This window comes from Streptomyces sp. NPDC036984 (genome assembly GCF_055607665.1).
The window spans coordinates 1-93,302 of the sequence record NZ_JBVJRL010000031.1 but is presented as its reverse complement, the minus strand read 5'-3'; the positions used below and the strand labels follow the sequence as shown (position 1 = coordinate 93,302).

General features: G+C 71.7%; 76 protein-coding genes, 10 pseudogenes and 1 riboswitch. Of the genes and pseudogenes, 37 read left to right on the top strand and 49 right to left on the bottom strand.

Annotated elements, in window-relative coordinates:
• A partial coding sequence (locus ACZ7DL_RS35830) for a tetratricopeptide repeat protein (RefSeq protein WP_470780777.1) occupies positions 1–2,058 on the bottom strand: 2,058 nt, incomplete at its 3' end.
• Positions 2,059–2,471: 413 nt separating this feature from the next.
• On the bottom strand, positions 2,472–3,617 hold the full coding sequence (locus tag ACZ7DL_RS35825) for an LmeA family phospholipid-binding protein (protein ID WP_470780774.1): 1,146 nt from the start codon (positions 3,615–3,617) through the stop codon (positions 2,472–2,474).
• A 68-nt stretch (positions 3,618–3,685) separates the two neighbouring features.
• Here ACZ7DL_RS35825 and ACZ7DL_RS35820 point away from each other — a divergent pair.
• Positions 3,686–4,038: pseudogene (locus tag ACZ7DL_RS35820) on the top strand (MarR family transcriptional regulator).
• 88 nt (positions 4,039–4,126) lie between these two features.
• Complete coding sequence (locus ACZ7DL_RS35815; RefSeq protein ID WP_470780772.1) at positions 4,127–4,330, top strand: hypothetical protein; 204 nt, start codon at positions 4,127–4,129, stop codon at positions 4,328–4,330.
• Between the two features lie 163 nt (positions 4,331–4,493).
• Here ACZ7DL_RS35815 and ACZ7DL_RS35810 read toward each other — a convergent pair whose 3' ends face one another.
• Positions 4,494–5,252: an MBL fold metallo-hydrolase gene (locus tag ACZ7DL_RS35810; protein ID WP_470780769.1), complete on the bottom strand. Its 759-nt coding sequence runs from the start codon at positions 5,250–5,252 to the stop codon at positions 4,494–4,496.
• Positions 5,253–5,352: 100 nt separating this feature from the next.
• Positions 5,353–6,329 (bottom strand): annotated as a pseudogene (locus ACZ7DL_RS35805) (GlxA family transcriptional regulator).
• Between the two features lie 193 nt (positions 6,330–6,522).
• On the opposite strand from ACZ7DL_RS35805, the pseudogene ACZ7DL_RS35800 reads away from it, so the two are divergent.
• Positions 6,523–6,720 (top strand): annotated as a pseudogene (locus tag ACZ7DL_RS35800) (IS5/IS1182 family transposase); the annotation flags it as partial.
• A 202-nt stretch (positions 6,721–6,922) separates the two neighbouring features.
• Here ACZ7DL_RS35800 and ACZ7DL_RS35795 read toward each other — a convergent pair.
• Both ACZ7DL_RS35795 and ACZ7DL_RS35790 read right to left on the bottom strand, forming a co-directional pair.
• On the bottom strand, positions 6,923–7,999 hold the full coding sequence (locus ACZ7DL_RS35795; protein ID WP_470780768.1) for a response regulator: 1,077 nt from the start codon (positions 7,997–7,999) through the stop codon (positions 6,923–6,925).
• Complete coding sequence (locus tag ACZ7DL_RS35790) at positions 7,992–8,249, bottom strand: hypothetical protein (RefSeq protein ID WP_470780766.1); 258 nt, start codon at positions 8,247–8,249, stop codon at positions 7,992–7,994. The genes ACZ7DL_RS35795 and ACZ7DL_RS35790 overlap by 8 nt, the downstream gene beginning before the upstream one ends.
• Before the next feature lie 16 nt (positions 8,250–8,265).
• Here ACZ7DL_RS35790 and ACZ7DL_RS35785 point away from each other — a divergent pair.
• The 4 genes and pseudogenes from ACZ7DL_RS35785 to ACZ7DL_RS35770 form a co-directional block, all read left to right on the top strand.
• Positions 8,266–8,739 (top strand): annotated as a pseudogene (locus ACZ7DL_RS35785) (ETEC_3214 domain-containing protein); the annotation flags it as partial.
• Positions 8,740–8,805: 66 nt separating this feature from the next.
• Complete coding sequence (locus ACZ7DL_RS35780; RefSeq protein ID WP_470780800.1) at positions 8,806–9,039, top strand: hypothetical protein; 234 nt, start codon at positions 8,806–8,808, stop codon at positions 9,037–9,039.
• A complete protein-coding gene (locus ACZ7DL_RS35775; protein WP_470780764.1) occupies positions 9,039–9,311 on the top strand; it encodes a hypothetical protein in 273 nt (90 codons plus the stop codon). Before ACZ7DL_RS35780 ends, ACZ7DL_RS35775 begins: the two co-directional genes overlap by 1 nt.
• A gap of 248 nt (positions 9,312–9,559) precedes the next feature.
• Positions 9,560–10,069 (top strand): ATP-binding protein, encoded by a 510-nt coding sequence (locus ACZ7DL_RS35770; protein ID WP_470780762.1) that lies wholly within the window; start codon positions 9,560–9,562, stop codon positions 10,067–10,069.
• A 164-nt stretch (positions 10,070–10,233) separates the two neighbouring features.
• Here the strand turns inward: ACZ7DL_RS35770 and ACZ7DL_RS35765 are convergent, their stop codons facing one another.
• The 8 genes from ACZ7DL_RS35765 to ACZ7DL_RS35730 all read right to left on the bottom strand — a co-directional run bounded on the left by ACZ7DL_RS35765 (position 10,234) and on the right by ACZ7DL_RS35730 (position 18,436).
• Positions 10,234–10,494 carry a GlsB/YeaQ/YmgE family stress response membrane protein gene (locus ACZ7DL_RS35765; protein WP_470780760.1) on the bottom strand — a complete coding sequence of 87 codons (261 nt, stop codon included), beginning with the start codon at positions 10,492–10,494 and terminating at the stop codon, positions 10,234–10,236.
• Positions 10,495–10,645: 151 nt separating this feature from the next.
• Positions 10,646–11,005 (bottom strand): STAS domain-containing protein, encoded by a 360-nt coding sequence (locus ACZ7DL_RS35760; protein ID WP_470780798.1) that lies wholly within the window; start codon positions 11,003–11,005, stop codon positions 10,646–10,648.
• A 165-nt stretch (positions 11,006–11,170) separates the two neighbouring features.
• The gene (locus tag ACZ7DL_RS35755) at positions 11,171–11,494 is read right to left on the bottom strand and encodes a B12-binding domain-containing protein (protein WP_470780757.1); all 324 of its coding nucleotides are present in this window, start codon (positions 11,492–11,494) and stop codon (positions 11,171–11,173) included.
• On the bottom strand, positions 11,491–13,089 hold the full coding sequence (locus ACZ7DL_RS35750; protein WP_470780755.1) for a PP2C family protein-serine/threonine phosphatase: 1,599 nt from the start codon (positions 13,087–13,089) through the stop codon (positions 11,491–11,493). Before ACZ7DL_RS35750 ends, ACZ7DL_RS35755 begins: the two co-directional genes overlap by 4 nt.
• A gap of 313 nt (positions 13,090–13,402) precedes the next feature.
• The gene (locus tag ACZ7DL_RS35745; RefSeq protein WP_470780752.1) at positions 13,403–14,419 is read right to left on the bottom strand and encodes a DUF5914 domain-containing protein; all 1,017 of its coding nucleotides are present in this window, start codon (positions 14,417–14,419) and stop codon (positions 13,403–13,405) included.
• A complete protein-coding gene (locus ACZ7DL_RS35740) occupies positions 14,416–15,438 on the bottom strand; it encodes a phytoene/squalene synthase family protein (RefSeq protein WP_470780750.1) in 1,023 nt (340 codons plus the stop codon). Before ACZ7DL_RS35740 ends, ACZ7DL_RS35745 begins: the two co-directional genes overlap by 4 nt.
• Positions 15,435–16,976 carry a phytoene desaturase family protein gene (gene crtI / locus ACZ7DL_RS35735; protein WP_470780748.1) on the bottom strand — a complete coding sequence of 514 codons (1,542 nt, stop codon included), beginning with the start codon at positions 16,974–16,976 and terminating at the stop codon, positions 15,435–15,437. The genes ACZ7DL_RS35740 and crtI overlap by 4 nt, the downstream gene beginning before the upstream one ends.
• Positions 16,973–18,436 (bottom strand): polyprenyl synthetase family protein, encoded by a 1,464-nt coding sequence (locus ACZ7DL_RS35730; protein WP_470780746.1) that lies wholly within the window; start codon positions 18,434–18,436, stop codon positions 16,973–16,975. The genes crtI and ACZ7DL_RS35730 overlap by 4 nt, the downstream gene beginning before the upstream one ends.
• Before the next feature lie 278 nt (positions 18,437–18,714).
• On the opposite strand from ACZ7DL_RS35730, the gene ACZ7DL_RS35725 reads away from it, so the two are divergent.
• From ACZ7DL_RS35725 to ACZ7DL_RS35685, 9 genes and pseudogenes are all read left to right on the top strand, one after another.
• A complete protein-coding gene (locus tag ACZ7DL_RS35725) occupies positions 18,715–19,938 on the top strand; it encodes a lycopene cyclase family protein (RefSeq protein WP_470780745.1) in 1,224 nt (407 codons plus the stop codon).
• A complete protein-coding gene (locus tag ACZ7DL_RS35720) occupies positions 19,935–20,690 on the top strand; it encodes a class I SAM-dependent methyltransferase (protein ID WP_470780743.1) in 756 nt (251 codons plus the stop codon). The genes ACZ7DL_RS35725 and ACZ7DL_RS35720 overlap by 4 nt, the downstream gene beginning before the upstream one ends.
• The gene (locus ACZ7DL_RS35715) at positions 20,687–22,255 is read left to right on the top strand and encodes an FAD-dependent oxidoreductase (RefSeq protein WP_470780741.1); all 1,569 of its coding nucleotides are present in this window, start codon (positions 20,687–20,689) and stop codon (positions 22,253–22,255) included. The genes ACZ7DL_RS35720 and ACZ7DL_RS35715 overlap by 4 nt, the downstream gene beginning before the upstream one ends.
• 244 nt (positions 22,256–22,499) lie before the next feature.
• Positions 22,500–22,994 (top strand): SRPBCC family protein, encoded by a 495-nt coding sequence (locus ACZ7DL_RS35710; protein WP_470780739.1) that lies wholly within the window; start codon positions 22,500–22,502, stop codon positions 22,992–22,994.
• On the top strand, positions 22,987–24,606 hold the full coding sequence (locus ACZ7DL_RS35705; RefSeq protein ID WP_470780737.1) for a phytoene desaturase family protein: 1,620 nt from the start codon (positions 22,987–22,989) through the stop codon (positions 24,604–24,606). Before ACZ7DL_RS35710 ends, ACZ7DL_RS35705 begins: the two co-directional genes overlap by 8 nt.
• A gap of 116 nt (positions 24,607–24,722) precedes the next feature.
• Positions 24,723–25,175 carry a hypothetical protein gene (locus ACZ7DL_RS35700; protein WP_470780736.1) on the top strand — a complete coding sequence of 151 codons (453 nt, stop codon included), beginning with the start codon at positions 24,723–24,725 and terminating at the stop codon, positions 25,173–25,175.
• 76 nt (positions 25,176–25,251) lie between these two features.
• A pseudogene (locus ACZ7DL_RS35695) lies at positions 25,252–25,706 on the top strand (SDR family NAD(P)-dependent oxidoreductase); the annotation flags it as partial.
• Positions 25,631–26,095 (top strand): annotated as a pseudogene (locus ACZ7DL_RS35690) (MSMEG_6728 family protein); the annotation flags it as partial. The pseudogenes ACZ7DL_RS35695 and ACZ7DL_RS35690, both read left to right, overlap by 76 nt.
• A gap of 100 nt (positions 26,096–26,195) precedes the next feature.
• Positions 26,196–26,441 carry a hypothetical protein gene (locus ACZ7DL_RS35685; RefSeq protein WP_470780735.1) on the top strand — a complete coding sequence of 82 codons (246 nt, stop codon included), beginning with the start codon at positions 26,196–26,198 and terminating at the stop codon, positions 26,439–26,441.
• Between the two features lie 318 nt (positions 26,442–26,759).
• Here ACZ7DL_RS35685 and ACZ7DL_RS35680 read toward each other — a convergent pair whose 3' ends face one another.
• From ACZ7DL_RS35680 to ACZ7DL_RS35660, 5 genes are all read right to left on the bottom strand, one after another.
• Positions 26,760–26,933, bottom strand: coding sequence for a hypothetical protein (locus ACZ7DL_RS35680; protein WP_470780734.1), 174 nt, complete (start codon positions 26,931–26,933; stop codon positions 26,760–26,762).
• A gap of 25 nt (positions 26,934–26,958) precedes the next feature.
• On the bottom strand, positions 26,959–27,315 hold the full coding sequence (locus ACZ7DL_RS35675; protein ID WP_470780732.1) for a PRC-barrel domain-containing protein: 357 nt from the start codon (positions 27,313–27,315) through the stop codon (positions 26,959–26,961).
• Positions 27,316–27,382: 67 nt separating this feature from the next.
• A complete protein-coding gene (locus tag ACZ7DL_RS35670; RefSeq protein ID WP_470780730.1) occupies positions 27,383–28,603 on the bottom strand; it encodes a spore photoproduct lyase family protein in 1,221 nt (406 codons plus the stop codon).
• A 19-nt stretch (positions 28,604–28,622) separates the two neighbouring features.
• Positions 28,623–28,772 carry a hypothetical protein gene (locus ACZ7DL_RS35665; protein ID WP_470780728.1) on the bottom strand — a complete coding sequence of 50 codons (150 nt, stop codon included), beginning with the start codon at positions 28,770–28,772 and terminating at the stop codon, positions 28,623–28,625.
• 6 nt (positions 28,773–28,778) lie between these two features.
• Complete coding sequence (locus tag ACZ7DL_RS35660; protein WP_470780726.1) at positions 28,779–29,015, bottom strand: hypervirulence associated TUDOR domain-containing protein; 237 nt, start codon at positions 29,013–29,015, stop codon at positions 28,779–28,781.
• 269 nt (positions 29,016–29,284) lie between these two features.
• Between ACZ7DL_RS35660 and ACZ7DL_RS35655 the strand changes: the two genes are divergently transcribed.
• From ACZ7DL_RS35655 to ACZ7DL_RS35645, 3 genes are all read left to right on the top strand, one after another.
• Positions 29,285–30,475: a carboxylate-amine ligase gene (locus tag ACZ7DL_RS35655; protein ID WP_470780725.1), complete on the top strand. Its 1,191-nt coding sequence runs from the start codon at positions 29,285–29,287 to the stop codon at positions 30,473–30,475.
• Between the two features lie 185 nt (positions 30,476–30,660).
• Positions 30,661–32,442 carry an N-acetylglutaminylglutamine amidotransferase gene (locus tag ACZ7DL_RS35650; protein ID WP_470780724.1) on the top strand — a complete coding sequence of 594 codons (1,782 nt, stop codon included), beginning with the start codon at positions 30,661–30,663 and terminating at the stop codon, positions 32,440–32,442.
• The gene (locus ACZ7DL_RS35645) at positions 32,418–34,640 is read left to right on the top strand and encodes a S9 family peptidase (RefSeq protein WP_470780722.1); all 2,223 of its coding nucleotides are present in this window, start codon (positions 32,418–32,420) and stop codon (positions 34,638–34,640) included. Before ACZ7DL_RS35650 ends, ACZ7DL_RS35645 begins: the two co-directional genes overlap by 25 nt.
• Positions 34,641–34,762: 122 nt before the next feature.
• On the opposite strand, the gene ACZ7DL_RS35640 is transcribed toward ACZ7DL_RS35645, so the two are convergent.
• Positions 34,763–35,464, bottom strand: coding sequence for an NPCBM/NEW2 domain-containing protein (locus tag ACZ7DL_RS35640; protein WP_470780720.1), 702 nt, complete (start codon positions 35,462–35,464; stop codon positions 34,763–34,765).
• Between the two features lie 217 nt (positions 35,465–35,681).
• Here ACZ7DL_RS35640 and ACZ7DL_RS35635 point away from each other — a divergent pair, with 217 nt between their 5' ends.
• The 4 genes and pseudogenes from ACZ7DL_RS35635 to ACZ7DL_RS35620 all read left to right on the top strand — a co-directional run bounded on the left by ACZ7DL_RS35635 (position 35,682) and on the right by ACZ7DL_RS35620 (position 39,179).
• Entirely contained in the window at positions 35,682–36,179 is a 498-nt protein-coding gene (locus ACZ7DL_RS35635; RefSeq protein WP_470780719.1) for a hypothetical protein, read from the top strand.
• 1,146 nt (positions 36,180–37,325) lie between these two features.
• On the top strand, positions 37,326–37,457 hold the full coding sequence (locus tag ACZ7DL_RS35630; protein WP_470780717.1) for a hypothetical protein: 132 nt from the start codon (positions 37,326–37,328) through the stop codon (positions 37,455–37,457).
• A gap of 7 nt (positions 37,458–37,464) precedes the next feature.
• A pseudogene (locus ACZ7DL_RS35625) lies at positions 37,465–38,298 on the top strand (thiopeptide-type bacteriocin biosynthesis protein); the annotation flags it as partial.
• Entirely contained in the window at positions 38,184–39,179 is a 996-nt protein-coding gene (locus ACZ7DL_RS35620) for a nitroreductase family protein (RefSeq protein ID WP_470780796.1), read from the top strand. The pseudogene ACZ7DL_RS35625 and the gene ACZ7DL_RS35620, both read left to right, overlap by 115 nt.
• A 179-nt stretch (positions 39,180–39,358) precedes the next feature.
• On the opposite strand, the gene ACZ7DL_RS35615 is transcribed toward ACZ7DL_RS35620, so the two are convergent.
• Positions 39,359–40,399 (bottom strand): vWA domain-containing protein, encoded by a 1,041-nt coding sequence (locus tag ACZ7DL_RS35615; protein ID WP_470780715.1) that lies wholly within the window; start codon positions 40,397–40,399, stop codon positions 39,359–39,361.
• Between the two features lie 511 nt (positions 40,400–40,910).
• Positions 40,911–41,921, bottom strand: coding sequence for a hypothetical protein (locus tag ACZ7DL_RS35610; RefSeq protein WP_470780713.1), 1,011 nt, complete (start codon positions 41,919–41,921; stop codon positions 40,911–40,913).
• A gap of 586 nt (positions 41,922–42,507) precedes the next feature.
• On the opposite strand from ACZ7DL_RS35610, the gene ACZ7DL_RS35605 reads away from it, so the two are divergent.
• Complete coding sequence (locus ACZ7DL_RS35605; RefSeq protein ID WP_470780711.1) at positions 42,508–43,233, top strand: CDP-diacylglycerol diphosphatase; 726 nt, start codon at positions 42,508–42,510, stop codon at positions 43,231–43,233.
• Between the two features lie 86 nt (positions 43,234–43,319).
• Here the strand turns inward: ACZ7DL_RS35605 and ACZ7DL_RS35600 are convergent, their stop codons facing one another.
• The 7 genes from ACZ7DL_RS35600 to ACZ7DL_RS35570 all read right to left on the bottom strand — a co-directional run bounded on the left by ACZ7DL_RS35600 (position 43,320) and on the right by ACZ7DL_RS35570 (position 59,205).
• A complete protein-coding gene (locus tag ACZ7DL_RS35600; protein ID WP_470780709.1) occupies positions 43,320–44,144 on the bottom strand; it encodes a hypothetical protein in 825 nt (274 codons plus the stop codon).
• 895 nt (positions 44,145–45,039) lie between these two features.
• Positions 45,040–50,973 carry a hypothetical protein gene (locus ACZ7DL_RS35595; RefSeq protein WP_470780707.1) on the bottom strand — a complete coding sequence of 1,978 codons (5,934 nt, stop codon included), beginning with the start codon at positions 50,971–50,973 and terminating at the stop codon, positions 45,040–45,042.
• A gap of 31 nt (positions 50,974–51,004) precedes the next feature.
• On the bottom strand, positions 51,005–53,542 hold the full coding sequence (locus ACZ7DL_RS35590) for a hypothetical protein (protein WP_470780706.1): 2,538 nt from the start codon (positions 53,540–53,542) through the stop codon (positions 51,005–51,007).
• 82 nt (positions 53,543–53,624) lie between these two features.
• Positions 53,625–56,525: a DUF6603 domain-containing protein gene (locus tag ACZ7DL_RS35585; protein WP_470780704.1), complete on the bottom strand. Its 2,901-nt coding sequence runs from the start codon at positions 56,523–56,525 to the stop codon at positions 53,625–53,627.
• 6 nt (positions 56,526–56,531) lie between these two features.
• Entirely contained in the window at positions 56,532–57,602 is a 1,071-nt protein-coding gene (locus ACZ7DL_RS35580) for a WD40 repeat domain-containing protein (RefSeq protein WP_470780703.1), read from the bottom strand.
• Positions 57,603–57,631: 29 nt separating this feature from the next.
• Complete coding sequence (locus ACZ7DL_RS35575) at positions 57,632–57,979, bottom strand: hypothetical protein (protein WP_470780701.1); 348 nt, start codon at positions 57,977–57,979, stop codon at positions 57,632–57,634.
• A complete protein-coding gene (locus tag ACZ7DL_RS35570; protein WP_470780699.1) occupies positions 57,979–59,205 on the bottom strand; it encodes a hemopexin repeat-containing protein in 1,227 nt (408 codons plus the stop codon). The genes ACZ7DL_RS35575 and ACZ7DL_RS35570 overlap by 1 nt, the downstream gene beginning before the upstream one ends.
• Positions 59,206–59,530: 325 nt before the next feature.
• Between ACZ7DL_RS35570 and ACZ7DL_RS35565 the strand changes: the two genes are divergently transcribed.
• Positions 59,531–60,115 (top strand): phosphatase PAP2 family protein, encoded by a 585-nt coding sequence (locus ACZ7DL_RS35565; RefSeq protein WP_470780794.1) that lies wholly within the window; start codon positions 59,531–59,533, stop codon positions 60,113–60,115.
• A 101-nt stretch (positions 60,116–60,216) separates the two neighbouring features.
• Here the strand turns inward: ACZ7DL_RS35565 and ACZ7DL_RS35560 are convergent, their stop codons facing one another.
• The 4 genes from ACZ7DL_RS35560 to ACZ7DL_RS35545 all read right to left on the bottom strand — a co-directional run bounded on the left by ACZ7DL_RS35560 (position 60,217) and on the right by ACZ7DL_RS35545 (position 66,508).
• Entirely contained in the window at positions 60,217–61,173 is a 957-nt protein-coding gene (locus ACZ7DL_RS35560) for a hypothetical protein (RefSeq protein WP_470780697.1), read from the bottom strand.
• A gap of 594 nt (positions 61,174–61,767) precedes the next feature.
• Entirely contained in the window at positions 61,768–63,117 is a 1,350-nt protein-coding gene (locus ACZ7DL_RS35555; RefSeq protein WP_470780695.1) for an MFS transporter, read from the bottom strand.
• Positions 63,118–63,125: 8 nt separating this feature from the next.
• Positions 63,126–65,138 carry a PEP/pyruvate-binding domain-containing protein gene (locus ACZ7DL_RS35550; protein WP_470780694.1) on the bottom strand — a complete coding sequence of 671 codons (2,013 nt, stop codon included), beginning with the start codon at positions 65,136–65,138 and terminating at the stop codon, positions 63,126–63,128.
• Positions 65,135–66,508 carry an ATP-grasp domain-containing protein gene (locus ACZ7DL_RS35545; RefSeq protein WP_470780692.1) on the bottom strand — a complete coding sequence of 458 codons (1,374 nt, stop codon included), beginning with the start codon at positions 66,506–66,508 and terminating at the stop codon, positions 65,135–65,137. Before ACZ7DL_RS35545 ends, ACZ7DL_RS35550 begins: the two co-directional genes overlap by 4 nt.
• Before the next feature lie 343 nt (positions 66,509–66,851).
• On the opposite strand from ACZ7DL_RS35545, the gene ACZ7DL_RS35540 reads away from it, so the two are divergent.
• The 4 genes from ACZ7DL_RS35540 (at position 66,852) to ACZ7DL_RS35525 (ending at position 72,558) form a co-directional block, all read left to right on the top strand.
• Positions 66,852–68,141, top strand: a complete 1,290-nt coding sequence (locus ACZ7DL_RS35540; protein ID WP_470780690.1) for a PAS domain-containing protein — start codon at positions 66,852–66,854, stop codon at positions 68,139–68,141.
• 136 nt (positions 68,142–68,277) lie between these two features.
• Positions 68,278–69,771, top strand: coding sequence for a hypothetical protein (locus ACZ7DL_RS35535; RefSeq protein WP_470780689.1), 1,494 nt, complete (start codon positions 68,278–68,280; stop codon positions 69,769–69,771).
• Between the two features lie 100 nt (positions 69,772–69,871).
• Positions 69,872–71,176: an AAA family ATPase gene (locus ACZ7DL_RS35530; RefSeq protein WP_470780687.1), complete on the top strand. Its 1,305-nt coding sequence runs from the start codon at positions 69,872–69,874 to the stop codon at positions 71,174–71,176.
• A gap of 137 nt (positions 71,177–71,313) precedes the next feature.
• The gene (locus ACZ7DL_RS35525; protein ID WP_470780793.1) at positions 71,314–72,558 is read left to right on the top strand and encodes a vWA domain-containing protein; all 1,245 of its coding nucleotides are present in this window, start codon (positions 71,314–71,316) and stop codon (positions 72,556–72,558) included.
• A gap of 47 nt (positions 72,559–72,605) precedes the next feature.
• Here the strand turns inward: ACZ7DL_RS35525 and ACZ7DL_RS35520 are convergent, their stop codons facing one another.
• The 6 genes from ACZ7DL_RS35520 to ACZ7DL_RS35495 all read right to left on the bottom strand — a co-directional run bounded on the left by ACZ7DL_RS35520 (position 72,606) and on the right by ACZ7DL_RS35495 (position 76,892).
• Positions 72,606–73,175, bottom strand: coding sequence for a GNAT family N-acetyltransferase (locus ACZ7DL_RS35520; protein ID WP_470780685.1), 570 nt, complete (start codon positions 73,173–73,175; stop codon positions 72,606–72,608).
• A gap of 187 nt (positions 73,176–73,362) precedes the next feature.
• Positions 73,363–74,241, bottom strand: coding sequence for an MBL fold metallo-hydrolase (locus ACZ7DL_RS35515; protein ID WP_470780684.1), 879 nt, complete (start codon positions 74,239–74,241; stop codon positions 73,363–73,365).
• 13 nt (positions 74,242–74,254) lie between these two features.
• Positions 74,255–74,325, bottom strand: a riboswitch (guanidine-III (ykkC-III) riboswitch).
• A gap of 189 nt (positions 74,326–74,514) precedes the next feature.
• Complete coding sequence (locus ACZ7DL_RS35510) at positions 74,515–75,054, bottom strand: DUF2332 family protein (RefSeq protein ID WP_470780787.1); 540 nt, start codon at positions 75,052–75,054, stop codon at positions 74,515–74,517.
• 20 nt (positions 75,055–75,074) lie between these two features.
• Complete coding sequence (locus ACZ7DL_RS35505) at positions 75,075–75,800, bottom strand: SDR family NAD(P)-dependent oxidoreductase (RefSeq protein WP_470780682.1); 726 nt, start codon at positions 75,798–75,800, stop codon at positions 75,075–75,077.
• The gene (locus tag ACZ7DL_RS35500) at positions 75,797–75,931 is read right to left on the bottom strand and encodes a hypothetical protein (RefSeq protein ID WP_470780680.1); all 135 of its coding nucleotides are present in this window, start codon (positions 75,929–75,931) and stop codon (positions 75,797–75,799) included. The genes ACZ7DL_RS35505 and ACZ7DL_RS35500 overlap by 4 nt, the downstream gene beginning before the upstream one ends.
• Positions 75,932–76,004: 73 nt before the next feature.
• Positions 76,005–76,892 (bottom strand): helix-turn-helix transcriptional regulator, encoded by an 888-nt coding sequence (locus tag ACZ7DL_RS35495; RefSeq protein WP_470780678.1) that lies wholly within the window; start codon positions 76,890–76,892, stop codon positions 76,005–76,007.
• Positions 76,893–77,168: 276 nt separating this feature from the next.
• On the opposite strand from ACZ7DL_RS35495, the gene ACZ7DL_RS35490 reads away from it, so the two are divergent.
• Positions 77,169–78,185 carry a zinc-dependent alcohol dehydrogenase family protein gene (locus tag ACZ7DL_RS35490; RefSeq protein WP_470780676.1) on the top strand — a complete coding sequence of 339 codons (1,017 nt, stop codon included), beginning with the start codon at positions 77,169–77,171 and terminating at the stop codon, positions 78,183–78,185.
• A gap of 594 nt (positions 78,186–78,779) precedes the next feature.
• Here the strand turns inward: ACZ7DL_RS35490 and ACZ7DL_RS35485 are convergent.
• The gene (locus ACZ7DL_RS35485) at positions 78,780–79,055 is read right to left on the bottom strand and encodes an alpha-amylase (RefSeq protein ID WP_470780674.1); all 276 of its coding nucleotides are present in this window, start codon (positions 79,053–79,055) and stop codon (positions 78,780–78,782) included.
• A 469-nt stretch (positions 79,056–79,524) separates the two neighbouring features.
• On the opposite strand from ACZ7DL_RS35485, the gene ACZ7DL_RS35480 reads away from it, so the two are divergent.
• A complete protein-coding gene (locus ACZ7DL_RS35480; protein ID WP_470780672.1) occupies positions 79,525–79,677 on the top strand; it encodes a hypothetical protein in 153 nt (50 codons plus the stop codon).
• A gap of 88 nt (positions 79,678–79,765) precedes the next feature.
• Here the strand turns inward: ACZ7DL_RS35480 and ACZ7DL_RS35475 are convergent, their stop codons facing one another.
• On the bottom strand, positions 79,766–80,683 hold the full coding sequence (locus ACZ7DL_RS35475) for an aldo/keto reductase (protein WP_470780671.1): 918 nt from the start codon (positions 80,681–80,683) through the stop codon (positions 79,766–79,768).
• Between the two features lie 73 nt (positions 80,684–80,756).
• On the opposite strand from ACZ7DL_RS35475, the gene ACZ7DL_RS35470 reads away from it, so the two are divergent.
• The gene (locus tag ACZ7DL_RS35470) at positions 80,757–81,758 is read left to right on the top strand and encodes an ArsR/SmtB family transcription factor (RefSeq protein ID WP_470780669.1); all 1,002 of its coding nucleotides are present in this window, start codon (positions 80,757–80,759) and stop codon (positions 81,756–81,758) included.
• Positions 81,759–81,951: 193 nt separating this feature from the next.
• On the opposite strand, the gene ACZ7DL_RS35465 is transcribed toward ACZ7DL_RS35470, so the two are convergent.
• A complete protein-coding gene (locus tag ACZ7DL_RS35465; RefSeq protein WP_470780667.1) occupies positions 81,952–84,051 on the bottom strand; it encodes a HelD family protein in 2,100 nt (699 codons plus the stop codon).
• Positions 84,052–84,509: 458 nt separating this feature from the next.
• On the opposite strand from ACZ7DL_RS35465, the gene ACZ7DL_RS35460 reads away from it, so the two are divergent.
• Together ACZ7DL_RS35460 and ACZ7DL_RS35455 are read left to right on the top strand one after the other, a co-directional pair.
• A complete protein-coding gene (locus ACZ7DL_RS35460) occupies positions 84,510–84,935 on the top strand; it encodes a DUF3592 domain-containing protein (RefSeq protein WP_470780665.1) in 426 nt (141 codons plus the stop codon).
• Between the two features lie 257 nt (positions 84,936–85,192).
• Positions 85,193–86,401, top strand: coding sequence for an alpha/beta hydrolase family protein (locus tag ACZ7DL_RS35455; RefSeq protein ID WP_470780664.1), 1,209 nt, complete (start codon positions 85,193–85,195; stop codon positions 86,399–86,401).
• Here ACZ7DL_RS35455 and ACZ7DL_RS35450 read toward each other — a convergent pair.
• Together ACZ7DL_RS35450 and ACZ7DL_RS35445 are read right to left on the bottom strand one after the other, a co-directional pair.
• Entirely contained in the window at positions 86,330–86,980 is a 651-nt protein-coding gene (locus ACZ7DL_RS35450) for a DUF4262 domain-containing protein (protein WP_470780663.1), read from the bottom strand. The two genes, ACZ7DL_RS35455 and ACZ7DL_RS35450, sit on opposite strands and share 72 nt — an antisense overlap.
• Entirely contained in the window at positions 86,868–87,191 is a 324-nt protein-coding gene (locus ACZ7DL_RS35445; RefSeq protein WP_470780662.1) for a hypothetical protein, read from the bottom strand. The genes ACZ7DL_RS35450 and ACZ7DL_RS35445 overlap by 113 nt, the downstream gene beginning before the upstream one ends.
• Positions 87,192–87,367: 176 nt before the next feature.
• Here ACZ7DL_RS35445 and ACZ7DL_RS35440 point away from each other — a divergent pair.
• A pseudogene (locus ACZ7DL_RS35440) lies at positions 87,368–88,105 on the top strand (hypothetical protein); the annotation flags it as partial.
• Between the two features lie 15 nt (positions 88,106–88,120).
• On the opposite strand, the gene ACZ7DL_RS35435 reads toward ACZ7DL_RS35440, so the two are convergent.
• The 4 genes and pseudogenes from ACZ7DL_RS35435 to ACZ7DL_RS35420 form a co-directional block, all read right to left on the bottom strand.
• Positions 88,121–88,495, bottom strand: a complete 375-nt coding sequence (locus tag ACZ7DL_RS35435) for a transposase (protein ID WP_470780660.1) — start codon at positions 88,493–88,495, stop codon at positions 88,121–88,123.
• A gap of 44 nt (positions 88,496–88,539) precedes the next feature.
• Complete coding sequence (locus ACZ7DL_RS35430) at positions 88,540–88,974, bottom strand: ester cyclase (RefSeq protein ID WP_470780658.1); 435 nt, start codon at positions 88,972–88,974, stop codon at positions 88,540–88,542.
• Positions 88,975–89,377: 403 nt separating this feature from the next.
• A pseudogene (locus tag ACZ7DL_RS35425) lies at positions 89,378–90,006 on the bottom strand (IS5 family transposase); the annotation flags it as partial.
• 23 nt (positions 90,007–90,029) lie between these two features.
• Positions 90,030–90,935: a poly-gamma-glutamate hydrolase family protein gene (locus ACZ7DL_RS35420; protein WP_470780656.1), complete on the bottom strand. Its 906-nt coding sequence runs from the start codon at positions 90,933–90,935 to the stop codon at positions 90,030–90,032.
• A 161-nt stretch (positions 90,936–91,096) separates the two neighbouring features.
• Between ACZ7DL_RS35420 and ACZ7DL_RS35415 the strand changes: the two genes are divergently transcribed.
• Positions 91,097–91,666 carry a 3'-5' exonuclease gene (locus ACZ7DL_RS35415; protein ID WP_470780654.1) on the top strand — a complete coding sequence of 190 codons (570 nt, stop codon included), beginning with the start codon at positions 91,097–91,099 and terminating at the stop codon, positions 91,664–91,666.
• Positions 91,667–91,730: 64 nt separating this feature from the next.
• Here ACZ7DL_RS35415 and ACZ7DL_RS35410 read toward each other — a convergent pair.
• Positions 91,731–92,501 (bottom strand): annotated as a pseudogene (locus tag ACZ7DL_RS35410) (transposase).
• A 93-nt stretch (positions 92,502–92,594) separates the two neighbouring features.
• On the opposite strand from ACZ7DL_RS35410, the gene ACZ7DL_RS35405 reads away from it, so the two are divergent.
• On the top strand, positions 92,595–93,146 hold the full coding sequence (locus tag ACZ7DL_RS35405) for a hypothetical protein (protein ID WP_470780653.1): 552 nt from the start codon (positions 92,595–92,597) through the stop codon (positions 93,144–93,146).
• The last annotated feature ends 156 nt before the right edge of the window (positions 93,147–93,302 follow it).

The window sequence follows — 93,302 nt, the reverse complement described above, 5'->3', positions numbered from 1 at the left end:
GGTCAGTGTGTGGGGGTGGTCGTGGCCCAGCAGCCGCTCCCGGTCGGTGAGCACCTGCTCCAGCAGCTGGATGGATTCGCTGGTCCGTCCGGCCTTCCGGTAGGAGACGGCGAGGTTGGCGCGGGCGGTCAGGGTGTCCGGGTGGCCGTGTCCCCGCAGCCTCTCCTGGTCGGCGACCACCTGCTCTTCCATCACGATGGCTTCGTCGTTCCGCCCCGCCTGCCAATAGGAGGCGGCGAGATTGGCGCGGGCGGTCAGCGTGTCCGGGTGGTCGTGGCCCAGCAGCCTCTCCCGGTCGGTGATCACCTGCTCTTCCATCACGATGGCTTCGTCGTTCCGCCCCGCCTGCCAATAGGAGGCGGCGAGATTGGCGCGGGCGGTCAGGGTGTCAGGGTGGTCGTCGCCGAGCAGCTGCTCGCAGTCGGCGACCATGGCGCTCCAGTAGGTCACGCCCGGGCCGGGCAGATTGGCGTTGAGGAGGCTTACTCCTGCGAGGTGAAGAACCGTATGACTTTTGCCTGACCAGAGAGCGTCACCGGCATGCGTGCTGACCGAGTCGGTGTTGGTACGGAGAACACCGGCGAGTTCGCGCTGTGCGTGGTCGGCTTCGGGCCAGATGCCGACGAGACCATCCGCTGCCGCGGTGATGACGGTTCGGTGCTCGTCGGCTGGGGTGGATTCGCGTACTGCTCGGGCGGTGAGGGCGTGGGTGCGTACGGCACGATGACCGTCGGCTGAGCCGTCGTAGCTGATCACGCCGTACCGGTCAAGGAGCAGGAGCGCTCCGCGTACTTGGTCGTTGGTCAGTGGCTGCGACGTGCTTCTGCGCCGTCGCAGGACACCGGCCCTCTTCGGGCGGCCCGCGCGCTGCCGCGCGGTGAGGTAGGTGGCCAGGGCGGGAGTGTCCCAGAGGGCGGCGGGGTGCCCGGCGGGATCGAGGACAGCGACAACGCGGAGTGCGGCGCGGGCCAGGTGGCCGAGAGGATCCTGGTCGGTGGCGTCGAGAGCGAGGAGCAGCGTGGTGGTGATCTCCCGGCCGTAACGTTCGCTGTCGGCCCAGCGGGGGAGGAGTTCGTCCAGGCGGCCGGCCTGGTCGGTGAACCGTTCGAGATAGGTCCGGCAGGGAATGCCCTCGCGGATCATGTAGGCGGCGGCGTGGCCCAGTGCCAGTGGCAGGTGGCCCAGAGCTTCCACGAGTGCTGTCGCCTGGTCGTCGACCAGGTCACCTTTGGTGGTGTGGGCGAGGCGGGTGGTGAGGTACGCCGTGGCCTCTTCGGAGCTGTAGACGTCCACGTCGATCCGGGCGCGTCCACCGCCGGTGAGGCGCGGGTCGTTGAGCCGGGTGGTCGCCAGAGTCCATCCGTTGCCGCGCGGGTTGTCGGGCCACCAGGGCTCCACGGCTGCGGGGTCGGTGATGTCGTCCAGGACGATCAGCCAGCTCCGGTCGGTGCCGGACAGCCAGGCCAGGAAGGCCTGGGCGTCGGCGACCTGGTCCCGGCCGGTGCAGCCGGGCGCCTGGACACTCAGCGCTGCCTGGGCGTACGCGATGACGACCTGCTGGCTGTCGCTCGCCGATGCCCACAGCACCAAGTCGGTGCGGTCCCTGATCGCCTCGCGGGCGTAGGCCGCGGCCAACTGCGACTTGCCGACTCCTCCGCCCCCCGACATCACGTGCGCCGACGTCCCGAGCCGCTGCGGGACGTGAGCGGCCGGTTCGCGCTCGGCCGGGTCGCTGGCCGGTACGACGGCTTCGCCATGCCCGCGGGCCTGGTCCATCTGGTCGCGGAGGCCGGCGCGGGGCTGGAACGCTGACGCCAGAATCGGCACCGTGCCGATGACCATCGGCCACTGCACCTGGTGGTGACCGCGACGGATCGTTACGTACTGCTGCCCGATGTAGTGGGCCTGGCTGTGGGGGCCCACCGCGGATCCGACGATGCCGCCGCCGGCGGCGACTCCGCCGGCGCGCGCGACCACCTCCGTGTACGGCATCACAGGCTCCGTCTTCTGGGTGGAGGCAGCCGTGTCGTCGCGGCGCCGCCGCGAAAGCCAGGTCATCACCGGCTGTCCTCCCCGAGGACGCTGTCGGTGATGTCTCCGCCGACGGTGACTCCTCGTACCACGCCCACCGTCGTGAGACCGGCCACCACAGCAGCCACTGTGACCCGGACCCGCGCCGCCCCCGACACCGCCATACCTGCCCTTCCCGCGCATCGCCTCACCGGACGATGCCGCCCCACCAGAACCGACGCTTCGTCAGCTGGGACAGAGGAGGAAACCGTAGCGCTCAACCACAGTTCCAGGCACACGTTCCACGCGGCCGGCCCGAGAAGGGGCTGCTCCGACGGCCGGCCGCAACGACCGCACCCCGTTCGGCAGGCGCCGGACCGCGTGGGTGTGGCGCGCACACTCCCCAGCTCCTGTGCGTCGCGCGCACCTGCACGGACGGTGCACGGGGCGGTACGGCGGGCTCAGCTGCCCAGGATCAGCCCCGTCCCCCGCACATCGGCTTGGATACCGTCCCTGCCCACAGTCACCTTGCGCAGCCGGAGGGAACCCGAAGGCGGCTCCGGGAGCTGGAAGGAGAAGGAGAAGCGGTCGGCGATCCGCGGGCGGGTGAGCTTGGTCAGCGCGGTGAACAGGGACGGGTCGAGGCCCAGGCGCTCGAGGAGTGCCGGATGGGTCAGCGCCGTGTCCACGAGGTTGACCCGGGTCAGGCCGTGCAGGAAGCGCGGCGCGCCCGTGAGCCGGTGCAGCCTGTCCTCGTCGCGCAGCGCGGCGCGTACCGTGCCGTCGGGCACGCCCAGACGGTGCGCGATCTCCGGGATGCCCAGCAGTGCCTTGATCTTCCCCGCCTCCCGCGTGATCCGGCGTGCCGAGGCCCGGGTCAGATGGAGACCCTCGGTCGGTCCGGTGCCGGGGCGGTACGTCGCGAGGTCTCCGATCTCCAGCCGTATGCCGTCCACGGCGGTGGCGATGCCGCGCTGCCCGGCGCGCCGGACCCGGGCCTCGGCACGTACCCGCACGTCGTGTCCCGCGATGCGCAGAGCGCCGCGCGCCTGGACCCGGCCCGCCCCGTGAGCGGTGAAGGCCACCTGCGAGGCGCCCAGTTCCCGGTTCATGTCGGCGAACGACAACAGAACACGTCCTTGCATCTGCTGAACGAGCGCGCCGCGCACCGCGGTCGGTCCGTCGCCCCGGATGCGTATGCCGTGTGCCGTGGCGGTGACCTGGGTGAGGGCGACCCGGTGGGCCGGTACGTCCGGGACCGTGACCCGGACCGAGTCCAGGCGCCCCGCGGCCAGCTGTGTCAGGAACGGGAAGCCGCCGATCCGTACCTCGGGGGCGGCGGCGAGATGCAGTTGGTCCTTGAGCCGCTCGGAGGCCTGGCGCTCGGCGTACAGCAACGCCCAGCGGTCGGCGAGGGTGACGAGGCAGCCGAGGGTGAGCACCCAGGCGAGAGCCTTCACCAGGGTGGGCAGTCCGGTGGCACGGTTGCGGCGGCGGTTGCGACGCCGGTGGCCGGGGGGCGTCCGCGGCTTCTCGACCTCGCCGCGCGGGGCCGCTGTGCTGCGCTCGTGAGTGGGTCGATGCGTCTTCATGTGGGGGGTACGCATCGGCAGATTCGATCACACACACCTCGTCGGCCCGCAAGCCCTACCTGAAGTAAGGCATGGAATAGCCCATTTCGAGGTCCCAGCTGCGTGTGCTGCTCATCGTCGAGCCCCATGAGGGCATCGTCTTGCGCACCCTCGCCGACTCCCGCGCCTCCACCCCGCCGTCCACCAGCCGGCTGTGCGACCGGCTGGAGGCCGCCGGTTTCGCCGACCGCGTGGTCGGCCTCACCGACGGGCGCGAGGTGCGGCTGCATCTGACCAGCCCGGGGCACGCCTTCCTCGACGACCTGCGTGCCCTCAGGGAGAGGCAACTTCAGCAGGTGCCGACGCTGATGCCCGCGTCAAGCGGGCCGCGCTGCCGGAAGGACTGGAGGCCTTCTGCGCCGCGGCGGCCAGCGAGCATCGCCTGCACCCTCATTGACCAGTTCGCCGCTGGCCGCACCAACGCCGGAGAGCTGCACGACCACCACTGAAGGTTGATCCTCCAGTTCCGGTAGGCTCACCGCATCATGGAACAGCTGCCCGAGAGTGTGGACCGCGACATCCTGGAGCGCCGGATCATCTTCGCGCTCAGGACGATCCGCGAAACGTTGGGCTGCACGCTTCACCAGGCACTCGACGTCTTCGCGCAGCGGTACGAGGAACTCCGCCGCGACCGCCCGGACGACTTCCATGTGGGCCGGGAAGAGTACGGCCGAGGCTTCTACTCCTGATCACCGGTATCGGTCTCCGCTGACCAGCACGCTTTCCCATCCCGTGCTGGGGGTTCGGACGGATCTGCTCAGTTGGTCTCCCCGTCCGTGAGACCGGGCGGGCAGGCAGGTCAGGCGGGACGGGAGGTCACGCCGTGCGGCCTACAGCGCCATTTCCCGCCGGTCAGGCTGCGTCGCCTTCCGAGCGGGGGGATATCCGCCCGGTTGCTTCGAGCCGGGACAGTCGCTTGTGTTCCCGGGCGGCCCAGCGCCGGACTCGATCCGGCTCCAGCGGGGTGCCGTGCCCGACATGGAGTCTGGTGGGATCGAGGGCAAGCATCTTCCGCAGGCTGGCCAGGTTGTGCAGCGGATCGTCGTGGAAGGGAGGGTTGGCGGGCCTGCCCGGAATCAGCCCGAAGAAGGAGTTGGCGACCAGGTCGCCGGCGACGAGGTCTCCTTGGTCGGTGAGGACGGAGATCGAGCCGGCCGTGTGTCCGGGGGTGGGCATGATGCGCGCTGCGATCCCGAAGTCCGCCAGGCCCGTCTCACCGCGTACGAGGACGTCGGGCCCGAACGTTTCGGCCTGGATGTACAGGTTCTTGTTCCTGGCCATGAGGCGGCCCATCGGACCGGTGGGCAGATACGGTTCGCGGACCCGGCCGCTGCGGAAAGTCCCGAGGTCGGCGATGTGTCCCGCCACTGGTGCCCCGGTCAGGCGGTGCAGTTCGGCGGCGGAGCCGAAGTGGTCGATGTGACCGTGGGTGATGACGATCAGCGACACGTCGGTGGGGTCCACACCGTGCGCGGCGACCTGCTCGTAGATCCTTCGGCCACTGCCGGGGGTACCCGCGTCGACGATGACGGGCCGGCGTCCGAGCAGCAGGTATGCGTTGATGTTGTGCCGGCCCATGACCGGAATCGGGACGACCTTGGTTTGGGGCACTGTTTTCTCCCAGGTGTGTCGTGTCGTGCCGCTGGTGCGGGCATGACCGTGTTCCGCCGGGCGGCGGTCCGCGGGCGGTCGGGATGGCGATGCGTTGGAGTCAGAGGAAGCGGCGCCGGTATGCGGCAGGGGTGGTCCCCAGGCGGCGCCGGAAGGAACGGTGCAAGCTCTCCACGGAGCCGAGGCCGCTGAGAGCCGCGATCTCCGGCAGGCCGAGTTCGCTGTCCTGGAGCAACCGGCGGGCGGCCTCCAGCCGGACGGACTCGACGTAGGCGGCCGGGGTGGTGGCCGTACGCCGGCGGAACAACCGGGAGAAGTGGCGCACGCTCAGGTGCAGTCGTGCGGCAAGCACGTCCGCGGAGAGATCGTCGGTGAGGTGTTCGCCGATCCACACACGCAGCTCGTCGATCCGGTCGCCGGTGTCGCCCGGCACCGCCAGCGGGACACTGAACTGGCTCTGGCCGCCTGCGCGTTTGACGTACATGACCATGATCCGGGCCGTGGCCAGGGCGAGTTCGCTGCCGTGGTCCTCAGTGACCATCGCCAGGGCCATGTCCATCCCGGAGGTGATACCGGCGCAGGTCCACAGCCGGCCGGCCCGGATGAAGATCGGGTCTGGATCGACGGTGACACCCGGGTGGTCGGCGGCCAGCCGCGCGGCCGTGAGCCAGTGGGTCGTGGCGGTCAGGCCGTCCAGCAAGCCCGCCGCGGCCAGCAGGTGGGCGCCCGCGCAGATGGAGCCCGTCCGGTGGATCCGGGGCGCCGCTTCACGCAGCCAGTCGATGATCCTCTTGTCGAGCACCGGCTCGACACCGTGGTCGTCCACGTGGATGGCACCCGCCACGAGCAAGGTGTCCACGTTGCCGCTCACCTCGTCGAGCGTCAGGTCGGCCGTCAGTTGGACTCCGCTGGAGGTGACCACCGGGGCACCGTCGGCGGTCGCGATCTGAACAAGTAGCCGGGCCGGTCGGTGCCGGCGACTCGCGTGGCCACCGAGAACACCTCAGCCGGACCCGTGACGTCGAGCAGTTCGACACCCGGGAAGGCGACGATGACGACTCTGTGCGGTTGGAGCATGCGTTGATCATTTCCCCCCGTCGCAGTGGCCGCAATGACCACGTTCTGTCAGATCCGGCCATGGGGCCCACCAAGCTCTGGGACGGGGCTGCTCGAAGAGCGACATCATGGGCGCCTTTCAGGCTCTCCGGCCGGCCCCGACCCGTCGGAGCGGACAGGCCCGTCACTTTGTTATATGGCGAACCAACGGAAGTGGCAGGCCGTTCATGATCGCCACCGGCGAGGGTCGGCGGACGGCACAGGGGAGAAGATCCTTCGGACCGTCCATACGGACGCCGACGTGGAAGGGCGGATCGACCGGAGTGTGGTGAGCATGGATTCCACGGTGTGCCGTGCCCATCAGCGTGCGGCCGGGGCCCGACACCGGCCGGCACGGGTGCCAGGACGGCGCAGTGGCTGCGGTCCGACTCCGGCTCCGCTCGTGACTCGCCTGACAGTCTTGGGGGCGGCCGGGCGCCGCGCTCTGGACCGACCAGGGGAACGTACGCCGACTGCCCGGGTCCGACAGCGGTACCCCGGTGCCGTGGACGGGCACGCCCGGTCCCGTACCTTCTTCGTGTACGGGACCAGGCGGTGCTGTGCCTGCCCGGGGCCTATTGGCTGTGTCGCTCCAGGTAGATGGAGGTGAACACGGCGACCTTGGCGCGCAGCGCCCACGGGTCGAAGGGCTTGCTGATGTAGTCGACTGCGCCGGCCGCGTATCCGCGGGCGGAGTGCTCGGAACCGGTGCCCATCGCAGTCAGGAAGATGATGGGCACGTCCCGGGTCCTCGGGCGGCGTTTGATGTGAGCGCAGGTCTCGTAGCCGTCCATCTCCGGCATCTGCACGTCCATGATGATGACGGCGAAGTCGTCGTGGTCGAGCAGGGCCTTGAGGGCCTCCCGGCCTGAGGAGACGGTGACGAGCTCTTGCTCGAGCGTTGCCAGAACCGCGGTCATCGCCAGCAGGTTGTCCGGCTGATCATCCACGATGAGGATCTTGGGCATGTGCTGCCGCCCCGCCGGCAGCACCGCCTCTGTGGCCTGCTCGACGGCCTCCAGCTGGCGTTCGAGCAGATCACAGCGGCCCTCCGCCGCAGCACGCTGAGCCTGTGCCTCGCGGAGGGCCGCTCCGAGTCGCTCGACCTCCAGCTGGAGCGCGTTCCGCTCCTGGATGAGGCCGAAGACATCGGGATGTGCCTCCGCGAACTCGTCCGCCCGCTTCTGCTCCGCAATGCGGTCGGCCTCCAGCTGGTTGAGCCGCGTCTCGAGGTCGGCGATGCGCTGCGTCCGGTCCAGCAGCGCATCGCCCAGGACGTCACCGTGGACGCTGGACCGCCGGGAGACATGGTCCGCGTCGGCCAGTTGCTGCTCAAGGATCTCCACCGCGTGCTTGGGCGACGAGGCGGCGTCCACGGCCGATCCATACAGGCCCCGCACCAACTCGATGGCCTCGGTGGTGACTGCGGTCCCACGATGCTCGGCAACATCGGTGAAGAGATCGCTGATCACCTGCCACGGAGGTAACCGGGTGCCGTTCAGGTAGCGAGAGACCGTGCCCGGATCGAGCCGGCGCCGAGCCGCGTACCGACGGACGGACACGTGAAGGCTCTCGAACAACTCGCGCAACGCCTGAGCCAATGCCCGGGAAGCATCGTTGAGGTCGTCTCCCAGAGGCCGCAGCTCACCCATTGCTCTCCCCCTCGGCCGTGCCGGCACCCACGCGAGCCGGTGGCTGGACAGCGCTGTCCTCGGTGGCGATGAGGCGGTTGAAGAACGGCACGGCCGGTCCCGTAGCGGCGAGGCCTGCGAGCAGGCTCCGTGCGGCCCCTTCCCCGGCGACGGCCGTCAGGCCGCTTGCCACCGCGCCGGTGAGCAGGGCGAGCAGAAAAACCAGGGTCGATCTCAGTGACAGCAGTGGGCGGTCCACCGTGTTCTCCATTCATCAATCCACCGCGATGCGGCGCGACTTGGTTCCCTCCGGCCGATTGCGGACGGAGGAACCAGGATGGATGAAGCCAGGGGGCGTTGCAGTCCACGATCACAAGAGGGGCAATGCACACTGCCTGTTGCGCACGGCGTTTTCCGCCGTTCACGGCACGGTCCTGGCCGGTCAAGAGCGTGGTGGTGCCGCCCGTTGCCAGAACGTTGCTCTGCAACGCTGTCGATGCCCAGCAACGCCCGACGTCGTGCGGCAGCTCGGGCAGCCGGCGTGGGCGAACCCGGAGCGGCCGCGCGTACGAGTGGACCAGACGGTGATCCGGCTGGGGAAGACGCCCTTCACGGCTCTCACCGACCATGCTGAATACCACCGTGCCTGGCTCGGCAGCCGACGGTTCGGATACCTGGAATGCCACTGCTTCGGCAACCCCGGCGGGTACCGCTGGTGGTACGTCGGCGTCAACGACCGCGGCTCGTTCGTTCGGAACGGTCCCCAGGGGCCGAAGCGGCCGATACCGTTGGGGGAGACGTCAGGTCCGCGCCCTACGGAGCCCTCGATGAGCGAACAGCCGGCCTCCGCCGATCACGCCCGGCAGCAGCTGGAGCCCGCGGCCGCCGATGCGGTGCGCGCGTATGCGGCCAAGACCCGAGCCGAAGCCGACCAGTTCGCCGCTGTCCTGGAGGACATCGCCACCAACGGCTTGCCTTCGGTGGAGGACTGCACGCCGTGGGAGGAGCTGCGCGAGGCCCACCTCTCCCGGCTCACCACGCAGCGCCCGGCCGTCGCCTGATGGCCCCGCAGTCCGGCCCGCGCCGTGCCAGGATCACCTTCGCCGACTCCGCCGCCAAACAGCTGGAGAACATCACCGAAGAGGCGGAGATCCACGCCCTGGACCGCGCCCTGGTCGTCATCTCCGTCGACCCCGACGTCGGCGAACCGATTCCCGGCGCCACCGCCGGCCCCCGGTTGCGCCGGTACACCGACGAAGTCGAAGCCGTCCGGGTCCTGTACTTCGTCACCGCCCTGCGCACCGTCGTGGTCGTCGCCTACATCGAGGTCTAGGGTCGGCGGCCTCTCCGGGCGACGGCGGCTCCGGATACCCCGAGAGTCGTGGGATCCTGGGGCGGCCCGGTCGTTCCGTGGGGTCGGCGGTCTGCGCCCGTGGCCCCGAGTACCCGTACCATTTCGGCGGGCTTCGGTTCCGAGAGGTCCGGCCGCCGGGATGCAGGCGTGCCCGGAGATGCCGTCCGGTGCAGGACATGTCCGGCTTCCCAGCGGGTAGACGTGCGCCCAGGAACGGGGGAGCGCGGATGGAGTCGGTGAAGGCAGGGCTTGGCGGTGAGGGTGTGACCGGCCCCGAGCCGATGCACGAGATCGTCCCACTGGACGGTCAGGGCGCGTGCATCGCCGAGGCGCGTCGTCATGCGGCCGGTTTCCTGGCCCGGGTGCAGGGGGAGTACGGGCTGCCGGTATCGGCGCGCGCGATGGATGTGACCCGGCTGGTGGTCAGTGAGCTGGTCACCAACGCCCGCAAGTACGCGCCCGGTCCGCTGCTGTTGGAGCTGCGGGTCGTCGGCGGCCTGGTCGAGGTGGTCGTGTGGGACAGCGATCCGGCACTGCCGGTGGCCCAGGCGGCTGATCCGGGCCGCGTCGGGCAGCACGGACTGGAGATCGTGATGGCGGTCGTGCAGGACTTCGAGGTCCGAAGGGAGCCGGTGGGCAAGCGCGTCACCGCCCGTATCGCCCTGGCCGACGGGGCCGGGCGGGTCCCGCACCGGCCGCGCCCCCCGACAGGCGAAGCACGGGTCCCTACGGACTGAACCGGAGCCACCGCGACCACGGTCCGGGGCACCACGCCACCCCGGAACAGCGGCCGACGGCACGAGGGCGACGGAATGCACGGGGAAAGCAGGGCTACCGTGGCTTCGACTGCCGTATCCGCTCCGGCCGTTCGGCCGGCGGGCGAGCGGCCGGAGCGGGTGGGTCAGGCGTGCCGTCGGGCCCACATCGGGCTGACCAAGGAGATCAGGGCTGCCGCGACGCCGATCTGGAGGATGTGGCGGATCCAGTCGACGCCCCCGGTGTCCCGCACCCCGAAGCCGGTGGCGAGCGCGTTGCCGGCGACACCGCCGAGGATGCCGAGAATGACCGTCAGCCACAGTGGAATCGGCTGGCGTCCGGGGATGACGAGCTTGGCCAGCAGTCCGATGACGAGTCCCGCGATGATGGCCCAGAGGAACGACACGGCCTCTCCTTTCCTTCACCGAAAACGCATGGGCACGGACGATTCGTGCCTTGTATGGGTGCGTCCTGCGGGTGCCCCGACTTGCCGCTCGCACGCCTGTCCCGGCACCGGCGAGTTCTTCGGCATCGCCCGCGGACGGGGACGGTTCGGCTCAGGTGCCGTCCGCGCGCATGGCCCTGCTGCGGGAATCGGTGATCGTGAAGTGCTCCCGCGTACCGGTGAGGGAGAAGAGCCGGTCGACCGCCGGGTGGAGGGGGCCGAGCAGGATCAGTTCGCGGCCGGTGGCCTGGTGGCGGCGCCAGGTGTCGAGGAGCGCGTTGAGCAGCCCGCTGTCGGCGAAGGTGATGCGGGAGAGGTCCACCACGGTGACCGGACGCGCGGCGTCGTCGGCTTCTGCCCAGGCGGCCTGGAGCAGGTCGTTCTCGTCGTAGTCGATCTCACCGCGAACCGTGATCTCGAACACTCGGTCATGGCAGGTCACCTGCACGGTAGCCCTGCTTTCCCAGTGCATTCCGTCGCCCTCGTGCTGTTGGTCGGTGTCCAGGTGGCGTGACGCCACCTGGCTTTGCGTGTTCTCCTACCCCGTCCGGGCCATGATTTGCCCCAGGACAAGTGTTGCTGACGTCGGGCGACGGGGAGACCGCGGCGCCGGACCGGAGCGACGGTCAGCCGCAGGTCAGGTGGCGTTCTCGTCGGTGGCGTCCGCGTCCTGGCCCGGCCGGGCGGTGAGCTGGGCGAGAGCGCCGGTCCGGCGCAGGAGGCGTTCGTTGATGGCGGTCCCGGCGTGCTCCTGAGCCACCGTCAGGCGGTCGGCGGCCCACTCGGTGCCGATCCGGCCCTGCACCGCGGCGATCACGTCGAGGAGCAGTGTCTCTTCGTCCACCCCTTCGGCCCGGGCCCGCTGGACGACGTCGACGGCCGTGTACTCCTCGCCCTGGGTCACGGCCTGCCACAGGTCGTCCACCAGGCCGTCGGCGCTGATCGCCGCGGGAGCGCTCACCCGCTCCTCTTCTTCGTCGTGCCGTCGGTGCGGCCCGGGGCGCCCGCCACCGTCGGATCCGCTGTGCGGGGCGCGCCGATCGCGAGGGTGGCGATGTCGTCGTGGCTGCCCGGCCCCACCCACCGGTCGGTCAGCATCTGGATCCGCTCGACGACCGCCTCGGCGGGCATCCCCGCGCACTCGGCGAGGACCCGCTTCAGCCGGTGATCGCCGAACAAGTCCTCCCCCAACGGGCCGCCGCGGGCCTCGGTGACGCCGTCGGTGTAGAGCAGACAGGTCTCCCCGGGGCCCAGCGTCACCTCGGCGGTGACGGCGGTGACCTCGGGCAGGGCGCCGATGAGGGATCCGCGGGTGGCGGCCTCCTCGACGGTGCCGTCATTGCGGACGATCAGCGGAGCGAGATGCCCCGCGCTGGTCAGGCGCAGCTCCACCGCGCTGCCGCGACGGCGGACGGAGGCCAGTACGAGGGTGGCGAACCGGGTGTGATGGGAGGACAGCAACGCCTTGTTGAGCAGGGTCAGCATGCGTGCGTGGTCGGCGGCGAGCGGCAGCAGCGCATGCACGGTGTTACGGATCTTCCCGGTCATGACCGCGGCGTCCAGGCCCTTTCCGGCCACGTCCCCGAGCGCCACGAGCGTCTCCTCGGCGGGACCGGCGCCGGGGTGGAGGTCGTAGAAGTCCCCGCCGATCCGTTCGGTGTCCCGCGCCGGACGGTAGGCCCCCGCGTACTCCACTCCGTGCACGCTCTCCAGCCGCGGTGGCAGCAGTTCCCGCATCAGCGTGGCGGTGACGGTGGCCTGCTCCGTGTACAGACGCGCGGCCGACAGGGCGGCCCCGGCCCGGGCGGCGAAGAGCCGGGCGAAGAGTTCCTCGTCGCCGCTGAACGCCTGTTCGCCGCTGGCACGCAGCAGAACGAGCGCGCCGGCCGGCACACCGTGCCCGGGCAGCGGAGCGACGATGACGGAGCCCACCGGCTCGGAGAAGTCCGCAGGCCGCACCCAGCGGGGCAGGTCGGCCGGGTTGATCCAGCGCGCCGGCAAGGGCGGGAACCCATTCAGGGCCTCGGCCAGGCCCGGCACGTCGTGCACGTCGTGCACGTCGACCGACGCGGTCACACGGGTCACCGGCCCGCCCCGGTACGCGTACGTCAGCTGGTGGCGGCGACCCTGCGGCGGGGCGACGATCAGAGCGGCCTCGGCGAGGTGGTCGGTGGCCATGCGGGCCGTGGCCTCCATGCACCGCGTCACGTTCAGCGTCGACAGCAGCTGGCTGGAAACATCGGCCAGCAGAGCGGAGCGCTGCCGCGCGTCGGCCAGGGCCGCCTCCGCACGTCGGCGGTCGGTGTCGTCGACGAGCCACCACACCACCTCTTCGTCGCCCGTCGGGGTCGGGTGGGCTTCGAAGAACCGGTCCGCGACGGCGCCGGCCGTTCGTCCCGCGCCGCCGGAACTGTCGTTCGTCAACCGCGCGTGAGCCTCGGCCAGCCAGGGCGGCACGGTGTCGCACAGTCGGTCGCCGCGGGCCGCGTCCGGCCACAACAGCCGTGCGGCGGCGTTCAGTTCGACCATCCCGCCGCCCCGGTCGGCGACGATCACCGGGTACGGGGCATCAGCCCAGGCCGCGCCGAGACCGCCTGCGACACCGCGAGGACCCGTGGGGTATCCGCTGGAACCAAACACACGCGGGGACGCGCCGCGGACGCGCCCCACCACCTCTCTGCGACGGAGAACAGATGCCTTGCGGCAACAGTCGCGCATGATGCCGCACGAGGCAAGCCGCTCCGACCCGGCAGCGGGCACCACCCATGACAGAGAGGAACCGGCAGAGGAGCCGGCGATGAAGGTGCGTGCGTCGGCCCCGCGCTCGTTGTGGGGACCCGCAGTGCCACGCCTTCGCCCGGCCCTCCGCTCAGCCCGGAAAGCGTCCCGTGGAGCGCAGTCGCCAGCGTCGTTCGGCGTAGGCGAGGTCGTCTCGCCACAGGCGCCCCGCGGCCGCGCGGACGAGCGGCCGCAGCAGGGGTGCCGCCCGCCGGGCGACCGCGAAGCCCGGCCGGTCGGAGACGGCCAGCACGGCTTCGGTCACCGCGGTCCGCGGCCGGCCCAGCTCGTCCGGCCCGAGGGGTGTGGCGTGGGTCTCGACCACGGAACCCGCGCCCTCACCCTCGGTGATGCGCATGACGACCGTGCGCGGTTCGGGAGCCGTGAACACCGCCCGGACCGGTACGACCAGGCGCCCCGCCACTTTGAAGGAGACGTCCACGGTGAAGCCGTCGTCGGCCCCGCTCCCGGAGCCGTCGGGTGTTCCGGCCACGGCGAGGTCGACGAACGCATACGGATGGAACCACGCACCGTGCCACGGGTCGAGCCGATTGGCCACGACATCCTCGGCCTCGCAGACTCCCGTGCCGGCGTACACGGTTGTCAGCGCATGCGCCCGCTCGGGCCGACGCACGGCGACCGGTGCGTCCAGCGGCGCCTCACCGCCCACCTCGTCCAGCCGTACCCACAGCAGGACGCCGTCGTCGTGCACCGGCAGCGGAGCCCAGCCCGCGTACGGGGTGCCGTCCAGAGCCAGTCCGTGCCAGTGGCACACCAGGGTGCCGCAGCGGACGGGACTGTCCCGCAGCGGTGCGCCGAGGTGCGGGCAGACCCCGGGGCCGCCCGCCAGGCGGCCGTCGGGACCGCGCCAGACGACCACCTCCTGCCCTGCCACGGTCCGGGCGAGCGGGCGGTCCTCCCGCAGGTCGCAGGACGCGCCGACCACGTACCAGTTGCCGGACGGGCGGCCCTGCGCCCGCTTCAGCGCCTCCGCGATGACGGCGGGCCTGGCAGCGCGCCAGGTGGGCCGCTGGCGCTCCCACGGCACCGGCCGCCGGCGCAGCGACAGCGGAAGACGGCCGCGCCGGCCGGACGGGACGGGGTTCACCTGACCTCCTTCGCGGCCGGCGGGCACGATGCGCCGTGCGCCGGAGCGTGCGGCACAGGCGCCGCCGCGGGACGCCGGGCAGGGCGCCCGGCACGCAGTCGCGCGCCGACCGCCCGCAACAGGCCGTCGCCGGCGACCACCGCGCGGCGCCGGCGCGGAACCACCGCGCGGCGGTGCAACACCGCGTAACCGTCCTGGGCGACCGCGTCCAGGATGCCCCGGTACAAGACGAACGCGGTACGGATACACGGGCGCGACACCGGCGCCAGCATGCCGAGGCCGGGCAGCGCCTCCCGGTAGACCCCGCGCGTCAGCGACTCGAACTCGCGCAGCGCGGCCGAGATCCGGGGCTCGTGCCGGCCGGTGTCCCGGCTCCACCGCAGCAGTTCCCGGTCCACTCCATGGCCGGCCAGCAGATCGGCGGGCAGATAGACGCGTCCGCGGTCCAGGTCCTCGCCGACATCCCGGAGGAAGTTGCTCAGCTGGAAGGCCACGCCCAACGCCGCCGCGTACGGCGCGGCCTCCTCGCGCGGCACGACCGTGCCCAGGACCGGCAGCATCTGGAGCCCGATCACCGCGGCCGAGCCGTGCATGTAGCCGCGCAGGTCGGCGTAGGTGGCGTAGTCGGTCACGGTCAGATCGGCGCTCATCGCGGACATGAAGTCGTGGAACAGCGCGTGCTCGATGCCGTAACGGCGTGCGGTGTCGGTGAGCGCCAGGACCACCGGCTCGTGGCTGTGCCCGTCCCGCAGCCCCTGCTCCAGGCTCCGCCGCAGTTCCGTCAGAGTCGCCGCCTGCCGCCGAGTGTCGGCGCGGGAGCCGGGACAGTCGACGAGGTCGTCGGCCCAGCGGGCGAAGCCGTACAGGGCGTGCACGGCGGGTCGGCGTTCGACCGGCAGCAGCCGGGTGGCGAGGAAGTACGTCTTTCCGTGCCGCGCGTTGAGAGCACGGCAGTGGCGGTATGCCGCGCGCAGCGCCCGGTCGTCGATCCCCGCCGCGGCCAGTTCGCGGTCCGTCATACGGTGGTCGCCTCCCCGTGCGCCGGCGCGGTGTGCGGCACGGCGGGTGCCGGGTTCGGCAGGCCGGTGATCCGTGCGGCGGCGAGCTTGCCGGACACCAGCACGGTCGGCACGCCGACGCCCGGTGTGGTGCCGCAGCCGGCGAGGACGGCGTTCTCGGTGCCCCGTACCAGGTTCCGCGGCCGGAACGGCCCTGTCTGGGAAAAGGTGTGGGCGGCCGAGAAGGGCGTCCCCGCGGCGTGGCCGGCGGCCTGCCAGGTGGCCGGGGTGACGAGACACTCCTCCTCGACGGCGGCCTCGATGCCGTCCAGACCGCGCCGTTGAAGCTCCCGCAGCAGCGTCCGACGGTAGCGGGGGCCGAGTTCGCCCCATGCGACGGCATCCGGTCCGATGTCGGTGTTGGGGCAGGGCGCGAGGACGTAGTGCAGATGGCGGCCCGGCGGAGCGAGCCCGGGGTCGGTGGTGGTGGGCCGGGTGACGAGCAGCGACGGATCGCTCATCAGCCTCCCGGCGCGGGTGAGTTCGGTGAACGTGGTGTGCCAGGCCGCGCCGAAGAAGAGCGTGTGGTGCGCCAGCTGCGGCCAAGTGCGGTCCGTTCCGGCGTGCAGCACCACGGCGGACGGTGCGTGCCGCAGTCGCAGCGGGCGCCGGGGCCGGCGGCCGAGGAGCCGGTAGGCGACGGGCAGGTCCGGGGTGAGGACGACGGCGTCGCAGGGGATGCGGTCCCGGTCCGTGACGACGGCGGTGACGCGGTCCCCCGAGCGTTCCAGACGGGTCACCTCCTGCCCGTACCGCAGGTCCGCGCCCGCGTCGGCGGCGGCGTCCGCCATGGCCCGCGGCAGGGCGTGCATGCCGCCCCGCGGGAAGTACACACCGGCGACGGTGTCCATGTAGGCGATGACGGCGTACGCGGCCAGGGCGCGGGCGGGCGGCACCCCCGCGTACAACGCCTGGAACGAGAAGACCCGGCGCAGCCGTTCGTCCCCGAGGAACCGCCCGATCCGGGCGTCCAGCCGGCCGAAGCCGCCGAGCGCGGCCAGCCGGGCCAGGTCGGCGTTCAGCAGATTCAGCGGGGAGTCGAAGTTCGCGTCGATGAAACGGCGCATCTGCGCCCGGTGCAGCCTCCCCAGCCAGTCGCGCAGCCTCCGGTAACCGGCCGCCTCACCCGGACCGGCGAAGCGCTCCACCTCCGCCGTCATCGCGTCGGCGTCGGTGTGCACGTCGAGCGTGCTGCCGTCCGCGAAGCGGGCCCGGTAGGCCGGGTGCAGGGGGATCAGTTCGACCCGCCGGTGCAGGCTGTCGCCGACGGCCGCGAAGGCCTCCTCGGCAAGGTCGGGCATGGTCAGCACGGTGGGACCGGTGTCGATCCGGTAGCCGGCAAGGTCGAGGCGTCCGGCCCGGCCGCCGGGCAGCACGTCCCGCTCGACGACGGTGACGCGGCGTCCGGCGCCCAGCAGGTGCAGGGCGGCCGACAGCCCGGCGAGGCCGGCTCCCACCACCACGACGTGGTCGGTGCGTCCGCGCAGTGTGCGCCTCATCGGCCGGACTCCTTCGCGCCGGAGGGGGCCGGGGGCGGCGACACGGCCGGATCCGGTCCGGGGTGTGGGTGGTTGCTGTCGTCGTGGGTCGGTTCGGGGTGTGGGTGGTTGTTGTCGTAGGAGGTCGGTTCGGGGTGTGGGTGGTTGTTGTCGTAGGAGGTCGGTTCGGGGTGTGGGTGGTCGGTGTCGTAGGAGGTCGGCCCGAGGCGCGGGCAGCTGCCGTCGTGGGACGCCGCTCCGCCGGCCGCGGCAGTGAGCAGCCGGCGCAGCCGGTCCCCGGCGGCGGGTTCGAGACGGGCCCCGTCGAGGTGACGCAGACCCCGGGTCACCAGCCGGCCGATCCAGCCCTCGACCGCGGCGCGGGCGCCCGTCCGGGTCAGCACCTCCCTGACTCGGTCGAGATCCGGCCCGGTGAGACCGGCGTCGCCGAGCGAGCCGCGCAGTACGGCCAGCGCACTCCGGTCGCCTGTGGCCTCGGCCCGCATCCGTGCCAGAGCGACGAGACACGTCGGCTTGCCCTCGCGGATGTCCCCGCCGCACGGTTTGCCGGTCCGCCGGGGGGCGGTGAAGACATCGTCCAGGTCGTCGCGCAGTTGGAAGGCCACCCCGACGCGGCGGCCGGCCGAGCACAGCGCGCGCGTCGTGGCCTCGTCCGCACCCGCCAGCGCGGCGCCCAGCACCAGGGGCCGCTCGACGGAGTACCGGCCGCTCTTGAGGCAGGCCGCGCGCAGCGCCCGCGACAGGGAGTACGACTCCGTGATCTGGCCCTGGGCGTCCAGATACTGACCTGCCACCATCTCCGTGCGCAGGTCGCTCCACAGCCGGCGTACGACATGCCCCGCCGGGAGATCGAGCGGTGTCTCGGCCACCAGGTCGTCCGACCAGGCGAGCGCCAGATCACCGGCCAGCAGCCCGCCCGCCTCCGCGAAGCGGGCGACCCGGCTAGGGGAGGCCGAGCCGGCGTACCGGGCGCCCAGATCGGCGTGGAGCGCCGGCCGGCCGCGCCGCAGTGGCGAGCCGTCCATCAGGTCGTCGTGCACCAGGGCGCAGGTCTGGAGCAGTTCGAGTGCGGCACCGATCCGCAGGGCCGCCGCCACCGGCGCCTCCCCGGTGCCACCGCAGGCACGGAACGTCCACCACAGAAGCTGTGAGCGCAGGCGTTTGCCGCCCGCCCGGGTGAACCACGCGACCCGGTCGGCCAGTTCCTCGGCGAACAGGGCGTCCAGGGCATGGGCCCGGGCGACGCGGTCGTCCAGGACGTGATCGAGCACCCGGCCGACGGCGGCGGGCACGTCCGCGTCGACCACACGCGCCTCGACCGGGCCCGAGGGGATCGCACCCCGGGCTTCGTCCGTTCCCCCGTCCGGGCTCGCCCGTACGGGGGATCCCGAGAGGGGAACCGGGCGCGGGGCGGGCGGCGGCGCGACCGCATGGTGTTCCTTCGCCTGTGTGGGGCACATCCCGGTTCCTCTCGTCATGAGCACACAGCGGTTCGTCACCACGTCTTCGGCGCGTCCACCGGGCCTGGATGCGGCACCGGCCGAAGCGTGGCCGACCGTCTGCGGCCATGCCTTCCACCACCCGTGCCCGCCGTGACCGATGCGTGTCGCACCCGGGTGACCTGCATCCGTTCGGGCGCAGGAGCGGGAATACGCGCACAGCGAGCGAGGCGCACGGGCGGGAACGACCGCACATCGTGCGCGACGCGCACGGGAACGCGCAGCAGGAAGGAGCCGTCGTGTTCGAGGCGGAGGTGGCCGTTCTGGGCGGGGGAGCCGCCGGCCTGTCGCTGGCCCATCGCCTGGCCGGCCGTGTACGGGGGCTGCGGACGCCGTCCGTCGTCCTGGTGGACGCGCCGCCCGGCCCCCTGCGCCCGCCGCGCCGCACCTGGTGCTTCTGGGAGGCAGGTCACGGGCGCTTCGACGCCGCGCTGACGGCCGGCTGGGGGCGCCTGCGGGTACGGCCCCCCACGGGCGACCCGATCGAAGGGGACCTCGCGCCGCTGCGGTACAAGATGATCCGGTCCGACGACTTCGAGGACCTGGTCGGGCGGGACCTGGCGCGCAGCCCGAACGTGCGGCGGGTGGAGGCCGTCGTCGAGACGGTCGAGGACGTCGAGGGCGGAGCCCGGGTCCGGCTGCGGCACGCCGACGGCGCAGCACACGTGCTCAGCGCCCGCTGGGTGTTCGACTCCCGGCCGCTCGGCAGCGTGCCCGCCGCCCGTACCACGCTGCTCCAGCACTTCCACGGCTGGTTCGTCCGCACCGCACGGCCGGCCTTCGACCCCGCCGCCGTGGACCTCATGGACTTCCGCACCCCACAGCCCGCCGTCGGCCTGTCGTTCGGCTACGTCCTGCCCACCGGACCGCACGAAGCACTGGTCGAGTACACGGAGTTCTCCACCCGGCTCCTCACCGACCGCGGATACGCGGCGGCGGTGGGAAACTACGTCCACGACGTTCTGCGCCTCGGCGACACCCGCGTCCTGGCCACCGAGACCGGGGTCATCCCGATGACCGACGCCCCGATGGCACGGCAGGTCGGGGCCTCCGTCTTCCGTATCGGTGCCGCGGGCGGTGCCACCCGTCCCGCCACCGGCTACACCTTCGCCGGCCTGCAGCGGCAGACCCGGGCCGTCGCCGCCGCCCTGCGCCGGGGACGACGGCCCGTGCCGCCTCCCGCCCACTCCGCCCGCTCCCGCGCCATGGACGCCGTACTGCTGCGCGCCCTGGCCGGCGGCCGGGTCGACGGTCCCGCACTGTTCTGCGACCTGTTCCGCCGGGTGCCCGCGCCCCGGCTCCTGCGCTTCCTCGACGGACGCACCCGGCTGCGCGAGGACCTCGCCGTCGGCCTGCGCACCCCGATCGGCCCGATGCTCCGCTCGGCACTCGAACTGCCGGTCCTGCCCCGCCTCCCGTTCGACTGGCCCCCACCCGCACCACCGCCCCTGGAGACCGGATGACCCTGCTGCGCGACGAGGACCTCACCTCCGCGTTCGACCACGCCGCCCGCAGCTACGACGCGCTCGTCGCCGCCAACCCCGGCTACCACGCACACCTGCGGCGCTCGGTACGCCGGCTCGGCCTTCCCGGACATGGGGCGGGCCTGCGCCTGCTGGACCTCGGCTGCGGCACCGGCGCCTCGACGGCCGCGCTCCGCGCCGTCCTGCCGGCCGCCCGCATCACGGCCGTCGACGCCTCCGCCGGCATGCTGCGGCGGGCCGCGGCCAAGCCCTGGGCGGGCGAGGTGACTTTCGTGCGGGCCCCCGCGGAGTGCCTGGCCGAGGCCGGGGTGAGCGGGCCGTTCGACGCGGTCTTCGCCGCCTACCTCCTGCGCAACGTGTCCGATCCCGACGCCGTCCTCGCCGGCGTCCGTGAGCTGCTCGTGCCCGGCGGCCGGCTTGCCGTGCACGAGTACACCCTCAGTGGCCGCCGCTTCGACCGCGCGGTGTGGAGCGTGGTGTGCCGCGGCCTGGTACAGCCCGCGGCGTCCGTCCTCGGGGACGGCGGCCTGTACCGCCATCTGTGGCGCAGCGTCCTCGAGTTCGACACCGCCGACCGCTTCGCCGCCCGCGTCCGCGCGGCCGGCTTCGCGCACGTCCGGGCCTTGCCCCTGCCGGGCTGGCAGACAGGCATCACCCACACCTTCGTCGCCCGACGCCCTGAGACCGCCCGATGCCCCGAGACCACCCGACGCCCCGAGACCGCCCGATGAGCAGGGCCGGGCACCCGGACGCCCGTCCCGGCCGGGACCGGCGAGCGCGACTGCTGCCGGCCCGGCCCGGGCAGCGGCGCGTCGACGGCGCCCGCCCCACGACCGCCGTCGTCGGCGGCGGCATCGCCGGTCTGGCCGCCGCCACCGCGCTCGCCGAGCGCGGGGTGGCCGTGACGCTGTACGAGCGGCAGCCATATCTCGGCGGGCGCGCCGGCGGCTGGCCGACCAGGCTGCGGGACGGCACCCCGGTGACCATGAGCCGCGGCTTCCACGCCTTCTTCCGCCAGTACTACAACCTGCGCAGTCTGCTCCGTCGTACCGACCCCGGCCTGCGACGACTGACCGCCCTGCCCGACTACCCGCTGCTGCACGCCGGCGGCATGCGGGACAGCTTCCGACACGTCCCGCGCACCCCGCCGTGGAGCGCGCTCGGCTTCGCCGCGCTCAGCCCCTCCTTCGCCGTGCGGGATCTGCGCCGCATGGACCCGGTGGCGGCTCTGCCGCTGCTCGACGTCCGCGTCCCGGAGATCTACGACCGGCTCGACCACACCAGCGCCCACGACTTCCTCGACGCCGTCCGCTTCCCCGAGAAAGCCCGGCACCTCGCGTTCGAGGTGTTCTCGCGCAGCTTCTTCGCCGACCCCCGGCAGCTCTCGGCGGCCGAGATGGCGCTGATGTTCCACATCTACTTCCTCGGCTCCGCGGAGGGATTGCTGTTCGACGTACCGCGGGCGTCCTTCCCGTCCGCCCTGTGGCACCCACTGGCCGACCACCTCCGGCGGCACGGCGCCGACGTGCGCACCTCCACGGCCGTCGAACACATCACGCTGCGGCCGGGCGGCGGCTACCAGGTCACCACCGACCGGGACGAGCGCTACCACGACAGCGTCGTCCTCGCTCTGGACACCGCCGGTCTGCGCCGCGTCGTCGCCCGCTCGGACCGGCTGGGCGACGCCCCGTGGCGCGAGCGGATCGCCCGGCTGCGCAACGCCCCGCCGTTCCTGGTGACCCGGCTGTGGCTGGACCGGCCCGTGGCCCCCGGCCGGCCGGGTTTTCTGGGCACTGCCGGGTTCCCCGCCCTCGACAACCTCAGCGTGCTGGAACGCTGGGAGGACGAGGCCGCCCACTGGGCCGCACGCACCGGCGGGTCCGTACTGGAACTGCACGCCTACGCGGTACCGGCGCAGACGCCCCGGGACGTCGAGGAGAAGCGCCTGACCGAACAGCTGCACCGCGTCTACCCCGAGACGCGTGCGGCCACGATCGTCGACGTCCGCCACGAATGGCGCGACGACTGCCCGCTGTTCCCGGTGGGCGGCCACCGCGGCCGGCCGACCGTCCGCACCCCGGACCCGGGTCTCGTGATGGCCGGCGACCTGGTCCGCACCGCTCTGCCCGTGGCGCTCATGGAACGGGCCGCCACCACCGGCTTCCTGGCCGCCGACGCCCTGCTGGAACGCTGGGGACTGCGAGGAGTGCCCCTGTGGACCGTCCCCGACCGCGGCCGGAACGCCCTGCTGCGGGGCCTGGCCGGGTGGGGATCGAACACTCGGGCGGCACGTTGAGGCGGGTGCCGAGGCTCGCTCGGGGATCGGCCACGGCACCCGCCGTCCAGGGACCGGCCGAAGGGCCCGGCCCCGGTACCCCTCGCGGCTTCCCGGCGAGAGCCCCCCTACTCGGAGCCGTCCGGGTGATCGCGGCACACACCTGAGCCGGCGCCGCGCCCCCCTGCCGGGCCGCTGAGGTTGGGCTGCGCCATCGGCGGGCACCCGGAGACACCCATCGGCACTTCATGTCCTGGAGGCACCCATGGCGGTCCGGCATCGTGTGATCAAGGCGGAACCCGCCGCGGTCTGGGAAGTCCTCGCCGACGGCCATCGGTACGCCGAGTGGGTGGTCGGCACCGGCACCTCCCGGCCGAAGCAGGGTCAGTGGCCGCAGAAGGACGCGTCCATCGCGTACGAGATCCGGCTGGGCCCGCTCCGGCTCGCCAACGAGACGGTCGTACGGCACTGCCAGGAGCGGTCCCGCCTGGAACTGGAGATCATCGCGGGATTCCTCGGCACGGCCCGTTTCTCGATCGAGCTGCGCGAGTGGGGTGAGCACTGCCTGATCATCGTGGACGAGCATCCGCTCCAGGGGCCCGGGGCCGCGCTCCACAACGTCGGTGTCGAGGCGCTGATCCAGATACGCCACCGCTCCATGCTCGCCCGGCTCGCCCGGTGCTGCGAGGGCGGACCGAGCGGACGCCGCGAGCCGTCCGCGGGGCAGGGGCACACCGCGGCAGGGGCCGGCCGTGCCTGACGCCGTGGTGATCGGGGCCGGACCCAACGGACTCGTGGCCGCCAATCTCCTGGCGGACGCCGGATGGAGCGTCCAGGTGCTCGAAGAACAACCGGAGCCGGGCGGCGCGGTCCGTCACGACCGAGGGGTCCATCCCGACTTCGTCAACGATCTCTTCAGCTCCTTCTACCCCCTGGCCGCCGCGTCCCCCGTACTCTCCGCGCTCCGCCTGGAGGACCACGGGCTGCGCTGGAGCCACGCGCCACGCGTGCTCGCCCATCCACTCACCGACGGCCGGTGTGCCGTGCTGGACCGGAGGATCGATGTCACGGCCGCGTCCGCCGAGGCGTTCGCACCCGGTGACGGAGCGGCCTGGCGGCGTCTGTTCGAGCTGTGGCAGACGCTGCGTCCGGGCTTGCTCAGTGCCTTGTTCACGCCGTTCCCGCCGGTCAGGGCGTCGGTGCGGCTGCTGCGGACGCTGCACGCGGCGGGCGGCCTGCGCACCACCCGCTCGCTGGTCCTGCCGGTGCGCCGGATGGGGGAGGAGGAGTTCCGTGGCGAGGGCGGCCGGCTGCTGCTGGCGGGCAACGCCCTGCACGCCGATCTCGCTCCCGAGTCGGCGGGCAGCGGCGGCTTCGGCTGGCTGATGTCGATGCTGGGGCAGACGTACGGTTTCCCGGTGCCGGTCGGCGGTTCCGGCGCGCTGACCGAGGCCCTGGTCCGGCGGCTGCGCCGGCGCGGAGGAGAGCTCCGCTGCGGGGAACAGGTGCAGCGCGTCGTGATCAGCGGCAACCGTGCCGTGGGGGTGCGGACCGCCGCCGGCGAGATGGTGCCTGCGCGACGAGCCGTACTCGCCGATGTGGCCGTGCCCGTCCTCTACCGGGAACTGGTCGGTGCCGAGCACCTGCCCGCACAGTTGCTGGCGGACCTGCGGCGTTTCCAGTGGGACTTCGCCACCTTCAAGGTGGACTGGGCGCTGGACGGCCCGGTGCCGTGGCAGGCCGAGCAGGCCCGCCGGGCCGGGACCGTCCACCTGGCCGACGGCGTGGACGAGCTGACCCGCTTCGCCGCGCAGATCGCCATGCACCAGGTGCCCGACCGGCCCTTCCTGCTGTTCGGGCAGATGACCCTCGCGGACCCCTCGCGATCCCCCGCGGGCACCGAGGCAGCCTGGGCGTACACCCATGTCCCGCACGATGTCCGGGCGGACGCCGGTGACGAGGGCATCGGGGGCGACTGGGGCCCGGCGGATCAGGAGCGCATGGCGGACCGCGTGGAACGGCAGGTGGAGCGCTTCGCGCCGGGCTTCCGCTCTCTGGTCCGGGCCCGGCGTGTGCTCGCGCCGCCCACCCTCCAGGCACTCGACGCCAACCTCTCGGGCGGTGCCCTCAACGGAGGCACGACCGCCCTCCATCAGCAGTTCGTCTTCCGCCCCGTGCCCGGCACCGGACGGCCGGAGACCCCGGTGGCGGGCCTCTTCCTCGCCTCCGCCGGAGCCCACCCCGGCGGAGGCGTGCACGGCGCGCCCGGCGCCAACGCCGCACGCGCCGCACTGCGCGCCCGCCGGGCCCCCGGCCTCGCCGGCGCCCAGCGCGTCCTCACCCGCCGGGACCGCACCGGACGCAAGCACTGATCAGAGGTCCGGCCGGGCCGCATGCGGTCAGACGTCCGGCCGAGGTGCATCCGGTCATCCGGTGCGACCCGAAGAGGTGCACAGACGGTATCCGGCCACAGCCTCCAGGGAGTGCCATGAACGCGTACGAGGACGGGCCCGACGCCCGGCACCGCCGTCCCGAGGGTGTCGACGACCTGACCGTGGAGGCCCTCGGATCTCTGTCCAAGGCACTGGAGACCATCGAGCGCGCCCGCGGCCATCTGTACAGCTTTCACCAGCTCACCGGCGGTGCCGACCTGGAACTGGACCGGACGGTACGGCTGCTGCGCGAGGCCGGGCACCGCGAGTGGGCGGACAAGGTCGAGGCCGAGATCCTCGGCCGCAACGTCATCCCGGGGCACTGGACGTTCCAGATCGTCGAGGCCTACGACGACACCTACTACCGGCCGTTCTGCGAGCTGGAACGCAGTGCCGTGACCGAACTCGCCCAGGGCCGGGACCACCTGTACGAGGCCGAGATGAAGGAGGCGCGCCGCACCCCCGGACGCCCCGGCCACACGGCGCGTCCCCCGGCCACCGAGGCCTGACCCGCGCCCCGAACCCGAGCGCGTCGAGCGCCTCCGCACACGTATCGAGCGCCCCCGCACAGAAAGGGGAGAGCCCGTGGGAAGCAGTCCCCTGCGAGACCGGACCGTCGTGGTGACAGGTGCCGCACGTGGCCTGGGCGCGGCACTCGCCTGCGAAGTGGCCCGGCGGGGAGCGCGGCCGGTGCTCCTCGGGCACGAGAAGGATCTGCTGGAGGAGCTGGCCGCGCGGATGCCGGTGCGGGCACTGGCGGTCGAGGCGGACGCCGACCTGCACGCCCTTCGGCGGGCCGCGCGTGAGGTACGCCGGAGTCTGGGTCCTGCCTCGGTCGTGATCGCCAACGCCGGTGTCGCGGAGGGCGGCCCGCTCGCCGCCACGGACCCGGCCGCCTGGCGCCGGGTCATCGACGTCAATCTGACCGGCAGCGCCAGACCGCACGGGTCTTCCTGCCGGATCTATGGGCCACGTCCGGCTACTACCTCCAGATCGCCTCACTCGCGTCCTTCGGCGCCGCTCCGCTGATGAGCGCCTACTGGACCGTCGCCGGCTGGGCAAGCAGCGGGTCGAGGCGCTCCAGGTGCTGCGCGGTCTCACCGTCCCCGGATACGGCTGGCGCAGACATCCGGCCGTACGGATGTGGCGCGGCTACGAGGAGGCCCTGGTCCGCTACGGCCTGGAGATCTGCCGGGTGTGGCGGGAGCAGGGCCACCAGGACAGCTGCGCCGCGTCACTGGTCGCCGGATACGCCGCGTGCCGGCCGGGCGCGCACGTGCGCGACGAGTCCGCTCTCGCCGCCGCCGGGGAGTTGCCGCCGTGGCTCGTTGACGCGGCCTTCCACCGCAGCCACCAGTCCGCGCTGGTCCGCAAGGACCCGGAGACCTATGCGCACGCGTTCCCGGGCGTCCCCGACGATCTGCCCTATGACCCGGCCGCCCGGTGGGACGGGTGCCCTTCCGCGGTACCCGTTTGCCCCGGAGGAGCCAGGGAACCCGGGCGTGTCATGAGTGGATCGGAGGACGGCCATGACGGACCACACCGACGAGCCCGCCGACCGGTACGCCCGGGCCCGCGACGACGAGGAACCCGGAGCGCACTCGGGCGGTGAGAGCCAGGCTCGGGAGCGGACGATTCCGGGGACGGCGAGCGCCCGCGAGGGGTACCAGCCGGGACAGGGCACAGCGGCCGGCGAGCCGCTGCGCGGCGTCGATACGGAGAAGCAGGAGCGGCAGAACCGGCAAGGGGGCGATCACCAGGGTTCCGACCGGTAGACGTCACCCGGTGCGAGACGGCACGGCGCAGACGCGCGCCGGGTGGTACCGCCCGGCGCTCACCGAGAGATTGACGATGAGGTAGGCGTGGCAGTGCCTCCCCACGCCTCGTCCGTCCGCGAAGACCCGGTTGCCGTCCAGCCACCAGACCACGACGAGCGGCTGTAGTCGGGATCGGAGACCAGGTAGTCCAGCTTGTTGTCACCCGGATTGACCGGGCCGTTCACCGGCGGGGGGCCGGTCATGCGTCGACGCATCGGCGGGCCCATGGGCACATTCCTTCGATGTGCCCCCGTTTCGTGCCGCAGCCGGGGCCCGTCAGCGCATGACGCGGTGTTTCCTGCCGCCTCGGCGGAATCGTACGGCGGCATAGACGAGATCGGCGACGAGGACGACGACGCCGATGACCAGGAGATAGATCAGGCCATGGACGGCGACGCCGATGATGCCCAGGATGATGGCCACGAGGATCAGGAGCAGGAACAGGGTCATCGGATCTCCCGGTGACTGAGGTGGGTCAACGGCGGGCCAGGCGCCGCTCGCCACCGGCGCCCGGTGTGTAGGTCAACTCGTAGTGGGCGAAGACCTCCGGTTCCTCGGCGGCGGGCAGCTCCCCGTCGGTTTCGATCGATGGAGCCTTCTTGACCCGGTCCTTGCTGTGGACGACCTTCAGGTACCCCGGACCGACGGTCGCACCCGCGAGGGGCACGAACGCCAGACGGCGCCGGGTGGGCATGCCCACGGTCACCGTGGCGAAGAAGGGCTGGTCAGTGCTTGTGTCCACGTAGATCGACTCCAGCGTGCCGATCTTGTGACCGCCCGTGTCGACGACGTCGTGCCCTCGCCATTCGCGGATATCGGATGCCTCGAACATCGCAACCTCCTTTGCGGGGAGGTACCCAGGTGCAGGCCGGTGATGTGGCGGTGGGCGTCCGAAGCCCTCAGAAGGCGTAGCGGATGCGCAGCCAGGGAGCGTGGGCCGTCACGAGTCCGCGAAAGGTCTGCACGGCCTCGGCCTTGACCCGGTTGGTGTAGCGGACGTTCATCGCCCCGTTCTCGGAGCGTTTGCCCTGCTGGAGGGCGGGTTGCCACAGCACCTCCTCGGCACGGGGGTGCCAGCCGAGATTGACCTCGTGCAGGTCCCGGTTGTGGGTCAGCATGATCACTTCGCTCGCCGCCTGCCGTTTGACCCGGTCGGGCAGGACGTCGTCGAGATGCCGGAGGAGCTCCGCCCACGCTTCCTCCCAGCCGGGGCGCAGCACCACGGGGGAGAGGTTGAAGTGCACCTCGTAGCCGGCGTCCAGGAAGTCCGCCGCGGCGGCGATCCGGTCGCCCACCGGTGATGTCCGGATGTCCAGCAGCCGTGAGTCCGCCGCGGGCATCAGCGAGAAACGGATGCGGGTCCGGCCCCGCGGGTCCAGCGTCAGCAGATCGGGATTGACGAACTTGGTGGCGAACGACGCCTTCGCCGCGGGCCACTGGCGGAAGAACCGCACGAGGTCGGCGATGTTGTCGCTGATCAGCGCGTCCACCGAGCAGTCGCCGTTCTCCCCGATGTCGTAGACCCAGGCCGACTCGTCGCACTGGTTGGGTTCCGGTTTGCGGCCTTGGCGGGCGATGTGCCGTGCCAGGTGGGCGATGATGGCGTCGATGTTGGTGAAGACGGTGATGGGGTTGGCGTACCCCTTGCGGCGCGGCACGTAGCAGTAGGCGCAGGCCATGGCGCACCCGTTGGAGGCGCCGGGGGCGATCCAGTCGGCGGAGCGTCCGTTGGGCCGCGTGGTCAGCGTCTTGCGCTCACCCAGTACCAGCGTCTCCCCCTTCACGCGCACCCACCGCTCGACGTTGCCCTCGTTGCCGTGCAGTCCCGGGATGCGCCAGTGGGAGTCCACCTCGGTCACGTCCGCGTCCGGGAAGCGGGCGAGGATCTCACGGCCGCGCGCGGAGGCGGCGGCGGCGGGTTCCGCGTAGACGGTCCGCACGTGCAGGAGGCGGCGGGCCGCGGGTGAGTCGCGGAAGAGGGAGCGCTTCTCCGCACCGTGCGCGCTGGTGCCGGCGCCCTCGGCCGTGCCGCCCTCTGCCGGTGTCGCACCGGCGTCGAGCGCGTCCAGACCGAACAAGGCGTCGCCACCGCCTGCCGGTCCGGCGGAGGGGTACCTCATGTGTGCTCCGCTCGGGATGTCAGGGCTGGGGCGTCGTCCCACTGTAGGCATGCGGCCGCGGGTACGACCTCTCCTCCGTCGCCGGCCATTTCTCCAGCGTGGAGGGCGTCATGTTCACCGGCTCGCGGAAGGCGTCCCAGGTCTCGCGGTGCTGGTCGGTGTCGGCCACGCCGGTCTACTTCCTCTTCTTGAGGGCAGACGGCTTGTGCACGGCCGTACGGCCGGATTTGTCACTGCGCACCTCGTACTGCGGGTCGTCGGGCGAGGCATCCACAGTGCGTCCCGCCGCCTCGGTGCGCTCGGTGATCTTCTTCTCCACGGTGCCCGTGGTCTCGCTTCCGTGACTGCGCCATGCCACCTTGTCGCCCTTGGACGGCTGGTTCTGCCCCGACGAGTCCTTCGACTTCGCCATACCTGTCCTTCCGCTGTACCGAGGTCCGTCCGTGAGTCCCACCTTGCAGTGAGCGGGTGGGCGCTGCACCCGGAGGCAGCCTGTGGCCCACGGCGTGCGCGAGGCCCATTTTCTGGTTGCTCGTCTGTGATGCGGTTGCCTCGGTTGAGCGTCTCTGCTTAGCGGCGGGCTAGCTGGGAAGTCGGAGGTGCACAGCCTGCCGCCCACCGAACCGAGGGCGGCGCCGGGGCGAGGCAGCCAAGCGTCCCTCCGTCACCCTTAGGAGCGTCGTGACCGTTCGCATCGGAGTGGAAGAGGAGTTCCACATCGTCGAGGTGGAGACGGGCCTGCTCGTGCCACGAGCCGACTCGGTGCTGGAGAAGCTGCCCGGAGACACCTTCACGACCGAATTGCAGCAGGCGACCGTGGAGTCGAACAGCGGCGTGCACGCGTCGCTGGACGAGCTGTACGGCGACGTGACGAGCACCAGGCGCCGGCTCGATGCCGCGGCGACCAGTCACGGCCTGGCCGTGGTGTCCGCCGGAACGGTGCCCCTGGCCCGCGTGGCGGACATGCACCCCACGGCCGGCCGTCGCTACCGCCACATGGTCGACGAGTACCGCCTGATCGCCGACGAGCAGCTGATCTGCGGAACCCACGTCCACGTCGACGCTGCCGACCGCGACCTGGCCGTACGCGTCATGTGCGCGGTGTCGCCATGGCTGCATGTGCTGCTGGCCCTCTCCGCCAGCTCGCCTTTCTGGCTGGGTACCGACACCGGCTATGCCAGCTGGCGGACGATGGTGTGGCAGCGCTGGCCCACCGCGGGACCGGTCGGATGCTTCGCGAACGCCGCCGAGTACGACGCGGCCGTGCAGGGCCTGATCGACTCGGGCGTCATCAGTGACGCGGGCATGATCTACAACGACATACGGCCCTCGGCCCACCAGCCGACCCTCGAACTGCGCATCTGCGACGCCTGCCCGCGCGCGACGACGGTCGTGCTCGTCGCCGGGCTCTTCCGCGCCCTGGTGACCGAGGCCTGCGAACGGCTGGCAGGGACGGACGGCCCCGCCTGCGGTGGCCGGCACGAATGGCTGCGGGCCGCTGCCTGGCGGGCCGCGCGCTCCGGCCTGGAAGGACGCCTGGTCGATCCCCGTACCCGCCGGGAAGCCTCCGCGGCCCAGGTCGTCCGGGGCCTGCTGGGGCACGTCCGCCCGGCGCTGGAGGCCGCAGGGGACTGGGAGACCGTCCGGGACCTCGCGGAGAGGGCGCTCACGGACGGCAGCGCCGCCCACCGCATGCGCCGCACGGCGGCCGAGGAGGACCTTCTGGCCTGCACGGACCTGGCGATCGCGGAGACCCGAGGCGATCACCGGCGCCGCCGGCCCGCCGCGGGCCGCACCCCGCACGTCACCCCCGTCGGGCTGCCCACCGAGGACGCCCCCGGCTCCAGCCCGGCAGGGACCGCGGGCCGCTGACCCGGCCGGCAGGGACCGCGGGCCGCTGACGCGGGACCGACAACCCTGCCGACCCCCCGTATCTGCACTCGTTTCCGAAGGAGAAGCACCGCCATGTCCACCAACCCGGACCACATACCGGTGAACGGGTCGGCACACACCGCACCGCCGCGCCGCCCCGACACACACCGGGGAGGTGGTGCCTGATGTGCGGCCTGAGCGGAGAGATGCGCTTCGACGGCAGGCGGCCCGACCTGGCGGCCGTGGCCCGCATGAGCGACCGGCTCGCCGCCCGCGGCCCCGACGGCCACGGGGTCTGGTCCCGAGGTGCCGTGGCACTGGGACACCGCCGCTTGAAGATCATCGATCTCTCCGAGCGCGGGGCTCAGCCGATGACGGACGCCGAGCAGGAGATCACCGGCGTCTTCAACGGGTGCATCTACAACTACGAGGAGCTGCGCACCGAGCTGAAGGCCCTCGGCCACCGCTTCCGCTCCACCTCCGACACCGAGGTCGTCCTCAAGGCGTACCAGCAGTGGGGCACCGCCTGCGTCGACCGCTTCCTCGGCATGTTCGCCTTCGCCCTCGTCGAGCACCGCACCGGCCGTCTGATCCTGGGACGCGACCGGCTCGGCATCAAACCCCTGTATCTGGCACAGAGCCCCGGACGGCTGCGCTTCGCCTCGTCCCTTCCCGCCCTCCTCGCGGGCGGGGACATCGACACCTCGCTGGATCCGGTCGCCGTCCACCAGTACCTCAGCTGGCACGCGACCGTGGCCGCACCGCGCACCGTCCTGGCCGGGGTCCGCAAGCTCCCGCAGGCCACCGTGCGGGTCGTCGAACCGGACGGCACGTACCAGGAGCACTGCTACTGGCAGCCGTCGTACACGCGCCGTCCCGAGCACGCGGGCATGAGCGCGAGCGAATGGCGGGACGCGGTGCTCGACGCGCTGCGCACCGCCGTACGCCGGCGGATGGTCGCCGATGTGCCCGTCGGAGTCCTGCTCTCGGGCGGCCTGGATTCCAGTCTGATCGTGGCCCTCCTGGCCGACGAGGGGCAGCGGGACCTGGCGACGTTCAGCGTGGGTTTCGAGTCCGAGGGCGGCGACGACGGAGACGAGTTCGCGTACTCCGACCTGATCGCCACGCAGTTCGCCACCGATCACCACCAGCTGGTGGTTCCCTCGGAGCGGGTGTCCACGGCTCTGGACGCGGCGGTCGCGGCGATGAGCGAGCCGATGATGAGCCACGACGTGGTCGCGTTCCATCTGCTGTCCGAGCAGGTGGCCAGGAACGTCAAGGTCGTCCAGAGCGGCCAGGGCGCGGACGAGGTCTTCGCCGGCTATCACTGGTACCCGCGACTGGCCTCCGTCGCCCGCGAGGAAGAACCCGGCAGGTACGCCGACACCTACTTCGATCGGTCGCACGCCGACCTCGCCGCGATGCTCCAGCCGCACATGCTGCCGCCGGACGACGTCTCCGGCCGGTTCGTCCGGGAGCACATGGCGGCGCCGGGCGCCGAGACCGCACTCGACGCGGCCCTGCGGCTCGACACCCACGTCATGCTCGTGGACGATCCGGTGAAACGGGTCGACAACATGACCATGGACTGGGGCCTTGAGGCCCGGGTGCCCTTCCTGGACCATGAACTCGTGGAGCTGGCAGCCGCCTGTCCGCCCGAGCTGAAGCTGGCCGACGGCGGCAAGGGCGTCCTGAAGGAAGCCGGCCGCAAGCTGCTGCCCCACGAGGTGGTCGACCGCCCCAAGGGCTACTTCCCGGTGCCCGCGATCACCCACATGGCCGGACCCGTCCTGGAACGGGTGCGCGAGGCGCTCACCGCCCCCGAGGCCAAGCGGCGCGGCCTCTTCAAGGACGCCTACCTCGACCGACTCCTGGCGGCCCCCGACCGACACCGCACCAAGCGCGGAGCCAACGCGCTGTGGCAAGTGGCTTTGCTGGAGATATGGCTGCAGACGCACGGAATCTGACCGAGGAGCGCACCGCGGAGGCTGCGGCCGGCCCGGTCGCCACCGATGCCGCGCAGCCCGTGGCCGCGCACCCGACACGCCGGGCCGACCGGGTTCCGTCGGCCCCGGACGGCGGTGCCCCGGCCTTCGCCGCCCCCGCCCGCATCCCGCTGCCGGACACCGCCGAGCCGCGCGACGCGACGACGCGGCTCATCGCGCACGGCTGCTGGTACCCCTCGGCCGACCCCGCGGGCGTCCAGGTGGCCTTCATCTGCGACCGCGGCGGTGTCCCCCAGCTGTGGGTGGGGCCGGCCGACGGCGACGAGGTGCATCTGCTCGACGCCGAACCGGACCCCGTGCAGGAGGTGTCCTGGTCGCCCGACGGTCGCTGGATCGCCTACACCACGGCCCCCGGTGGCGGTGAACACACACGGGTGCTGTGCGTACGCCCGGACGGCACCGACCGGCACATCCTCGCCGGAGCCGAGCCGGGCAGCTCGGCCTACCTGGGCTGCTGGGCGCACGACGGATCGGCCGTCGCGGTCACCGTGGCGGTACCCACCGCCCCACTCGCACCGCAGAACGCCGAGACGGAACCCGGTCCGGCCGACTGGCTGCGCCGGAACGGCGATGCCGTGCTCCTCGGCGCGGCACCCCATACGGACCGCGGGCTCCCCTTGCCCTCACCTCCCGTGGCCGCCGGCCTGACGGCTGCCGGCGGCCCGCAGGACCGGCACACCGCCCCGACGGCCGGCTTCGGCGACGGACTGTCGGCCTATCTGATCGACCCCGACGGTGTGGCCGCCCCCGTTCTCCTCGCCGCCGAGAAGGACTCGGCGACCCTCCGCGTGTGCGATCTCAGCCGCGACGGAGGACTGGCACTGTTGCGCCGGGGGCCCCGGGGACGGCGCGAGGCGGTGGTGATGCGCACCACCGACCGCGCGACGACCTGTGTGGTGCCCGTGGCCGACGGCGACCCGTGGATCGGCAGGTTCTCACCCCGCGCGGACACCCTCTGGCTGCGCAGCGACGCCCACCGGGAGTTCGCCGTCCTGCTCGCCGCCGCACTCGACCCGGAAGGGCAGCCGCGCGGCTGGTCGGTCACGGCCGAGCGCGCGGACAGCGACCTGGAGCTGCTGCACATGGCCCACGACGGCGGGGCCGCCGTGCTCGCCTGGAACGCCCGGGGCGTGAGCGAGGTGGAGGTCTGCGACATCGACCCGTCCGGTACGGTCGAACCCGCCACCGGTCCGCCCCGGCAGGTGCCCCTGCCGCACGAAGTGGTCACCCGCATCGTGGACGCCGGTCCGCGACGGCTGGTGCTGGCCCTGTCCGGGTCCCAGCGCCGGCCCGGCGTGTGGTGGCTCCCCGAGGGCGTGGCGCTCGTGCGCACCCCGTGGTCGTCCCGGGACGAGGACTCCGTCCCACCGGGCCGCCCACCCGTGCGTCCGGTCCAGCTGAGTCTGACCGCACGCGACGGGCTGCCGTTGCACGGCTGGTACTACCGTGCTCCGGGGCGCGGTCCCGGCGAACCGGCGCCCTGCGTGATCCATCTGCACGGCGGACCGGAGGAACAGGAACGGCCCGTCCTCAACCCGCTGTACCACGAGATCCTGGGGCGCGGTGTGGACATCTTCGCCCCCGACGTCCGCGGATCGTCCGGATACGGCAGGTCGTTCGTCGACGCGGACCTGGGCAGGGGCCGGTTCGGCGCGCTCGACGACGTGGCCGACTGCGTGGCCCACGCGGTGCTGGCGGGCCCCGCCGATCCCGCACGGCTGGCCGTCATGGGCCGCTCCTACGGCGGCTATCTCACGTTCGCCTCCCTGGTCTGGCACCCGGATCTCTTCCGCACGGGGGTGGCGGTCTGCGGCATGTCGGACTTCGCGACGTTCTTCGAGGGCACCGAGCCGTGGATCGCCCAGTCGGCGGCCCACAAGTACGGCCACCCCGAACGCGACCGTGAACTGCTGCACGCGCTCTCGCCGATGAGCCGTATCGACGCGCTGCGCGCGCCCGTGCTCGCCGTGCACGGGGAGCACGACACGAATGTGCCGCCGGGGGAGTCGGAGCAGTTCGTACGGGCCGCCCGCGAACGGGGCCTGACCGCCGAACTGCTCACGCTGCGCGACGAGGGCCACGAGTTCCTCCGCGCCGACAACCGCCGGCTGTTCCGCCGTGCCGCCGCCGACTGGTTGCAACGGCACCTGAACGGCTGACCGGCCGTCAGGCCGGCTCGGCGACCGCCGTCCGCGTGGTCGTCTCGAAGACCTTGACCGGGGCGTCGCGGAACGTGCCCATCGTGGGCGCCCTCCCGACGCACGGAAGCGCAGCGCCGATGTCAGGACCTCAGCACAGCATCCGCCAGCGCGACGATGACTCCGTCGGCGTTGCAGGAAGAGCTGTCGCCGAACTCGGGGTCGATGCCGAGCTTGATGACGCCCGAGACGTCCACCGTCACGTTCTGGGGATGGTTGATCTCCAGCATGACGTTCTTGCGAACCTTTCCGTCGCCTACGATCGACAACTTGCCGGGCTCGGCCACCCCGTTGTCGTCGAGCCCCACGATGAGAGTGAGCGTCTTGTAACGCTGATTGATGCTGTACTCAAAACCTGACAAACAGGGGTAATTGATAACCATGGCGTTGGAGTAGGACTTTCCCCCCAACGTTACGGTTTGTATCTTGAAGTGTTCGTCCGGGAAAGAGCCGAGGGGTGTGAGGTCGCGTAGAGCGACTTCACCGGACGGTAGTGGGGCCGGGCTGGACGGCTGCGATGTGGCTTCGGCATCTGATCCACGCGGCGATGCCGTGACGGTGGCGGTGACGGTCGTGGTGGTCGTCACGGTCTTGGCCGTAGGGGAGTTGACCAGGGTAGGCAACCCGAAGAAGCCGAGCAGCAGACCGATGACAGCGGTGACGGCCGAGACGAGAGCCGCGATCTCGCCCAGACGCCGTGGTGCCGGCGGCTGCGGCACGGGGCTCGGCGGCGGCCGTAACGGCAGCGGTGGCACCCCGTCATCGGGCGGCGTTGCTCCAGACATGAAACGTCCCTCCCCGTGGTGAATCGGAGTGTATTAAACGTGCTCCGTCGCTCGCGCGGCTAGACGTTCGCCGCTCCGCTTCGACGGGAAGTGCCAGTCGATCGTGCGCGGCGGAACGGCAGCGCCGGACGCGAATTCGTATCCGATGCCGGGACACTTCGCATCGATCGTAGGAGAATAGAAGCCGTCCGGGGGCCGGGGAGAGAGGGCGGAAGCCGTGACCGAAGTGAAGGAGAGCTTCGACTACAGGATCGTGCACCTCGTCACCAAGGAGGTCAACGACAAGGTGACCCGGACGACCGCCCTGACCAACGCCGCCATCAGCCGTCTGCCACGTTTCGGCGAGCGCGGAAACACGGCCCGTGAGAGGTGCGACCACTGCGAAGCGCAACTCCGCGTGGATCTCCCGTCGTTCATCGATGTCCGCCGTGAGCGGCGCCTGCACGGGATGCTGTGGAAGGTGTGGGCTCTGGCGACGGTCCTCAGCGGCTACGGCTTCGTGTACGTGGCCCGTACCTCCAGGGCCACGGGGTACGGCCCCTCGATCGCCTTCGCCCTGACCGTGGCCGCCACACTCTTCTTCGCCTACCGCACGCTGGTCAGCGGATTGCTCTCGCGCAGCAATGGAGGACCGCAGGTCACCCGTGTCGACCGCCGGGAACGTGGGAACGTTCGGCACAGCTGGACGTGTGCGCCGGAAACCGAGGACTCCTGACGCGGTCCGGCGTTCTCTCGGCCCGCCCGAACCGGAGGGCCGCGCCGCCGGCGTCACGCTGGAGGGCAGCCGCGCGCTGCCGGCCCTGTGGCAGCTGCTCTCGGACCGACTCGCTCTGGGCCATGCGGTGCGGGGTGGCGGCGGTGCAGAGCGTGGTGCGGGGGAGGGCGCGGAGGGCGACATACGGGGTGGTGCGGGGGAGCGGGCGGAGGGCGGCAAACAGGCCCGGGCCGGGGCCCGGGTGGACGCCTGGGCGCAAGGCGATGTCGGAGCGCAGGCCGAGGCCGGGGGCCGGGTTGACGCTCGCGTTCAGGGTGATGCCGGAGCGCGGGCTGAGGCCGCTGTGTGGGCCGCCGCCCGGGTTCGGGGCGATACCGGGGCTCAGGCGGACAGCGCCACGCAAGCCGACGCCCGGGCTCAGGCCGACGCCCGAGCGCAGGCCGACACCCGGATTCCGGCCGGCACCGGGGAAGCCGAGGCCGGATCAGGGGGCGGAGCCCGGGCTCAGGCCGTCCGGATCGACCGGGCCGACCCGCGGGTAGAGACCGCGCTCGCCACGCTCACGGCCCGACTGCGCGAGCACGACCTGTTGGTCGAGCACCCGGACGGCGTCGAACTCCCGCCCTGGCCGGGTTCGTCGGCCGCCCGGCCGCCCGGCCGGCCGAGGCGGTCGAAGCGATCCGGAGCGCGCACCCGGTCGTCGCCGCACCGGATCCCGAGGGCCCGCTCGCCGTGAGCCTCGTACGGGCGCTGCGCGCGGCGGGCGCCAGCCCGCGGGTCACCACGTCCAGGAGTCCGCGCGCCGTTCGGTCCCGGGCGGCGCCCGGGACCCGGAGCGGCTGCGCCCGATGCTGGGCCGCCCCGAGCTGGTGCTGGACCTCGACGACCACGTCGGTCTCAACACACTGCCGGAGGCGCAGCCCCGGTTGGACTTCCTGTTCGCCGACTCCGCGGAGGCACCCTGGTACGAGCGGTGGCTGGGGGCGCCCGAGCCGGTGGCCGACCTGACGGTGCTGCTGGAGCGGACCGTGGACCGGTTGGCCGCCGAGGGACTGGAGGTCATCGTGATCACGCAGGACGAGCCGGGCGTCAGGGCTCGGCTGGGGGTTGCACTGCGCCGAGGTGATCGTCCCCGGCACGCTTCCGATGACCTTCGGGCATGTCAACCGCCGCACCGCGGGACTGGACCGGCTGCTGGAGGTGTCCCACCGGCTGGGCCGCACCGCCCGGCCGCAACGCCGCGACGAACTGCCCCTGCACCCCCACCCCTTCCCGTGAGGACACGATGACGACCGCCCGCCCCCGTCCCCGCCCGGCTGCGCCCGAGGGCCCCGGACACCCCTGGCACAGCCTGCATCTCGCTCTGCACACCGGCGGCGCGCAGACGGACGCATTCGTCACCGATGACCTCGCCCCGCTGATGGACAGCCTGACCGGCGCCCCGGGCCCCGCCTGGTTCTTCATCCGCTACGGCGAGGACGGTCGCCATCTGCGCATCCGCTTCCGGGGCGGGCTGCCCGTCGGCGCGGCCTCTGAACTTCCCGGCTTGCTGGCGGAGTTGGCGTCCGCGCGGCCCGCGGAGTTCACCGGTCCCTGGCCCGCCCGGCACGGCGAGGTGCGCGAGGTGCCGTACGTACCCGAGACGGAGCGGTACGGCGACCCCGCCGCGCTGCCCCTCGCCGAGGAGGTGTTCGCCCACGCCACCCGCGCGGCCGTCGAGGCCCTGCGCGCGACTCCGGACCGCGCCGCCCGGCTCCCGCTCGCCCTCGACCTCGCCCACGCCACTGCCCACGCGCTCGGCCTCGACGAATTCCAGGCCTCGGGCTGGCTGCGCCGGCACGCCGCCTCCTGGCGGTGGATCACCGAGGTGGAGCCGCTGCCCGGGGCCGCCGTCCACGCCCGCGTGAATTCGGTGTTCGCCCTCCAGCGGCCGGGCCTGGTCCGGCGGGCCCGGGCCCTGCGCGCCGCCCTCGATGCGGGCACCGCCGCGCCCTGGCTGGCGGAGTGGGCCCGCCGGGTCGGCGCCGCGGACGCCCGGTTGCGCAGCACCGTGGAGCCGGAGCAGGCCGCCCGCCGCGTGCCCTGGGTGTGGGCCTCCCAGCTGCACATGCTGTTCAACCGGCTCGGCGTCACCCCCGACGAGGAGCGGGCCGTCTGCCGCCTGGCGGCCCGCACGCTGCTGGCGACCGAGGACGACTCGGGGTTCTTCCCCGCCGGACACCGCGCGGCCGACTACCAGTACCTGGAGCGCAGCAAGTTCCGCATCGGGCGGCCCGAGGACACCGCACTGCGCGACCTGCCCCCGCCGCAGGCCCCCTCGGCGGCCCGGCTCGCGGCCGAAGTCCCGCTGCCCGCAGCCGTCCTGCCGGAACTGGCGCTCGCCGAGGCACTGCGCCGGCGCAGCTCCGTGCGCGGGCCGCTGTACGGGCCGCTGGACGCAGGGACGCTGGGCGGTGTGCTGTGGTCCGCGTACGCCGAGAGCCACGCGACGCACCGGCCCCTCGCCGACGGCACCGTACGCACCCTCCGGCACCGCCCTTACCCAGCGCCGGCGCCCTCTACAGCGTGCACGTGCGCCTGGTGGCACTGGACGTCGCCGGGCTGGCCGCGGGCACGTACCACTGCGTGCCGGAGCGCCGCGCCCTGCTCCCGATCGGCCCCGCGCCGGCCGTCGCCGAGCTCAAGGCGCTGTCCTCGTACCTCTCCCGGCCGGCGGACGACCCGGACGCGGTGGGCATCGAGGAGGCCCCGGCGGTGCTCGCGATCCACCTCGACCTCGGTCTGCTACGCCGCCGCTACGGACTGCGGGCGCTGCGGCTGGGCCTGTTGGAAGCCGGCCACCTCGCGCAGACGCTGCTGCTCACCTCGGCGGCGTTCGGCCTGGCCACCGTCCCGCTCGGCGGCCTCCACGACGACCTGACCCACGAGCTCCTCGCCCTCGACGACCTCGACGAGCCGGTCCAGTACCTCCTCCCTCTGGGGCGTCCCGCCCGCCTCTAGATGTCCCGACCACGAGCGTTGTCGGCCAGGGCGCGGCTCGACCGTGACGAAGACCTCCGGGTGTGACGTAGGTGCCTGCGCCACACCGCGCAACGGAGGTCTTCGTCTCCCCCTCTCGGCTGACCTTGCGCGGCAGGCGGATGCTGTTCGCCTCCTGCGGACCGGCCGGAAGCCGGGCGTCAGCGCATGAGCAGCAGTCGCGTGTTCGGTACGAGCTTCCGGTTCACGCTGGTGCTCTGCACGAATATCGTGAAGTCGTCGTTGTGGTCCGGCTTGACGCGAACTTCCGCGTCGGGCAGGCCGAGCAGGGCTCGGGCCTCGGGCCCGGTGTAGACCCGGTCCGTCTTCTTCTCCAGCACCGCGATCTGCTTCCGCGCCTGGATCTTCTCCGACTTGCTCAGCTGGTAGAACGCACCACCGGTCCGGTAGGTGTGCCCGCTTTCGACGACCCAGTCCCGGATCGCCGCGTCACGAGCCACCGGAATCAGCTCGTACTGCGACGGATCCACCGGGGTGAGGCCGGCCGCCTTGATGGTGTCCCTGTTGACCGCTTCCGCACCCGTGGAGAACACCGCCCGCGAACCTCGGATGCCCTGGGTGCGGCCGACCATGAACTTCTCGGTGGCCAGCTGGATGACCTGCCCGGCCTCCTCCAGACCCTGTGTGCTCGTGGCGTCCCAGATGGCGATGTTGTCCTTGGGGAAACCGCACCGCATGGCCTCGCGCTTGCCCATCTGGTCCGGCACGAGGACGGCCAGCGTCCAGTTGTCCTCCTGGATCTTGATCATCTCGGCCACGGCCTCGACCAGTTCCCGCGGATCGCCGGCAGGGGCATCCGGGCCGCGATGACTCGCGTTCTCCTGCCCGTCGGTGAGGATGAACGTCAGGAAGCTGTGGTCGCCGTACAGCTGGGCCGTCTGCGCCAGCTCCCGCTGTGACTTCAGGGCGGCCGCCAGCAGGGCCGTCATTCCACCGACCTGGTACAGCTGCTTCAGCGACGGCATCCGCAGCACGTCCTTGTCGTAGATGACGCACTGCACCTTGTCTGCGAAGACATACACCGTGACGCGCGTTTCCTGGTCCAACTCCCGCGAACGGCGGGCAAGGTACGCGATCTGCTGGTCGGCTACTTCGACGACCTTGCGGCTCAGGTGCGACATGGACGAACTGGCGTCCAGCACAAGAGCAACGTGATTGATGTAGTTCTGGCTTCCGGACATGGCAGCCTCCCCCTCTTTCGAAGCGATGGTCCTACCCTCTCACCCACCACTGACAATCGATCTTGACTTGCGGACCGGCTGAAGAGCCCGGCCCTTGCCTCGGTGGCGGAGCGTGGGGCGCAGGAGGCTGGGCGCTGTTGCCGAGGCTGACCCGGCCGTTGGGAGAGACTTCGGTTGGCCTGAGCCGGGGTGTGCCGCCGGCAGCGTAAGGACGCGGCGGCATCGTGGCTTTCACCAAGCGCATGGGCCGCCTGTCAGCGAGTGGGGAATCCAGCACCGTACGGCGTCTGGCCTTCACCCGGCTCCGGCGCTGGATCTGCTGCGTCGCTGCCACCCACCGAACCAGGGGGAGGTGACCCACTGGTGGACCTGACCGTGCCCGTCGTCACCATCGGGGCCGACGCCGCCCCGGGGCACCCCCGCTCGTGCGGGGAGTGCTCGGGGCTGTGCGTGGCTGGTTCACCGCCGCCACGGGGATCGGTTCACCACCGCTCCTACGCGCTCGGTGCGATCAGAACTCGTCCTGGGGAAAGTCCTGGCCGGCGAGATCGCTGTCGGAGAACTCGGCGTCGCTCATCCCCGGGCCGGCGAAGAAGCCCTGCATGAGTTCGTTCAGGTCCAGTTCCTTGGCACCGGCCGGAGCGGTGGGCTTGGTGCCATCGCCCATGCGCAGCGTCAGGCCCAGCTTCTTGACCTTGGCGTTCTCGGCCAGCTTGGCGAGATCCACGTCCACCTCGGCCAGCTCACCGTTCTTGAGCGTGAAGTCCGCCGTCACCTTGGCGTTGGGAGCGTCCTTCAAGTCCTTGTCCGTCGGCAACTCCATGCCCGGCGGCAGGTCCTTCGCCAGCGGGCGGATCTCGCCGAGCAGCTGAGTGATCAGCGTGCGGAAGGGGGCCGTGGCGGTGATGTGCTCGGTGCCGTCCCCACCGCCGGCTGTCTTGAACTTCACCTGACGGGCGACGACCTGGCGGAGGGCCTTGACGAGCTTCTTCTGCGTCTTGGCGTCGAGAGACGGCTCGGGCGTGGGACTGTCCTGGTCCTCCTCGCCCTCGGCGGCGGCCTTCTCCATCTCCTTGGAGCTGAACTTCACCCACTTGCCCTCGAAGATGTCCTTGACCGGCCCGGCCTCCGGGGGCAGGTCTTCAGCGCCCGGTACGGGGCTGCCCATCATCTTGCCGATGGTGTCGATGTCGGCACGGACGTAGACGTAGTCGCCGATCACCCGGTATTCGGCAAGGTCGCCGTCCGGGTTGCTGACCTTCATGGCCATGCCGACGAAGTCCTTGTCACCCGACTCGGCGAGGGGCTTCTTCGACTGCACGGTGACAGCGATCTTCGCGCCGCTGATCAGCTCGGCGGCCTCGTCCGGGATCTCGTCGCCGGGCTCGGGCTCGGACTCGGCGTCCAACGCCTTCAGGGACTTGACGTCGGTGTCGAGGTCGAGCTCGAAGGAGAGCGTCTTCTTCTTGCCGAGCTTCTCGAAGGCCTGGTCGAGCTTCTTGCCGGCGGAGAGCTGCTCCACCGTTCCGCAGGCGGCGGAGCCCGCGAGGACGGCACCGACGACGGCGGTGGCGGTGAGGGTCTTGCGTATGGCGTTGATGGTGGTCTCCTGGTGGATCCGATCTTGCGGCGATCGAACAGAAGACTCACGACCTGCCCAGAAGGTTGTGCCCGTCCGGGGAGTCGCCGGTAATCACCGAGCGGGACGCCGTCGACACCCGGGCACTCCACAGGTGAGGCGGCGACGTCATCGAGCGCACCGTGGCGGAAGTGCGACGACTCCCGGCAGCTCAGGCATCCGACACCCTCGTGCCCACACCCAGGTGTTGAACTGGTCGCTTGGCCTGCGGATGCGCTGGCTGACGGGTGGTGGCACCTTGGTTGTATAGCTCGTACATGGGCCTGAACGGTGTTAGCCACGCGCCCGCCGGAGGCAGTGCGATGCTGATCCCACCGGCGCCCGGCCCGCAGCGGGCCGGCAGTAAGCCGTGAGAGGTCCCCTTTCACCGGGCCGGAAGCGGGCGCATCGACCCTATGAGCGGCCCGGGGTCCAGGGCGTACCCGGCCGGGCAGCCGCAGCCGGTGTCCGATTACATGGAGGTTCTGCTGTGACGGACGAGTATGGGGAAAGCGCCCCCACCGATCCGCCCGTAGCCCTGTGCGGAAGCCAGGACGACAAGGGTGAGACTCTCTGGGATATGGCCAAGAACTGCCGAGAGATGCCGAGGGACAGTTTTTGGATCGTGTCCGAAGGAGTAGAGGGATTCCTCCTGGTTCCCACCAACCGCATCAAAGGCATCGAGTGCCCGGACCTCGTGTCCGGCGCATTCGCCAAATACAACTACTGGGATGCCGCTTACGATCGAGCCTGGGCATGGCTGGCGAAACCCTGGCAGCCGTTCTGGGGCCTCTTCGGGCTGGGGATCAACTCGGCCCCGCACCGCTCCCACGAGCAGTTGCACATCCACATCTCTTGGGTCCGCGACGGGGTGAAAGACGCGCTCGACAAAGCCTACCGAGAGGGCAAGGTCACCAAGGAATTGAAGAACTGGCGCAGGTCGGTGATCCCGCTCATCGGGCGGGATCAGCACGGAGGCGAGCAGGAAAAGAACTACCGTGTGGTCCACGTCGACGGCCTCGGGCTGAACCTCTTCAAGGCGCTCTACGACAACGTGGTCATCGGCTCCAACCCCAAGGAGGAGATGGGTGACCAGACGATGATCGCCATTGGGGCGGAAGGACCCGACGAAAGAGGTGGATGGTACATCCTGAACAGCTCCGACAAAATCACCAACGGCGTCGGCTTCTGCGACAGTCTCCTCATCTGCAAGTGAGAGGGCCCAAGGCTGAGGCGACGCAGTTCGTTCGTGAGTGCAGTGGCCAATTGTGGAGGGAGACGGGTCGAAGGGCCGCCGTGCGGTCAGTCCCAGTCCGCTTCGAGGCTCTCGTAGCTCTGGAACCAATGGACGTCGAAGTAACGGGCCGTCGAGAAGGGATGGTGCGGGTCGGTGAGCAACCGGTGGATGAACTCGGCGGTAGAACCGTCGAATCGCTGCCATGAGCCGGGGACCTCCTCCGACATGACGATGGGCCACTTGTCCGGGTCCGGTCCCTCGGTGAGCCAGTAGAAGCGATCCGCCTGCTCGGATCCGGCCCACTCCAGCAGCCCGCCGGGAGCCGGGAACAGGTCGTACGGCTCCCACAGCCTGTTACCGCGTGTTCGGGCCCACTCGGCCAGCCACTCGGTGTGCCGGACGATGTCGGCGCTCTTGAAGGGGGCATCGGGTACGGAGAGCTGGAGGAAGCCGTCGAAGGCGCCATGTCCGAAGTGCTCGGCCAGCCTCTTGTAATCGCTGGGCAGCGCGGTACCCAGCCGGGCTTCGACCGCTGTCCAGTCGACCGTGGGGGCCCGGTGCGGATCCCACCCTGTGACGGCGACGACCCGGTCCACCCAGGAGGCGTCCCCCGGCAGCGGGTCCGCCGCGGGGTCAGGCCGCTCGGCGACGACCAGGACAGGCCGTATGGCCTCGCTGGTACGCGTCGCACCGCATCCGATCCACCGGCCGGCGTGCGCCCAGGCCACCATCTCGACCAGATGCTCCCCGAAGGGGAGGAGGAGCGGCAGCCCGGTCCGCTCGGTCACCGGCGGATCGACGTGCCCGCCCGTGGCCAGCCTGCGCGGCTGCCCGTACCGGCCGCTGAGCCGCTTTGTCAGCGTGGCGAGGCCGACCTCGTCGGAAGTCACCAGACACACGTGCCCTGCCGAGTGCCCAGCCTCCCGGCACTCCAAGGCTCCCGTGCCAGGCCAGAGCAAGCCGTGGACAGCTGCGAGCAGCTCCTCTTCATTCATGGCAGACAGTGAAGCGTACGCCACTGACAACGGGGTTCAGCTGGGCTCGCGGCCTACGCCCACGCGGTCATGCGGGGATGAAGTGCGGCCACCAGGGTGGGACGTTGCCCGGGCACACGGGGGCGGGATAGGAGTTCGGCATGCCGAGCCATGTCACGAGAAACCAGGCGAACCACAGGGTGAAGACGAGTCCTGCGGCCAGAGCTGCCCGTGGATGACGTCTTCCGATGGTGCTGTGCAGGATTACCCATGGAATCGCGGCGGCGACCCATACGAGAGGGGCGAGGAGCAGCAATGCCATGCCGTTGGCTGATGCACTGCCGCCGATGTCGCAAGTACCCCATGCCCTGCCGACAGCGGCAATGGACACCCCTGCGGTCAGCCCGCCGAAGAGGACGCCGGAGCCAATTCCTTTGAACCGGGGTCTCGGGGGACTCGATGGCGCTGCTCCCACGATCGCACACCCCTTCGCTGTGAATGCGGAGACTACCAGCGTTCTGGGAGGGCGCTCTCGGACCCTGGCTCGCCCTGACATCCCGGGTGTCTCCCCGGGCCGAGCGGACCGTGCGGTAGGCCATCGCACACGGTGGTGTTCGAACACGACCAGTGCGCGCATAAGACGACGAGGGCTCCGTTGCCGGCAGCACCCGCACCATGTGACGGGGGCACGGGGGAAGGCGGAGGGGCCGGCCCGATCACCGCGGGGAGTGGGCCCGCGGGTACAGGCCGGTCGCCCGTGTTCAGGCGCCGGGGTGTGGTGTCCGGCGTGGTGGCCGCCCCTGACACCTCATCACGGCCACGGGTCCGTGGGCCGTACCGTGTCGAACTCCAGCCCGCTGGAACTCTCACCGCTGCCGGGCACCTTCTGTCTGCGCACCCAGCTGTGGTGAGAACCGTCGAACCAGCGGGCCAGGACCGGGCGGCGGGTCACGGTCACCCCCTCCCGGGGCACTTCCTCCTCGTGCACCCACAGCCCGCGGGCGATGAGCCGGCCCTCCGGGCGGGAGTCGAGGCCGGGTCCGGTCAGTTCGGACAGCCGGAACCGGATCACCCCGGGCCGGACCGCCTCCGGAACCAGCGGGAACCAGTAGTCGGGCACTACGGTCTGCACCCCGTAAGCGGGCAGCAGCAGCGTTCCCACCGGCTCGGGCGGCACATGGCGGGCCCATTGGTCCCGGCGGTCCGTCAGCAGCCCCCGGCCGTCGGTGTAGCGGTGCTGCACGGCCCATGCCAGGTTCGCCAACTCGTCGCGGGCCAGCATCGCCTGCTCCAGCGGCTCGCCCGTCTGCCCGCGTTCGGTGGGCAGCATCAGCAGTCCGGAGGTGACCGGGCGATCCGGGTCCGCGCCGTGCAGGGTGAACAGGGACCAGGAGGGGTCGTCGCGGCCCGCACGGTCGACGAGGTGGTACCGGCCGAACACATCGCGCACCAGGAGCGGGTCCAGGACGGTCAGCGACGCGGTCGGCACTTCGAGCGGCACCAGGAACCAGTCGTTGCCGTAGACGGTGGCGAAGGAGATCAGCAGCAGACGACCGGTGTCCAGCGTGGAGACGTCCGCTGCGCCGAGGTCGACCCGCGCGTCCTCCATCTCCCAGAACCGGTCGGCCGGCAGACCGCCGTACCGCACCGTCGAGGGCAGCCCCTCGTCGGTGAACACATGCCGGGGCCCCGCCGGCGCCGCCTCGATCTCGGGATCGGGATGCACGTCGAGGCCGTACCAGTCCAGCCCGTCGCCCAGATACTCCTCGGCGCGCAGCACCGAGCCGCCGGCGGACACCTCGGCGGCGTGTTCGAACCGGTGCGGGTCGAAGGTGTCCGGCCCGCGTTCGGCGAGCTGCTCGGCCCACCAGCGTCGCCACCGGGCGGTCACCTCGCCGAGGCTCGCGTCCGCCCCGCCGTCGAAGGTGCCCGCATCCAGCGCCGCCGCCACCGACGCCGCGTCCGGCATCCGGCCGTCGAGGAGGCCGATGAGACTCGCGTCGGGCTCGCCGGCCGGGAGGAGATGGGAGGCCAGCGCCGGGACGGCGGCGCCCAGCACCCCGGCGTCGTCGCACATCCGCAGCAGCACGGCGCCGCCCTCGGCGCGCAGCCGCTCGTCGACCCGCACCGGCTCGTCCTCGACCTGGGTGTCCAGCGGCCCCGTACGCGGGTCGTAGGGCACCCAGTCCACGGCCCCCGCCGGGCGCCAGGCGTCGATCGGCGCACTGCTGCCGGTCATCCGGACCACCGCGGGGGAGCCGGCGTCCTGGGCGGCGAATTCCCCGAACTGCCACTGGCGGGTGAGCAGCCACAACGGGTCGTGCACCCGTGCGGCCAGACCCGATTCCACATCGTCGGTGCGGTGCCCGGGCTCCAGACGGAACGGCCCGTGCGGATCGGTGTTCGGCCGGCGGGTCTCGATCCGGGCCAGCGCCTGTCCGGTCGCCCCTGTCTGCGGGATCTGGATCGCGGGGATCAGGTCGTCCAGCAGGGGCAGGTCGGCGACGTCGACGGCGCGCAGCTTGGCCAGTTCCAGCGTCTCCCGCAGGACCTGGACCAGGCCGTCGGACGTCCAACCGCGTTCGAGATCCGGAGGGACGGCGATGAGCACGCTGTGCGGGGCCTTGGCATCCGGGCGGTCGAAGTGGAAGGCGACGCCGGTCAGCTCGGTCTCCGCCGCGGCCTCGGCCGGCCGGCTCGGATCGGTGGCCGGACGCAGGTGGTCGGAACCGGGCAGCAGCTCGATCCACTCGTCCAGCAGCAGGCCGGTGACGGCCGCACCGGGCACGGTGTCGGCCGGGGCGTGCCAGACCAGGTGGGCGGTGGCCTGCGGGCGCCGCCCGGCGGGGAAGGTGCCGCCGATCCAAGGGTCGGCCCCGGCATCCGGAGTCTGGGCCGCACGCAGCCGTTCCACCCGCCCGGCCCGGGTCCCGGCCAGCAGCAGCGTCTCGTGCAGGGTGCGCACCACGGGCCGTACCGCCGCGTTGCGCCGCAGCCAGTCCTCGAGGTCGGCGCCACGCACGTCGCCGCGGCCGGCCGGCGCCGCCCCGGTGAGCGCGGGCAGCAGCGGGAGCTCCGCACCGAGCACCTCGGCCAGCGCGGCACGGGCCCGGGACAGCCAGCCCTCGGTCTCGCCCGGTTCGGACGTCTCCGCGGCCAGCTCGCGCAACGCGGCCGCGCCGGGGTGTGCGGCGAACGACGGGTCTGCCGCGAAACGGGCCAGTCGGCCGCGCAGGCCGGCCGTCTCGACCGAGCGGTCACCCGGATTCTCGGAGAGGTGCGCCGGCAGCAGCGGTTGCGCGGTGGCCAGCAGCGACCGGATGCGTACGGCCCTGCCGCGCAGCCCGGTCCAGCCCGGACCGGTGAAGGTGACGCCGGCGTCCGGCGGGGCGCCGTGGGCGTCGAGAACCGCACGGCGCAGCCGCGCGGGCTCCGCCCCGGCCGCGTCCAGTACGGTGCTCAGCGCGCCCAGCCCCAGCCGGTCGATGGTGATCTCGAAGGGCCGGTCCTCGCCCGACTCGGCGCCTGCCCGCCCGCCGAGCACACCGGTGAGGGTCCAGAGGGTGCCCGCGCCGAGCACGTGGGCGACCCAGGCCTCCAGCGCCGGCTGGAGCGCGGCCACCGGGTCGGTGGGCCAGCCGGTCGGCCCGCCAGGCGTGTCCGGCAGCAGCGCGGCCACCCGGTGGGTCAGTGCGCGGGCCCGGTGCGGCGTACGCAGGACGTGGAAGGTGTCCGGAACGTCCTCACCGCGCCCGAGGGTGTCGGCGGTCAGTCCCGCCCGGATCGGGTTGCCCCCCACCAGCTGGTGGACGCTCTCGGCCAGCACCAGGTCGCCCACCGCGTCCAGGGCTTCGGCCACGTCCTCCAGCAGCGGCAGGGCCGCCGCGCGGTCGCCGGCCGGCACCACCGGAGCGCCGTCGATGACACTCGGCAGATCCGCCGCGTCGGCACCGGCTCGCGCCAGGGCCATCCCGTCGACCACATTGCGGGCGGCGACTGCCTCCGCGCTGCGTGCCCACAGGTCCGCGTCGGCCGCCTGCTCCTCCGGCTCCGGCACGACGGGCAGCGGGAACTGACGGCGGAACCGCTCGACGAGGTGGTCCAGCTCCGCGTCGTGCAGGGCCCGCTCGAAGCGGTAGCCGAGCAGCGAGCCCAGGTTCTGCCCCTGGCGTACGCCGCCGAGCAGCCAGCGGGCGATGCGGGCGCGGCGGGAGGTGAGGCTGACCGCGTAGGTCTGCTCGCCGGGGTGGCCCAGGAAGCCCGAGCGCAGTACCGTCGCGGAGGCCGCGTGCTGGAGCGAGGGCGCGTGGATGTAGCCGTCCTGCGCGGACACTTCGACCGTGGTGTCCACGTCGTCCACGACCATCTCGACCTGCTCCCGGGGGACCGGTGGGCGCAGGTTCTCCACCCAGCCGTAGCAGCCGTAGCGGACCCCCTCGACCCCGGACGCGCGCAACTCGGCCAGCCGCCGGGATGCCAGGGAGGTGACCCAGGCGTCCAGCCGATGGGAGTAGACGTCGATGACCTCCAGCAGCAGCTCCGGCAGCCGGTGCACCGGTACGGCGGCCAGTGTGCGCAGCATCTGCTCCAGCCGGGGCAGCGCGCCGGCGGCTCGGGCCGCGGCCGCGACACGCTCCTCGCGCTCGCGTTCCGACAGCCCTTCGAGTACGTCGGCCACCAGCTGGTCCACCTCGCCGATGACGGCCAGTGCCTGGCGCAGGGCGTCGTCCTCACCCTCGTCACCGGCGAAAAACGCCCAGTTGGGCAGGTACAACAGCGCATCGAGCACCCCGGTGGCGTCCGGCGTGCCGTCGTCCCCGTCCCCGTCCTCGTCCCCGTCCTCGTCCCCGTCCTCCTCCGGCTCCTCGCCGCCCGCGCTCGGCAGCTCGAAGAAGGTGCTGCGCCGCGGCGGGGTCTCCCGGCCGGAGGACAACTCCACCGGCCACGCCCGGTCGTAGCTTTCGGCGTCCAACTCACCGGCCAGGAAGGCGCGCACCGCATCCAGATAGTCCGCGGTGGCCGACGCCCTTGCCGGGAAGGCGACCGGGTCGGGCGTGAGCCGGCCCACGAACGCCGGAACGCCGCTCGTCCTCTCCAGCCCCCAGCCGAGATCGGTCCACCCGTCCCCGCTCGTGGTCCAGCGCAGCACCCCGTCCGCGGGCAGGCCGGGCACGCCCAGCTCGTTGGGCGGCTGGTCGCGCGGGGTCTTGCCCACGGCGAAATTGGGGCCGTCCAGCCGGCGCATGGCCAGGCCGGTGGCCACGGGCAGCCGCTGCAACGCCTCCACCGCGACCTGATCGACCGCCACGCCCGGCTGTACCCGGGGGATGGTCTCCTCATCGGCGACCGCGACGCGCCAGCGTTCCCGCAGCCGCAGCAGCCAGGGCGCCAGCAGTGCATCCACGTCTCGGCTGCGCTGCGCGCGCCAGTCGCCCAGAGAGGTGGCGGGCAGCACCCCGTACGGTTGGCTGCCGACCCGCAGCATCGGCAGCGGCCCGCGACTGCGGACATGGTCGGCGAGATGGTCCCGGACCGCGCGCCACGGCCGGGTGGGGTCGGTGGCCCGCACCTGGCGGCTGCCCAGGTCCAGATGGGACGCCGCCGCCTCCGCGAATCCCTTGCCCAGCGTGGGCCATGTCAGCAGGGTCAGCGCGGCGACGGCCGAGGGTTCGGCGTCGGTCGCGCCGGAGCAGCCGCGCAGGAAACCGGCGTCGGGCAGGCCGAGAGCGGTGGCCAGGGCGTCGGCCACCGGCCGCTGTCCGGCCGGCGGGTCCGCTTCCGGCCCCGGATAGGCGGGAGCGGAGGACCAGCCGGAGCGGGCGCGCGGGGTGTTGTTGGTCGCGGTGCCGGCCGGCAGCAGCCCGAGCCCGCCGCCGAAGCGGTGGCCGTGCAGGAGATCACGCAGCCGGGTGGCCCCGTCGGCGGCCGAGTCACCGCGTACGCCGACGACCAGCACCTCGTCCAGGTGCTCGGTACCGTCGGGAGGCAGGAGCAGCTCGACCCCCATGCCGGCCTTGACCGCCTGGAACCAGTCGGTCTCCCAGCCCTCCTCATCGGCGCGCAGCAGACCGACCGGCAGCGGGTCGGGCACCGGACGGCCGAGCTTGTCCACCACGACCTGGCCGTCGACCAGGCCGAGGAAGCGCCAGCGTTTCGGCATCGCGACCGTGCGCCGGCGTCGTTCGGCCGGGTCGACGGGGCGCACCACCGGCGGCGGGGATCCCGGACGGCAGGCATGGACGGCCCAGGCCGCGCGTGCCGGACGGAGCCGGGTGAGGACCTGCTGCCAGGCATCCGCACTCGGAGCCCGCCAGTACTCCGTGCCGGCGGCCGCCTCGGCCGTCGTGAGCTCCGGTTCGAACTTGGACAGCAGGATGTCGTCCGGGTAGATCCGGACCCGCAGCGTGCGCGGCTCCCACCAGATGGTTTCCACCCGCACCGGCAGGAGCGCGATCGGGGTGTTGTTGTCGTCGGGGAACAGGGCGGCGCCGCTGCCCAGCGCCTGCGTCAGTTCCTCCTCGGCACCGGCGAGCAGGCCGGCCTGCTGGTCGGCGGTGCGCTGGAGCTCCGCATGCGCCGCCTCGGCGGCGGCGAGCATGTCGGGCGTGGCACGCTCGTCGCCGGCCCGCAGGGCGTCCTGGAGCCGCCGCACCACGGCCTGCTGGTCGTCCGCGCGAGCCTGCGCGGCGCCCGCCTCGGCGCGGGCCCGCTCCAGCTGCGCCCATGCCGCGAACGCGTCCGTCATCTGCGATGTGCTCCTGTTCTCGGCGCGGTCATCAGCTGCTCAGCAGCGTGGTGGCGCGAAAGGCCAGTTGGAACGGCTGCTGGAAGGCGATACGGGCCATGTCGGCCGCGTCCCGGTCCCACGCCGGCGGATCGATCGGCGCCGGTTCGGTCGGTGGGGTGGGCGCCGGCCCGAGGCGGACGAAGCCGGCGGCGTCCACCGGGACGCCGCTCCAGGTGAGGTCGGCCCAGGTTCTCATCGGAACGGGCAGGGGGCCGGTGTCGAACCCGAACTGGGTGCCGCGCATCGGCTCACGGAACACGAAGAACCAGTCCTCGGCTCGGGCCCGTTGCGCGTCGAGGCCGGCGAACAGATAGAGCACCGTGGACTCGTCCAGCGCCAGAGGGGTGGCCGGCACTCCGCCGAACGCGGCGGGCAGCCTGCCGTTCTCGCCGCGCACGGCGAGCAGCGCGGTGCCCGGAAAACGGTGCAGCAGTTCACCGCGCACCAGCAGCGCCAGGTTGCCCTCACCGCCGGCGTGCAGCCGACTGCTCAGCGGGGCGTCCAGCGGCCAGGTGGCGATCTCGTCGATGTCCGTGCCGTCGGTGGGCCAGAACCGGGCGAAGGCGGTGCCGCGCTGGTCGGTCGGGAACTCCCGCCAGAGAAGCTCCCGGTTGAACTCGTGGTTGAGCCCGACCAGCAGGGCGGCGACGAACTCCGGATTGGTCTCCAGCAGCGTCACCGAGTCCGGTGGCAGCGCACCGATCCCGGGCAGCGCCCACTCCGGCCAGCGGGCCAGCAGCTCCTCGGCGATCGGCACGGAGAACGAGGGGTGTGCCATGACCGGGCGCAGCGGACGGTCATCAAAGGCGCTGCGCTGCGCCCAGAAGTCGGCGGGGATGCGGTCGGTCATGCGCAGCACCTGGAGCCGTGGCGGGCTGAGCGCGGAGCGCAGCTCGGCGGGCAGGCCCGTCCCGGGCGCCTGCTCGTCGATCAGCTCCATCTCCCTCAGCCCCTCCACCAGGACGGGCGTGCTCTCCACGGGGGCGTCTTCGCCCGCGATACGGCCCGCACGGCGGGCCAGTGCGCCGGTGCGGCGGGTGAGCCGGACGAACGAGGTGTCGGCGGCGCCGGCCAGCACCGGGGATGCGGCCAGCAACGTGGTCAGGGTGGTCGGCGCCGCGATCGGGCCGGACATGTCGGCGGGCAACGGCGTGCGGTTGCCCACGGGCGCCATGACGGTGACCAGATCCGCCACGTCCAGCGGAGCGAGGTGCTTGCGCTGAGCCCGTTCGGCAGCCGCAGCGGCCAGCTCACTCACGGCCAGCAGGCGGTTCGCCTCCCGGATCTCACCGACCTGCTCCCACGCCCGGGCCATCAGGAAGTCCTGCTCCGCCTGCACATAGCGGGCGCCGAGCGCGGCGGCCACCCTGCGGCGAACGTCGAGGTTGAGCGTGCTCATCCAGGAGTCCGGGTCCTCCGGCACGGTCTGCCGGCCGGTGTGATGGCTGCCGTAGAGCGGCGGGGCGACGGCGGCGGTGTCCCGGTCGCCGGGCGGCTGTTCGTCGTCGACGGGTTCACCGGGCTCGTCGCGACGCCGGGCCGGGGCGTCCAGGCGCTTACGCAAAAGGGAGCGGAACCGGTCCTGTGCCGCAGGGTCCGACCACACCTCGGGCGCCGCCGTGCCCGGCACCCGCAAGGCACCGTCCATGGCGACGGTGACCGACGGGAGGTCTTGCTGCTCGGCGGGCCAGGGCCGGCTGACGTCGATGCTCCGGGTCCCCAGTCCGGCGTCGGCGGCGGGCCGGAAGCGCAGTCGGCGGGCCAGCTCCTCGAACGTGCCCGCCTGCCCGGTGCGGAAGCTCCACCAGTGGTAGACGGGCAGGTCGACGGTGTCGGCGCCGCCGACCGGCCAGGCATCGGCCGTACCCGGCCCGATCAGCGGGGTATCGAGGCCGGCGGCCCGGCCGGCGGCGGTCGCCGGCACCACGGCGGCGATCCACTCCCGGTTCGGATCCAGCTTGCGCGGACACAGCAGCCGCCCGACGACGTCCGCCGAGTGGTCGCGCACGCCTTGTGCGGCGAGCTGCTGGGCGGTCGCGAGGTCGGTGACATTGTCCGGCAGACGGGCCTCCACATGCGCCCAGGCCCACCGCTCGGCCGGCGGCGGCAGCTTGGCGACCGGGGCGGTGAGCACCGGCAACGGGTGGGCGGCACGTGGCGGATCCGCTTCGTCGTCCCTGAGTACGATCAGCGCGATCCACGGCTGCGGAGTCGGCCCGGACGGCGTCGGGGCGGAACCGGGGGACAGCAGCCAGGGCAGGTCGGCGTGCGCCAGCTCGACCCCAACCATCACGTTCTCCGCTGCGGAGACCGTGCCGGGCGGCGGCTCCTCGCGCAGCACCATGCTCCGGTCGAAGCCGACGACGTCTCCCGGTCCGAGAAGCGACAGAGTGGGTCCGGCCACGTGCTCCTGTCCAACCCGGCCGCCGATCTCGCGATCGAAGACGACGGACGTGGACAGCGCCTGACCCACCGCCGCAGCCGCCGCACCGACCCGTGCCGAGGAGAAGAACCATCGCGTCGTCATACGTCGCTCCAGCCCGGGCCGCCGGGCCCTGACGTGGGTCTGTGGTCGGGCACCGGCTCCGTGCCCGCCAAGGGGTCCGGGCTCACGCGCGCTGCTCCCAGCTCTCGACGAGCTGTACGGGGGCCTGCGGGTCGGCGAGCTGCTCGCGCACCGCTTCCCAGGCGTCCGCGGTCGCGTTGACCAGCGACACGTCGCGGAGCAGAGGAGTCATGTCGTGGGCGGCGACCACGCTCAGCGTCGGGGGACGGACCTGGACGGCCGCCTTGGGCGTGTGCCACCGCAGCAGCCGTTCGGCGGCGCTGCGCGTGAACACCGCCTCATGGCGGAAAAGCCCCGGCCAGCGGGAGAACTGCCGGGTGGGCAGGGGAGGTTCGTAGCCGGTTTCGTACGTGTCGTCGACGCGGTGCCCGGGGCCCAGGCCGATGCCGTCCGTGCCCACGCGCACCCCGCCGGCGTGGCTGACGAAGGCGGGCGTGGAGAGCTGCTGGTCCTCGGTGAGATCGAAGAACTCGCCGGGTACGAACCGCTCGGGCAGCGAGGGGAGGTTGGCCGCGGGCCGTGGTGTGCCGAGGGTGACCTCCTTGATCGTCCACTTCTGCACCGGTACCGGCCGGCGCTCGAACCGGGAGATCGGCACGCCCAGCGGGATCACCTGCTGGCTGACCCGCAGGATGGCGTCGGGGTGCACGACCTCTCCCTTGGCCAGCTTTTCGACCGCCGCGGAAGTGAACGCCAGCGCGGTGCGCTCGACCGCCGGACGTTGCGCCACCCACGCCTTCGACCGGCCGATGGCCTCGCTCAGCGGCTTGAGCGGATCACGCCCGGGCGACGGCGCGACTGCGGGCGGCGAGCCCCATCGGATGTCGAAGTCCAGCTCGACGTCCCAGAACAGCACCGAGATGCTGCCGGTGCCGAAGGCGTGCCAGGGTGCGGGGCCCTCCAGGGTGAAGTCCAGGCCCACGCTGGCCAGTCGGCGGCCGAACGCACGTACCGCCACGCCGGCCCGTACATGCACCGAGAACGCGAACACCGGGTCGAAGACGAACAGCGCGTCCAGACCGAGCCAGCCCTGCACGCCGCAGCCGGCGATCGTCGCGTCCAGCTGCACCTGACCGCCGAACATCACCGCGTTGGAGGTGACCGCGAAGTAAGCCTCCATACGCAGCCCGAAGGCGTTGCCCGGGGCGAGGTCGACCTCGAGCCGGCGCAGCGCGGGCACCTGGGCGGGGCGGGTGTACCGCGGGTGGAAGCCGCCGGCGGACAGCACGAACTCCTGCTGCCGGCCGCCGCGCACCAGCAGGTACATCTCGCCGCGTACGGCCAGTCCGACGATCCACGACCCGGCCAGCGACACCAGCAGCTCGACCACCGGTACGGCCGGGTCGATCCGGCCGAGCACGCTCGCCTGTAGCCGGATCAGCGGTACGGCCGGATCGGGCAGGCTCACCAGGAGCCGCCCGACCAGCACCGCCCGCACCGGTGCCGGTAGTTCCAGGATCAGCGCGCCGGACAGCGACACGATCCGCCCGCCCCAGGTGATGCGGACCATCGGCCCGACCAGGGACCGCCCGGGGGCCACCGGATACGCCGAGCCCAGCGACCCGATGATCTCCGCGGCGCGCTCGACCGCGTGGTCGGGGAACAGCACGCGGTCGGCGTTGCCGTCACTGACCAGCTGCTGCAGGGCGGTGATGTCCACGCGCCGGTTGACGCCGACGAGTCCGCCGACCGCATCGAGCGCGAAGCCGAGCCCGAGCTGGATGCCGGGCGCCGGGAACGCGGCGGACAGCAGCACCAGGAAGCTGGTCGGCGCGCCTCCCGTCGGTGGCCGGAACAAGGCAACCGCCTGAACCTGGAGCACGCTCAGATCGATCGAGATCAGCCCGGCGTAGCCCGCGTCCTGCGTGCGCCGGACCACGCCGCCGCCGGAGACGGGCGGGAGGGTGAGTTCGGTGCCGACGCCGTCCGGGAACAGCTCGCCGAGCCGATGGGGGTCGATGCCCAGCCGGTCCGGTGAGAACACCACCGGCAGGTCGATCCCGGCTCGGTCCAGCGAGGCGCGCAGGGGCAGGCCGGGCAGGGCGGCGGTGACCGACACGGAGACGGCCAGCCGCGGATCGCCGCCGTCGGAGGTCAGCTCCAGCGCGGCGCCCCGGGTACGGACGCCCGGTGTGTTCAGCCGCAGCGGCAGCGCGACGCGCAGCGTGCCGGTTCGGGTGAAGCGCAGCCCGCTGTCGCGATCGGCCCGGACGGTGACCGTGACAGGCTCGGAGCCGCCGGCCATCGGGCTGGACTCGCCCGCGCCGACCAGCTTCGCCAGTGCCCTCGGCAGGACGGCGGCATTCAGCTCCCGCAACTCGACCTCGACGGCCGGCGGCGCGTCCGGGGTGGCTGTGACGGTCACCGCGAGGCCGTTCACGCTGATGCCGGGTCCGTCGGTCATGCCGGCCGCCAGACGGCCGGATCGCTCCAGGCGGATCGTCGCGGTGCCGCCGGGTGACGTCGGCGGAGTGCCGGGACCGAACGACGTGTCCCAGCCGCCCGGTGAGGCGATCGTCGCCTGCGCCTTCCACGGCCCGGTCACCGTCGGCGGCATGGACAGTGCCGCTCCCGGGGTGACCACGACGTCGAACACCGGCCCGCCTGGGGTCACCCCCAGCACCGCCCGCCCGGCCGCGGCGCCGGACGGGGCGGTCAGCACCAGGGCCACGCCGATCGGTGCCCCCGGCGCTCGCCGCCAGCCGTGCAGTCGTACGGCCGAGCCGGCGTCCAGGTTGCCGAGCGCCTCGCGTACCAGCTCCACCAGCGGGTTGCCCGCGGGCAGCCGGTCGTGCACCGCCAGCAGCCGCCCCGCCAGGACGGTTCCGGCCGCTGACGGCTCCTCACCGAGCTGGGGCAGCCGGCGGACGAGATCCTCCACCGCGTTCTGGGCCAGTGCGCGCAGTCGGTCGGCGACCTGGTGCAGGAGTTCGTGCGGATCCATGTCACCTCACCCGTGGCCCGGTTCGCCGTTGTCGATCACCAGCGCGCGGTCGAAGCAGCCGACGCCGAGCCAGCGCCCGTCCGGGCTGAATTCCAGGGCCAGCACCTCGCCGGTGGTCACGGTGTAGTGCTCTTTGCCGTCGAGGTTGAAGACGCGCACCACGTTGTCGATGGAGGCGCTGGCCACCACCTTGCCGTTCGGGGCGAACGCCACGTGGGTGACGGCGCCGAACTGCGGGTCGGGCGCCCCGGGGTCCAGCTTCGGCGCCCGGCCCCTCTCCACCCCGGACTCCGCTTCCAGTACCCGGGCGAACCCGTCCGCTCCGCCCACCACCGTCCACAGGCCCTTGGGGTCGAAGGCCAGGCAGTTCGGGGCGGCGGTGACCTCGTCGTCGATCTCTCCCTCGGCGGGCCACAGCTGCACCCCGCCCTCCGCCTCGAACATCCGGACGGTGTCGTCGGCGGCGCAGCACAGCACGAGGGAGGCGTCCGGGCTGAACGCGACGGCGAGGACGGCGTTGTCCGGGGTCAGCCGCCCGAGTTCGGCGCCCGTGGCCAGCGCCAGCACGCGCGCGGACCCGGCGAACCGGTGGTCGCCGCCATGGCGCTCGTCGATGGCCAGCGCGACCCGGGTACCGTCCCGGCTCAGGTCGATGTCGGCGATCAGCGGTGCGTCGACGGGGATCCGCCGCCTGGCCGCCCCGGTCGCGCCCTCGAGTACGGCGACCAACGTGTCGGTGGTGGCGACGACTGTCCCGTCCGGGCCGAAGCGCACGGCGTTCACCGAGTTGCCCGGATCCAGCGGTCCCTGCCAGATCGCCTTTCCGGTCGAGCTGGCACGCAGAAACACCTGCTCGAAGTCGGCCACCGCGAACGCGGCGCCGTCCGGGCTGAACTCGATGCCGGTCACGAAGCCCTCGCTGGGCACGTCCAGCGGGGCACCGATGCCCACCGTGCGCACCCGCACCAGCGAGTCGCCACCACCACTGGCGAACCGAGTGCTGTCCGCACTGAACGCGATGGCCTGGACCGAGCCGTCGTGATCGACGGTGAGTGCCACCGTGCCCGGCTGGCTCATGATCAGCTTCTTCCTGTGCCGAATCGTCGCTACCCGACGGGCAGTGAGACGTCGAAGACGGTGCTTCCGCCGCGCACCGTCACCGTCACCGTGGCCGGGGTGAGTTGGTCCGGATTGTCGAACCGGTACTGCGCGTAGGCGTTGTAACCGACCAGCTGGACGACCGGGAGCGGTCCGGGGGCCGGCCCTTGGGCGATGTTCAGGGCCTGTCCGTCGGCGACGAGTTCCACGGCGACGTCTCCGTCCTGGAGGTCGGAGGTCTCCTCCACGGCGATGGCCACGGTGACGGGCACCGTGCCGTCGGACATCTCGCCGAGAGATGGAAACACCCAGAAGTCGCCCGCGAGTTGCGGAGTATCCGAAGCCATGGGGCTCATCACGGCACACTACATTTCACGGTCCACTCCCGAGTGAAGAGTACGGTTCCGCCATTGCAGACATCGATGAGCTGCCCGCGGAAATCGACATCGATCGAGAAGAAGGTCCCCGCCGGCGCCGAGGAGATTCCCGGGGTGTCCCTGCCCACGTACTCCGCCCCGGAGCGCCGCTTGACGAGGTACATGTCGTTGCGATTCGCGTTTCCGATGGCAGCGTTGCGATGGCCGTAGTCCAGATCGACGTGGAAAGGATTGGCCGGGTTCTTCGCGCCCTGGCCGTCCTCGATGAAATTGTCGTCGGTGGAGCCGGGACCCGGCCGGGGCCGCATCACCCGTGGCTGCGGAACCCCGTTCTCCTTGGTGACGAAGGGTGCCGGCTCCCCGTTCAGCGTCAGCTGACCCCGAATGTACTGCCGGTACTCGCCGCACGCCGGAACGGACGGATTGGCGTCGGTGAACACGGCGTGCATGTCGAACTCGCCGCCGCAGTGCACGGTCGGCTGCGTTCCTTTAATGCACGTCACCAGCCTAGCCGGAATGTCGACGCTCGCCACATCGGCCTGCGGCCACTCGAGCACGTCGTCGATGGGCCCGGTGAAGCCCGCCCGGACCAGCTCCGGCCACTTCCCGGGTTCGGTGATCGGGAGGGGATAACCAGGGCGCACGACGTCGTTCTTCATGTCGTAGTTGAGGTAACTACTGCCCTTGAAGAAGTACGCCGTCCCGTTCCCCCAGTTGACCGCCGCGTCCACGCCGTTCTTGAAAGGGAGCGGGAAGTCGGGCCACCCCTCGCTGATGTCGCGGGGGTAGATGTTCTGGTCGACGAAGTCGTCCGCGATGTCGTAGCGGACGTATTTCGAGCCCTTGAAGAAGAACGCCCGTCCGTCTCCCCAGTTGATCGCCGCGTCGATTCCGGCGGCGAACGACGCGGGAAGAGCCGGCCACTGCTCGGCGGTGTCGTGCGGGTAGAAGCCGGCGTCCACGGTGTCGTCGGTCGCATCCCAGCGGACGTACTTCGACCCCTTGAAGAAATACACGAAACCGTCCGGCCAGGGGACCACGGCATCGATGCCGTTCGTGAACGAGGCGGGCATCGCGGTCCACGCCTCGGCGATGCTGCGCGGGTAGACGTCGTGGTTGACCGTCTCCGCCCCGGTGGCCGGATCGATCTCGTACCGCACGTACCTGCCGCCGCGGAAGAAGAACACCGTCCGTGCCCCAGCCATGGCCGCTCCTTCGCGCGACTCGCAGATGCCGAATGCATTGGGCAACGGCAACGTCACGCGGAGTCATCACTGTAACCGTGGGAAGCGCGGCGACGAGTATCCGGCGACCCGGATTCACTCACTTGGCTTGGGCAGCCGCCCGGGGGCTTTCGCCGTAGCCGCCGGCGGGTCCGGCGGTTCATTCCGTGGCCGGCCGCCCCTCAGGTGGTGCCATGCAGGCGCGGGCGGCGTGCAGAGGGGGCGGCGGCGCGGCTGCTCGCGCGCTCGGCTGTGCCGTACCGAGCGGACGCCCGAAGGAGACACTCGTGCCTGACCCCGCACACCCCTGTCCGCCGCCGCTGCCCGGTCCGTCACGGCCTCCGTACTGCGCGACCTCCGTGCCGTCGACGGAGCCCTGTACGCGGCCGTGGCCGCCACCCCCACGCCCACGCTGGACCGTGCGTTGCGGCGGCTGTCGCACACGGCCGACCACTCCAAGATCTCACTGACCGTGGCCGCGGGCCTCGCCCTCGTCCCGGGCCGTCCCCGGCGCGCGGCGCTGGCCGGGGTCTGCGCGGTCACGCTCGCCTCGGCGGCGTCGAACCTGTTCGGCAAGCGGATGGTCCGCCGGCGCCGGCCCGACCGGGAAGAGGCCCGCGTGGTGCTGGACCGGCACGTGCCCATGCCGAAGTCCGCATCCTTCCCTTCCGGCCACACCGCCTCGGCGACCGCGTTCGCCACCGCGGTGGGCGTCGTACTGCCTCCCGCCGCGGTGCCGCTCGGGGCGCTGGCGGCCGCCGTCGGCTACTCCCGCGTCCACACGGGCGTGCACTACCCCGGCGACGTCGCGGCCGGCGCGGTTCTGGGGTTCGCGGCCGCGGCGACGTCCCTCACGGTCGTACACGCACGGCTGCACCGCCCCACGACGTGAACAGCCCTCACACCACACACCGAGCAGACGACGGCGAGGACGCGGCCTCGCGGCCCACGCGCGGGCCGCGGACCGCGCTCTGCGGACACCGCCAGGAGCCGTCACAGGCCGACGGTGGCTCTGCGCTGCGCCTGCTCGAACTCGGTGAGCGGGTCGCCGCCGATCTGCCAGGGCCAGGCGGTGACGATCCCACCGACCGCCTCGAACACCGCACGAGCGTCAACACGGCGGTCGGCGGCCATCAGCGCGTAGGCCAGGAGGTTCAAGTCGGCGATCGCCTTGGAGTGGCGAAGGAATCCCGGCTGCACCCAGGCGTGCACCACGCGATCGAGTGCCTGAGCGGCCATTCCCTGGGACCAGTGGGTCCGTGCCACCAGTGCTTCGTATCCGCCCCGGCCGAGGATGGCCTGGTACTGGAAGACCTGCGCGGTGAGCTCCGTCGCCGCGCAGGGTGCGTTGGCCGGCATACGTGCGACCAACGCGTCGACGAACTCCATGACCTGAAACCGGGAGCCGGCCTCTTCGGGATCGAGATAGGCCAGCATGCTCATGTACGCCTCACGGTTCCACCGGTCACGCGCGAGCACCTCGTTCCACACTCCGAACACCTGCGGCTGCGTCCAGCGTTCCCAGCGCGCCACCTTGAGCAGAGCAACCCACGGAGTGGGATCGTCCGGCGCGAGCTCGGCGGCACGCAGGCAGCTCTCCGTGGCGTCGGCCGTACCGCCCCGATCGTCCTGGGCGCCGGCCTGCGCGACCTGGGTCCAGGCGTGCAGCACGAGCGCCGTCGCATTGCCAGGCTCGCGTGCGGCCCACGACCTGGGCAGATGCGACGCGGCGAGAAAGTCCGCGAGGACGCTGATCCGGTGGGTTCGGCGGTCCCAGTCGCCCGCGCTCTGGTCGAGCAGCCGCGACAGCTGCGCCAGGCACAGGTCGGTGGTGGCGATGGTCCCCGTCCTGGAGGTCGCCCGCAGGGACTTCAGCAGCCTGCCCAGCTCCTGGTCGTCGAGTTCAGGGGCGAGACGGGCCCGTTTGCGGCGGCTTGAAAGAAATCCCATGTCCGGAGGCTAAAACGGATCACACCGCCCACAAGGGTTGAGCCGAGATCGTTATCGACAACGGGGTCATTGTCATGATCTGCGGAGCCGGGCGGGCCGGCCACCGCCGGCCCGACAGCCGTCTCGCCACTGTTCTCACCACGGCCTCGACGCCGTCGGATGGCCACCATGCCGGCAGCGCCTGCACGAGGCACTGCCGGCATGGTGGCATGCCGCCGTCCAGATCCCCCCCCGCGGACACCACCAGGCGTCCCGACGTGGGTTCCTTTCCACCTGCTGCGCAACGACGGACGCCTGGCCGCACGAGCCCGCGGCCGTCGATTACCACCCCACCGAGGGCCGCTCCTGGCGCCTCTGGCTCTCCGCCGACGGCGCACGGACCGACAGCCTCCCGACACCCGGCACCATGCCCGCCACCGCTGCGGGCGAGAACGCCTCCGCCCGGGGCACGGCCGGTGAGCTGGTCCTGGCCTTGTACACCGTATTCCGGTGGACTCCCTGGAGCTCGACGGCGACCGACGTCTCTTCGACCTGCTCCTGGCCTGGGACCCGGATGCGTAGGACGTGACGACGCGCTCCCTGGGACGCCCGCACTCAAGAGCGCGGTGCCGCGCCCTCGTCGACCGGTAGGGAGACGGGTTGGTCCGTCGAGGGAGTGTCTGTTCCGCGGGAGCGGGAGACGGTGCCGCCTGCCCTGTCCGGGGTGCTTCCCCGACCGACCCGGTGCAGCGCCAGGTGAAGTGCGGGCATCAGGAGGCAGGTGAGCGCGGCACTGTGCCACAGCAGTGCGTCCAGTCGGTCTGCCGCCAGATAGGCACCGGCGGCCACCGCGGCCAGCGCGCACACACCACGGTCCACAATGCTCTCCACCGACAGCAGCGTGGCCCGCGGAGCGTGGACCGGGATGGCGTCGTTGACGAGCTTGCGCTGCACCGGATAGACGAACCCGGTGATCGCGGCGAACGCGCACAGCAGGGCGACCACGGTCCACGGCCCGCCCATGGCGGTGCCCGCCAGGGCGGCGGCGAGCGCCACGCTCAGCAGGGACACCCAGACGACAGGCGGCAGCCGGCGGCTCAGCCACTGCGGTCGGGCCGACGCCACCGCCTCGGCGACCGTCATCGCCGCGAGCACACTGCCGTGTGCGCTCTCCCCGATGCCGTGCTCCAGGAGCACCGGCTGGAACAGGTTGACCTGGCAGATCCGCGACAGCGTGAACACGGCGACGCCCTGGACCATGAGCAGGGCCAGCCACGGTGACGACCGGAGGGCACGCAGCGCGGCGCCCGTGTCGCGCAGGAAGCCTCCGTTCCGCCGTGCTCGGGTAGGCGGTCGGATGTCCGTCCCGTGCGCCGCGAGCCGCGGCAGGGCGAGGGCGCAGCCGAGGGAACCGGCCGCGCTCGCCGCGCTGAGCACGTACGGTGTCTGCGGGGCCAGTGTCATCAGCGGCCCCACGAGCGGCCAGCAGACGACCTTGGCGGCGAGCCCGAGGGCACGTGCCGTGCCCTCGGCCTTCAGGTAGTGGGCGTCCGCCCGCTCGGCGCGCAGCCCGTCGTAGAGATAGGCGCTCGCCGCGCCCGACGTCAGGGAACGTCCGGCCGCGATGGCGAGGAAGTGCGCGAGGAACCCGGTGTACGTCGGTGCCAGCACCGGTGCCATATTCGCCGCCGTCATGACCACCGCTCCCGCGCGCAGGCAGTTGCGGGCGCCGATACGGTCGGCGACGATTCCGGTCGGTATCTCGAACAGGCAGAAGGCGATGTAGTAGATGCTCTGGATGCCGAAGATCTGGCCGTCGGACAGGCCCGCGTCACGCTGGTACGCGTAGAACACGGGCATCCACCACAGCAGGTTGAACAGAAGCTGGAACCCGTTGTTCAGGCGGATGATCCGGCGCGCGGCCGGGGACGGCACCGGCGCAGGGGAGGGCCGCAGGAGGGACATACGGCGCCTCACCGGGCGTAGGGGCGGACCTGGACCAGGTGGAAGGTCCCCTCTGCGGTCATGAGCCACTCGATGTCCAGGGCGTCGTCGCAGTCGTCCTCGCTGAAGTGGGACTGCAACAGGCGTCCTGTCAGCGCCAGTTGGGCCAGTGAGGTGCGTGTCGCGGCCGGGAGGTCCTCGCGGGAGGAGCCGAGGTCGACCGTGCGCCCGCCGCCCTCGACGGTGTTGTACAGGTACTGCTGCGGCAGGACCGTGCCGTCGACCACCCGCTCGGGCGAGCCGGGCGTGCAGTTGAGGTACACGTTGCGGAAGTCCTCGGGCCGCGTCGGATCACAGGTCACCAGCACGCCCCCCAGGTCGGCGGGCATGTACTCCTGGACGATCACCCCCATGTAGGTGTCGTCCAGGGGGATGCCCGCCTGGTGCCGCAGGCGCACGCTGCGCGGCGACAGCAGCGACGCCCACACCTGCCGTACCGCGTCCATGAGCCGGTCCGTGCCGTGCACCGTGGTGACCGAGTCGTAGATCCCGGCGGCGGAGAAGCCGGGCAGATCCTCGGCGTTGGAGGAGGAGCGCACCACCAGACGACGGCCGTCCGCCGTGAGCTCCGCCACGGAGGCGGTGATCGCCCGCGCCACCTCCACGGGCATCGGCGTACTGCACGTCAGACGCTGAAGGTGCAGAGACAGCGAGTCCACCATGTCCAAGGCGTCGAGCTCCAGTGCCATCTTCAGCCTGCCGATGCCCTGCTGGAGTGCGGGGGAGGAGGTGAGGAACAGATGGTGCAGCCGGAACGGCAGGGCCACCCCCCGGGGTGCGCGGACCGTCTCCGCAACGCGTTCGGCCGCGGCGGCCCGCAGCCGCTCCGGCGACGCCCCGGGCTCGCCCAGCCGGGCGGCGAGGTGGCCGAGGAGATCCGGCCGTGGCGGGCGCGGGCGCGCGTAGAACCTCGTCAGATCCGCGGTGCGGCTGTCCAGGACGTGGTGCAGCTCCCCGAGGTTGGCGGCCTTGGTGCCGTAACCGTCCCGGTCGGTGCGCCGCAGCCGGTGCAGCGCCAGGATCGGGGCTTCCTGAAGCAGAGGTGTCTGGATACGGATGCGCTGCCGGTGCCAGGCGGGCCGTTCCAGAGCCGGTGCGCCGGGCAGCCGTTCCAGGGTGACGGCGTCCTCGCGCACGCGATAGCGCACCCACGCGCCGTCGAGACCGTCGCGCCGTACGACGGCGTCGAGATCGCGGACGATCGCGTTCGGGATGCCCCAGCCGGAGGCCAGGACGTTCGTGTGCGAAAGAGGAGTGGTCGGGGCCGTGTTGATGAACCCGGCGGTGCGGGGCACGTCGTCGGGCAGACGGGGCATGGCGACGATGTCCGGCCAGCCGAGTTCCGCGGCGGCACTCTCGTACTCGGCCGTGGTGCGGAAGTAGCGCAGCCGTCCCTCGGCCTCACCCGGGTTGAGGCAGGTACGGGTCCGGTTGCCGAACAGCTCATGGCTGAGGATGCGCGGCACCCGCGCCTCACCGACCGCGGCCAGTTCATGCTCCTGGCCGTGGTTGGCCGGCTTCAGCAGCAGCGGCAGGCGACCGTCCACCCGTCCGCGCACGTAGTGGTAGAACTCCTCCAGCAGGGGCCCGGGCATGGTGTCCGCCTCGGTGGTCTCCAGTACGAGGAAGGGCCGCTCGGAGCCGTCGGCCTCCTCCTCGGTGTGCAGGGACAACACACCGAGCAGGAAGCGGCGTTCGGGGTCCATGTACACCGAGGCGTTGAACGCGTCCAGGTTCGCGTCGAGTTCGTCCAGCGTCATGCCGAGCACGCGGGTCGCGATGTAGTCGACGTGGAAGGGATGCACCCGGGTGTCGAGCAGATGCCAGGTGTTCTCGGCACGGTCCACGACCACCTTGAGGTACGGATGGCCGGCCAGCACCCCGGACAGCGCGCGGAACAGCGGCAGCGACAGGTTGGCGCCGACGGCGGTGCGGTCGCCCGCGGTCTCGGGCACGCCCACCTCGTCCAGTGTGTCGGTCATGCCCGCACCGCCTCGGTGACGTCCGTGGGCAGGATCCGCGGCAGGGCGTCCACCACCGCGGCGAAGTCGTCCACGACGGTCTGCGGCCGGTCGGCCGACAGCAGACACACCGCCGCCATGGTGTTGGCGCCGGCGGCAGGGTCGTACACCGGCACGGGGGTGCCGTCCGGCAGGGAGCTCTCGGCGACGACGGACAGGGTGCTGCCCGCGCCGACCGGGGCGGAACGGACGACCGTGTCGGAGTCCCACCGATGGCGGCGGGCCCAGGGCGAACCGTCACCGTTCACCGCGAGCACCACCAGGGACCCGGCCGCGCCGTCGGCGTCGTCCGGTGTCAACGCCCGCGCGGGCCAGGCGGGGGAGCCGCCGAGCAGCTGATCGGTGAACATGCCGACCAGGTCGAGTCCGAAGACCTGCTCGATCTGCGGCACCGTCATCGCGCCGCCGAACCGTGCGGCCGTCTCGATCACCCACATACGACCGTCTGCGCCCAGCTTGATCTCCGTGTGCGTGCCGCAGTTCTCCAGACCCAGGGCGTCCACGGCCTGCCGGGCCAGCTCCACGATCCTGGTCTGGGCGGTGCTCCCGAGAGCCGCCGGGGTGATGCCGGCGCGCTCGGTGAACGGCGCCACCGTGGGCATCCGTCCGCTCACACAGACCGGGCGGAAGGCACCGTCGACCACCACACCCTCGACACTGACGTAGTCACCCCAGCCGGAACCGTCGAACCAGTCCTCGGCGCACCCGCTGACGATCTCCTCCACGATGAAGTCCTCACCGGCCCCGGCCACATGGAGCTCCGCGAACCCGAGCAGCGCCGACTCCGCCATCACCGTGTGCGACCGCTGCCAGGCGTCGCGCACGTCCCCCGGCGTCTCGATGATCTGGTGGGCGGTGGAACCGGCGCTCCACGCAGCCTTCAGCAGCAGCGGGAACGACAACTCGGCCGCCGCGCACTCCAGTTCCGTGGCGGTGGTGACCGAGCGGAACCGGGGCTGCGGTAAGCCCCGGCGCTCCCAGGCCGCACGCATCAGCCGCTTGTCACGGGCGAGCACGGCGGTGGGCCCGGCACCCCGCAGCCCGAGTCGCCGGGACGCCTCGGCGACCGCCACCACCGCGTACTCCGAGAAGGTGACGACCGCGTCCGCGCTCACCTCGCGCGCACGGGCGGTGATGAGCTCCACGAGATCGCGTCCCTCCACGGCGGTGTGCGTGAGGACCGACTCGCACAGCCTCGCGGCTTCCGCCGCCACGGTGGCGGGCAGCTCGCTGAGTGCCAGCAGGTGCACCGCGGACCTCGCGGCCACCCGCGTCAGGGCGTGCCCCGCCGGGGGGCCGCCCTTGGCATGCACGTACAGCACCTTGCTCACTGATACCCAACTCCCTCGGTCGTCCCGACGCCCCGGGCGCGGACCGCGCCCGATCGGCTGCTTCGGCCGGCTCACGCGCTGCCGGTGCGAAGTCCCCCGTGTTGCCGCCTCTTTCCAGCGAACCAGCCTCAACTCGCGTAAGCGGCGCCGAAAGCGGCGAACCGTTCAGGCAAATGCCGTAGTGCCGCGACCGATTGGTGGCATGTGCAGATCAGGTGATGCGCTAGTGACCGACCGGTGCACACGGGGGTGGCACCCGGCGGCTGCGCATGGCTGATGCGCTACGGGATACGCATGAGGTGTCACTCAACGTGACATGGTGGACAATTGAAGGAGTTGGGCCGTGGACGAGGCCGATTTCAAGACGCTGCTCGCGCCCCTTCCGGTGTCCTGGTGGGAAGCCGACGGCGGGCTGAGAGTGCTCGACAGCGGAGGCGGCGCGTTCGCCGACGAGCGGACCGCCCGCCGCTTCCTGGAAGCCCTCTGCGCCGACCGCGGCGGCCCGTCGTCCGATGCGCCGGACGCGGGCCCGTACCAGGCGTGCTTCGAAGGCCGCACCTTCGACGTCAACTGGCCGGCCCGCCACACCAGCGCCGACCGGCACGGCAGCAGGGGAGTGGCGGTCGAGGTGAGCGGCCGGCCGGACGAGAACCCGTACGCCGCGTTCGCCGACCTCACCCCGGCCGCGGCATTCGTGCGCGACGCGACCGGCCACTACCTGTGGGCCAACCACGCGTACGCCCACCTGTACGGCACCACGCGCGACGCCGTGATCGGCCGCCACCTCGCCGATGTGGACGAACCCGGCGACGTCACCCGGTTCCTCGCCCTGGACCAGCAGGTCCTGACCGGTGACAGGCCCGTACGGCACACCCTCGGCTACCGGCGCCCCGACGGATCCTCCGGACGGGCGGCGGGGTACCGCTTCCCCGTCCGCTGGGCAGGGCACCGCTGCGTGGCCGGCATCTACGTCGACGTCACCGACTACACCCACGCCCTGGACCAACGGCGCCGCGCCGAGGAGGACTTGCGGGCCCTGCGCGACCACAGCGGCCTTCTCTGCGTCCGCCTGTCCGTGGACGGAGTGGTGGGGGAGGCCGGCACCGCCGTTGCGGAACTCCTGCACGTCCGCCTCTCCGAGCTCATCGGGCTGCCCGCCGACAGCCTCCTCGCGAGGACACCCGAACGCGGCGCCCTGCACCGGATCTGGGACGACCTCATAGACGGCCGACGCAGAAGCGCCCGTGCCGCCGCGGTACTGGTCGACGGGGACAACGGGCTGCGCCGTGTGCGTGTCCACCTGAGCGCGGTGCCCGGTGCTTCGGAACGCGTGTCCGGGGTATGGGCCGTCATGACGCAGGTCGGCTTACGCCACGAGGCGCAGCCGCCGCTCACGGCCACCCAGGTGCGCATCCTCGCCTTGCTGGCCGCCGGGCGCAGCAACGCGGACATCGCGGGAACCCTGCACCTCTCACGTCAGACCGTCGACTACCACCTGAGCCGCCTGCGCGACCTCCTGGGCGCCGCCACCCGCCCCGCCCTGGTCGCCCGCGCCTATGTGCTCGGCATCCTCTCCCCGCAGGCCTGGCCGCCCCGGTCCGCCACGGCGGCACATCCGCTGAGTCCGGTCTGAGCCGGCGGGCGCCATGCGCCGCGAGGGGCGAGGGAAAAGACTGAGGACAGCCCCTCGGGAGTGTGGTTATGATGCGCGGGATGAAGAACTTCTCCTCGTACGGATTGGGGGACTCGTTCGCGCAAGGTGAGTGCTGATGGCACATCACTTCACGAACGACTTCCCGTCCCGCCTGTTGATGTGGCAGCGCGTGCGCGAGTACGCCGTGCCACCGTCCATGATCGAGACCGCTACCGCACGGCGTGCGGTCGGTGACTGGTCGGGGGCCTGCGCCGCCGCCCGAGTCGACATCGATCTCGATCTGCGCGCCGTGCGCAACCGTCACGGCACCGAAGTCGCCACTCGCCTTCGAGCGGACCTGCGGCGGCTGGCGCCGGATCTGCTCCGCTGGCACATGCCCCGCACCGCGCCCGACGGCCGGCTCCGGCCCGGCCTCACCCTCTCCCTGGCCCGTTACGGCAGCTCGGGCGCCACGCCGCTGCTGCTGGTGGTGCGCACACCGCCGACCTGGGCCGATGCCGGTCAGCGGATGTCCCTGGCCCTGTGGGAGGGGTCCGGAACCGGCGCCCCCAGGCATCACCCGCACCCGCATCCCGACCGGCGCTTCCGGCTCGACCTGCACCGGCACCTCTGGGACTCCAGCCGAAGCGGCGAACTCGCGCGGCGATGCGGAGCGGACGGGACACCGCCGGCGGCACCGCCCGGCCGGCCCCCCGGAACCAGTGGTTCCGTCCCGCCGGACCTTCCGGATCTGCCCGCCGTCGACGATGCCTTGTGGGCGGTGGCCCGGTGGGCCGCCGAAGCGGAGTTGCTGTTGCGGGCCGAAGAGCGCCCCCGCGGGGCCTTCACCGTGCGGCTCGGTGCGCGCAGCCGCGCCGTCCTCACACTCGTCGCCCCCGACGACAGCCACGTTCCCACCCTCCGGCCGCTGCGAGACGTGCTGCCGCCGCAGCAGGTCGCGGCTCTTCCGGTGCTACCGGAGGCATCGGCTCGGGTCCTTCCGGATCTGGAGCTGCTGCGGGCCGGGCTCATCGCGGCCGACCGGCTGCATCCGCTCGTCGCCGCGGCACTGGCGCAGCCCGGCCCGGCGCCAGCGGCCGCGCCCGCCCCCGCGCCCGGCGATCCGCACCAGGTCGAATGCCGGGGCGAGGTCCACAGGATCGCGCTGCGGGACGGGGCGCTCACGGCTATCGATCACGATCCGTCCGAACTGCGGCGTGAGGAACTGCTGGTGGCGCTCGGCGGGCCGGCGCTGCCCTGCCTGCGGGCGATCGACTCGGTACACCGCGACCCGCAGGCCCTGCCCGCCGTCCGGGAGCGGCTCCGCCACGGTGACGTCGCCGGGGCGCTGGCCGTGGTGGAGGGGCTGCTCGGTCCCGGCGCCGTCCTGCCCGACGGGCCGCTCCGGCAGGAACTGGAGTCGGCCGCGGCCCGCCGTATCGACCACGGCCTCTTCCGCTCGGGGCTGGTCACCGTGCACCCCGCCGCCGGCGACGCGGGAGGCGGGAACGCCTCGGGTGCGGGACACGTGGACGCCGGCCATCGTCCCCGGCTCGATCGCCGTGTGCCTCATGCCATGCGCCACAAGCACAGCAGCCGGGCCCGGCCACGCACCGGCCTGATGCGCTGACCAGTCAATGCCCCTGCATTTCCCGCGCGTTCGACGCCGCGCACCCTAACGCCACACGGACGGGCCGTCCCGTCCCCTCATCCCACCCCAGGTGATACCCATGACCGCCAGCACCCTCCTGCACGCCCCGGCCCCGGCCCCGGCCGCCGCCCCGGCACCCATCCCCGTCCGCGCATCCGCAACCGGCGCCCAACTCGCCCTCGCCGACGACCTCCTGAACCTGCTGCGGACGACCACCACCGAGCCGCGCCCCGACGAGCAGCTCGAAGCGCTCACCCTGGCCGTCGCGGCCGACCTGCCCGTGCTGCTCTGGGGCGAACCGGGCATCGGCAAGACCGCGGCCCTGACCCAGCTCGCCACCTCCCTCGACCTGCCGCTGACGACCGTGATCGCCAGCGTCCACGAGCCGTCCGACTTCTCCGGACTGCCCATCGTCGGCGACGACCCGGCGGTGCAGGGGGTGCCGATGGCGCCGCCGCAGTGGGCCGTGGAGCTGGTGCGGGCCGGGAAGGGCCTGCTGTTCCTGGACGAACTCTCCACCGCCACACCGGCCGTCCAGGCCGCACTGCTCCGGGTCGTCCTGGAGCGGAAGGTCGGTGCGCTTCAACTACCGCCGGGCGTAAGGATCGTGGCCGCCGCCAATCCGCGCGCCTCGGCGGCCGACGGCTGGGAACTGAGCCCGCCGCTGGCCAACCGGTTCGTGCATCTGTACTGGGTGCACGACCGGGAAGTGGTGGTGCGCGGGCTGGGCGGGGTCTGGCCCCGGGCGGAACTGCCCCGGCTGGAGCCGGAACGACTGCCGGAGGCCGTGGCGTACGCCCGGCGCGCCATCTGCGGCTTCCTTCAGGCCCGGCCGACACTGATCCACCGGCTCCCGAGCACCGAGACGCGGCGCGGCGGTGCCTGGCCGTCGCCCCGCAGCTGGGAAGCCGCGCTGACCCTGCTCGCCTTCGGCACGGCGGCCTCCGTCTCCCGGGAAGTGCTCGCGCTGCTGGTACGGGGCGCGGTGGGGGACGGGCCGGGGCTCGAACTCCTCGCCCATCTGGACCGAATGGACCTGCCGGACCCGGAGTCCCTGCTGACCGATCCCCCCTCCGCCGAGCTGCCGGAACGCGGCGATCTGCGGCAGGCGGCGCTGGAGGCGGTGGTGGCTGCGGTCGGCGCACGACCGGAGCGGGAGCGGTGGGAGGCGGCCTGGAAGGTGCTGGCCCGCGCACTGGAGACCGGTGCCCCGGACCTGCTGGTCGCCCCGGCGACCACGCTGGCCGCGCTGCGGCGCGACGACTGGGAGGTGCCGGAGACGGTGGAGCGGCTGGCCGCGGTGGTCGGCCTCGCCCGCCGGGCGGACCAGTCGGTGGGCCGGGCCACGGCAGTCGCCGGGCGCGCGACGGGGACGCGCCGATGAAGGGGGCCGCGAAGCGCCCGGTCCCGCTGCCGCACCCGATGGCCCGGCCCGCGCCGCCACGCCCGGTACGGGCCACCGTGCCGACGCCGCCGGCCGGCTCCGGCGGCCCGTACGACCGGCCCGGACTCCCTTTGGACATGGAGAAGTTGCTGGCCGCCCGGCTGCACGCGGTGAAGGTCCGCCCCTACCTGGCCGCCGCCCTCTTCGCGTTGCACGTCGTGGAGGACCGCTCGGTGCCGACGATGGCGGTGGACGCGCACTGGCGCTGCTACGTCTCGCCCGGTTTCGTGGCGCGCACCCCGGTGGAAGAGCTGGCGGGTGTCTGGGTGCACGAGGTCTCCCACCTGCTCCGAGACCACCACGAACGCAGCGAGCGGTATGCGCGGGAGCAGGAGGAGCACGGGCCGGGCGAGCGAGGCGAGACGGGGGGCTCGCGGGCCGAAGGCTGGGAAAGGCTGCGGCGCAACATCGCCGCCGACTTCGAGATCAACGACGACATCTACGGTGACGGTCTGCCCCGGCCTGCCGGAGCGGTGCGCCCGTCGCTGCTGCGGTTGCCTGACGGCCTGTTGATGGAGGAGTACCTGCGGACGGCTTCGATGTCCGGGCTCGCCGCCGACCTGGCCTGGCTGGACTGCGGCAGCGGTGCCGACGGGCAGGCCCGGCCGTGGGAGCTGGGGCCCGACGGGGCCCACGGGTTGAGCAGACAGCAGCGGGACGCAGTCCGCTTCCGGGTCGCCGAGGGCGTCAAAGGCCGGCCGGGCGATGCACCGGAGGGATGGCGCCGATGGGCGGACGAGGTCTTCCATCCGCCGCAGCCGTGGCGACAGTTGCTGGGGGCGGCGGTCCGCTCGGCGGCGGGCGCGCCGGGGGTGGGCGAGAACCACAGCTACCGGCGCCCCTCCCGGCGCTCGGCCGGCATCCCCGGAGTGCTGCTGCCGAGCCTGCGCCGTACGCCGCCCCACGTCTGCGTGGTGATCGACACCTCCGGGTCGGTGAGCGACGCCGAGCTGGGCAGCGCGCTGCTGGAGGTGGCGGCGATCTCGCGGGCGGTGGGCGGGCGGCGCGACCTCGTCTCGGTGATCTCCTGCGACGCGGCGGCCGGGGTCGCCGTCCCGCTCTGCCGGGCCGAGAACATCGAACTGCTCGGCGGCGGGGGAACGGACCTGCGCTCCGGCTTCACCCGGGCGCTCCGCTTCCGACCGCGCCCGGACGTGATCGTCGCCCTCACCGACGGCCAGACGCCGTGGCCCTCCGCGCAGCCGCCCTGCCGCACCGTCGTCGGACTCTTCCCCCGCCCCTCCCGCGCCGTGGACGAGGACAATCCGGACTACGTCCCCGACGCCCCACCGCCCTGGGCACGTGTCGTCACCATCGGCTGAGAGAGCACGGCGACCGGGCAGCCGACCCATGGCCGGCACGCCCTGGGTCAGCTCTCCCACTCGCGTGCGAGTATCGCGTAGACGTACTCACTGCCCCAGCGATCACCGTCGAGGTCGTTGTCGACCAGATGCGCTTCGCGCCGCATTCCGAGACGCTCGCACACGCGCACCGAGGCGGTGTTGAGAACATCGAGCCGGGCGAAGACCCGGTGGACGCCCAACTGGCCGAAGGCCAGCGAAGCGAGGGCGCGCGCCGCTTCGGTGGCGTAGCCCTGTCCGGCGTACCGCGGGTCGAAGACCCAGCCGATCTCGGCCTGTCGGGCGCGCGCGCTCGCGAGAGTGAGGACCACTTCGCCGATGGCGACGCGGGGATCCTCCGCACGGCACACGGCCAGCAGGAGTGCGTCGTCGTCCGCTTCCCAAGGCGTCCCGCCCGTCCGCGCGGCGATGGACTCGGCGCAGCCCTCGCGCGTGAGCGGCGGCCGGTAGAGGAAGCGGGCGACCTCGGGAAGGGCCTGGTACGCGTACCGGTCCTCGACGTCGTCCGGAGTGAAGAGCCGCAGGACCAACCGTTCGGTGGCAACTGGTGCCTGGGCGCAATGTGAGACAGCGGTCATCGGACCTCCCCGTGTGCTGCCAGTCAGTCACCCGGCCAGCGTAATCGTCCCCCCAAGGAGCTGGAGATCGCGTGGGCCGACTACTCCTGTGAGCGAACGGCACGGCTGCATGAGGCCGTGGCCGAAGCGCGTCGCCGAGTCTCCAAAGGGCCCGAAGGCCCCGACTCGGCACGCCGCATGGGAGTCGTCAGGTGTGTGGCCAGAGGATGAAGAGGGGATAGGCGCGTCGGCTGGGCCGGTCACCGATTTCCTTGATCGCCGCCTGGATCCGGCGCAGGTGACCGGTCGTCATCTCCAGGGGCGGCTCGTCGGGCTGGTACGTGGTGCGGATCGGGTAGTCCACCCCTGGCTGCCTGGTCATCTCGATGTGGCAGCCGAGCACATGGGTGACCGGTCGGCGGTCGGAGAAGGCGATCAGGCGGTCGATCGTCCGGGCGAAGGCATGCCAGTCCTGGATGTAGAGCCGGCCGGGATAGACCGTGTCACCGGTGAGCAGGAAGCCGGTCCAGGGATCGTAGAAGGTGACGGATGCCTCGTGGTGGCCCGGGGTGGCCAGGCACTCCAGCACGCGGCCGCCCAGGTCGACCCGCGCCACGGCGTCAGGGTCCGCGCCGAAGCCCAGATACTTCCAGGCGGTGGGCAGGTCGGCGCCGACCACTGTGGTGTCGGGGCGGTCGGTGAACTGCCGGTCTCCCGCGATGTGGTCACCGTGCGGGTGGGTGTGGAGCACCAGCAGGTGGTATTCGTCCCGGGGGTGGCGGGCGAGCCAGCCGGCGATGAGTTCGTCGACCACCCGGCGCAGGGGGAAGAACCGGGCGGATGCGGTGGCGCCGGTGTCGATCAGCACCGCCCGGGCGTTTCCGAACAGCAGGAACATGAACGGCGCCTCGTAGTCGACCGCCTTGTTCTGCCGCAGGATGAACGTGTGCTCGTCGTACGGATGAACCTGGATGTCCGGATCGGTGTTGTGCTTGGCCGACGGCGAGCCGTGAATCCACCGGACGCCCAGCGGACGAGGCCGGGGAGTCACGCTCGTGAAATCGATCAGGTGCGCCCCTGCGTCCATGACGTCTCCTTCGAGTGCGTCGTCTTGGCGGGCCGGGTACGGCGCACATCTCGTCCGGGGCAGGCACCTACGAGCTGCCACGGCGAACGTAGCACGACCGGACAACAGGCCGGTCGGCATGATCCCAGCCGTGACGCCTGAGCGGGGCGATGCCTGCCGCGCCTGCGAAGAGGCCGCTGCGCATCGCTCGGCGCCGGCCATGGGAGGGCTGCGACGGGGGCGCGGTCGCGAAGTGGCGTCACCGGTTCGCCGCAGCTTCAGCCCTGACCGGTACTAGGAGTCTGCCGGCCACGCCGGCAAGCGGCCCTGCGACCAGCAGCGGCCGAGGGCCTCGGCGCGCAGAGCCGAGCGGTCGAACACCGCCAGACCGATGATGCTGCGGCCGGAGGCGCGGCGGTCACCAAGCGTCGGTATCGTCGGCGCGACTCCGACCCCCTCCGCCGACACCCACGCCACCGCACGGCCGGCCGCCGCTTCGTCGAGGCGGTGCAGGAAGCGCAGGCGGCTTTCGAGCGGGAGGCGCGACAGCGCCCAGGTCGTGGTGACGACAGGCAGGGCGTCCGCGGGCACACGGTCGAAGGCATCGGGCAGCATCTCGACGGCGTCACCCTGCAGCAGCAGCGGAGCGGCCTTCGCCGCCAACGCCATCTCCGCTTCGAGCCTCGTGACCCGCTCCGCTTGATCCGGCCACACGCAGGCGCGCAACCATCGGGCGTTTTCCGCGTCGGTCACATCGACCGGATCGAGATCGACGCCGACCCGGGCGACGACCTCGGGCATCACCCGTGTCGGGACGGGCCGGTCTCCCACGATCGAAGCCGCAACGGATTCAGTCAGAACGCGGTGCCCGTCTCCTCCGCCAGCGTGTGCAGAAGGCGGTCCTGGAACGCCTCGTCGTGGACTGCGGGGTGCGGTTGCTGCCGCCGGCGGTGGTACCAGTAGCCGTCGGTCGTCAGGGCCTCCGGTTCGTCGCTGGAGGCGAGCCACTCCTGCGTCTCATGGCCGAGTTCGAGATCGTCCGGTGCGTGGGGGCCGCCCATCCTGGTCGGCACCCAGCCCGGATCCACGGCGTTGCTCAGCACCCCGGGCCGCAGGCGCGCCACCGCGGCCGCGAGCGTCGTGACGTACAGCTTGCTGTCGGAGTACGACCCCGCGCTCTTCCCCCGCCAGTCGACCCCGGCCGGCGAGGGACGCCCGCCGAAGTGCGAGCCGCTGCTCAGGTACACCAGCCGGCGCGGCCCGCGCAGCAGGGCTGTGAGCAGGTACGGCGCGATGACGTTGACCGGCATGACCGCCGGGCCGCTCCACACGCCGGCGTTGTGGATGATCGCATCGAGTGGCTCGGTCTCGTTGAGCTCGGCGGCGACGCGCCGTACGGCCTCACGTTGAGTGAAGTCGCCCACGACGATGTCGGCCCCGCGCTCGACCAGCGCACCGAGGTCCGCCGCGCGCTCCTGGTTCCGGGCGTGTACGACGACCTCGTGCCCCGCGGACAACAGTGAGTCCGCCGCGGCACGTCCGAGGCCGTCCGCGGAACCGGTCACCAGGATCCGGCTCAAGAGAACACCGCCTCTCGGACGCGCGAGGCCCCGGCGGGCACCGCGGAGCCGAGCGTTGCCCGGACCATGGCCGTGTCCTCGCACTCGTCGACGCGGCCGTCGCCGGCACGGCGCACGACAGCTTCCCGCATGAGGTGTCTCCTTCCGTTTAGGCCGCAGTAACCGCACTGACCGCAGCGTCCGCGGGCCAGCGGTTGAAGAGCTTCAGCCGGTGGAATGTCGCGAAGCCGAACCGGCCTCCTCGGTGGCGGCCCAGGAGGCGAGCAGACGCAGCCCCTCTTCGGAGGGCGAGCCGGGTTCAGCGGTGTAGACGGTCAGGGTGAGGCCGGGTTCCGCGGCCATCTCCAGGCCCTCGAAGGCGAGGGTGAGGTCGCCGACGGCCGAGTGGTGGAACCGTTTGATGCCCGTGCCGTGGAGGCGGACGTTGTGGGAGCCCCAGAGGGTGCGGAACTCCGCACTGCGGGTGGACAGCTCGCCGACGAGATCGTGCAGGTCCTTGTCGTGGGGGTTGCGGCCCGCCTCCGTGCGCAGAATGCCCACCGCCATGTCGGCGAAGAGCTCCCAATCGGGATAGAAGCGACGGGATGCGGGGTCGAGGAAGTTGAAGCGGGCAAGGTTCGCCTGGTTGTGGGGGCCGGCGTAGAGGTCGGTGTAGAAGGCGCGGGCGAGCTGGTTGGCGGCGAGGATGTCCATGCGGCCGTTGCGCACGAAGGCGGGTCCGGCGGTGATCGCGTCCAGGGTCCACTGGAGGCTGCGGTGCGGGGTCCACTGCCGGGTGGTACGCCGCCGGGGACGAGCGAGGGCGTCGGAGCCGTCGGCGGTCTGGGCCAGATGGAGGAGGTGCGCGCGTTCGGCGTCGTCCAGCTGGAGGGCGCGGGCGACGGCCTCGAGGACGGCCGGAGAGACGCCGCCGAGGTTCCCTCGCTCCAGTTTCGCGTAATACTCGACGCTCACGTCGGCCAGGGCCGCGACCTCGCTCCGGCGCAGGCCGGGGACGCGCCGCCTGTTCCCGGAGGTCAGGCCGGCCTGCTCCGGGGTGATCTTTGCTCGCCGCGAGGTGAGGAACTCGCGGACCTCGTCACGGTTGTCCACACCTCGACCGTACGGCCTGCCCGCCACGGGAGGGATGTACTGGCAGTACACCTCTCGCCGGTAACTCGCTGCCCGCGCGGAAACCCGGTTACCTGGAAGGCGTGGCACTTCTCCGCTGGGGCGCGACGGCGCCCCACGCCGGGAGTGCCCGTCCGGGACGCGCGCCAGGACAGCGGCGCCTCCCTCACGCGCCCGGTACGCAATCACCCATGGGCACAGGCGGCCCCCGGGGGCCGCACCAGCAGCCCGCCCCTTGAGCACGTAAGGACTTCCCTCATGCGCGGAGCAGTGATCCACGCCCCCGGCGATGTGCGCTTCGAGACCCTCGACGACCCGAAGATCCTCCAGCCGACCGACGCGATCATCCGCACGGCCGTCACCTGTGTGTGCGGCTCCGACCTGTGGCCCTACCGGGGCCTGGATGCGACCGACGAGGCTCACCCGATGGGCCATGAGTACGTCGGCTTCGTGGAGGAGGTCGGCAGCGAGGTCACCGCGGTCAAGCCGGGCCAGTTCGTCGTCGGTTCCTTCGCCACCTCGGACAACACCTGCGCCAATTGCCGCAACGGCTGGCAGTCCAACTGCCTGAACCGCGAGTTCATGAGCACCTGCCAGGCCGAGTACGTCCGCATCCCCAACGCCCAGGGCACCCTGGTCGCCACCGACGAGCACCCGGCCGAGGGGTTTCTGCCCAGCCTGCTCGCCGTCTCCGACGTGATGGGCACCGGCTGGTACGCCGCGCTGGCCGCCGAGGTCACCCCCGGCTCCACCGCCGTGGTGGTCGGCGACGGAGCGGTCGGCCTGTGCGCGGTGATCGCCGCCAAGGAACTGGGCGCGGAACGGATCATCGCGATGAGCCGCCACGAGAGCCGCCGGAAGCTCGCCCTGGAGTTCGGCGCCACCGAGATCGTCACCGAGCGTGGCGAGGAGGGCATCGCGCGGATCAAGGACCTCACCGACGGTATCGGCGCCGACGCGGTCCTGGAATGCGTGGGCACCGCCCAGGCCATGCAGCAGGCCCTGCACTCGGCCCGGCCCGGCGGCAACGTCGGCTTCGTCGGCGTCCCCCACGACGTGGCGATCGACGGTCAGGAGCTGTTCTTCTCCCACGTCGGCCTGCGCGGCGGCCCCGCCCCCGTGCGCCGCTACCTGCCCGACCTGATCGACCGCGTCCTGTCGGGCCGGATCAACCCGGGCAAGGTCTTCGACCTCACCCTGCCGCTGGAGCAGGTCGCCGAAGGTTACAAGGCCATGGACGAGCGCCGCGCCGTCAAAGCACTCCTCAAGCCCTGACCCCACACCGCATCCGCGGGGCCGGGCGCTCGCGTGCGCGGGAGGCCGCGTCGACGGGGGAGAGGCACGACCTCCTGCGACCCCGGTGACCCCTTGCCGGCCCGGCAGACCGTGGGCCGCCGGCGCACCGGGCGCGGACCACCGTCGGCACGACGTCGTCCACTGGCTGACCCCCGTCACCGACGAGGAGTACGCCGCCGCCCCGGCCGTCGATCCGGCGCAGCGTGCCCTCGGGGGTTGATACCGGCGAGCTCACTCGGTCCCTTCAAGCAACTGCGCACGAGGTTCCGCCCGGTGGGTGCTCCGTTCTCCCGCGATGCCGTCGTGGCCCACTACGTCCGCCCGATGGGACCGACCTGCATCACCGTCGACGCCTTGACCGGCCCCCAGGTCACTCTTGTTCCAACGTCTGGGCCACCACCATGTTCGACTGCATCCCGGCCGACGAATGGCGGACGTGCCGACCCGACCGGGCTTCCCCAGCAGAAGAGCGTGCTCGCTGTCGCTCACGACCTGAGCCACCGGCGGATTGACGCGGCCGCAACGGTCCAGGCGAAGACGAAGGCTCTTCAGTCCGACCCTGCCGTCGCGTTGTCAGGACACCTCGCAGACGGCCAGGTGGTCGGCGTGACCGTGTTGACCGAAGTACCCCTCCCCGACCGTGCGGGAAGCACCCGGCGGCAGCGTGTAGCACAGCCCGGTGGCACCGTCCTGGTAGACGACCATCACCCCGACCGTGTCGGCACAGTTGCTGGCGGCGTCGGTGTACCGCCAGCTTTGGTACATGGCGACGCAGGCGGCGGCCGGCTCAGGATTCCCGGACTCCGCAAAGGCCGGCTCCGCAAGGGCGAAGGGAAGGATCAAAGACATGGCGGAACCCGCCGTCCGTACGGACCATTTCATCCAACTCTGCACGGATTAAACTCCCTGACTTTCGAACAGAAGATGTACTGACGGCCAGAAGAGCCAACATGAAGGGCCCCTCACTCCTTCAGGAGTCGAAGGAATCAGAGGGCATGGCCAGGCGCAACAGGCCTGCGCCTGCCTTCGGACAGAGCGGTGGTTGCATGGTGTGGGCGGCCGGTGCCCTGTGGCGAGGCGGCACGAGCCCGGTCTGCGGCCCAAGTGACGCTTCAACCATTTCAACGCCACCGGGCCGTGCTCGCTCCGTTCCTCCAGGTAGCGCGCCCCGGCGCCGGCCAAGACTCCCGGACGTCTGCAAGCCGCGTGGCGCCGCGACGGTCCGCCCTCGGCCAAAAGAGGCTGGACCGCCGATCACCGGGTAGTCGAACCTCGCGGGGCCCGACGACAGCAGGGCACCCCCGGCGAAAGGAGTGTCATGTCAGGAGTTCTCCAACGACTCAAGCAGTTCGCGAGGAGTCCGCAGGGTCAGCGCACGATCGAACAAGTACGCCGTACGGCGGCCGATCCACGCCGCCGAGCCCAGGCCCAGCGACTCTTCGGCAAGCTGCGCGCCCGCCGTTCGGCGTAGGGGACGCTCCGCCCTGCGGTGCCGCTCGCCGAGCGTCGACTTCACCGGGTGACGCCACAAGGCGCCGACGAATGCGTCCGGTATGTCCCTACACCTCTCCACGATGTTCGGCGTCCAGCGCGGCCAGTTCGTCCGCCGACAGCCGTATGGTCCCGGCGGCCATGTTCTCGGCCAGGTGGTGCGGGTCGCCCGTGCCGGGGATGGCCAGGACGTGCGGGCCCTGGTGCAGGGTCCAGGCGATCCTGATCTGCACCGGGCCGACGCCGTGTGCCCGGGCGACGGCACGTACCGCCGCGCTGTCCTGTCCGACGGCGCCCGCCGTCCCTCCGGCACCGGCGACCGCGTAGAACGGCACGTAGGCGATGCCCAGTTCGCCGCAGGTCCGCAGGAACTCGTCCTGGTCGGGGCGCACGCCGATGCCGTACGGGTTCTGGACGCATACCACGGGGGCGATGTGCAGTGCCTCCGCCAGGTGGGCAGGGGTGACGTTGGACAGGCCCAGGTGGCGGACGAGTCCGGCGGCGCGCAGGTCGGCCAGGGCTGCGAAACGCTCGGCGATCGAGTCGGTGCCGACGATCCTCAGGTTGACCACGTCCAAGTGGTCGCGGCCCAGCTGGCGCAGGTTCTCCTCCACCTGGCCGCGCAGTTGCGCGGGAGTGGCGTGGGGCAGCCACCGGCCCGAGGGGTCCCGCCCCGGACCGACCTTGGTGGCGATGACGAGATCATCCGGGTACGGGGACAGGGCGCTGTTGATGAGTTCGTTGGCGCAGCGCAGGGGCGAGAAGTAGAAGGCCGCGGTGTCGATGTGGTTCACGCCGAGGTCGACCGCGCGACGCAGGACGCGGATCGCCCGGGCGCGGTCGCTGGATACGGCGTCGGGGATGAGCGCCTCGCCCTGCTGCGTCAGGCGCATCGCACCGAAGCCGAGGCGGCCCACCTCGCGGTCGCCGAGGCGCCAGGTGCCCGCGTTCGTGTCGGCGGGCGCTGTGATCGTGTGTTCGGTCATACCGGGAAGGATCCGGGGGGACATAGGATCACTGCCATTGATTCGGACATGTGTGAATCCTCGGGGGCCGTTCATGGAGGACGAACTCGCCTTCTCAGCCGCTGACCTGGCGCAGCTGCGGTTCGCCGTCTCCCCGATGTGGGAGGTCGGCACCAGTTTCAAGCTGGTGCGCTCCGGCCACGAGGGGCATCCGGTTCACGGCCGGTGGCTCGCCCAGGTACGCCCCCGCTGGACGGCCGCCGGGCTCGACCGTGGCCGGCTGGCGGAACTCGTCCCGCCTTCGGGTTACGTCCCGGACTTCCTCAATCCGGCCCCGGCCGGACCGGCTCCCGGTCTTGCGGCGGAACTCGCCGCCGTGCGCGCCACCCCCGCCGGACGCGTACGCGCCGAGCTCGACCGTCTGGCACGCGAACAGGGGTGGCTCGGCCCCCATGCGCGTGCCCTGTACGCCGATCCGGCCAGTCGCCTGGCGCGGCTGGCCGAGGAGATAGAGACCTACTGGGAGCTCGCACTGGGCCCCTACTGGGCGCGGATCCGTGCCACCCTGGACGCCGATGTCGGCCACCGGGCCCGGCAGGCCGCCGAGCACGGCGCGGCCTACCTTCTGAACGATCTGCACGCCTCCGCGACCTGGGCCGGCAGCGCACTGCGGCTGCGGCGACGGGGGCGGCGCGGGCTGAGCCGTGCCGCGGCGGGAACGGGGCTGGTGCTGGTGCCCTCAGTCTTCTCCGGCTTCTCCGTGCCCGGCCTGCTGACCCGGGTGTCGCCTCCGGACCCGCCGCAGCTCGCCTATCCGGCGCGCGGCACCGGGGCGTTGTGGGAGGCACGGAACGCGACGGGGCCCGCCGCACTCGCCGCCGTACTCGGCCGGTCCCGGACCCGGCTACTGGCCGAGCTGGACGCGCCTGCCTCCACCACCGAACTGGCCCGGCGTACCCGGCTGTCCGCAGCCGGGGTGTCCCAGTCCCTCACCGCCCTGCGTGACGCCGGCTTGGTCAGCGCCCACCGGGCCGGCCGTTCAGTGCTCTACGCCCGGACCCAGGTCGCTGACGACTTGCTGACGGCGTCCGGCTAGAACCTGGCGGGGCGATCATGGGCGGTCCCTCGACCGCGAGGCCTCAAGCAACGCAACACGGTCGAGCGCTGTCACCGCCACAAACAGCCCTGGGTCCCCCTTGACTCCGTTCACGAGATCCGTTCCGGCTCGACCTCTGTGGTCCGTGCACGCCGAGTGACTGCCACCCGTGCCCTGTCCTCCCGGCCCATCCTCATCTCGTGATCTTCGCGGCAGGTGGGACGGTGATGGTGCACAGTCGCTTGGTGGCCCGGGTGAAGGCGACGTACAGGTCGCGCTCGCCCCCAGGGCGGGCGGCGGTGATGCCGGCCGGGTCGACCACGACGGCGGCGTCGAACTCCAAGCCGCGCGCCTGTGAGACCGGCACCAGTCGGGCATGCTGCTCGATCCCCGCAGCCGCGAGCTGCGCCGTCCTGCCATCGGCGCAGATCACCCCGATCAACTCGCCCGGGTACGCGGCGCCCTGCTCTCGCAGCTCCCGCACGAGGGCGGTGACGAGCGATTCGGGTTCCGCGGCGAGGGTTCGCGGCACCTCGCCGCGCCGGATCGACCGGATCGCCGGCCGGCCCGGGGCGATCCGGGCGAGCAAGTCCTCTGTGGCGGCGAGGATCTCCTGCGTGGTCCGGTAGCTGACGGTCAGGGTGCGCAGGTCGAAGCGCCGACCGAGGTGCGGGCCGAGTGCCTCCTTCCAGTCCCGGGCCACCGTCGCCGGGCCTGCCTGGGCGAAATCTCCGACCAGTGTCATCGACCTGCCCGGACAACGGCGCACGATCATGCGCCACTGCATGACGGTGAGCTCTTGTGCCTCGTCGACGACGACATGCCCGAAGGTGTGCTCAGGCGGGCCGTCGACCAGGCTCGCCGCCTCGTCGAGAAGCGGCACATCGGCGTCCGTCCAGGGGGCACCGGGTGCTCGCCGCAGCAGGGCCCGCTGGTCGTCGGTGAACTGCTGCAGGTACGCGGCCAGCGCGTCGCCGTCCGTCAGCAGGTCGTGGACCACATCACCGGGCGTGAGCCGCGGCCACAGGTCCTCGACGGCCCTGTCGAGCAAGGCATCGTCCAGGAGTTCGGCGCGCATGGCGTCGGCGTCGAATTCGTCGGCCCCTGTGGCGGGTGCGTCGTCAACACCGAGGCGGCGCAGGTCCGCTGCCACGACCCGGTCGAGGTCCAGGCCGGTCAGTTGCGCGACCTGAGCGTCGATACGTTCAAGCGCCTCGGCGCCACTGCGGGCGAGCTCACGGACGAGGGCGTCGACCAGCAGCTCCTTGAACAGCCGACGCGCACGGTTGTGCGCGAGACCACTGGTCTGTGCCGACTCCCGCGCTTGTGCGACATCCCTGTCCGGCAGACGAATCCACTCCTGCCCGATCCGGACGTCGAAGTCGCCGCCCGGTGCCTGCCGTGAGCGGACCACAGCGGCCAGCGCGTCGGCCAGTGCGTCACTCCCCTTCAGGCGCGCCACCTCGAAGGGGTCCGTGGCGCCGGGTACGACGCCGGCCAGTTCCTCGCACGTCGCCAAGACGACGTCGTTCTCCCCGAGCGAGGGCAGGACCTGGCAGATGTAGTCGAGGAACCGCGCGTTCGGTCCCAGTACGAGCACGCCGTGCTCGGCTGCCTTCGGGAACGCGTACAGCACATACGCGGCGCGGTGCAGCGCCACCACCGTCTTTCCGGTGCCCGGACCACCCTGCACCACCGTCACCCCGCGATGCGGCGACCGCACGATCGCGTCCTGCTCGGCCTGGAGCGTCGCAACCGCCGCGCCCATCCGCCCCGTGCGGCTTTCCTGGAGCGCGGCCGTCAACGGACCGTCGCCGACCACGTCCTGTCCGGTGGGTGCGGAACCGTCAAGCAGTTCATCGCTCACCCCCACCACCGTGCGGCCCGCCAGGCGCAGATGGCGGCGGCGCCGCAGCCCCATGGGATGCACCGGCGTCGCCTCATAGAAGGGCCGCGCGGCCTCGGCCCGCCAATCCAGCAGCACCGGCAGCTCGTCCGAATCCCTTTGCAGCCCCAGCCGCCCGATCCGCAGGACGGTCCCGTCCGCCAGGTCGATCCGGCCGAAGACCAACCCGTCCTCGGCACCCTCCAGCCGACGAACCTCCCGCGCCAGCCGCCCGGCCGTCACCTCCCTCTCGTACAGCTCGCCCGCGCCGTCGGACCGCGACGCGAGCACGCACGCCAGTTGCTCCCGCGCCCCGGCCAGCCGCTCGTCGAACAGCTCGCCTATGACGGAAACCTGAACTCGCTCAAGCTCCACCTCACGCGCGGCAACTTCGTTGATCTGGGACAAGGAAAGGCCCTCTCGGCTCCACCCGCCAACATTTCGAGGCGCCACTATGCAGACCGATTTCGGAAAAGTAAATGTTGACCAAACCAGCTGGAATGTGTCCTCCGATGCACCACCACGCCCGCCCGCAGTACCGGCACCCGCTTCCGCTTCCTCGCGCCGGGCCGTCGCCTGCGGCGGGAGAAGCCCACACCTCGCCGCCTGCTGCCACGCGAGTTCAAGGAGCGGATCGCTGTCCGGCTCGCGGGCCGCTCAAGGAGTGCTGGCAGCCCATCAGACGGCTGACTACGGGGTCAGGCGGCCTACGGGGTCAGGCGGCCGGCAGAAGGGCGAGGGCGGGGGCGGGGGGCCTCGACGATGATCTGACGGACGCCGTGTGGCCGTCGAGAAGTGCCCCGTCGGAGGACCGCCACGGCCGCTTGACGCGCAACCGACACCCCGGCGCACGCGTCGCATGACACATGGAACGCGAATGGCTCTTCTCTCTCATCCCTCTGACGATCGGTGTGGTCTTCCTGGCTTTCGGTGTGTACGGTCTCCGCCGCGCCGCCGCGCTCCGCCGTGAGGGCGTCAATGCCGAGGCGCGGATCGTCCGCCACGAGGTCAGCCGGAGCGACGAGGGCGCCACGTTCTACCACCCGGTCGCGGCCTGGACGGCCCAAGACGGAAGCGCGTGCGAGTACTCGTCCAGGTTCGGCCGCGGAGTCGTTGGTAACCGCTTCCGAGTCGGGACGCGCGTCACCGTCCGATACGACCCCAAAGCCCCACACCGGTTTGCGATCGAGGGCTGGGACATGAAGGCGGTCGATGTGCTGTTCACGGTGCTGGGGTCCGTGTTCACGGCAGGCACGGTGACGGTCGTACTCGTCCGGCTGCTCACCCTCTGACACAGCGCCGCGATCGCCGTAGGGCGGCAATGCTGCCTGCCGGTGAGCACTGACCGCCGTCAGCCTGCGGATCTAAACCAGTGGACTGATGGAGCGCTGGATTGCATCCGGTGGGTGGATGTGGCTCGGCTGCGGCGAATGACAGCGTTGCAGCCATGCGTACGAATTCTGCCGTATCACGCCGACGTTCGACCGCGGGTACAGCTGACGGTCAGGTGATTGAGCCCTGTTCGGTTCAGAGGTCCCAGGGAGGGTGCGTGGTGACCACACCGTTCACCGGTCGAGATGCTTTGACGCGCCGTCGCCTGCTGGGAGCCGCGCTGGCGGCCGGCGCGGCCGTACCGCTCGGTCTCGTCGGGGCGGCCCGGGTGGCGGCCTCGGGCGCGCCCGCCCCGGCGCAGCTCACGCTGCCGGAGCCTACCGGGCCGTACCCGGTGGGCACGGTGGCGCTGCACCTCGTCGACACTGCCCGCCCGGACCCCGTGATCGGTCCGGGGCGGCATCGGGAGCTGATGGCGAGCATCTGGTACCCCGCCCGGGACGTCCGGCGGTACCCGCTCGCGCCGTGGATGTCCGCCGGTGCGCTGCGGGGGCTGCTTGCATCCGCGGGGTTCCCCGTGGACGCCGTCCAGGTGCCGCTCACCTCCGGCCACCAGAGTGCCCCGGCGCGACGGAGCGGCCGGGAGCTGCCCGTCGTCGTCTTCTCGCACGGCGCGCACAGCCACCGAGCCGACCACACCGTCATGGTGCAGGAACTCGCCGGCCACGGCTACGTGGTGGTGACGGTGGACCACACCTACGACGCTTTCACCGAGTTCCCCGACGGTCGGGTCCTCGCCCCCCTCACAGACCCGCAGCACGCGATGGGACCGGCGGACTTCGCCGCCGACATCCGCTTCGTCCTCGACTGCGTCGAGGACCTGGCCGCCGGGCGGAATCCCGATGCCGACGGCCGGCCCCTGCCGACGGGCCTGACCGGCGCGATCGACCCGCGGCGGATCGGCATGTTCGGCTGGTCGAAGGGTGGGACGGCGACCGCTCTCGTCATGCTCGGCGACCCGCGTGTCCGGGCTGGGCTGAGCCTCGACGGTCCGATGCTGCCGACCATCACCGGCGACCTGGACCGGCCGTTCATGATGATGACGGCCGAATTCACGCGGGCCCAGGAGCCCAGCGTCGCCGAGTTCTGGACGCGCCTGCACGGATGGCGGCTCAACATCCAGGCCGAGGGCGCTGTCCATTCGTCCTACGGCGACAACCAGGTGCTGTTCCCGCAGCTGGCGGCGGCGGTGGGCATGAGCGATGAGGAACTGCGCGGCTGGATCGGCACCCTCGCCCCGGCTCGGGCGGTACGTATCCAGCAGTCGTACCCGCTCGCGTTCTTCGACCTGCACCTACGGCACCGGCGAGGCCACCTGCTCGACGGCCCGTCCCGGGCGTTCCCGGAGGTGACGTTCCTGCCCTGATACGAGACCGCGCTGGTTGCAATCAGCGGGTGCCTGGTTGCAACCAGCGGGCGTGGGGCGGGGCTTCCGGGCGTGGAGCAGATCGAGGTGGGTGAGTTCGGCACCCTGCCCGTGCTCCCCATCCAGCAGTGCGGGCAGAGCCCCACGGCCCCTTCGTGCAAGCTCCGAGTGGCCGGCGTCCCGGCGACACCGAAGCGTGGGTGCCCTGATCGCAGGACTCAGCTCGCTCCCCACGGACCGGGGGGTGCCCGGCTTGGGGATCCACAGCAGCGGCTGGTTGTCTCGGCAGTAGTCGGCAGCCCCGTCCTCCCAGGGGAACCGGCCTCCCCTGTCGGGCCAGAAGAGCTGGGCCACGGGCAGGGGCGAGACCTGGTAGAAGTCCAGCCCCGCGCCGAAGAAGTCCTTGCACCAGCTCTCGTGCAAGGCGGGATAACCGCGGCCATTCGGCCTGACGTGTTTGGCCGTGTCAGCTGGACTCGGGCTGGTCGGGGGAGGGGTGGCCGACGGTGTCCGTGTAGAAGCGGCCCTGCTCGCCCAGGTCGTCGATCTCAAGGTTCTCTTCCTCGCTGAGTTGCTCATCGAGGGCGACACTGATGACGCTTCGGGCGTGGGCCAGTCGCCGCGCGACGTCCCAGTCGAAGACAAATTTGCCGACGGTGTACTCGTCGGCGGCTCCGCATCCCACCCGGGATCCGAGTCGGTCGAGGGAAACCACGAACTCGTTCAGGTCCAGCAGGATCGCGACGGCCTCGTCGAGGGGTATGCGGATCTCTCGGGAGGACAAGTCCATCGGCCGGTTCGACTCCAGAGCTGGTACCGGGCCAGATCGTGGTCTTGCTGGCCGGGGTCGGTGCGGGAACGGGAGCGGCTACTGATGAACATCGGGGTGTGAAGACAGAAGATCAGGCAGCGGCTGCACGTCAGAGCATAGATGCCGCCCGGGGGCAGGACGTGTTCGAGGTCCTGATGGACCGTATCGCCGGGCGGTTCGCCCGGGCGGAACCACGGCGCCGGGCGAGGGCGCCGGTGCTCGGGCCGATGTCGGACCTGCCGCGCAAGAACTGCTGGACGCTCGCCGAGCACGCATGCCACGCATCCCCGGACGGCCCGGAGCACCTGTTGTCGAGGGCCAGGCGGGACGCCGAAGCGGTCCGTGACGACATCCGCGACTTCGCTCCTGAAGCGCCGACACCGATCGCTGCCGTGCGGCTGGGATTCCTGACACCGTTGGCTTCGCCACGAAACCTGCGCTCGCCGCCCGCATGATCGGCCGTGCAGCTGGACGCCGGCGTGCCCGCGGCCTGGGTGGCCGGTGACGAGGTCTACCGCGCTGGAGGGGCGTGAGGTCGGCTCTGTCCTCGCCGTCGCCTGCGACCACCAGATCGCCACCCGCGGGGAAAGTTCCGCGCCGACAGCCTGGTCGAGAAGCTACCGAACCGGGCCTGGCAGGAGCTCTCCGCCGGTGCCGGAGCCAAGGGGCACCGCTTCTGTGATTGGGCCCTGGCCGAGGCCACCGCCGACGAACATTCCCAAGAACAAGCTCCGGACGGCCTGATCTCGCTGACGTGCAACGAGATCCGGCACCTGTTCAGCACGCTCGTCGCCCAGACCGTCCACACAGTCACGCACAGACTCCGCCGGTCCGAGTGGCGACGACGCCATCACGTCCGGGCACGGGCCTGCCACTACCGACTGCGGGTCGCTCAGTGGCCACAGAGATCATCGGGACCGTCCGAGCGCGTGGTCGGCGGCCTCGCCGGCCGGAGCCCCTTTTGCCGGGCTCCTGCCGCGTGCTGGTGAGCGCGGACGATCGTGGAATCGCCGGCGACGACCCAGTCGAGGTCGCCCTCGGCCCGGGCGAGCAGGGCGCTCACGATTCCGTCGGCGGCACACGTCCGCCGCCGGTTGTGGGCCCCTTGTCCACGAGCCGAAACGCTCGGGCAGGTCCGTCCACGGCGTCCCGGTGCGGTACTTGAACGCGATCGCGTTCGCGTCGATCACCTGCCGGTGATCCCGCCGGCGACCGCCCCGCTTCGGCGTCGGGTCCGGCGACAACGGCTCGATCCGCGCCCACTGCTCGTCCGTCGACGACACACATCGACCAACGATGAGATGCCGCAGGAAACGGCCTGGCCCGGCTACTTCGATGCCTCACCGAGCGGCGGGATGACACCCAGCTGCTGAAGGAAGCCGAGAGAGTCCTTGTCCGACCACTTCTCGGCCAGCTTGCCGTTCTCGATGCGGTGAATCACCGTCCCGGTCGTCGTGAGCTGCCTGCCGGTGGCAGGGACGCCTGGGAGGTCCTTCTCGTGCACTCCCCGGGCGATCAGGCGGGTCACGACTTTGTCTCCCTCCGCGATTTGATCCACGACCTCGTGGGTTCCGGGTGTGGCTTCCCAGAACAGCCGGAACACCTGCTTGAGTCCCTCACGACCGGGCCCGAACCCGGGAAACGGTGGCGGCGAGTGGTCCCGATAGTCCTCGGCCACCAGCTCGTCCATGGCATCCAGGTTGCCCGCGTCGATCTCCTGGTAGAAGCGGCGGACCAGGCTCTTGTTCTCCTCGATGGACATAGGGGCCTTCCTGCCTCACTCGTTGCGTCGTCGGAGCGGCATGTACGGCCCGAAGCGTCACCCGTCGCCTCCCTCGATCAAACGCTCGGCACGCCAGGCCACCGCAGAGGTTCACCCGGAAGCAGCCGTGCGAGTGGCGCAGCGCAGCGTCGGCGGGGCGAACGCCGCGAGACCTACAGCAGCCCGGCCGACGCGCCGGTGGCCAGAGCTGTGCCGGGATGCCTGCCTGGGCCGGCGAAACGCCCACGCACGGAACCCCGACGTGGCCGCCGCGCGGCGCAAGGAACGCGCCCCGCATCCGCAGCGAGAAGGGCATCCGCCGGGGCGGACGTTCCCTCGCCACCGCGGCTTGAAGAACCCGGCGAATCTGATCCGGTCACGGAACTGGGGGTTTTCCTGTGGATCACCTCGCCGGCCAGGTGAAGATGGCGGCGAGGTGGAGTCCGGCGAGACGGATGGTCGAGGTCTTGTCGTATCGGGTGGCGGGCCGCGCCATTGCTTGAACTTGTTGATGCAGCATTCAACGGTGTTGTGCTGTCGGTGGGCGGTCTTATCGAACGCCGGCGGCCTGCCGCCCCTGGCCCCGCGGCGCTTGCGGTCGGTCGTCTGATCCGCGGGTTGCGGGATCACTGCTCGGATCCCGCGCCGCCGCAGATGGCTACGGATCGCTCGGGACGAGTACGCGTTGTCCGGCAGCACGGCTTGGGTGTCGCGCCTGGCCCGCCGACCGTGCGAGGAACCCGGATGCGGGCCATGACCTGCGGGAACACTGGCGCGTCACAGCCCTGGCCGGGGTGATGACGAAGGCTGGTGGCCTGCGCCGGCCGTCGGCGGAGAGGTGGACCCTCGTGGCCAGCCCGCCGCGGGACCGTCCGAGCGCGTGGTCGGCGGGCTCGCCGGCCGGAGCCCCTTTTGACGGGCTCCGGTCGCGTGCTGACGAGCGCGGACGATCGTGGAATCGACGGCGACGACCCAGTTGAGGTCGCCCTCGGCGTCGGCCCGGGCGAGCAGGGCAGTCAGGATTCGTTCCCATCAGATGATCCGCAGGAATCGGCTTAGAGGGAGTCGAGGCCGAGCTCGTGGTTCTTGATCGCCTCGCGGACGGCGCTCACGAAGCCGGTCCAGAAGTGGTCGGCGTACGGGCTGTTGGCGCTCGGTACGCCGGCCGTCGTCCTGCGCTTGGCCGCGCCGGAGAAGTCACCGAACATCGCCGTGCGCAGCGCCGTGGACAGCTCCAGCTGGGCGCCGGCGCCGGTGCGGGTGCGATTGACGATGTTGGCCGGGTCGTCGCCGTTGATGGGGTCGGTGGCGCCCGCGAAGACCACGGTCACGTTCCAGTCGGCGTTGGCCGCGGGGGAGGTCAGGCCGTACTTCGTGAAGGCCGCCAGCAGGTTGCGCTTGAGCCGCTCGTCCCGGCCGCCGATGATGATCTTCTTCACGGCCGTGTCCTCGAACCCGTGCAGGGCGACGGCGTACAGGTTGCCGGCGCAGACGGCGAGGGCGGCCGGGTCGTCGCAGTGGGTGGAGGTGATGTGCTGCGCGGCGGAGTTGGCCAGGGCCTCGAACATCCAGTAGTCCCGCTGCGGTTCACCCGGCACCGCCGCGCTCGCCGGGTCGGTGTTGGCGTCGAAGGGCGTGTAACCGGCGACGGCCATGCACAGCTCGCTCGTACCCGCTTCTATCCCACCGCCGTGCGGCGCGATCACCGCCGTGCTGCTGACGGGGTTGCTCGTGCTGCGGGCATTGTCCGTGACCTGCACCGGCGCGCCGATACGGAACCGACGCATCCAGTCGGTGCCCTCCTTGGCGGCGGTACGGGTGTACATCTCGGTGTTGGACCCGTACTGGTCGGCCGCGGCGGCCGGCGTGGCGCCGCTGCCTATCACGGCATTGAGGGTGGGCAGGCCGGCGGCGACGGCGGCGACGGAGGCGAGGACGGTGCGTCTGCTGGTGTTGTCCATGGGCCGATCCTGCATCACGGCCCGACGGCCCCCTCCGGCGGCCCCTCTGGACATGACAACCCCCGTGCGGGGTGCGGGACTGCTCGGGCCGGAGCGCGCGAAACCAAGGGGGCCCGCAAAAAAGGATGCCCCGGATCGGCGGGGCTTCCTACTCTGCCGGCATGGACAGCAGACCCGCACTCCTGAACGTGATCGACGTCGAGGCCACCTGCTGGGAGGGACAGCCCCCGCCGGGGGAGGTGACCGAGATCGTCGAGATCGGGCTCACCGTCGTCGACCTGGCGGCGGGCCGTCGTGTGTCCCGGCATCGCATTCTGGTGCGGCCGGCACGCTCGCGGGTCAGCGACTTCTGCACCGCACTGACCGGTCTGACGCGGGCTGAGGTGGCAGGCGGGGTCTCGTTCGCCGAGGCGTGCCGGATCCTCGTCGAGGAGTACGACGCACGGGGGCGCCCCTGGGCCAGCTGGGGCGACTACGACCGGCGACAGTTCGAGCGGCAGTGCCGGGCCGCCGCGGTGCCGTACCCGTTCGGGCGCCCGGCGGAGGCGGGGCACACCAACGCCAAGGCCGTGTTCACCGAGGCGTACGGGCTCCGCAAGCGCCCCGGCATGGACGGCGCACTGCGTATCGCCGGTCTGCCGCTGGAGGGCCGGCACCACAGTGGCGAGGACGACGCGTGGAACATCGCGGCCCTCGTTCTCGATCTCGTAGAGCGCGGGGCGTGGGGCTAAGGGCTGTCCCGCAAAGATCTTGAAGTCGCCTCGGGCATGGTGGGCCGCTGTGCGGCCCGCTTACCTATCCGGTGAGAGCGAGGTTGTGCATCCTGGCGATGCCGAGCATGGCGTGGTGGACGCCGTCGCCTTTGAGGCGGCAGTCGCGGAGGATATTCCAGGTCTTCATACGAGCGAAGACATGCTCGACACGGGCTCGGACCTGCTTGTGGGACTTGTTGTGCTGCTCTTTCCAGTCCGGAAGTTCACTCTGGCCATGCTTGCGACGATGCGGGATGACCAGTCCGGTGCCCGGGTAGCCGCCGTCGGCGATCGTGACCGTGCTACCGACGGCATCCTTGGCGCCTGCCTCTTCCCATGCCTTGCAGTCGTTGCGGTTCCCGGCGAGCGGTCGGCCAACCACGACGACCGGGCGGGTGTCGGCGTCGATGACGACCTGATGGTTGGTGGAGTACCGGTAGTTCTTCGACCGCTCGGCGATCGTGTGGTCGCGGGTGGGCACCAGGGTGCCGTCCACGATGAGCACGGTGTCCTTGGCGAACCGCTTGCGGGGCTGGAGTGCAAGCAGGGGGCCGAGGTGGTTGATGACTCGGCCGGCCGTCGACTTCGAGACGCCGAACAGCGGAGCGAGCTGCCGCAACGTCAGATTGGTTCACCAGTAGGCCGTGACCAGCAACACCCGGTCCTCCAGCGGCAGGCTCCACGGCCGGCCTCGGTGGACCACATCTGCTCCATCGCGCCGCAGCGTGGTCAGCAGTTTGCCGAAGCAGCGGGGGCTCAGCCCCGCGAACGGGGTTATCCAGGACGGCTCCGATGCCGTGATCACACTCGCCACATCGTGATCATCACTCAGACCGGCCCAATGCCGAGACGATGCCACAGTTACGCTGATCGGGGCAGTCCACAATGCGCAAGACCGGGGGAAATCGTGAACCGACCACTGTTGTTCCTCGACGTGGACGGGCCGCTCAACCCTTACGCGGCCAAGCCGGAGAGGCGTCCCCACGGCTACATCACACTCAGAGTCCCCCGGAACGACGCCCATGAGGACGACAGGGGCCTCTCGTCCCGACGACGTCCCCTACGGGTCTGGCTCAACCCAGAGCACGGACGAATCCTGCTCCAGCTCGGCTTCGAGCTGTGCTGGGCCACCACATGGATGGACGACGCCAACCGGTGGATCGCACCGGTGCTCGGCCTTCCGGAACTTCCCTTCGTCGACTTCGGCGACGTCCTACTCCAGGAACGCCCTGAGGGAGTCCACTGGAAGACCGGACCGCTGGTGAACTACGCCAATGGACGTCCTTTCGCCTGGGTGGACGACGAGCAGAGCGAGCTGGATCAGACCTACGTGACCGCCCACCATCAAGGTCCCGGGCTCCTCCACCACGTCAACCCGCGGATCGGCCTACGGGAGAACGACTTCCGCGCACTCGCCGAGTACGCCCGGTCCCTGAACACCTCACCAACCACCGGCTGAGCACCTCACCAGCTCTTCAGGTTTGCTCCGTACTCGGAGCCAAGATGTTTGCGGGACAGCCCTTAGCCTCGGCCTTTCACGAGGGTCTTGTCCGGTCCTTGATCAAACAAGTGGAGAGTACTGCTGACCTGCAACGATGGGACTCGCCTAAGGTCC

Excerpts from the sequence above, each read along its gene's own strand:
- ACZ7DL_RS35790 (WP_470780766.1), bottom strand. The coding sequence starts at position 8,249 with ATGGAGAACACGGTGGACCGCCCACTGCTGTCACTGAGATCGACCCTG.
- ACZ7DL_RS35730 (WP_470780746.1), bottom strand. The coding sequence starts at position 18,436 with ATGTGCCCCACACAGGCGAAGGAACACCATGCGGTCGCGCCGCCGCCC.
- ACZ7DL_RS35575 (WP_470780701.1), bottom strand. The coding sequence starts at position 57,979 with ATGAGCCCCATGGCTTCGGATACTCCGCAACTCGCGGGCGACTTCTGG.
- ACZ7DL_RS35815 (WP_470780772.1), top strand. The coding sequence starts at position 4,127 with ATGGAACAGCTGCCCGAGAGTGTGGACCGCGACATCCTGGAGCGCCGG.
- ACZ7DL_RS35480 (WP_470780672.1), top strand. The coding sequence starts at position 79,525 with ATGTCAGGAGTTCTCCAACGACTCAAGCAGTTCGCGAGGAGTCCGCAG.
- ACZ7DL_RS35710 (WP_470780739.1), top strand. The coding sequence starts at position 22,500 with ATGGCGGTCCGGCATCGTGTGATCAAGGCGGAACCCGCCGCGGTCTGG.
- ACZ7DL_RS35560 (WP_470780697.1), bottom strand. The coding sequence starts at position 61,173 with ATGGGATTTCTTTCAAGCCGCCGCAAACGGGCCCGTCTCGCCCCTGAA.
- ACZ7DL_RS35415 (WP_470780654.1), top strand. The coding sequence starts at position 91,097 with ATGGACAGCAGACCCGCACTCCTGAACGTGATCGACGTCGAGGCCACC.
- ACZ7DL_RS35580 (WP_470780703.1), bottom strand. The coding sequence starts at position 57,602 with ATGAGCCAGCCGGGCACGGTGGCACTCACCGTCGATCACGACGGCTCG.
- ACZ7DL_RS35520 (WP_470780685.1), bottom strand. The coding sequence starts at position 73,175 with ATGACCGCTGTCTCACATTGCGCCCAGGCACCAGTTGCCACCGAACGG.
- ACZ7DL_RS35420 (WP_470780656.1), bottom strand. The coding sequence starts at position 90,935 with ATGGACAACACCAGCAGACGCACCGTCCTCGCCTCCGTCGCCGCCGTC.
- ACZ7DL_RS35770 (WP_470780762.1), top strand. The coding sequence starts at position 9,560 with ATGGAGTCGGTGAAGGCAGGGCTTGGCGGTGAGGGTGTGACCGGCCCC.
- ACZ7DL_RS35650 (WP_470780724.1), top strand. The coding sequence starts at position 30,661 with ATGTGCGGCCTGAGCGGAGAGATGCGCTTCGACGGCAGGCGGCCCGAC.
- ACZ7DL_RS35430 (WP_470780658.1), bottom strand. The coding sequence starts at position 88,974 with ATGTCCATCGAGGAGAACAAGAGCCTGGTCCGCCGCTTCTACCAGGAG.
- ACZ7DL_RS35680 (WP_470780734.1), bottom strand. The coding sequence starts at position 26,933 with ATGACCCTGTTCCTGCTCCTGATCCTCGTGGCCATCATCCTGGGCATC.
- ACZ7DL_RS35490 (WP_470780676.1), top strand. The coding sequence starts at position 77,169 with ATGCGCGGAGCAGTGATCCACGCCCCCGGCGATGTGCGCTTCGAGACC.
- ACZ7DL_RS35555 (WP_470780695.1), bottom strand. The coding sequence starts at position 63,117 with ATGTCCCTCCTGCGGCCCTCCCCTGCGCCGGTGCCGTCCCCGGCCGCG.
- ACZ7DL_RS35475 (WP_470780671.1), bottom strand. The coding sequence starts at position 80,683 with ATGACCGAACACACGATCACAGCGCCCGCCGACACGAACGCGGGCACC.
- ACZ7DL_RS35570 (WP_470780699.1), bottom strand. The coding sequence starts at position 59,205 with ATGGCTGGGGCACGGACGGTGTTCTTCTTCCGCGGCGGCAGGTACGTG.
- ACZ7DL_RS35825 (WP_470780774.1), bottom strand. The coding sequence starts at position 3,617 with ATGCGTACCCCCCACATGAAGACGCATCGACCCACTCACGAGCGCAGC.
- ACZ7DL_RS35775 (WP_470780764.1), top strand. The coding sequence starts at position 9,039 with ATGGCCCCGCAGTCCGGCCCGCGCCGTGCCAGGATCACCTTCGCCGAC.
- ACZ7DL_RS35700 (WP_470780736.1), top strand. The coding sequence starts at position 24,723 with ATGAACGCGTACGAGGACGGGCCCGACGCCCGGCACCGCCGTCCCGAG.
- ACZ7DL_RS35740 (WP_470780750.1), bottom strand. The coding sequence starts at position 15,438 with ATGACGGACCGCGAACTGGCCGCGGCGGGGATCGACGACCGGGCGCTG.
- crtI (WP_470780748.1), bottom strand. The coding sequence starts at position 16,976 with ATGAGGCGCACACTGCGCGGACGCACCGACCACGTCGTGGTGGTGGGA.
- ACZ7DL_RS35640 (WP_470780720.1), bottom strand. The coding sequence starts at position 35,464 with ATGTCTGGAGCAACGCCGCCCGATGACGGGGTGCCACCGCTGCCGTTA.
- ACZ7DL_RS35485 (WP_470780674.1), bottom strand. The coding sequence starts at position 79,055 with ATGTCTTTGATCCTTCCCTTCGCCCTTGCGGAGCCGGCCTTTGCGGAG.
- ACZ7DL_RS35590 (WP_470780706.1), bottom strand. The coding sequence starts at position 53,542 with ATGACGACGCGATGGTTCTTCTCCTCGGCACGGGTCGGTGCGGCGGCT.
- ACZ7DL_RS35615 (WP_470780715.1), bottom strand. The coding sequence starts at position 40,399 with ATGTCCGGAAGCCAGAACTACATCAATCACGTTGCTCTTGTGCTGGAC.
- ACZ7DL_RS35675 (WP_470780732.1), bottom strand. The coding sequence starts at position 27,315 with ATGTTCGAGGCATCCGATATCCGCGAATGGCGAGGGCACGACGTCGTC.
- ACZ7DL_RS35445 (WP_470780662.1), bottom strand. The coding sequence starts at position 87,191 with ATGGACTTGTCCTCCCGAGAGATCCGCATACCCCTCGACGAGGCCGTC.
- ACZ7DL_RS35595 (WP_470780707.1), bottom strand. The coding sequence starts at position 50,973 with ATGACGGACGCGTTCGCGGCATGGGCGCAGCTGGAGCGGGCCCGCGCC.
- ACZ7DL_RS35720 (WP_470780743.1), top strand. The coding sequence starts at position 19,935 with ATGACCCTGCTGCGCGACGAGGACCTCACCTCCGCGTTCGACCACGCC.
- ACZ7DL_RS35715 (WP_470780741.1), top strand. The coding sequence starts at position 20,687 with ATGAGCAGGGCCGGGCACCCGGACGCCCGTCCCGGCCGGGACCGGCGA.
- ACZ7DL_RS35645 (WP_470780722.1), top strand. The coding sequence starts at position 32,418 with ATGGCTGCAGACGCACGGAATCTGACCGAGGAGCGCACCGCGGAGGCT.
- ACZ7DL_RS35585 (WP_470780704.1), bottom strand. The coding sequence starts at position 56,525 with ATGGATCCGCACGAACTCCTGCACCAGGTCGCCGACCGACTGCGCGCA.
- ACZ7DL_RS35500 (WP_470780680.1), bottom strand. The coding sequence starts at position 75,931 with ATGCGGGAAGCTGTCGTGCGCCGTGCCGGCGACGGCCGCGTCGACGAG.
- ACZ7DL_RS35470 (WP_470780669.1), top strand. The coding sequence starts at position 80,757 with ATGGAGGACGAACTCGCCTTCTCAGCCGCTGACCTGGCGCAGCTGCGG.
- ACZ7DL_RS35780 (WP_470780800.1), top strand. The coding sequence starts at position 8,806 with ATGAGCGAACAGCCGGCCTCCGCCGATCACGCCCGGCAGCAGCTGGAG.
- ACZ7DL_RS35685 (WP_470780735.1), top strand. The coding sequence starts at position 26,196 with ATGACGGACCACACCGACGAGCCCGCCGACCGGTACGCCCGGGCCCGC.
- ACZ7DL_RS35760 (WP_470780798.1), bottom strand. The coding sequence starts at position 11,005 with ATGCACTGGGAAAGCAGGGCTACCGTGCAGGTGACCTGCCATGACCGA.
- ACZ7DL_RS35670 (WP_470780730.1), bottom strand. The coding sequence starts at position 28,603 with ATGAGGTACCCCTCCGCCGGACCGGCAGGCGGTGGCGACGCCTTGTTC.
- ACZ7DL_RS35525 (WP_470780793.1), top strand. The coding sequence starts at position 71,314 with ATGGAGAAGTTGCTGGCCGCCCGGCTGCACGCGGTGAAGGTCCGCCCC.
- ACZ7DL_RS35535 (WP_470780689.1), top strand. The coding sequence starts at position 68,278 with ATGGCACATCACTTCACGAACGACTTCCCGTCCCGCCTGTTGATGTGG.
- ACZ7DL_RS35630 (WP_470780717.1), top strand. The coding sequence starts at position 37,326 with ATGACCTTCGGGCATGTCAACCGCCGCACCGCGGGACTGGACCGGCTG.
- ACZ7DL_RS35450 (WP_470780663.1), bottom strand. The coding sequence starts at position 86,980 with ATGAGCAACTCAGCGAGGAAGAGAACCTTGAGATCGACGACCTGGGCG.
- ACZ7DL_RS35660 (WP_470780726.1), bottom strand. The coding sequence starts at position 29,015 with ATGGCGAAGTCGAAGGACTCGTCGGGGCAGAACCAGCCGTCCAAGGGC.
- ACZ7DL_RS35550 (WP_470780694.1), bottom strand. The coding sequence starts at position 65,138 with ATGACCGACACACTGGACGAGGTGGGCGTGCCCGAGACCGCGGGCGAC.
- ACZ7DL_RS35795 (WP_470780768.1), bottom strand. The coding sequence starts at position 7,999 with ATGGGTGAGCTGCGGCCTCTGGGAGACGACCTCAACGATGCTTCCCGG.
- ACZ7DL_RS35530 (WP_470780687.1), top strand. The coding sequence starts at position 69,872 with ATGACCGCCAGCACCCTCCTGCACGCCCCGGCCCCGGCCCCGGCCGCC.
- ACZ7DL_RS35515 (WP_470780684.1), bottom strand. The coding sequence starts at position 74,241 with ATGGACGCAGGGGCGCACCTGATCGATTTCACGAGCGTGACTCCCCGG.
- ACZ7DL_RS35460 (WP_470780665.1), top strand. The coding sequence starts at position 84,510 with ATGGAACGCGAATGGCTCTTCTCTCTCATCCCTCTGACGATCGGTGTG.